Origin of the sequence: Enterobacter sp. CC120223-11, from assembly GCF_900215375.1 — a bacterium.
Lineage (GTDB): Bacteria > Pseudomonadota > Gammaproteobacteria > Enterobacterales > Enterobacteriaceae > Scandinavium.
The window spans coordinates 1-100,830 of the sequence record NZ_OBEF01000018.1 but is presented as its reverse complement, the minus strand read 5'-3'; the positions used below and the strand labels follow the sequence as shown (position 1 = coordinate 100,830).

General features: G+C 58.1%; 92 protein-coding genes and 1 other RNA gene. 48 read left to right on the top strand and 45 right to left on the bottom strand.

The window, feature by feature from the left end:
- Positions 1-121: 121 nt before the first annotated feature.
- The gene (dsbB, locus tag CRO87_RS18635) at positions 122-652 is read right to left on the bottom strand and encodes a disulfide bond formation protein DsbB (RefSeq protein WP_097164422.1); all 531 of its coding nucleotides are present in this window, start codon (positions 650-652) and stop codon (positions 122-124) included.
- Between the two features lie 134 nt (positions 653-786).
- Positions 787-2,343 carry a Na(+)/H(+) antiporter NhaB gene (gene nhaB, locus CRO87_RS18630; protein ID WP_097164421.1) on the bottom strand — a complete coding sequence of 519 codons (1,557 nt, stop codon included), beginning with the start codon at positions 2,341-2,343 and terminating at the stop codon, positions 787-789.
- A gap of 219 nt (positions 2,344-2,562) precedes the next feature.
- Between nhaB and fadR the strand changes: the two genes are divergently transcribed.
- Positions 2,563-3,282, top strand: coding sequence for a fatty acid metabolism transcriptional regulator FadR (fadR, locus tag CRO87_RS18625; RefSeq protein WP_097164420.1), 720 nt, complete (start codon positions 2,563-2,565; stop codon positions 3,280-3,282).
- A gap of 54 nt (positions 3,283-3,336) precedes the next feature.
- Here fadR and CRO87_RS18620 read toward each other — a convergent pair whose 3' ends face one another.
- Positions 3,337-4,869, bottom strand: coding sequence for a SpoVR family protein (locus CRO87_RS18620; protein WP_097164419.1), 1,533 nt, complete (start codon positions 4,867-4,869; stop codon positions 3,337-3,339).
- Positions 4,870-5,188: 319 nt separating this feature from the next.
- Between CRO87_RS18620 and CRO87_RS18615 the strand changes: the two genes are divergently transcribed.
- Together CRO87_RS18615 and dadX are read left to right on the top strand one after the other, a co-directional pair.
- The gene (locus CRO87_RS18615; protein WP_097164418.1) at positions 5,189-6,487 is read left to right on the top strand and encodes a D-amino acid dehydrogenase; all 1,299 of its coding nucleotides are present in this window, start codon (positions 5,189-5,191) and stop codon (positions 6,485-6,487) included.
- 9 nt (positions 6,488-6,496) lie between these two features.
- Positions 6,497-7,567, top strand: coding sequence for a catabolic alanine racemase DadX (dadX, locus tag CRO87_RS18610; RefSeq protein WP_097164417.1), 1,071 nt, complete (start codon positions 6,497-6,499; stop codon positions 7,565-7,567).
- Positions 7,568-7,665: 98 nt separating this feature from the next.
- Here dadX and CRO87_RS18605 read toward each other — a convergent pair whose 3' ends face one another.
- On the bottom strand, positions 7,666-9,399 hold the full coding sequence (locus tag CRO87_RS18605) for a potassium/proton antiporter (protein WP_097164416.1): 1,734 nt from the start codon (positions 9,397-9,399) through the stop codon (positions 7,666-7,668).
- A 95-nt stretch (positions 9,400-9,494) separates the two neighbouring features.
- Positions 9,495-10,406: a muramoyltetrapeptide carboxypeptidase gene (gene ldcA / locus CRO87_RS18600; RefSeq protein ID WP_097164415.1), complete on the bottom strand. Its 912-nt coding sequence runs from the start codon at positions 10,404-10,406 to the stop codon at positions 9,495-9,497.
- A gap of 91 nt (positions 10,407-10,497) precedes the next feature.
- On the opposite strand from ldcA, the gene emtA reads away from it, so the two are divergent.
- Positions 10,498-11,118, top strand: coding sequence for a membrane-bound lytic murein transglycosylase EmtA (gene emtA / locus CRO87_RS18595; RefSeq protein WP_097164414.1), 621 nt, complete (start codon positions 10,498-10,500; stop codon positions 11,116-11,118).
- Here emtA and CRO87_RS18590 read toward each other — a convergent pair whose 3' ends face one another.
- The gene (locus CRO87_RS18590; protein ID WP_097164413.1) at positions 11,119-11,850 is read right to left on the bottom strand and encodes a flagellar brake protein; all 732 of its coding nucleotides are present in this window, start codon (positions 11,848-11,850) and stop codon (positions 11,119-11,121) included.
- A gap of 207 nt (positions 11,851-12,057) precedes the next feature.
- Between CRO87_RS18590 and CRO87_RS18585 the strand changes: the two genes are divergently transcribed.
- Positions 12,058-12,312, top strand: a complete 255-nt coding sequence (locus tag CRO87_RS18585) for a GlsB/YeaQ/YmgE family stress response membrane protein (protein WP_097164412.1) — start codon at positions 12,058-12,060, stop codon at positions 12,310-12,312.
- 61 nt (positions 12,313-12,373) lie between these two features.
- Here the strand turns inward: CRO87_RS18585 and CRO87_RS18580 are convergent, their stop codons facing one another.
- The gene (locus tag CRO87_RS18580; protein ID WP_097164411.1) at positions 12,374-14,494 is read right to left on the bottom strand and encodes a TonB-dependent siderophore receptor; all 2,121 of its coding nucleotides are present in this window, start codon (positions 14,492-14,494) and stop codon (positions 12,374-12,376) included.
- A gap of 267 nt (positions 14,495-14,761) precedes the next feature.
- The gene (locus CRO87_RS18575) at positions 14,762-16,453 is read right to left on the bottom strand and encodes an alpha,alpha-trehalase (protein ID WP_097164410.1); all 1,692 of its coding nucleotides are present in this window, start codon (positions 16,451-16,453) and stop codon (positions 14,762-14,764) included.
- Positions 16,454-16,751: 298 nt separating this feature from the next.
- Between CRO87_RS18575 and CRO87_RS18570 the strand changes: the two genes are divergently transcribed.
- Positions 16,752-18,146 (top strand): glycoside-pentoside-hexuronide (GPH):cation symporter, encoded by a 1,395-nt coding sequence (locus CRO87_RS18570; RefSeq protein ID WP_097164428.1) that lies wholly within the window; start codon positions 16,752-16,754, stop codon positions 18,144-18,146.
- On the opposite strand, the gene CRO87_RS18565 is transcribed toward CRO87_RS18570, so the two are convergent.
- Positions 18,082-18,645 carry a phospholipase D family protein gene (locus tag CRO87_RS18565; RefSeq protein ID WP_255252521.1) on the bottom strand — a complete coding sequence of 188 codons (564 nt, stop codon included), beginning with the start codon at positions 18,643-18,645 and terminating at the stop codon, positions 18,082-18,084. The two genes, CRO87_RS18570 and CRO87_RS18565, sit on opposite strands and share 65 nt — an antisense overlap.
- A 175-nt stretch (positions 18,646-18,820) precedes the next feature.
- On the opposite strand from CRO87_RS18565, the gene phnC reads away from it, so the two are divergent.
- From phnC to phnE (CRO87_RS18545), 4 genes are read left to right on the top strand one after another with little or no spacing between them, the layout of a single operon-like run.
- Positions 18,821-19,663: a phosphonate ABC transporter ATP-binding protein gene (phnC, locus tag CRO87_RS18560; RefSeq protein ID WP_097164408.1), complete on the top strand. Its 843-nt coding sequence runs from the start codon at positions 18,821-18,823 to the stop codon at positions 19,661-19,663.
- 31 nt (positions 19,664-19,694) lie between these two features.
- Positions 19,695-20,633, top strand: a complete 939-nt coding sequence (gene phnD / locus CRO87_RS18555; RefSeq protein ID WP_097164407.1) for a phosphonate ABC transporter substrate-binding protein — start codon at positions 19,695-19,697, stop codon at positions 20,631-20,633.
- Positions 20,634-20,685: 52 nt separating this feature from the next.
- Positions 20,686-21,558 carry a phosphonate ABC transporter, permease protein PhnE gene (gene phnE, locus CRO87_RS18550; RefSeq protein ID WP_097164406.1) on the top strand — a complete coding sequence of 291 codons (873 nt, stop codon included), beginning with the start codon at positions 20,686-20,688 and terminating at the stop codon, positions 21,556-21,558.
- A complete protein-coding gene (gene phnE, locus CRO87_RS18545) occupies positions 21,555-22,433 on the top strand; it encodes a phosphonate ABC transporter, permease protein PhnE (protein ID WP_097164405.1) in 879 nt (292 codons plus the stop codon). The genes phnE (CRO87_RS18550) and phnE (CRO87_RS18545) overlap by 4 nt, the downstream gene beginning before the upstream one ends.
- Positions 22,434-22,506: 73 nt before the next feature.
- On the opposite strand, the gene CRO87_RS18540 is transcribed toward phnE (CRO87_RS18545), so the two are convergent.
- The 8 genes from CRO87_RS18540 to CRO87_RS18505 all read right to left on the bottom strand — a co-directional run bounded on the left by CRO87_RS18540 (position 22,507) and on the right by CRO87_RS18505 (position 30,717).
- A complete protein-coding gene (locus tag CRO87_RS18540) occupies positions 22,507-23,412 on the bottom strand; it encodes a LysR substrate-binding domain-containing protein (protein ID WP_097164404.1) in 906 nt (301 codons plus the stop codon).
- A 108-nt stretch (positions 23,413-23,520) separates the two neighbouring features.
- Positions 23,521-24,762, bottom strand: a complete 1,242-nt coding sequence (locus tag CRO87_RS18535) for a cytosine permease (RefSeq protein ID WP_097164403.1) — start codon at positions 24,760-24,762, stop codon at positions 23,521-23,523.
- A gap of 26 nt (positions 24,763-24,788) precedes the next feature.
- The gene (locus CRO87_RS18530; protein ID WP_097164402.1) at positions 24,789-25,181 is read right to left on the bottom strand and encodes a glutamyl-tRNA amidotransferase; all 393 of its coding nucleotides are present in this window, start codon (positions 25,179-25,181) and stop codon (positions 24,789-24,791) included.
- 40 nt (positions 25,182-25,221) lie between these two features.
- The gene (gene arcC / locus CRO87_RS18525; RefSeq protein ID WP_097164401.1) at positions 25,222-26,184 is read right to left on the bottom strand and encodes a carbamate kinase; all 963 of its coding nucleotides are present in this window, start codon (positions 26,182-26,184) and stop codon (positions 25,222-25,224) included.
- Positions 26,181-27,590 carry a DUF1116 domain-containing protein gene (locus CRO87_RS18520; RefSeq protein WP_097164400.1) on the bottom strand — a complete coding sequence of 470 codons (1,410 nt, stop codon included), beginning with the start codon at positions 27,588-27,590 and terminating at the stop codon, positions 26,181-26,183. The genes arcC and CRO87_RS18520 overlap by 4 nt, the downstream gene beginning before the upstream one ends.
- Positions 27,587-29,146, bottom strand: a complete 1,560-nt coding sequence (gene fdrA / locus CRO87_RS18515) for an acyl-CoA synthetase FdrA (protein ID WP_097164399.1) — start codon at positions 29,144-29,146, stop codon at positions 27,587-27,589. Before fdrA ends, CRO87_RS18520 begins: the two co-directional genes overlap by 4 nt.
- A gap of 51 nt (positions 29,147-29,197) precedes the next feature.
- Positions 29,198-30,046 (bottom strand): DUF2877 domain-containing protein, encoded by an 849-nt coding sequence (locus tag CRO87_RS22740; RefSeq protein ID WP_176504338.1) that lies wholly within the window; start codon positions 30,044-30,046, stop codon positions 29,198-29,200.
- Between the two features lie 5 nt (positions 30,047-30,051).
- On the bottom strand, positions 30,052-30,717 hold the full coding sequence (locus CRO87_RS18505; protein WP_097164398.1) for a cysteine hydrolase family protein: 666 nt from the start codon (positions 30,715-30,717) through the stop codon (positions 30,052-30,054).
- A 331-nt stretch (positions 30,718-31,048) separates the two neighbouring features.
- Between CRO87_RS18505 and dbpA the strand changes: the two genes are divergently transcribed.
- Positions 31,049-32,422 (top strand): ATP-dependent RNA helicase DbpA, encoded by a 1,374-nt coding sequence (dbpA, locus tag CRO87_RS18500; protein WP_097164397.1) that lies wholly within the window; start codon positions 31,049-31,051, stop codon positions 32,420-32,422.
- Positions 32,423-32,566: 144 nt separating this feature from the next.
- Positions 32,567-34,228, top strand: coding sequence for a hypothetical protein (locus CRO87_RS18495; protein ID WP_097164396.1), 1,662 nt, complete (start codon positions 32,567-32,569; stop codon positions 34,226-34,228).
- A gap of 104 nt (positions 34,229-34,332) precedes the next feature.
- Here the strand turns inward: CRO87_RS18495 and hutU are convergent, their stop codons facing one another.
- Positions 34,333-36,018, bottom strand: a complete 1,686-nt coding sequence (gene hutU, locus CRO87_RS18490) for a urocanate hydratase (RefSeq protein ID WP_097164395.1) — start codon at positions 36,016-36,018, stop codon at positions 34,333-34,335.
- Positions 36,019-36,156: 138 nt separating this feature from the next.
- Entirely contained in the window at positions 36,157-36,699 is a 543-nt protein-coding gene (locus tag CRO87_RS18485) for a HutD family protein (RefSeq protein ID WP_097164394.1), read from the bottom strand.
- Positions 36,700-36,908: 209 nt separating this feature from the next.
- Here CRO87_RS18485 and CRO87_RS18480 point away from each other — a divergent pair, with 209 nt between their 5' ends.
- Genes CRO87_RS18480 through CRO87_RS18455 form a run of 6 tightly spaced genes read left to right on the top strand, consistent with a single transcriptional unit; the run spans position 36,909 to position 42,951 of the window.
- On the top strand, positions 36,909-37,754 hold the full coding sequence (locus tag CRO87_RS18480) for a transporter substrate-binding domain-containing protein (protein WP_097164393.1): 846 nt from the start codon (positions 36,909-36,911) through the stop codon (positions 37,752-37,754).
- A 12-nt stretch (positions 37,755-37,766) separates the two neighbouring features.
- Positions 37,767-38,486 carry an ABC transporter permease gene (locus CRO87_RS18475; RefSeq protein ID WP_097164392.1) on the top strand — a complete coding sequence of 240 codons (720 nt, stop codon included), beginning with the start codon at positions 37,767-37,769 and terminating at the stop codon, positions 38,484-38,486.
- A gap of 9 nt (positions 38,487-38,495) precedes the next feature.
- A complete protein-coding gene (locus CRO87_RS18470) occupies positions 38,496-39,227 on the top strand; it encodes an ABC transporter permease (RefSeq protein WP_097164391.1) in 732 nt (243 codons plus the stop codon).
- Between the two features lies 1 nt (position 39,228).
- The gene (locus tag CRO87_RS18465) at positions 39,229-40,023 is read left to right on the top strand and encodes an ABC transporter ATP-binding protein (RefSeq protein ID WP_097164390.1); all 795 of its coding nucleotides are present in this window, start codon (positions 39,229-39,231) and stop codon (positions 40,021-40,023) included.
- Positions 40,020-41,519 carry a histidine ammonia-lyase gene (gene hutH, locus CRO87_RS18460; protein ID WP_097164389.1) on the top strand — a complete coding sequence of 500 codons (1,500 nt, stop codon included), beginning with the start codon at positions 40,020-40,022 and terminating at the stop codon, positions 41,517-41,519. The genes CRO87_RS18465 and hutH overlap by 4 nt, the downstream gene beginning before the upstream one ends.
- A gap of 58 nt (positions 41,520-41,577) precedes the next feature.
- Positions 41,578-42,951: a cytosine permease gene (locus tag CRO87_RS18455; protein WP_176504340.1), complete on the top strand. Its 1,374-nt coding sequence runs from the start codon at positions 41,578-41,580 to the stop codon at positions 42,949-42,951.
- Positions 42,952-43,009: 58 nt separating this feature from the next.
- Here the strand turns inward: CRO87_RS18455 and CRO87_RS18450 are convergent, their stop codons facing one another.
- The 6 genes from CRO87_RS18450 to hpaX all read right to left on the bottom strand — a co-directional run bounded on the left by CRO87_RS18450 (position 43,010) and on the right by hpaX (position 49,687).
- On the bottom strand, positions 43,010-44,377 hold the full coding sequence (locus CRO87_RS18450; RefSeq protein WP_097164387.1) for a serine/threonine-protein kinase: 1,368 nt from the start codon (positions 44,375-44,377) through the stop codon (positions 43,010-43,012).
- 31 nt (positions 44,378-44,408) lie between these two features.
- Positions 44,409-45,359, bottom strand: a complete 951-nt coding sequence (locus tag CRO87_RS18445; RefSeq protein ID WP_097164386.1) for a hypothetical protein — start codon at positions 45,357-45,359, stop codon at positions 44,409-44,411.
- 29 nt (positions 45,360-45,388) lie between these two features.
- Positions 45,389-45,886 (bottom strand): hypothetical protein, encoded by a 498-nt coding sequence (locus CRO87_RS18440; protein ID WP_097164385.1) that lies wholly within the window; start codon positions 45,884-45,886, stop codon positions 45,389-45,391.
- Positions 45,887-46,215: 329 nt separating this feature from the next.
- Positions 46,216-47,226 carry a type I glyceraldehyde-3-phosphate dehydrogenase gene (gene gap, locus CRO87_RS18435; RefSeq protein WP_097164384.1) on the bottom strand — a complete coding sequence of 337 codons (1,011 nt, stop codon included), beginning with the start codon at positions 47,224-47,226 and terminating at the stop codon, positions 46,216-46,218.
- Positions 47,227-47,304: 78 nt separating this feature from the next.
- Entirely contained in the window at positions 47,305-48,285 is a 981-nt protein-coding gene (locus CRO87_RS18430) for a GlxA family transcriptional regulator (protein WP_097164383.1), read from the bottom strand.
- Positions 48,286-48,316: 31 nt separating this feature from the next.
- Positions 48,317-49,687: a 4-hydroxyphenylacetate permease gene (gene hpaX / locus CRO87_RS18425; protein WP_097164382.1), complete on the bottom strand. Its 1,371-nt coding sequence runs from the start codon at positions 49,685-49,687 to the stop codon at positions 48,317-48,319.
- Positions 49,688-49,940: 253 nt separating this feature from the next.
- Here hpaX and CRO87_RS18420 point away from each other — a divergent pair, with 253 nt between their 5' ends.
- From CRO87_RS18420 to catA, 14 genes are all read left to right on the top strand, one after another.
- Positions 49,941-50,402 (top strand): MarR family winged helix-turn-helix transcriptional regulator, encoded by a 462-nt coding sequence (locus CRO87_RS18420; protein ID WP_097164381.1) that lies wholly within the window; start codon positions 49,941-49,943, stop codon positions 50,400-50,402.
- Between the two features lie 329 nt (positions 50,403-50,731).
- Positions 50,732-51,856 carry an amidase gene (locus tag CRO87_RS18415; RefSeq protein ID WP_097164380.1) on the top strand — a complete coding sequence of 375 codons (1,125 nt, stop codon included), beginning with the start codon at positions 50,732-50,734 and terminating at the stop codon, positions 51,854-51,856.
- Positions 51,857-51,958: 102 nt separating this feature from the next.
- On the top strand, positions 51,959-53,086 hold the full coding sequence (locus CRO87_RS18410) for an acyl-CoA dehydrogenase family protein (RefSeq protein ID WP_097164379.1): 1,128 nt from the start codon (positions 51,959-51,961) through the stop codon (positions 53,084-53,086).
- Positions 53,087-53,107: 21 nt separating this feature from the next.
- Positions 53,108-53,467 (top strand): IacB protein, encoded by a 360-nt coding sequence (locus tag CRO87_RS18405; RefSeq protein WP_097164378.1) that lies wholly within the window; start codon positions 53,108-53,110, stop codon positions 53,465-53,467.
- A 10-nt stretch (positions 53,468-53,477) separates the two neighbouring features.
- Positions 53,478-54,020: a nuclear transport factor 2 family protein gene (locus tag CRO87_RS18400; RefSeq protein WP_097164377.1), complete on the top strand. Its 543-nt coding sequence runs from the start codon at positions 53,478-53,480 to the stop codon at positions 54,018-54,020.
- Positions 54,010-55,323 (top strand): Rieske 2Fe-2S domain-containing protein, encoded by a 1,314-nt coding sequence (locus CRO87_RS18395; RefSeq protein WP_217992677.1) that lies wholly within the window; start codon positions 54,010-54,012, stop codon positions 55,321-55,323. The genes CRO87_RS18400 and CRO87_RS18395 overlap by 11 nt, the downstream gene beginning before the upstream one ends.
- On the top strand, positions 55,323-55,802 hold the full coding sequence (locus tag CRO87_RS18390) for an aromatic-ring-hydroxylating dioxygenase subunit beta (RefSeq protein ID WP_097164426.1): 480 nt from the start codon (positions 55,323-55,325) through the stop codon (positions 55,800-55,802). Before CRO87_RS18395 ends, CRO87_RS18390 begins: the two co-directional genes overlap by 1 nt.
- A 10-nt stretch (positions 55,803-55,812) precedes the next feature.
- Positions 55,813-56,553: an SDR family NAD(P)-dependent oxidoreductase gene (locus tag CRO87_RS18385; RefSeq protein ID WP_097164376.1), complete on the top strand. Its 741-nt coding sequence runs from the start codon at positions 55,813-55,815 to the stop codon at positions 56,551-56,553.
- Positions 56,554-56,562: 9 nt separating this feature from the next.
- The gene (locus CRO87_RS18380) at positions 56,563-57,495 is read left to right on the top strand and encodes a PDR/VanB family oxidoreductase (protein ID WP_097164375.1); all 933 of its coding nucleotides are present in this window, start codon (positions 56,563-56,565) and stop codon (positions 57,493-57,495) included.
- A gap of 10 nt (positions 57,496-57,505) precedes the next feature.
- Positions 57,506-58,000, top strand: coding sequence for a flavin reductase (locus tag CRO87_RS18375; RefSeq protein WP_097164374.1), 495 nt, complete (start codon positions 57,506-57,508; stop codon positions 57,998-58,000).
- 27 nt (positions 58,001-58,027) lie between these two features.
- Positions 58,028-59,353 (top strand): MFS transporter, encoded by a 1,326-nt coding sequence (locus tag CRO87_RS18370; RefSeq protein WP_097164373.1) that lies wholly within the window; start codon positions 58,028-58,030, stop codon positions 59,351-59,353.
- On the top strand, positions 59,350-60,465 hold the full coding sequence (locus CRO87_RS18365; RefSeq protein ID WP_097164372.1) for a muconate cycloisomerase family protein: 1,116 nt from the start codon (positions 59,350-59,352) through the stop codon (positions 60,463-60,465). Before CRO87_RS18370 ends, CRO87_RS18365 begins: the two co-directional genes overlap by 4 nt.
- Positions 60,466-60,476: 11 nt before the next feature.
- Positions 60,477-60,764: a muconolactone Delta-isomerase gene (gene catC / locus CRO87_RS18360; RefSeq protein ID WP_097164371.1), complete on the top strand. Its 288-nt coding sequence runs from the start codon at positions 60,477-60,479 to the stop codon at positions 60,762-60,764.
- A gap of 34 nt (positions 60,765-60,798) precedes the next feature.
- Positions 60,799-61,725, top strand: coding sequence for a catechol 1,2-dioxygenase (gene catA / locus CRO87_RS18355; protein ID WP_097164370.1), 927 nt, complete (start codon positions 60,799-60,801; stop codon positions 61,723-61,725).
- Positions 61,726-61,805: 80 nt separating this feature from the next.
- On the opposite strand, the gene CRO87_RS18350 is transcribed toward catA, so the two are convergent.
- Positions 61,806-64,094 carry an FdhF/YdeP family oxidoreductase gene (locus CRO87_RS18350; RefSeq protein ID WP_097164369.1) on the bottom strand — a complete coding sequence of 763 codons (2,289 nt, stop codon included), beginning with the start codon at positions 64,092-64,094 and terminating at the stop codon, positions 61,806-61,808.
- Positions 64,095-64,247: 153 nt separating this feature from the next.
- Between CRO87_RS18350 and CRO87_RS18345 the strand changes: the two genes are divergently transcribed.
- A complete protein-coding gene (locus CRO87_RS18345) occupies positions 64,248-64,931 on the top strand; it encodes an RluA family pseudouridine synthase (protein WP_097164368.1) in 684 nt (227 codons plus the stop codon).
- Between the two features lie 58 nt (positions 64,932-64,989).
- On the opposite strand, the gene CRO87_RS18340 is transcribed toward CRO87_RS18345, so the two are convergent.
- Positions 64,990-65,529 carry a DUF2058 domain-containing protein gene (locus CRO87_RS18340; RefSeq protein ID WP_097164367.1) on the bottom strand — a complete coding sequence of 180 codons (540 nt, stop codon included), beginning with the start codon at positions 65,527-65,529 and terminating at the stop codon, positions 64,990-64,992.
- 142 nt (positions 65,530-65,671) lie between these two features.
- On the opposite strand from CRO87_RS18340, the gene yajD reads away from it, so the two are divergent.
- On the top strand, positions 65,672-66,019 hold the full coding sequence (gene yajD / locus CRO87_RS18335) for an HNH nuclease YajD (protein ID WP_097164366.1): 348 nt from the start codon (positions 65,672-65,674) through the stop codon (positions 66,017-66,019).
- A gap of 53 nt (positions 66,020-66,072) precedes the next feature.
- Here yajD and CRO87_RS18330 read toward each other — a convergent pair whose 3' ends face one another.
- The 4 genes from CRO87_RS18330 to pth form a co-directional block, all read right to left on the bottom strand.
- Complete coding sequence (locus tag CRO87_RS18330; protein WP_097164365.1) at positions 66,073-67,128, bottom strand: bifunctional transcriptional activator/DNA repair enzyme AdaA; 1,056 nt, start codon at positions 67,126-67,128, stop codon at positions 66,073-66,075.
- Positions 67,115-67,888: an isocitrate lyase/phosphoenolpyruvate mutase family protein gene (locus CRO87_RS18325; protein WP_097164364.1), complete on the bottom strand. Its 774-nt coding sequence runs from the start codon at positions 67,886-67,888 to the stop codon at positions 67,115-67,117. The genes CRO87_RS18330 and CRO87_RS18325 overlap by 14 nt, the downstream gene beginning before the upstream one ends.
- A 155-nt stretch (positions 67,889-68,043) precedes the next feature.
- Positions 68,044-69,138 carry a redox-regulated ATPase YchF gene (ychF, locus tag CRO87_RS18320; RefSeq protein WP_097164363.1) on the bottom strand — a complete coding sequence of 365 codons (1,095 nt, stop codon included), beginning with the start codon at positions 69,136-69,138 and terminating at the stop codon, positions 68,044-68,046.
- Between the two features lie 115 nt (positions 69,139-69,253).
- A complete protein-coding gene (pth, locus tag CRO87_RS18315; RefSeq protein WP_097164362.1) occupies positions 69,254-69,838 on the bottom strand; it encodes an aminoacyl-tRNA hydrolase in 585 nt (194 codons plus the stop codon).
- A 270-nt stretch (positions 69,839-70,108) separates the two neighbouring features.
- On the opposite strand from pth, the gene ychH reads away from it, so the two are divergent.
- Positions 70,109-70,384, top strand: coding sequence for a stress-induced protein YchH (ychH, locus tag CRO87_RS18310; protein WP_097164361.1), 276 nt, complete (start codon positions 70,109-70,111; stop codon positions 70,382-70,384).
- A 40-nt stretch (positions 70,385-70,424) separates the two neighbouring features.
- Here ychH and CRO87_RS18305 read toward each other — a convergent pair whose 3' ends face one another.
- The 5 genes from CRO87_RS18305 to lolB all read right to left on the bottom strand — a co-directional run bounded on the left by CRO87_RS18305 (position 70,425) and on the right by lolB (position 75,361).
- Positions 70,425-70,964 (bottom strand): GNAT family N-acetyltransferase, encoded by a 540-nt coding sequence (locus CRO87_RS18305; protein ID WP_097164360.1) that lies wholly within the window; start codon positions 70,962-70,964, stop codon positions 70,425-70,427.
- 12 nt (positions 70,965-70,976) lie between these two features.
- Positions 70,977-72,683 carry a C4-dicarboxylic acid transporter DauA gene (gene dauA, locus CRO87_RS18300; protein WP_097164359.1) on the bottom strand — a complete coding sequence of 569 codons (1,707 nt, stop codon included), beginning with the start codon at positions 72,681-72,683 and terminating at the stop codon, positions 70,977-70,979.
- A gap of 122 nt (positions 72,684-72,805) precedes the next feature.
- Positions 72,806-73,753 (bottom strand): ribose-phosphate diphosphokinase, encoded by a 948-nt coding sequence (gene prs, locus CRO87_RS18295; RefSeq protein WP_097164424.1) that lies wholly within the window; start codon positions 73,751-73,753, stop codon positions 72,806-72,808.
- Between the two features lie 124 nt (positions 73,754-73,877).
- On the bottom strand, positions 73,878-74,747 hold the full coding sequence (ispE, locus tag CRO87_RS18290; protein ID WP_097164358.1) for a 4-(cytidine 5'-diphospho)-2-C-methyl-D-erythritol kinase: 870 nt from the start codon (positions 74,745-74,747) through the stop codon (positions 73,878-73,880).
- Positions 74,744-75,361, bottom strand: coding sequence for a lipoprotein insertase outer membrane protein LolB (gene lolB, locus CRO87_RS18285; protein WP_097164357.1), 618 nt, complete (start codon positions 75,359-75,361; stop codon positions 74,744-74,746). Before lolB ends, ispE begins: the two co-directional genes overlap by 4 nt.
- A gap of 195 nt (positions 75,362-75,556) precedes the next feature.
- On the opposite strand from lolB, the gene hemA reads away from it, so the two are divergent.
- The 5 genes from hemA to kdsA all read left to right on the top strand — a co-directional run bounded on the left by hemA (position 75,557) and on the right by kdsA (position 80,556).
- Positions 75,557-76,813: a glutamyl-tRNA reductase gene (gene hemA, locus CRO87_RS18280; protein WP_097164356.1), complete on the top strand. Its 1,257-nt coding sequence runs from the start codon at positions 75,557-75,559 to the stop codon at positions 76,811-76,813.
- 42 nt (positions 76,814-76,855) lie between these two features.
- Positions 76,856-77,938, top strand: coding sequence for a peptide chain release factor 1 (prfA, locus tag CRO87_RS18275; protein WP_097164355.1), 1,083 nt, complete (start codon positions 76,856-76,858; stop codon positions 77,936-77,938).
- Positions 77,938-78,774, top strand: a complete 837-nt coding sequence (gene prmC, locus CRO87_RS18270) for a peptide chain release factor N(5)-glutamine methyltransferase (protein WP_097164354.1) — start codon at positions 77,938-77,940, stop codon at positions 78,772-78,774. Before prfA ends, prmC begins: the two co-directional genes overlap by 1 nt.
- Before the next feature lie 78 nt (positions 78,775-78,852).
- Positions 78,853-79,662, top strand: a complete 810-nt coding sequence (gene sirB1, locus CRO87_RS18265; RefSeq protein WP_097164353.1) for an invasion regulator SirB1 — start codon at positions 78,853-78,855, stop codon at positions 79,660-79,662.
- Positions 79,663-79,701: 39 nt separating this feature from the next.
- Entirely contained in the window at positions 79,702-80,556 is an 855-nt protein-coding gene (gene kdsA, locus CRO87_RS18260; protein ID WP_097164352.1) for a 3-deoxy-8-phosphooctulonate synthase, read from the top strand.
- A gap of 136 nt (positions 80,557-80,692) precedes the next feature.
- Here the strand turns inward: kdsA and chaA are convergent, their stop codons facing one another.
- Positions 80,693-81,793, bottom strand: a complete 1,101-nt coding sequence (gene chaA / locus CRO87_RS18255) for a sodium-potassium/proton antiporter ChaA (RefSeq protein ID WP_097164351.1) — start codon at positions 81,791-81,793, stop codon at positions 80,693-80,695.
- Between the two features lie 544 nt (positions 81,794-82,337).
- On the opposite strand from chaA, the gene CRO87_RS18250 reads away from it, so the two are divergent.
- A complete protein-coding gene (locus tag CRO87_RS18250; RefSeq protein WP_097164350.1) occupies positions 82,338-83,018 on the top strand; it encodes a gamma-glutamylcyclotransferase in 681 nt (226 codons plus the stop codon).
- A 41-nt stretch (positions 83,019-83,059) separates the two neighbouring features.
- Here the strand turns inward: CRO87_RS18250 and CRO87_RS18245 are convergent, their stop codons facing one another.
- The 4 genes from CRO87_RS18245 to CRO87_RS18230 form a co-directional block, all read right to left on the bottom strand.
- On the bottom strand, positions 83,060-83,305 hold the full coding sequence (locus CRO87_RS18245; protein ID WP_097164349.1) for a DUF1883 domain-containing protein: 246 nt from the start codon (positions 83,303-83,305) through the stop codon (positions 83,060-83,062).
- Positions 83,306-83,520: 215 nt separating this feature from the next.
- Complete coding sequence (locus CRO87_RS18240; protein ID WP_097164348.1) at positions 83,521-85,305, bottom strand: methyl-accepting chemotaxis protein; 1,785 nt, start codon at positions 85,303-85,305, stop codon at positions 83,521-83,523.
- Between the two features lie 108 nt (positions 85,306-85,413).
- A complete protein-coding gene (locus CRO87_RS18235; RefSeq protein ID WP_097164347.1) occupies positions 85,414-85,764 on the bottom strand; it encodes a DsrE/DsrF/TusD sulfur relay family protein in 351 nt (116 codons plus the stop codon).
- Between the two features lie 76 nt (positions 85,765-85,840).
- Positions 85,841-86,392 (bottom strand): YbhB/YbcL family Raf kinase inhibitor-like protein, encoded by a 552-nt coding sequence (locus CRO87_RS18230; protein WP_097164346.1) that lies wholly within the window; start codon positions 86,390-86,392, stop codon positions 85,841-85,843.
- Positions 86,393-86,542: 150 nt separating this feature from the next.
- Between CRO87_RS18230 and CRO87_RS18225 the strand changes: the two genes are divergently transcribed.
- Positions 86,543-87,937 carry a YchO/YchP family invasin gene (locus CRO87_RS18225; protein ID WP_141398715.1) on the top strand — a complete coding sequence of 465 codons (1,395 nt, stop codon included), beginning with the start codon at positions 86,543-86,545 and terminating at the stop codon, positions 87,935-87,937.
- Here CRO87_RS18225 and narL read toward each other — a convergent pair.
- A complete protein-coding gene (narL, locus tag CRO87_RS18220) occupies positions 87,934-88,584 on the bottom strand; it encodes a two-component system response regulator NarL (protein WP_097164345.1) in 651 nt (216 codons plus the stop codon). The two genes, CRO87_RS18225 and narL, sit on opposite strands and share 4 nt — an antisense overlap.
- Entirely contained in the window at positions 88,577-90,373 is a 1,797-nt protein-coding gene (gene narX / locus CRO87_RS18215; protein WP_097164344.1) for a nitrate/nitrite two-component system sensor histidine kinase NarX, read from the bottom strand. The genes narL and narX overlap by 8 nt, the downstream gene beginning before the upstream one ends.
- A gap of 311 nt (positions 90,374-90,684) precedes the next feature.
- On the opposite strand from narX, the gene CRO87_RS18210 reads away from it, so the two are divergent.
- The 5 genes from CRO87_RS18210 (at position 90,685) to narI (ending at position 99,112) form a co-directional block, all read left to right on the top strand.
- Entirely contained in the window at positions 90,685-92,076 is a 1,392-nt protein-coding gene (locus CRO87_RS18210; protein WP_097164343.1) for a NarK family nitrate/nitrite MFS transporter, read from the top strand.
- A gap of 376 nt (positions 92,077-92,452) precedes the next feature.
- Entirely contained in the window at positions 92,453-96,196 is a 3,744-nt protein-coding gene (locus CRO87_RS18205; protein WP_097164342.1) for a nitrate reductase subunit alpha, read from the top strand.
- Positions 96,193-97,728: a nitrate reductase subunit beta gene (gene narH, locus CRO87_RS18200; RefSeq protein WP_097164341.1), complete on the top strand. Its 1,536-nt coding sequence runs from the start codon at positions 96,193-96,195 to the stop codon at positions 97,726-97,728. Before CRO87_RS18205 ends, narH begins: the two co-directional genes overlap by 4 nt.
- Complete coding sequence (gene narJ / locus CRO87_RS18195) at positions 97,725-98,435, top strand: nitrate reductase molybdenum cofactor assembly chaperone (RefSeq protein ID WP_097164340.1); 711 nt, start codon at positions 97,725-97,727, stop codon at positions 98,433-98,435. The genes narH and narJ overlap by 4 nt, the downstream gene beginning before the upstream one ends.
- Positions 98,435-99,112 carry a respiratory nitrate reductase subunit gamma gene (gene narI / locus CRO87_RS18190; protein ID WP_097164339.1) on the top strand — a complete coding sequence of 226 codons (678 nt, stop codon included), beginning with the start codon at positions 98,435-98,437 and terminating at the stop codon, positions 99,110-99,112. Before narJ ends, narI begins: the two co-directional genes overlap by 1 nt.
- On the opposite strand, the gene CRO87_RS18185 is transcribed toward narI, so the two are convergent.
- Entirely contained in the window at positions 99,113-100,009 is an 897-nt protein-coding gene (locus tag CRO87_RS18185; RefSeq protein WP_097164338.1) for a DMT family transporter, read from the bottom strand.
- A 107-nt stretch (positions 100,010-100,116) separates the two neighbouring features.
- Between CRO87_RS18185 and CRO87_RS18180 the strand changes: the two genes are divergently transcribed.
- Positions 100,117-100,560 carry an Lrp/AsnC family transcriptional regulator gene (locus CRO87_RS18180; RefSeq protein ID WP_097164337.1) on the top strand — a complete coding sequence of 148 codons (444 nt, stop codon included), beginning with the start codon at positions 100,117-100,119 and terminating at the stop codon, positions 100,558-100,560.
- 174 nt (positions 100,561-100,734) lie between these two features.
- Here the strand turns inward: CRO87_RS18180 and CRO87_RS18175 are convergent.
- Positions 100,735-100,830: non-coding RNA, RtT sRNA (locus CRO87_RS18175), on the bottom strand; the annotation flags it as partial.

The following is a 100,830-nucleotide window of genomic DNA, read 5'->3' as shown; positions in this document are numbered from 1 at the left end:
AGGCAACCGAAGTTGCCTTTTTGCAATCGGGAGCAGTGCGGTCTGATCCCCTCACCCCGACCCTCTCCCAAAGGAGAGGGAGCAAACACTAAAAAAGGCAACCGAAGTTGCCTTTTTGCTTTTACCTTCCAAACAAATCGCGTTTTTTCGGTTTAAACGGCTGGGCAATCAGCACCAGCAGCGCCACAATCAGGAAGGCGGCAAAAATGCCAACCAGCCACTGTGGCATTTCGAGCGACAGGAATTGCCACTGGCGTACGGAGCAGTCGCCGCTGGCGACAAACACCTGCGGCAGCCACTTATCAAGCGGCAGCCACGTCGGGAAACGCGCGGCAAAATCACAGGTCTGGAACGGAGAAGGGTGCAGCTGCATCATGGTGTGCTCCCACGACAGCTGCAAACCACGAATGGCGCTGTAAATCCAGATAGCGAGGGCGGCAAAACGCAGCGGCGTTTTGGGCGCGATAGCCCCGACAATCCCGGCGCCCATCACGCCGAACAGCGCGCTGCGTTCATAGATACACAGCACGCAAGGTTTCAGCATCATCACGTGCTGGAACCACAGCGCAACCATCTCTAAAGCGAACGCGACAAACGCTAACAATAACCACGCTCCGCGACCGCGTGAGCACTGGTTTAAAAATCGCAACATAATCATTTCCCTGGAACATGCTAAGACCCGCAGTGTAAACGAAAACATTTACCGCGCCACTATGTGGAGAGTAATTATTGCGTAAAAGCGGATGAATCGCCCGCAACGGGCTGCGGGCGTCAATCAGAGAAGGTCTAATGTAGCGGCAGCGGTGAACTCGAGAGCCAGCCCGTGGACCCCAGCCATTCCGTGTAGGGGATAAGCGTAAACTCCACGCACAGCAATCCTACGAGCGTCAGTACCAGCGTATACGGCAGGGCCATCCACACCATACGGCCATAGGAGAGGCGGATCAGCGGGGCGAGTGCAGAAGTCAGCAGGAACAGGAAAGCCGCCTGGCCGTTAGGCGTCGCCACCGAGGGCAGGTTAGTGCCGGTATTAATCGCCACCGCCAGCATTTCGAACTGCGGCAGGGAGATGGCACCGTGTTCCAGCGCTGATTTGGCTTCGTTGATATACACCGTGCCGACAAACACATTGTCGGAAATGGATGAGAGCAGGCCGTTGAACAGGTAGAACAGCGACAGCTGCGCATGCGGCGAAGCCTGCAGCACGAAGTTGATAATAGGCGAGAAGAGCTGCTGGTCGATAATCACCGCCACTACGGCAAAGAACACCGTCAGCAGGGCGGTAAACGGCAGCGCCTCAGTGAAGGCTTTGCCGATGGCGTGTTCATCTGTCACGCCCGTCAGCGACGTGGCAAAGATGATGACGGTCAGGCCAATCAGCCCCACTTCGGCCAGGTGCAGCGCGAGGGCAATAATCAGCCACACGCCGATAACGCCCTGAATCACCAGTTTCAGCGATTCCTGACGCGTACGCTGGGCGCGGCTCTTCGCATCGAACGCCTGCAGCTCATCGCGCACGGCAGGCGGCAGCTGTTCGCCATAACCAAACAGCCTGAATTTTTCGACCAGCAGGCAGGTTATCAGGCCACAGATGAACACCGGCAGCGTGACCGGCAGCATCCGCAGGAAGAATTCGCCAAAATGCCAGCCTGCGGCTTTGGCGATGATCAGGTTCTGCGGCTCGCCAACCATGGTCATTACCCCGCCCAACGCGGTGCCGACACCGGCGTGCATCATCAGGCTGCGCAGGAAGGCGCGGAACTGTTCCAGCACCTCTTTGTTGTGTGCTTCGATATGGCTATCGTCGAGCATGTCATTATCACCGGGGCGCGACGAGGCCACGCGGTGGTATATGCCGTAGAAGCCAACTGCGACGCTAATGATCACCGCGACTACCGTCAGCGCATCCAGGAAGGCAGATAAAAACGCTGCGGCAAGACAGAAGGCGACAGACAGCAGCATCTTGCTGCGAATGCTCAGCAGCAGGCGAGTGAAGATAAACAGCAGCAGCTGCTTCATAAAGTAGATGCCTGCGACCATAAACATAAGCAGCAGCAGTACTTCGAGATTCCCGGCAATTTCTTCCCGAACGTGTTCCGCACGGGTCATGCCCACCATCACCGCTTCAATCGCCAGCAGACCGCCCGGCAGCAGCGGGTAGCACTTGAGTGCCATCGCCAGCGTGAAGATGAACTCGCCTACCAGCAGCCAGCCGGCCACAAACGGGTCAAAGAAAAAGACGACAGGGTTTATCGCCAGAAAGAGAATAAGCGTCAGCTTGTACCAGTCCGGTGACTGGCCCAAAAAATTGCGCCACAGCGCGCGCGAGGTTGAAATTTCCACGACAGATTTCCGATCCCGTCAAAAAGTAAGCAGTTTCCTGAAGATGAACCACGAAGTATCGTTCCTCAGGCCGCGACAGGCAAGTGCGGGTACCGCGAGGTAATTTTATAAAATTAAACAGCGATCCCCTTTTAATTACGGCGATGCGCTATCTGCCCCCCCATTGGCTCTGGTATGATGAGTGCCAAATTAGCAACGCTGTGTAATGGAAATCTCACTATGGTCATTAAGGCGCAGAGCCCGGCGGGTTTCGCGGAAGAGTACATCATTGAAAGTATCTGGAATAACCGCTTCGCACCCGGAACCATCCTGCCCGCAGAGCGTGAGCTTTCTGAACTGATTGGCGTTACGCGCACCACCTTACGTGAAGTGCTGCAGCGTCTGGCCCGCGATGGCTGGTTGACCATCCAGCACGGCAAACCCACCAAAGTGAATAACTTCTGGGAAACGTCTGGCCTGAATATTCTGGAAACGCTGGCGCGCCTCGATCACGACAGCGTGCCGCAGCTTATCGATAACCTCCTCTCCGTGCGCACCAACATCGCCACTATTTTTATCCGCACCGCGTTCCGTCAGCATCCGGAAGAGGCCCTGAAGGTTCTGGCCACGGCGAAGGAAGTGGAAGATCACGCCGATGCCTTTGCCGAACTGGACTACAGCATTTTCCGCGGCTTGGCGTTCGCCTCCGGTAACCCGATTTATGGCCTGATCTTAAACGGCATGAAAGGGCTCTACACCCGCATTGGCCGCCACTATTTTGCCAATCCGGAAGCGCGCAGCCTGGCGCTCGGCTTCTACCATCAGCTGGCAAAAGTGTGTGAACAGGGTCAGCACGAACAGGTTTATGAGACGGTGCGCCGCTACGGCCACGAGTCCGGGCTTGTCTGGCACAAAATGCAGAAAACGCTGCCGGGCGATTTGGCGATTCACGGGCGTTAATTCCGCCGAAAACAGACAGCAAAAAGCCGGGTTCTCACCCGGCTTTTTTTACGCCTAGAGCAAATTCTGCCTTGGCGGGCAGCGATCGAGCAGTTCTACGCTGCCATCAGCGTTTTGCTGCTCCAGCTGCACATCAAAGCCCCAGAGGCGATGCACGTGCTTCAGCACTTCGCGTCGTCCCATATCCAGCGGGGCGCGGTTGTGAGGCACATAACGCAACGTCAGGGAACGATCGCCACGCAAATCCACATTCCACACCTGAATATTCGGTTCCAGATTGCTCAGGTTGTACTGCGACGACAGTCGGTTACGAATCTCCCGGTAGCCTTCTTCGTTGTGAATGGCTGAAATTTCCAGGTAGTTGTTATGATCGTCGTCGAGCACCGTGAAAAGACGGAAATCACGCATGACCTTCGGCGACAGGAACTGGCTGATAAAGCTCTCGTCCTTAAAGTCGCGCATCGCAAAATGCAGCGTTTCCAGCCAGTCCGACCCGGCAATGTCCGGGAACCAGTATTTGTCTTCTTCCGTCGGCGACTGGCAGATACGCTTGATATCCTGGAACATCGCAAAGCCCAGCGCATACGGGTTAATGCCGCTATACCACGGGCTGTTGTAAGGCGGCTGGAACACCACGTTAGTGTGGCTGTGCAGGAATTCCAGCATAAAGCGCTCGGTCACTTTCCCTTCATCGTAGAGATGATTAAGAATGGTGTAGTGCCAGAAGGTTGCCCAGCCCTCGTTCATCACCTGCGTCTGCTTCTGCGGATAAAAATACTGGCTGACCTTACGCACGATGCGCAGGATCTCACGCTGCCAGGACTCCAGCAGCGGGGCGTTTTTCTCCATAAAGTAGAGAATATTTTCCTGTGGCTCGGACGGATAACGGCGAGCCACCGCAATTGTCTTCTCTTCTTCTTTCTTCGGCAGGGTGCGCCACAGCGTGTTCACCTGACTTTGCAGATACTCTTCGCGACTTTTCTGCCGCGCCTTCTCCTCCTGCAGGGAGATTTTCTGCGGGCGTTTGTAGCGGTCGACGCCGTAGTTCATTAGTGCGTGACAGGAGTCGAGCAGCTTTTCCACCTCGTCCACGCCGTAGCGCTCTTCGCACTCGGTGATGTATTTGCGCGCGAAGATCAGGTAGTCGACGATGGAACTGGCATCGGTCCAGCTGCGGAACAGGTAGTTATTTTTGAAGAAGGAGTTATGCCCATAGCAGGCGTGCGCCATGACCAGCGCCTGCATGGTCATGGTGTTCTCCTCCATCAGGTAGGCGATACAGGGGTTGGAGTTAATGACGATTTCATACGCCAGTCCCTGCTGGCCGTGCTTATAGAGCCGCTCGGTTTCGATAAACTTTTTGCCAAACGACCAGTGGGTGTAGTTGATAGGCATCCCGACGCTGGAGTAGGCATCCATCATCTGCTCGGAAGTAATGACTTCGATTTGATGGGGATAGGTATCGAGTCGGTAGAGCTTCGCCACCCGATCGATCTCCGCCAGATAGGTATCCAGCAGCTCGAAGGTCCAGTCGGGTCCATCGCTCAGACGTGTGGTGTCCTTATTCATGGAGTCAATCGTAGCCATTAGCGCGCCCTCATTGTTGGCGGCCCTCTCTGTCTGGAGAGCCTCCTGTTAAGAATAGAACAGCCCTGGGCTAACGTGCGAACCGCAAATCTTTTTCTTCGCGATTTCCCTGCGTCAGTGGCGACGTTTTTGCATATTTGCGGAATTATGTGCTGACGAAAATTGCGCCGCAGCACGAGATTTCAAAACCGTGCATACCTTTGTATGGCGGGCGGGTGTGAGGTAAGTCACCATAAAAAAAGCGTATGTTGAATAATATTTTAATCTAGGTTATCAGTATGTAATCAGAAGATTGTTCTTTTACGGTACTGGAGTCGTTATGCGAGTGGTTATCCTCGGAAGTGGGGTCGTCGGCGTGGCCAGCGCCTGGTATTTACGTCAGGCAGGGCACGAGGTGACGGTCATCGACAGGGAGCCGGGCCCGGCGCTGGAAACCAGCGCCGCCAACGCCGGACAAATTTCTCCGGGCTACGCGGCACCCTGGGCGGCACCTGGCGTTCCGCTTAAAGCCATCAAATGGATGTTCCAGCGCCATGCGCCGCTGGCGATAAGCCTCGACGGGACGCCGTTCCAGCTGAAGTGGATGTGGCAGATGCTGCGCAACTGCGACACCCGCCACTATATGCAAAACAAAGGCCGTATGGTTCGCCTGGCGGAGTACAGCCGCGACTGTCTGATGGCGCTGCGCACTGCCACCGGTATCCAGTACGAAGGCCGCCAGGGCGGGACTCTGCAACTTTTCCGCACCGAACAACAGTATGAAAACGCGACCCGCGATATCGCTGTGCTTCAGGATGCAGGCGTGCCATATCAGCTGCTGGAAGCCAGTCGCCTGGCCGAAGTGGAACCTGCGCTTGCGGAAGTGGCCCACAAGCTCACCGGCGGCCTGCGCCTGCCGAATGACGAAACCGGCGACTGCCAGTTGTTCACCCAGCGGCTGGCGAAAATGGCCGAAGAGGCAGGCGTGGTCTTCCGCTTTAATACGCCGGTGGATAAATTGCTCTCTGAGGGTGGGCAAATTTACGGCGTGAAGTGTGGCGAAGAAATTGTCAAAGCCGACGCCTACGTGATGGCTTTTGGCTCCTATTCCACCTCCATGCTGAAGGGCATTGTCGATATCCCTGTTTATCCCCTGAAAGGTTACTCCCTCACCATCCCTGTTAAAGACGACGACGGCGCGCCGGTTTCAACTATTCTTGATGAAACGTACAAAATTGCGATCACTCGCTTCGACGACCGTATTCGCGTGGGCGGCATGGCGGAGATCGTCGGGTTTAACACTGAGTTGCTGAAGGCGCGGCGTGAAACGCTGGAGATGGTGGTGCGGGATCTGTTCCCACGCGGCGGCCACGTCGAACAGGCAAACTTCTGGACCGGGCTGCGCCCCATGACGCCTGACGGTACGCCAATAGTCGGACGCACGCCGTACAAGAATTTGTGGCTTAATACCGGGCACGGCACCCTGGGCTGGACCATGGCCTGCGGCTCCGGTCAGCTGCTGAGCGATTTGATTTCTGGCCGTACCCCGGCTATTCCGTACGATGATTTAGGCGTGGCCCGCTATCAGTCAGGCTTTACGCCGTCGCGCCCGCAGCATTTGCACGGCGCGCACAACTAAGGAGCTGTTATGTCACGTCCCGTTCTCGCAAGCCTGGATCTTCAGGCGCTGCGGCAGAACCTTGCGGTGGTGCGCTCGGCGGCCCCGGATTCCCGCGTCTGGTCGGTGGTAAAAGCCAACGCTTACGGTCACGGTCTGGAGCGCATCTGGAGCGCGCTGAACGACACCGACGGCTTTGCACTGCTCAATCTTGAAGAGGCGGTGCTGCTGCGCGAGCGCGGCTGGAAAGGGCCGATTCTGATGCTGGAAGGGTTCTTTCACGCCGAAGATTTGCCGCTCTATGACCAGTACCGACTCACGACCACCGTGCACAGCAACTGGCAGCTGAAAGCGTTACAGAACGCGAAGCTCAACGCGCCGCTGGATGTTTACGTCAAAGTGAACAGCGGCATGAACCGGCTGGGCTTCACGCCGGACAAAGTTCACACCGTCTGGCAGCAGCTGCACGCGATGCACAACGTCAGCGACATGACGCTGATGTCGCACTTTGCCGATGCGGAAAATCCCGAAGGCATAACGGAAGCGATGGCGAAAATCGAGCTGGCGGCAGAAGGGCTCGACTGCCCGCGATCGCTGTCCAACTCCGCCGCCACGCTCTGGCATCCTGAGGCACATTACGACTGGGTTCGTCCTGGGATTGTGCTGTATGGCGCATCACCATCGGGTAAATGGCAGGACATCGCCAACAGCGGTCTGAAACCTGTGATGACGTTGAGCAGTGAAATCATAGCCGTGCAGAATCTGAAACCAGGCGACACAGTGGGCTACGGACGGTTGTACACCGCGCAGCAGGAGCAACGCATTGGCATCGTGGCCTGTGGCTACGCCGACGGCTATCCGCGCAATGCGCCGGACGGCACGCCAGTGCTGGTGGACGGCATTCGCACCGGCACCGTCGGGCGAGTTTCCATGGATATGCTGGCAGTGGATCTCACGCCGTGTCCGCAGGCTGGCATTGGCACGCCAGTCGAACTGTGGGGCAAAGAGATCAAGATTGATGATGTGGCGGAACGCTGTGGCACGGTCGGCTATGAGCTGATGTGTGCCCTGGCAATGCGCGTGCCTGTTGTGACGGGGTAAACTGCAAAACCTTCTCTTCAGAGAAGGTTTTTAGTGTCTGCTCCCTCTCCCCGTGGGAGAGGGTTGGGGTGAGGGCATCAGGCTACAGAGCAACTGAACTACTCCGCTTCCTCTTCCGCCACGCGAACGCCCACCTTCAGCACCGCGTTATCTTCTTTCTCAGCCACCGTCCAGACCATTCCGGCGAACTCAACCTGATCACCTACAACGGGCGCTGCACCGAGCAAGTGCTGAACAATATCCCCGAGCGACTGCGGGTTGTCGCGGAATTCTTCCCCGACGTCGAGGCCGTAAATCATCGCCACGTCGGTAAACTTCGCGCTGGCTTCCAGAATAAAGTCACCGAAGAAGCGCTGGTCGAGCGCCACCGGCGGCGACTGGCTGAACATCTTCCCAAGCGCGGGTAAATCACGCTCGCGGCCAATGACGCACAGTACGTCGTCTTCCTTCAGGCGAGTACTGCCCGTTGGGTGCAGCATAACGTTGTCGCGGAACAGGGCGGCAATGCGCGTGTCCGGCGGCATATGTAAATCACGCAGCGCCGCGCCAACGCACCATTTGTCTGCGCTGAGCTGATAGACAAACTGCTCCCACGGGTTTTCCGGGTGAATATCCAGCCCCACGCGGGAGACTGGCCAGCCAACGGGGGGGACCACCACTTTGGCTTTTTTCGCCGCCCAGGAGAGCGAGGTGCCCTGCAGCAGCAGCGATATCAGCACCACGAAGAAGGCGACGTTAAAGAACAGGCGTGCGTTCTCAAGGCCCGCCATCATCGGGAAAACGGCGAGGATGATGGGCACCGCGCCCCGGAGGCCAACCCAGCTGATAAACACGCGCTCGCGCAGGTTGAAGCCGCGGAACGGCAGCAGGCCGATGAACACGGATAACGGACGGGCGAAGAAAATCATACCTGCGGAAAGCAGCAGCGCCGGAATAGCAATCGGCAGCAGATCCGACGGCGTCACCAGCAGGCCGAGCACGAGGAACATGCCGATTTGTGCCAGCCACGCCAGGCCGTCAAAGTTCTGCAAAATGGCGTAGCGGTTGCGAATAGGGCGGTTGCCGAGCAGGAAGCCGCAGAGATAGACCGCCAGAATGCCGCTGCCGTCGAGGGTAGTGGTCACGCCGAAAATCATGATCCCGCCGCTCAGCGCCAGCAGCGGATAAAGTCCGGCGGGCAAGGAGATGCGGTTGATCATCTGCAGCAGCAGATAGCCGCCGCCAAGACCAATCACAATGCCGAGGCCGAACTGCTGAAGAATATGAACGGCGAACATCCAGTCCAGCCCGGTCTGCTGGCGCTGGATCATCTCAATCAGGGTGATGGTGAGGAACACCGCCATAGGGTCGTTGCTGCCGGATTCAATTTCAAGGGTGGAGCCGACACGTTCGTTGAGGCCTTTGCCGCCAAGCAGTGAAAACACCGCCGCGGCATCCGTGGAGCCCACAATCGCGCCAATCAGCAAGCCTTCAATCAAATTCAGGTGGAATAACCATGCGGCCATCATCCCGGTCAGGCCAGAAGTAATCAGTACGCCTACCGTCGCCAGCGACAGCGCGGGACCGAGTGCCACACGAAACGAACTTGCCTGGGTGCGCATCCCGCCATCAAGCAGGATCACCGCCAGTGCGAGGTTGCTTATCATGTAAGCAAAGGGGTAGTTATCGAATGGAATGCCGCCGATGCCGTCGATGCCCGCAAGCATGCCAATGGCGAGGAAAATCACCAGGATCGGGATCCCGAGACGGGACGAAAAGGAACTTAATAGAATACTGCAGGTGACCAGCACCGAACCCAGAATAAACAGACTGATTATTGCCCCGGCATCCAACGTTCACGTACTCCCTTGCTCGCGTGAAAAGAGGATAAAACGTTATCACAGAAGTCAGTGAAACGGCGGATTAATCAGGGCGATGAGTGATTTTTTTATTCGGCGATCGTCGGATGGCCTGAAATGGATAAAGTGGTGCGCTTTTCACTGCGAATCAGATGCGCCTGTGCTCCGAGTGGCAGGGTGACGGTGCGCTGCTCATGACCAAAATCCAGCCCGCTGATAACGGGAATGTTCAGGCGGGATTGCAGATACGCCGTCATCGCCGGCAAATCGTACCCGGCGTCGTAGTCATTCGGCTCAGCACCGCTGAAGCTGCCCAACACAATCGCGCGCTGGCGGCCCAGAATGCCCGCATGGAACAGCTGTAGCAGCATCCTTTCCACGCGGAACGGATGTTCGTTAATGTCTTCCAGCACCAGAATGCCGTTGTCGATTTGCGGCAGCCAGGGCGTGCCGACTAAAGAGGCCAGCATCGCCAGATTGCCGCCCCACAGGGTGCCTGCCACGTCGCACAGCGGGCCGTTACCCTGCCATTCAACGGTGAAGGACGGGTTGCGCAGCGCGCGCCAGAAGTGCTCCTCGGTGAAGGTATTCATCGTTTCCGCGCCAAAATTACCGGCAATCATTGGACCGCTGAAGGTGATGACGCCCTCGCACAGGAGCGCCATCTGAATGGCGGTGAAATCGCTGTGGCCGCAGATAATCAGCGGATTGTGCTGCTGGCGTGCGGCGATAGCCCGCCAGTCAATCAGATCGAGCAGGCGGCTTGCGCCGTAGCCACCGCGTACCGGCATGACGATAACGTTTTGCCCTTCGAGGCTTGCCAGCGAGTTAATGTCGCCCGCACGTTCGGCTTCCGTCCCGGCGAAGCGCTGCTGGCGGCGGGAAAGAATCGCCTGATTGCTGACCTGATGCCCGGCGGCCTGGAGGCGTTCGATTCCGCGGCTGGCGGCCTGCTGGTTAATGCAATAGCCCGAAGGCGCAATCAGATGAAACAGAGTCATGGCAATTCCTTGCAGAGAATGAAACGGTTATCATGCCGCCTGAACGCCGCGTTGTCATCAGCGCGCACACTTCAGGAATAAGGACAGAAGCGTGAAATTGAGATGGTTTGTTGTTTTAGCGGTCTTGCTTGCCGGGTGCAGTTCTAAACCGAAATATGATTACACCCAGCCGCCTTATAACCCGAAGGTACCGGTTCAGCGGGCGATGCAGTGGATGCCTATCAGCCAGAAGGCCGGGGCAGCCTGGGGCCTGGACCCGAAATTTATCACCGCCATTATCGCAGTGGAATCGGGTGGTAATCCTGGTGTGGTGAGCAAATCGGGCGCGGTCGGTCTGATGCAGCTGAAACCTTCCACCGCCGGGCGCGAAGTCTATCGCTATATGGGCTGGAGCGGCGACCCGTCCGTCAGCGAGCTGAAAAATCCTGAGCGCAACATCTCTATGGGTACCGCCTATTTCCGCATCCTGGAAAATGGCCCATTGCAGGGCATTAAGGACCCGGAAGTAATGCAGTACGCGCTGGTGACCTCTTATGTTAACGGGGCAGGCGCACTGCTGAGAACCTTCTCCTCCGATCGCAAAAAAGCGATTGCCGAAATCAACGGTATGGATAAAGAAGAGTTCTTCGACCATATCGTGAAGAATCACCCGTCGCCGCAGGCCCCTCGCTATATCTGGAAGGTGCAAAAGGCCATGGACGCGATTGACTGATTAGCGGACCTTATTGGCGCGTTCCCGCGCCTCACGCTCCAGGGAGAAGATGATTCGCTGGAGTGTGCGTTCAACCGCCGGGCTGACGTTGAGAAAGCGAAAGCTCAGGCGGGGCGTACTGATAGTTTCATTCTTGCTGTCCACCACCTTCCGTTCACTGAGCGAAATCAGCTGAGCGTCAAAGTGAAATTTCCCCCATTCCCCCATATCGAGCTCCATCTGCGGGATCATCACGCCTGATTTCAGTGCAGCAGGTGGCGCTTCATCCATCAGCGCGCCCATCCCACCGAGCGACAGGTCGCAGAGTCGGAAGCGGATTTCGCTCTTATCGGCAAGCTTCGCCTTACAGTAATAAACCGGATGGAGCGGGGCGCTGATGCGGAAAAACTCCCGACGCTGGACGAACCAGAGGGACGGCGGAACAGGCATAGTAAAGGCGGGCAGATCGAGGAACTGGCCATGGCTAATCTTCGGCACGGTAAATTCGATTTTGGCACCCTGAGTTTCAGCTGAGAGGGTGATATTTTCAGCCCGCTGCACCGCGCGGTTTTCATACTCCTGGCTGCCATAGTCGATAATCAGTGCCTGCGACGAGACGTCGAGAATGCGGCTGATAAACTGCGACGTTCCCCAGGAAACGCGCAGAGGAATGCGATCGCGATGCAGATCGCGCAGAACGTTTAACACTGCCAGCGGATTTTGTTTAAGGAATTGCTCATTGTAATGACTCACGCCCGATAGCTCCTTATTGACAGAGATTCGATCAACTATCGGCAGCGCCCACAAGAACTTAATACAAACGGGTGAAAATATTTTGGCGGATAAAAATTTCAGTTAACGCCCTTCGTTTTAGGAATGTTTACCTATACTTAAGTTAACCGGAGCGCACAATACGCTCGTTTTATTTGCGGTTATTTTATTTTTAGGAGGATGGTTGAAATGGGCATTCTGACGTGGATTGTATTCGGACTGATCGCAGGTGTTATCGCTAAACTGATTATGCCGGGCCGTGACGGTGGCGGCTTTATTCTGACCTGTGTCCTGGGGATTGTCGGTGCCGTTGTTGGCGGCTGGCTGGCCACCATGTTCGGGATCGGCAGCGTCAACGGTTTTAACATGCACAGTTTCCTGGTGGCGGTTGTGGGTGCCATCGTGGTGCTGGTGGTCTTCCGACTGCTGCGCCGCAACGCATAAGCAATAACGAGTAATAAAAAAGGGCAGCCACTTGGCTGCCCTTTCCATTTTCAGGAATGAATCAGAAATCATACCCCAGGGTTGCTGTCACCGAACGCTCCGCTCCCCAGTAGCAGTTATTGGTGCCATAGCAGCCTGAAATGTACTCGCGGTCGGTCAGGTTGTTGGCGTTGACCTGCAAGTACGCGCCTTTCAGGGCGGAGTTCCAGGCCCCTAAATCGGCACGAACCATCGCATCAATCAGCGTAGTGGACGGCAGACGTTCGGTATTGGTGTCATCCGCCCATTGCTTACCGATGTAACGCACGCCAGCGCCCGCGCTGATACCGAAATCAAACTGATAATGCGCCCACAGGGAGGCCATCTGGTCCGGGGTCAGCTGCGGCGTATTGTCGTCGGTGCCGTCTTTGGTATCGGCAAAGCGCAGGCGGTTCCAGGTGTAGCCTGCGATGGTGCTGAGGCGAGGCGTCAGCTGATTGCGTGCTTCCAGTTCAACCCCCTGCGAGTGCACTTTCCCGGCGGGCAGGAAAGTGGCCGTGCCGATGTTCGGATCGCGGGTTGCCACGTCTTTCTGTGTCAGGTCGTAGATAGCAATGCTGTAGAGATCTGCGCTGCCCGGCGGCTGGAACTTCAGGCCCGCTTCATACTGTTCTGCCGTGGTGGGCTTGAGCAGATTGCCGTCCGGCCCCGACAGCATGGCAGGCGTAATCGCCTGGCTGTAGCTCAGGTACGGCGACAGACCGTTTTCGAAAGCGTAAAGCAGCGAGGCGCGGCTGCTGATATGGTCATCCGAACGTCGGGCCGAGGTGCCAAAGGTGTCGCTGACCTGCTCTGAAACGATGCGGTCATAGCGGGTCGAGAGATTCGCATGCCAGCGATTCCACACCATCTCGTCCTGAAGATAGACGCCAGCCTGATAGTAGCGGCGGTTGTTATCGTCGCTGTACGTGACGGTATGCCCGGTCTGCGGCGTGTAGTAAGTCCACGGGTTCAGCGGGGAAGCGCTGCCTGCTCCGGTCCAGATGTCATTGCGGAAGCGGTGATATTCGCCGCCCAGAATCAGCGTGTGCGCGACCTCGCCGGTGGTGAAGTCCGCCTTCACGCGGTTGTCGGTTGACCAACCGTCGAGGGAGCCCTTTGAGCCGCTGTAGCCGCGGGCCAGCATATCGCTGTCGTCTACCCAGCCGACCTGATACACCTGATCGAGCTTCACGTCGGAGTGGGTGTAGCTGCCGCTTGAATGCACAGACCAGACATCGTTGAACTGATGGTCGAACTCATAGCTGTAGATCTGCTCCCGGCGCTGATAGCCGTCGCCCGGGTCGCCTTCGTTCGTGTGATTGCTGAGCTTGCGTCCGTTGTGCTCATAGCGCGTGCCGTCCAGCGGCAGCGAGCCGTGATAGCCGCCTGACGGATCTTTTTGCAGATAGGCGCGCAGCAGCAGGCTGGTGTCGGAGTCCGGCTGCCACAGCAGCGATGGAGAAATGGCGTACCGCTCTTCGCGTGTGTTGTCGAACTGCGTGTCGGTGTTGCGGGTAATACCGGTCAGGCGATATGCCCACTGGTCATTGATGGCGTCGGTGTAATCGAACGCTGCGCCTTTGGTGTTCTGGGTCCCGCCAAACGCCTGAATATGGCCCTCGGAGGTAAACTGCGGACGTTTCGACGTGAGATTCACCAGCCCGCCCGGCACGCTCTGGCCGTAAAGTGCAGAGGAGGGGCCTTTAATCACATCGATGCGATCGAGGAACCACGGGTCAATCTGAATGATGTTGTGACTGCCGCCGTCGCTCATCAGGCGCATGCCGTCGAGGAAGATGTTATCGACGTCGCCGCCGTGGTAGCCGCGCAGTGAAATGGCATCAAAGCGCGTTGCCGCGCCGCCAAAGGTGCTGTAGACGCCCGGCGTATAGCTCAGCGCCTGGCTCACGTTACTGACGCCCTGATCTTCCATCTGCTGACGCGTGACGACGGAGACTGACTGGGCGGTGGTGATTAACGGCTGATCGGTTTTGGTCGAACCCGTAGAGGTTTTCGCGCTATAGCCTTTGGTCGGTGCGGTGGCAGATTCCACCGGCTGCGCCGTGACGACCACGGTTTCTTCTGCGAATACGGCGCAAGGGAAGGCCAGCGCCAGCGCACAAAGCACCGACGAGCGTTTAAGAGGCAGAAAGTTATTCATCACATAATCCTGAGAAACACGGTCTGGCACGCCTGTGCGCCGCCGTGTCAAAACGTACGAAAATGTCATTTTTCGCTAAAAAGAATGCGAATTATTATTGTTTGCGTTAGCTGAATCAAGCGGAGAAGTCACGAGCTGACTACCATTTTGGGTAGGCGTGCCGGGGAATTGCCAGGTGACGGCTGAAGCCTTACCTGGCCTACAAAAACAGCCGGAGAGGGCAGCTCGCAGGCCGGGCAGGTCAGCGCCGCCCGGCACGGTTGAGGGTTATTGTGCTTTTGTCGCCGGAGCTGACGGGGCCGCAGGAGCAGGCGCCGGTCGGTTTTTCGGCACGTCATCGCACGGCTTCTCTTTCGGACAGATCAGATCGAGCATCTTCAGCGTCACGCCGTTACTCCAGCCGAAGCCGTCCTGGAGTGGGTATTCGCCGCCGCCGCCTCCGGTGCCGGTAGAGGTGATGTCATACTTCTCGACCAGTTTCTGCTGGCTGTCGTAGGTGTGCTGCACGTTGGTCAGAAAACGCCAGCTCACTTCCATGGCCAGCTTCTCTTTGCCGTAATTTTGCAGGCCTTCGGTGGCCACCCATTGCAGTGGTGCCCAGCCGTTCGGCGCGTCCCACTGTTGGCCGCTGTTCACGGTGGTGGTGGTGATACCGCCCGGTTTCAGCAGGCGGGATTCCGTCACGGCGGCGACTTTCGCGGCTCGGTCGTTGGAGGCCGCATGCACGTAAAGCGGGAACAGCGCGGCAGCGGTCAGTTGATTACGCACCTTTTTCGATTTGAGATCGTAATCGGCGTACCAGCCCTCTTTGTCGTTCCACAGGTATTTTTCCATCGCTTTCTGACGATCGCCTGCCAGAGCGTTATAGCGGCTGGCTTTGGCGTCGTCGCCCGCGGCTTTACTGGCGGTGGCGATGATTTTCTCCATCCGGAACATCAGTGAGTTCAGATCGACCGGCACGATGCTGGTGGTGCGGATCGTGCTGAGTTTCTGCGGGTCATCCATCCAGCGTGAGCTGAAATCCCAGCCAGAGGCGGCGGCGGACCGCAGGTCGCGGTAGATTTCCGTGGCAGGACGATTCGGGTTACTTTTGGCGGTGTTGACGTCATCCAGCCAGGATTCAGGACGCGGCGTGTCTTTGTCGTCCCAGTAGCGGTTGAGCAGGGCACCATCGTCGAGTTTTACCACGCGTTTATTTGCCGAGCCGTTTTGCAGCGATTCGGCCCCTTCCATCCAGTAAGCGTGCTCTTTCTCCATCTGCGGCAGATACGTCTTCAGTGCGTCCGGTTCGTGCGTGGCGAGCAGCTCCACCATCAGAGAGAAGAACGGCGGCTGCGAGCGGCTCAAGTAGTAGCTGCGGTTGCCGTTGGGAATATGGCCCCAGGTGTCAATTTCATAAGCGAAGTTGGCGACCATGTCCTCGATTTTGTCCCAGTGGCCGCTCTCCGCCAGGCCCAGCATGGTGAAGTAGCTGTCCCAGTAATAAACCTCACGGAATCGCCCGCCGGGTACGACGTAGGGCTTCGGCAGCGGCAGCAGGGAATCCCATTTTTCGGCCTTGTCGGTGGTGCGCGTCAGCACCGGCCACAGTCCGTCAATATGATCGCGCAGGCTCTGATCCTTCGGCGGCACGTACTTGTCTTTTTCCTGAGGCAGCGTGAAGTTGACGTCCACGAAGTGGCGCAGGTCAAAGCTGCTCTGGGAGCGCTGCATCCGGTAGTCCGCAAGGATCATCAGCGGGTCGCTGTTCGGTACAGCGTCGGCAAAAGTTTTCTGATCGGGAAACAGCTTCGCGCTCTGCACGTCGTTAAACAGCGGACCCAATAAAACATCCGGCGACTGAGGCTGTGCCTCGTCGGCCTGCGCACAAGCGAGGCCCAGCGAAAATAGCGCGCCCCCAAGTGCCAGCCGCAGGGCAAGGGAAAGGGTGTCAGGACGGCGCAAAACGGGCTTATTCATTGTTGATTCTCCTTTTAACAGCGCATATTCCGCTGCCTGTAACCATAGACGAAACTCGTTTCCGCCGCGTGTCGGAGTTAACGTTTTTGCCCATTAAGGACAATTCCCGCTGTGGTGGATATGTGAAGTGCAAAACAAAAAAAGGGCTCAAATATCATTTCTGAACCCTCGGGATCACATAAAGCAAAAAACATAAGGAGCAGGCAAAAAATCGTAATAGACCGCCTTTCCCCGGCTGTGCAAAAAATAGCGCCACATAAGAAACCGGTTTCTCACTTTAATACTGAAGGGGAGTTTGATTGTGGCAGGAGAAAAGTTATCCGTCAGAGAAAAAGTTGGCTATAGCCTCGGTGATGCCGCCAGCCATATTGTTTTTGATTCTTCCGTCGCTATTCTGGCCTGGTACTACACCGATATTTACGGTTTGCCTCCGGCAGTGATGGGCACGATGTTTTTACTGGTTCGCGTGCTCGACGCGATTACCGATCCCATTATGGGCGCCATTGCCGATGCCACGGCCACCCGCTGGGGGCGCTTCCGTCCCTGGCTGATGGCCATCTGTATTCCCTTCGCCGTCAGCTGCGTGCTGGTCTATTCCATCCCAAGTTTTTCAGACAGTGGAAAAGTGGTTTACGCCGTTGCGGCCTATATTTTTATGACCCTGATGTATACCGCGATTAATATTCCATACTGTTCTCTGGGGGCCGCGTTAACCACCGATCCGCAGGAAAGTTTATCCCTTCAGTCATGGCGATTTGCTATTACGCCGATTGGTGGCGCACTGGGTACTGCGTTTATTTTACCGCTGGCCGATTTTCTCTACCCTGGCGACAGAGCCGCCGGTGTTCAGGCCGCAATGGCAATATTTGGCGTGATTGGTTGCCTGATGTTTATTGTCTGCTTCTTTACCACCAAAGAACGCGTGCAGCCCATCAAAGAAGAAAACCTGAATATTTCCAGGGATATTAAAATTCTCTTCCGTAACGATCAGTGGCGCATATTGTCGGTTTACAACTTTATGATGCTGGTGGCGGTGGTGATCCGCGGCGGGGCGGTGGTCTATTACGTCAACAGCGTGCTGAGCAAAGGGTCAGACATTATCAGCTGGTTTATGCTCGGCGGCATGTTCGCCTCGATGTTTGGCTCGGTGCTGGCAAAACCCTTCGGCACCCGCTTCTGCAAAGTGAAGCTCTCTTTCTGGATCAACATGGTGAATGCCGCCCTGGGCATGGCCTGCTTCTGGCTTCCGGTGCAGTACTGGGCGATACCGCTGTTCTTCCACATGCTTATCCAGCTGGTGCAGGGCGGAAACGCCGCCATTCAGTGGTCAATGATCACCGACACCAACAACTACGGTGAATGGAAAACCCAGCGTCGTATCACCGGCATGAACGTCGCGGCGAATATCTTTGTGATCAAGCTTGGCGTGGCAGTCGGCGGGGCCATTCTTGGCTGGGTGCTGGCGTATTATGGCTATGCTTCGGGCAGCACCGTGCAGTCTGCCGAGGCCATCGGCGGTATCGTGCTGCTGTTCTCAGTGATCCCATCCGTGTTCTACGTGCTGACCGCGCTGTCGATTAAGTTCTACAGCCTGAATGAGGCGCGGATGAATGCGGTGGTTGGCGACCTTAACCGTGGGCAGTTTGCGTCAGCGGAGCCAGCGTCCCGGCAGCCGGTTTCGGCTCAGGAGTAAAAGGCACGCCATAGCGCCAGCGTGACCGCCAGTGAGCAAGATACTGCGCGGTTATGGCTGGCGCATGGCGGATAACCAGCACATTTTCACTGTTTTCAGTCTCAGCCGACGGCGCATAGTTAAACGAGCCGGTTTCTATCGTGCTTCCATCCACGATAATCGTTTTATCATGCTGGATATGGTAGTGCGCGTCGGTCCGGACCTCCACGCCGTGGCTGGCGACATCGCTCAATGCGCGCTGACTTTTACCGTTTTGATTACGCCGAAAATCGGCCACCAATTGTACCTTCACACCTCTCGCCGCCGCCGCTTCCAGGGCTGCGGTAATGTCCGGTGCCTGGAACGCATAAGCAATCATATTGATGGATTTCTGCGCGTGATTAATCACCGCCAGAACCATCGTCCGTGCCGATCCCTCCGGGGAAAATCCTACCTGAATGGACGGGGCGGCGAAGGCAGGAGCCGCCAGCAGGGAAAGAGCAAACAGCGCTGAACGCACAGGATTAGTCTCAACGATAAAAGGGCGTTATTAATGGCGCTGAATGCCGCTCACGACAACAAAAGAGTTGTAACGGCGTCTGTCATCTTCATCTGTTTATCGTTTTTCTGTCATTAAAGCGTCACGCGCAGCATCGTTAATAACCCACGGCGAAAACCAGCAACGTGGAACTCTTATGAACAACGCTCGCGCACTTTTTTCCCTGAATGACTATCCGCTCCAGCCGCAGCCTGCCCAGGCCAATCTGCGTAAAGTGCTGAGCGTGAAAAACCTCAGCAAATCCTATAACGCCCAGCAGACGGTGCTGAACGACATCAGCTTCGACCTGCACGCCGGGGAAATGGTGGGCATTGTCGGGCGAAGCGGGGCGGGGAAATCCACGCTGCTGCACGTGCTGAACGGCACCCACGCCGCCACCGAAGGTGAAATATTAAGCTACCCGGAAGTGGGGATGCCGCGCGACGTGTCGCACCTCAGCGGACGCGCCCTGAACCAGTGGCGCAGCGAATGCGGGATGATTTTCCAGGACTTCTGCCTGGTGCCGCGCCTTGATGTGCTGACCAACGTCCTGCTGGGCCGCCTGAGCCAGACTTCCACGCTCAAATCCCTGTTTAAGGTCTTCTCCGACGACGACCGCGCCCGGGCGATTGCGCTGCTTGAATGGATGAACATGCTACCGCACGCGCTGCAGCGGGCGGAGAACCTCTCCGGTGGGCAGATGCAGCGCGTGGCGATTTGCCGGGCGCTGATCCAGAACCCTTCCGTTTTACTGGCCGATGAACCTGTCGCTTCTCTCGACCCGAAAAATACGCAGCGCATCATGAACGTGCTGCGAGAAGTGAGCGAGCAGGGCATCAGCGTGATGGTCAATCTGCATTCGATTGAACTGGTGAAAACTTACTGCACCCGCGTGATTGGCATTGCGCAGGGGCAAATCGTGTTCGATGGACATCCGGACGATCTGAGCCCGGATGTTCTGCACCACCTGTACGGCGATGACATTTCTCAACTCCACTGATTCTCAAAACCAGACGACACAGGCAACGATAATGACCAAGCACATGACGCGCGCATTACGACTTTCTGCAATGATGGCAGGGCTGCTGGTGGCCTGGCAGGCAACTGCTGAGCAACCGAAAGAGTTAAATCTGGGCATTCTGGGCGGGCAGAACGCCACCCAGCAAATCGGCGATAACCAGTGCGTGAAAACGTTCCTCGATAAAGAGCTGAGCGTCGACACCAAACTGCGTAACTCCTCTGACTACTCTGGCGTGATCCAGGGCCTGCTCGGCGGTAAAGTGGACGTGGTGCTGAGCATGTCACCGTCCTCCTACGCCTCGGTGTACATCAACAACCCGAAAGCGGTGGATATCGTCGGCCTCGCGGTGGACGACAAAGATCAGTCCCGCGGCTATCACTCGGTGGTCATCGTTAAAGCCGACAGCCCGTATAAAACCATCGACGATCTGAAAGGGAAATCCTTCGGCATGGCCGACCCGGACTCCACCTCCGGCTTCCTGATCCCGAACCAGGCCTTCAAGCAGAAGTTTGGCGGCACGCCGGATAACAAATACAACAATCACTTCTCCAGCGTTACCTTCTCCGGCGGCCACGAGCAGGACATCCTCGGCGTGCTGAACGGGCAGTTCGACGGCGCAGTGACCTGGACTTCAATGGTCGGTGACTACAACGACGGCTACACGGCGGGCGCGTTTAACCGCCTGATCCGCATGGATCATCCGGACCTGATGAAGAACATCCGCATCATCTGGCAGTCGCCGCTGATCCCGAACGGCCCTATCCTGGTAAGCAACAGCCTGCCTGCGGACTTCAAGGCCAAAGTAGTGGATGCAGTGAAGAAACTGGACAAGGAAGATCACGCCTGCTTTATTAAGGCGATGGGCGGCACCCAGCACATCGGCCCGGCCACCGTGGCAGATTTCCAGCAGATTATCGACATGAAACGCGAACTGGTTAACGCCCGTTAATCAGGCCATTTCACCTCCCTCGCGCGGTTGGCGGGGGAGCGTTATTCCGCGAGTGAACATGCAGAATACTGAATTTGAACGTTATTACCAGCAGATAAAGGCCCGCCAGACGCGCGACACCTTCACCTGGTCGGCGCTGCTGCTGGTGCTCTATTTCGCCGCCGGACAGGCCGCCGAATTTAATCTCCTCACCATCTGGCACTCGCTGCCGAACTTCCTCGATTACATGCTGGAAACAGTGCCGACGCTGCACGGCGGGCTGCTGTTCGCGGATTCGCATACCAAAGGATCGCTGGCTTACTGGGGCTATCGCTTGCCTATCCAGCTGCCGCTGATCTGGGAAACGCTCCAGCTGGCGCTGGCGGCAACGCTGGTGGCGGTGGCCATCGCGACGATTCTGGCGTTTATGGCGGCGCGTAACGCCTGGGCACCGCTCGGCGTAAGAATGGCGATTCGTGCGCTGGTGGCATTTCTGCGTACCATGCCGGAGCTGGCGTGGGCTGTTATCTTCGTGATGGCGTTTGGCATCGGCGCGATACCGGGGTTTCTGGCGCTGACGCTGCACACCATCGGCAGCCTGACCAAGCTGTTTTATGAGGCGATCGAAAGCGCACAAAACAAGCCAGTGCGCGGGCTGACGGCCTGCGGGGCGACGGCTGTTCAGCGCATGCGTTTCGCGCTCTGGCCGCAGGTGAAACCTGTTTTTCTCTCCTACGGCTTTATGCGCCTGGAAATTAACTTCCGCTCATCCACCATTCTTGGGCTGGTCGGGGCGGGCGGCATCGGCCAGGAGCTGATGACCAACATTAAACTCGACCGCTATGACCAGGTGAGCATGACGCTGCTGCTGATCGTGATTGTGGTGTCGCTGCTCGATACGCTCTCTGGCCGTCTGCGCCAGCGGGTGCTGGAGGGGAACAAATGAAACAGTGGCAGGCGGTGACGGATACCGCGCATTATCGGGAAGAGCATGCGGCGTTGTTCCGCGTGCAGGGGCGCTACCTGCGCCATATTGGCCTGCTGGCGCTGGCGGCATTGCTCTATTACGTGTGGTTCTTTATCCAGTTTGGCATCAGCTATGAACAGCTGAGCACGGGCATGACGCAGCTCGGGCGCTATTTTTTCCGCATGTTCGTCTGGCATGATTTTATGAACTGGCCATTTGGCTACTACTTCAGCCAGATAGGCATCACGCTTGCCATCGTCTTCTCCGGAACGATCACCGCCACGGTGATTGCGCTGCTGCTGTCGTTCCTTGCGGCGCGTAACATCATGCGCGGCCCGGTGACTCGGTTTGTGGCGATGTTTATGCGCCGCCTGTTCGACCTGCTGCGCGGCATCGACATGGCGATTTGGGGGCTGATATTCGTGCGCGCCGTAGGGCTTGGCCCGCTGGCTGGCGTGTTGGCGATTATCATGCAGGATACCGGCCTGCTCGGGCGCTTGTATGCCGAAGGGCATGAGGCGGTGGAACGTTCGCCGGGGCGTGGCCTGACGGCAGTGGGCGCCAACGGTCTGCAAAAGCACCGCTTTGGGATCTTCACCCAGTCCTTCCCGACGTTTCTGGCGCTGAGCCTGTATCAGCTGGAATCGAACACCCGTTCAGCGGCGGTACTGGGCTTTGTCGGCGCGGGCGGCATCGGGCTGATTTATGCCGAAAACATGCGGCTTTGGAACTGGGACGTGGTGATGTTTATCACCTTGCTGCTGGTGGCGGTGGTGATGACGATGGATGCATTGTCGTCCTGGCTGCGTCGCCGCTATATCACCGGGGCGACGGTGCCGCTGTTCAAGATGTGAAATTGCCCGGTAGCGCTACGCTTACCGGGCCTATGGTACCTGTAACCGGGCAAACAACGTGCCGCCCGGCAATCTAACCGCCGTTTATCGCCACTTTGATCTCAGGCCGCTGGAGGAAATTCATGCTCCAGCGCGCCGCTTCCCCAAGGCCATCGCTGCGGGTGGCGTTGAACAACCGGGTGGCGTGCTTGTGTTCCTGCATCGGTTTTTTTACTAGCTGTCCGTTATTGAGCCGCGTCAGCGTCAGATGGTGCGGAATATAGCCAATCCCCGCGTTCTGCCCTATAAGCTCGATAGCCGTGTCGAAATCCGGTACGAAAAGCGCCTTTTGCCCCTCCAGCAGCCAGGCCTGGAGCGGTTTGCTGTGGATGGCGGTATCGCGGATGCAGACCGCCGGATACTGGCGAAGCTGACGGTTCTCTAATGGCTGAAGCTGAGGGGCCAGCGGATGCTGCGGCCCGACGACAAAATCCCACTCCAGCTGCCCCGCGGCTTCGCTGACAATACCGTCGCTGGAAGGTACCGCGTGCGGCGCCCCAATCACCAGGTCGGCGCGTTTGTTATACAGCGCGTCCCAGCAGCCGTTGTACACCTCGGTGTTGACCGTCAACTCCGTACCGGGGAAGGTGCGCTCAAATTCAACGATATACTGCACCACTGCGCTGCGCGGAATGATGTTGTTCACCGCCACGGTGAGCTCTTTTTCCACGCCAGAGTAAATCAGGGAGGTGTTGCGCTTCAGGGCTTCAATGTCGTGCAGTAGCGTGACGCTGTGCTGGATAAAGTAGTCGCCGCTCGGGGTGAGTTCCAGATAGCGGCCCTTGCGGATGAACAGCTCGATGCCGAGACTCTCTTCCAGCTTTTTCAGGGTATAGCTTATGGCGGAAGGGACTTTATTGAGCTGCTCGGCAGCGGTGGTGATGCTCTGGTATTTCGCCACCAGATGCACAATGCGTAACACTTCTTCGGAAATAAACATGACCGGCTCCGGCGTTGTGTGGCTCACCTGGAGTCATAAAAAACAGGCGAGAAGCGACTGACAATGATGTCATAGCTTACTCGCCCGTGACCAGATACCCAGCGTTTGTCAGATTCTGACGGTTGTCGGTTTGTGACTCAGGCGACTAAAGAGTACGTACCCCACGCAGGCGACCAGAATAGAGTCGATGGAAGGGATGGTCGTCAGGGTGAAAATTCCGTTGGCGGTGGCAAAGCCGACCACGCTCGCCAGCGCCCAGGCCACAAAGGTCAGTACCTTTACCGCAGGTTCGCGTTCCGGCACGGCTGCATCATAGCCGCCACGGCGATAGAGCAGGAAGTCGGCGATATAAATCCCCGCCACCGGCGGCGTTGCGATGCCGAGGAACAGCAGGAACGGAATGAATACGCTCATGATGTTCAGGCTGCCGATAATGGCCGCCAGCACGCCGAGCACCAGCGTAATCTGCCATTTCGGGAACCTGCTGAACAGCGTGGAGACCACCAGCGTGCCCTGGAACATGTTCCCGGCGTTGCCGGTGATGCAGGCGAAAATCAGCAGCAGAGCGGCAGGTAACACTGCACCAAACACCGCCATTGCCGCCAGCAGCGAGCCTTTGCCGCTGAGCGCGCTCGGCGTGGCGCCGATCCAGTACAGCAGCGGATAAGCCACCATAAAGGTTAATACCGCAGCAATCAGCGCGTGCTTTCTGTCGTGAACGAAGCTGCCGAAATCCGGCAGGGTGGCGACCAGCACGATAATGGTTCCGACCACGGTCGAAATCGCCACGCCCGTATTCATGGTGGAAAGCTGTTGGGCGACAACGGGCGCATCGGTATGGGTGATAATCCACAGGATGTAGCACAGCATCAGTGCAATTACCGGTACCGCAACCTGCGCCACCTTGCCCAGTACTTCAAAGCCAAACGCGGTGGAGGCGATAAAAATCACGCAGCCTGCGGCTACCAGCAGCGGTACGGGCAGGTTAACGCCGTGCTCTGCCAGCAGATCGTGAACCGAATGACCGAACATATTGGCAGTCACCGCAATCCAGCCGAACAGGCTGACGGCCATCAGAATATTGATGGCGACCGCGCCTTTTTCCCCAAAGGCATATTTCACAATGCCGTAGGTCGGCAGACGCGCTTTTTCACCGACGCTGATGGTAATGGCCGAAAGCAGCGTCAGGATGAAGCCGCCTGCCAGCACCACGGTGAGCAGGCTGGAAGAGGAGAGCTGATTGCCGAGGCTTGAAGAAGAGAGCAGCACCGGTGTGACGGCGATCCCCAGCAGGATCATCGCAATCCGCAGCCCGGAGGCGGTGTTAATATTTTCACTTGTTTTACGCATAAGTCAGTTCCCTTGCTCAAGGTCAGTTATGACGTGTGATGATGGCCGGTGTAGTTGCGCCAGCTGCCAGTGTCGGTTATCTCTTTCTGTCCTTCGACCAGCCACGGCTCAGCCAGCACGCCGAGCACTTCGCTGCCGTTCGTAAGGCGTACTTTTCCAATGCTCAGGCCCGCAGGCTCGCTTGCCAGCAGGTCGGCAAACGAGGCCATCGGCAGTTCCCAGATTTCCAGCGCCACGCAGGTGCCGCCTTCCGCCACGCGGATCATGCCGGGATGTTTATCGTTGATGGTCCACAGACGATAGTGGGGGTCGGTCTTGTCTTCGCGCACGAACACGCCGCCCGCTTTTTGCATGTTGTGATTCAGCTCCAGGCCGCGCATCAGAGTGCCGTTGACGGCGAGTAAGGTTGTTTTGCTCATGGTGTTGTCTCCAGGACGGCTTCTGCCGCCCGATAAGTGATTATTCTTCACCGATCCAGGTGCCGGTTTTATGCTCAAGCGCCGCTTTGATGGCCTGCGGGCTGGTGATCAAACCCTGGCCCTTTTTGCCTTTGGCATGGCTTTGGGTCACGAAGCCGAGAATCGCTTCCACCTTCGGCTGCATACTGCCCGCGCCAAACTGGCCTTCGGCGATCAGCCGCTGGGCTTCGCTGATGCTGAGCTTGTCGAGCCAGCGCTGTTCGGGCGTGCCGAAGTTGACGGCGACCTGCTCCACGCCGGTCGGGATCAGTAGCATGTCGGCATTCAGCTTTTCCGCCAGCAGGGCGGAGGCGAGGTCTTTGTCGATCACCGCTTCGGTGCCACGCAGGGCACCGCATTCATCGCGAATAACCGGAATACCGCCGCCGCCGCAGGCAATCACGATGCAACCCTGCTTCAGCAAGCTGGTGATGACCTCCAGCTCGATGATTTCCAGAGGCTGCGGGGAGGGCACGGTGCGACGCCAGCCGCGCCCGGCGTCTTCCATCAGCGTCCAGCCAAACTCGCGCTGTCGGTCGAGGGCCGTAGCGCGATCGAAGAATGCGCCAATCGGTTTGGTTGGATGAAGGAACGCCGGATCGTTAGCGTCCACGCGGGTTTGCGTCACCAGGGAGACCACCGATTTATGAATGCCACGCCGGTTGAGCTCGTTGCTCAGCGCCTTCTGGAACATGTAGCCAATGGCACCCTGGGTATCGCCGACGGCGTAGTCCAGCGGTACAGGGGCCACTTCACGGCTGGAGAGCTCGGAGCGGCGCAGGATGAAGCCCACCTGCGGCCCGTTGCCGTGGGTTAGCACCATTTCCCAGCCCGCTTCAATCATGTCACAGATGTGGCGGACGCTGTCGGTCACCGCGTCGTACTGGTCGGGAATGCTGTTGTGTTTGTCGTCCTGAATCAGGGCGTTGCCGCCTACGGCAACGACGGCGAGAGGTTTGTTCATGCGTTCACTTCCTGTGCCAGCGCGTGCAGCGCTTCGTTAAAGCAGACCATCGGCGCGGTGGTTATTCCGGCGCCAATCTGTCCGACGCCCGCTTCTTTATGGGCGATGCCGGTGTTGATGATCGGCAGGATGCTGCGGTCTACCACTTTACGTGCGTCAATCCCCGCCGCCGTTGGCGCGAAGTTCAGCGCGGGCAGCGTAAAGGCAGGGTTGGTGCCGAGGGTGATGAGCTGCATCCGGCGACTGTTGTTGGTGGCATCGGCAGGCGTGCCGCCGACAAACTTCACGATGGCCGGGGAGGACGCCATGGCAAAGCCGCCGACGCCCGCGGTTTCGGTGATTGCACTGTCGCCCAGGTCGGCGGCGGCATCGTCCACGCCATAGCCCGGGAAGAACAGGCCTTCCACCGGGTTCGCCGGGGCCTGGAACCAACGGTCGCCGGTGCCGGACAGGCGAATGCCGAAGTTGACGCCGTTACGCGCCATCACGGTGACCATCGAGCTGAATGGTACGCCGGTCGCGGCATCCATCATCGCCTTACAGGCGGCCATCGACAGGTTGAGGAAGAAGTGGTCGTTGCTGGTGATAAAGGTCACTACGCGCTGCACCTGATCCTGCGGCAGGTTGCACGCCAGCAGGGCAGGGAACAGACGCTTGAGCAGCAGGCCGGTGGCGGCGGCGTTGCGGTTGTGAACCTCATCGCCCATGTGCAGCGCCTGCGCCATCAACGGCTTCAGCTCCAGTTCGCCCATTTCACGCACTGCTGCTTTCATGGCCGGGCCGAGTTCATCCCTCATCCACGCCAGGCGCTTCAACACTTCTTCATTATTTGCGCCAAAGCGCAGCACCTTGCCGAGGCCTTCGTTGAAGTTGCTGCACGAGCGCCTGCCGTTGGTTTTGTTTTCAATCACCCACAGCGGCATCGACGGGCTGATGATCCCGGCCATCGGGCCGACGGCGTCGTAGTGATGGCAAGGTGAAAGGTCGATGGCTCCGCTCAGCACGAGGCGTTCCGCCGCCTGATGATCTGCTGCCCAGCCCTCGAACAGCACCGCGCCAATAATCGCCCCCTTCACCGGGCCGCACATGTTTTCCCAGGCAATCGGCGGGCCGGAGTGGAGAATAAGCTTGCGCTCGCGCATGGCCGGAATGGCCTCAAAGGCGCTCATCACGTCAACCAGGGCAGGCTGCGCGCTGAGATAACGCTCCATCGCCACCTGGTTGGCGGCCTCTACGCGCGGATGGGCCAGCAGCGCGGCTAAATCCAGACCGGACTGACGGTCGCCCACGCCCGGCGGTTGCCAGCTCAGCGCCACGGCCTGACCGCCCGCGTGCTGGATGTTATCGGCAAAGCTTGCCAGCCCGGCGTTAATGACGCTCAGTGGCTGAGAAAATAACGGGTTCATGCTTGTTTTCCTTGGATCTGTGCCTGAATTTCCACCACGGTGGCGGCCCACTGAGTGGCCTGGGCGTTGCAGCTTGCGACCAGCACACCGTGGTCGCGCAGGACCTTAATCTGCTGCGTACGATGCTGCGGGTCGGCGTCGGTGCCGCAGACGTGAGCGACTAATACCGGGCCGCTGTCGCGTGAGGTTTCCGCCAGGGCTGCCAGCAGGTCACTGGCAGGCTCTGCCGCTGCGCCGTAGCCGAGCACGAGGTCGAACAGCACCACCGCCGTGGCGGGGTCTTTGATTTCATGGATGATGCGCTGATTGCGCAGGGTCGGGTCTATCATCGGGTGCGGACGTCCGCGGGTGAAGTCGTCATCGCCCATGTCTATCAGCGTATGGCCGTGGCTGTGCCATAAATCTTCGAGTGGCAGGTTGCCTTTGACCGGCGTATTGCTGCTGGCGTTGATGCCGTGCTGCTGGCAAATCAGCTGACCTTCGTAGCAGAAGGTGCCGCCCGCAAATACGCCGCGCAGCGCCTGACGGCTGCCGGTGAGCTTCCGGCATTCCTGCTCCAGCATCTGTCGTTCATCGGCGCAGAGCGACTGTGCGGCATGGGCAACCGGTATTTTATTCAGCAAATCTACGGCCATTTCTGCCGCCTCCGCCAGAGTGCGGGCGGCCATAACGCCGGTGCGGGCGACGCTTTCCTGTGTCGCGCCAAGGAAGTTCACTACTACCGGCTTAGCGGATTGTTGCGCCTGTTCCAGGATGCGCTCGGCAACGGACTGCGCAGGTGGCTTGGAGATCAGCACAATGACCTGCGTTTCTTCATCGCTTGCCAGCATCTGCAAACCTTGCAGCATGCTGATGCCGCCGATCTCCTCGTGCAGATCGTGGCCGCCGGTACCCAGTGCCTGAGAAATTCCCGCGCCGAGCTGATCGACGCGGCAGGTCACTTCCTGTAATCCAGTGCCGGAAGCGCCCACCACGCCAATCGCCCCTCGGCGTACGACGTTAGCAAAGCCCAGAGGAATGCCGTTGACGATGGCGGTACCGCAGTCCGGGCCCATCACGATCAGGTCTTTTTCGCGGGCGAGGGTTTTCACTGCTTTTTCCTGCTCGAGGCTGACGTTGTCGCTGAACAGCATCACGTTCATGCCCAGTTGCAGAGCTTTGAGCGCTTCCGCCGCCGCGTAGTCACCTGGGACGGAAATCAGCGCAAGGTTGGCTTCCGCCACGTTGTCCTTCGCCATGGCGAGGCTCGTCAGAGGCACCTTTGCCACGCCGGATTCGCTGCTGTCGGCAGGCTTGCTGTTGAGCTTCTCTTTGGCCAGCGCCATTGCCTGCTCACAGGCTTCTGCCTCGCCCTTCACGGCGATAATCAGATCGTTTGGCCCGGCGGTAAAATCGCCGCTCAGCCCTGCGTCAGCAAGCTGCGCGAGGTTGGTCTTACTGCCCATCACCACCGAAGCCTGTTCGATGCCCGGCAGTTTGTTGATGCTGGCGGAAATCTGCATCAGGGAAACCGAGTCCTGATAGAGATTGCTAAAAACGCGATGTACTACGCTCATGTGTCGTACCTGTTGAGGTCGGGCCGTAGCCCGAAGGAATAAAAATCGGTGTTAAGCGGTGATGTTGCGCAGGCCGTGGAGAAAACCGGCCATGCAGTCCGCGCCAGATGAGGCACCGAAAGCCATCACCGCTGTTGCGCGCTCGCCGATCGTCTTCGGGTCAAAAGGGAAGGTGAGTCCGGTACGTAACCGGCAAATCGCCTCGGAAAAGTGCCCCAATACCGCGCGGTTCAGATAATGGCGGCTTATGTCGTTGGTGCTGTTCAGCCCGGGGGCTAAGGCGGCGATGAACCTCCGGCGATGTTCGCTGACGAGCGACTGCGTCGCCAGCCAGAGCGCGGCAAGATAGCCGAGCAAATAGTCGTCGCCGTCCGGCGTCAGCCCTCTGCCAAAACCGAGGGTGCGCGCGACCATTTTCTCCAGCGTTTCTTCATCGTCTGTCAGGCCGATGGTGACCGGGATACCAAACCGATCGTCCGGCAGCAGGCGCAGCACGCTGTCGACATTCTGCTGCTGACACCAGGCTCGCAGCTGGTTTTCCAGAAACGGCAGGCAGGTTTTCAGCGATTCTTGCTCTGTTTCCTGTAACGTTTCCGGCGACCAGATTGGCGTGCCCGCCAGCGGTAGCTGCCAGTCGGGGGAAAGCAGGGTGCCGTGGGCAAAGTGAATCTCTGCGCCACCACGCCAGTCCCAGCTTTCCGCCACCGCCACCCGCACGGCATCCGGATGATTGAGGCTGCCGCGCGCGGAAATTAGCGGCAGCAGCGCGCCATCATCGAGCTGCAGATTCAAGGTGTTGCGAAAGGTGCTGTGAATGCGCAGTCTCCCGTTCTCGCTTGCCGCCAGCCGTTTTACCGCAAGGTAGCCGACGGAGAGTGAGCGGAGCGAAAGGGGAGACATAGCGCTTACTTCAGCCCGGCGATGATGGCGTCGGCGTTGCTGACCCAGCCGAAGATTGCGCCCTGGGCTTTGATCATCTCCAGCGCGTATTTCTGGAATTCCGGGAAGTAGGAGCCGACGCAGTCCTGCGGGATGATGCATTCGTAGCCGCGGTCGTTGGCTTCACGCACGGTGGTATTGACACACACTTCGGTGGTCACGCCGCAGACGATCAGCGTTTTGATGTTGTGGTTTTGCAGGATCAGGTGCAGGTCGGTCTGATAGAACGCACCCTTGCCCGGCTTGTCGATAACCGGCTCACCGGCAATCGGGTAGAGCTCAGGAATGATGTCGTGACCCTGTTCACCGCGCACCAGGATACGCCCCATTGGGCCTTTCTCGCCGATAAACGTCTGGCCACCACGGGTCAATTTCGCTGCCGGGCAGTCGCTCAGATCGGGACGATGGCCTTCGCGGGTGTGGATAATCAGCAGGCCTTTTTCGCGGGCCTTTTCCAGCACCAGCTTGCATGGCGCAATGGCGGTGCGAACGAACGAAACATCGTTGCCGAGCGCCTCGCCAAAGCCGCCTGGCTCGACGAAATCACGCTGCATATCAATCATCACCAGCGCCGTGCTGGCAGGGTCAAACGGCAGAGCGAACGGCTCGGCCTGAAATTGATGCTGTGTCATAGTGGCTGTCCTTAGGTTGAGTGAAGCGGTAACTAAGAGGGAGTATAAAGAGGCAAACGGCGACGAACAGCGAAGAGATTTTGCGTCCTGCGACGAATAAATTGCATCCTGCCCGGCGCGAAAGACCATTCTGTGAGAAGGGGCAAATTGTCAGTCCCATGCTGCAATAATTTTGATGCAAAGAGCATTTTCACATCAAATAAATGCCTGCTGAACTGTGAACCAGGCGGCGGTGACGTGAAAAATCCCGCCATCTCGCCGGGCAATGGTATGATTACGCCCTGAACGTCAGCCGCTGGCTGATACCGATGCATTTACCGGAATACTGACCGTGACCTCTTTTGCTGAACTTAACGCGCTGCCTGATGAACAACTGAACAACCTCACCGAACTGGGCTATCTCACCATGACCCCGGTGCAGGCGGCGGCGTTACCGGCCATTCTTGCGGGGAAAGACGTCCGCGCGCAGGCGAAAACCGGCAGCGGCAAAACCGCCGCGTTCGGCCTCGGCCTGCTGCAACACATTGACGCCAGCCAGTTTATTACCCAGTCGCTGATCCTCTGCCCGACCCGTGAGCTGGCCGATCAGGTCGCAAAAGAGCTGCGCCGTCTGGCACGCTACATGCCGAATATTAAGGTGCTGACTCTCTGCGGCGGCCTGCCGTTTAGCGTGCAGCGCGACTCGCTGATCCACGCCCCGCATATCATCGTTGCCACGCCTGGCCGCCTGCTCGATCACCTGAAAAAAGAGACCGTCAGCCTCGAAGCCTTGCAAACCCTGGTGCTGGATGAAGCCGACCGTATGCTGGACATGGGTTTCTCCGACGCCATCGACGAAGTGCTGAGCCACGCGCCAGCTAAGCGCCAGACTTTGCTGTTCTCTGCTACGTGGCCGAAGGCGATTGCCGCCATCAGCACCCGTTTCCAGCGCGACCCGGTGACCGTAGAAATCGACACCGTCGACGAACTTCCGGCGGTGGAACAGCAGTTTTATGAAGTGTCCCGCAATGGCAAAATTCGTCTGCTGCAGCAGCTGCTGAGCAAGCATCAGCCCGCGTCCTGCGTGGTGTTCTGTAACACCAAAAAGGATTGTCAGGCCGTTTGCGATGCGCTGTCCGAAAGCAAACAGAGCGTACTGGCGCTGCACGGCGACATGGAGCAGCGAGACCGCGACCAGACCCTGGTCCAGTTCGCCAACGGCAGCAGCCGCGTGCTGGTGGCAACGGACGTGGCCGCACGTGGGCTCGATATCAAGGCGCTGGAGATGGTGATCAACTTCGAACTGGCGTGGGACCCGGAGGTGCACGTTCACCGCATCGGGCGTACCGCACGTGCCGGGCAGAGCGGGCTCGCTATCAGCTTCTGCTCGCCGGAAGAGGGCCAGCGTGCCGCCGTGCTCGAAGAGATGCTGAACATGAAGGTGGAGTGGCAGCAGCCGCCAACGGGCATTACCGTTGCTCCGCTGGAAGCCGTCATGGCCACGCTGTGCATCGACGGCGGTAAAAAAGCGAAAATGCGTCCGGGCGATATTCTGGGCGCGTTGACCGGTGACATGGGCCTCGACGGAGCCGACATCGGTAAAATCGACATTCATCCGATTCATGCTTTTGTGGCGGTGAAACAGAGCGTCGCCCGCCATGCGTGGAAGCAGCTTCAGCAGGGCAAAATCAAAGGCAAATCGGTGAAGGTACGGCTGTTTAAATAACACGCCATCCCGGTAAAAGATCCACGCTGCGGCGTGGATTTTTTTTGCCTGTCGTTCAACCCCGGGCCAGTTTCACCCTTTCTTACGAAGTGCCGATGGCCGCTCCTCGCTATGCTTTTCGGAATGCAAACGGCGGGGGTGTACATGGCGAGCAAAGACGATATTCGCTGGTTTAAAGACAACTTCGGGTCGCGAATCCAGGCGGCCACCGTCGGGTCGGTTTTCGATGTGGATATGCTGACCGCCGTCGCCTGCCAGGAGACGGGCGAGCTGTGGAGCGCTATGCGCCACAAGGGGCTTGCGGCCGATAAAATCGTTGCGTTGTGCTGCGGCGATACGCTGGACGCCGACAAAGGGCGTAAGGCGTTTCCGCAGACCAAAACTTCGCTGCTGAAGGTGCAGAAGGGTGATGCCATGTTTGAGATTGCGCGTAACGCCCTGCTTGGCATGGCGAAATACGTGCCGGGCTACGCCTTCGCGTTTGATAAGCCGAATAAGTTTTGCCACGGCTTTGGCATGTTTCAGTATGACCTGCAGTTTTTCGCTGTGGACCCGAACTACTTCCTCAATCGCGAGTATGAAATTTTCGAAAACACGCTGAATCGCGCCCTCGGCGAACTGAAAAAAGCGCTGGTTTCGCAGCGGTTGAATAAGCAAACCTCCCTCAGCGACCTGCAATTTTGCCAGGTGGCTATCTGCTACAACACCGGTGGATTCAGGCCGGAGCTGGGTCTGAAGCAGGGCTATCAGTCCGGCGGGAAATATTACGGCGAGGCCATCCGGGATTACCTGGCGATGGCCCGCAGCGTAGGCGGCGCGGCGCCGCCAGGTCCGGTGACGATGCTGCTTTCGGCGGCGGTAACGGCAACCGGGCCGAAGCTGCGCGTGGACGTCGACAGCCTGCCTTTGCGGCTGCGCAGCGCGCCAGTGCTCAGCACGCCGCCTGAAGCGAACGTGATTGCCACGATGCCCGACGGTCAGGCAGTGCGGGCGGTCAGCGGTCAGGTCACCAACGGCTTTATTGAAATTGAGGTGATGCTCGGCGGCAACCTGTTTCACGGCTATGCGGCGGCGAAGTTCCTGAAGCCTGATGCAGGAGACGCGCCGCAGGCAGCCCGGCAGGCGGGGAAATTACCCGAAGCGCATCTGAAGCTCCTCGACACGCTCACCAGGCGCACCGGAATAGCCACTGCGCGTTCACTGAATGAGGCCAATATGCCTTCACGCAGCGGAGATACGCCCGCGGAGCTGCGGGAATCTCTTGGCAAAATCATCGCCTGGCTGGCCGTTGATAACCCGGCGTATCATCGCTATGCGCCACGGGACGGGCTCACCTTCTGCAATATCTACGCGCATGATTACTGCGCTCGGGCGGGCGTTTACCTGCCGCGCGTGTGGTGGACGGCGAATGCGCTGCTCAGCCTCAGCAAAGGCCAGAACGTTGCCCCGCTGCTCGGCAATACGGTGGACGAAGTGCGTGCCAACGATCTGTTCCGCTGGCTGCGGGATTATGGTGAATCCTTCGGCTGGCAGCGGGCAGCGTCGCTCGACGAGCTTCAGCAGCATGCCAATCTGGGCGGCGTGGGGATTATCGTCGCGCGGCGGCGTGAGGAGGGGCGCTCGGGTCACATTGTGATGGTAGTGCCGGAAACCGATGCGGAAACGGCGCAGCGGAATGCCTCCGGGGCGGTGACGCTGGCGCTGCAAAGCCAGGCGGGAGCGGTGAATTTTCGCTACGGGCGGGGCAATCCCGACTGGTGGAAGGGCGCCCAGTTTGCCGAGGCGGCGTTCTGGATCCATGCGTGATTTGCCGGGTGGTGAGTGCCCGGTGGCGGCTGCGCCTTACCGGGCCTACGGGGTTTGCCGTTTGTAGGCCGGGTAAGCGACAGCGCCACCCGGCAACATTCCCCTTAACGCATCATCGGCAGGTTAAGCTCATGCTTTTTCGCACACTCAATGGCCTGCTCGTACCCTGCATCGGCGTGGCGCATCACGCCCGTCGCCGGGTCGTTCCACAGCACGCGGGCCAGGCGTTTGTCGGCTTCCGGCGTGCCGTCGCAGACGATGACGACCCCGGCATGCTGCGAGAAGCCCATCCCGACGCCTCCGCCGTGGTGCAGGCTGACCCAGGTCGCGCCGCCAGCGGTGTTGAGCAGGGCGTTTAACAGCGGCCAGTCGGAAACCGCATCCGAGCCATCGCGCATCGATTCGGTTTCACGGTTAGGCGAGGCGACGGAACCGCAGTCGAGGTGGTCACGTCCAATTACAATTGGCGCTTTCAGCTCGCCATTGCGCACCATTTCGTTAAAGGCCAGCCCCGCCAGATGACGCTCGCCGAGGCCCAGCCAGCAAATACGCGCCGGTAAGCCCTGGAAGGCGATGCGCTCCTGCGCCATGTCCAGCCAGCGGTGCAGGTGGGCGTTGTCAGGGAACAGCTCTTTCAGTTTGGCATCGGTTTTATGGATATCCTCTTCGTCCCCCGAGAGCGCAACCCAGCGGAACGGGCCTTTGCCCTCGCAGAACAGCGGGCGAATGTAGGCAGGTACAAAGCCTGGGAAATCAAAGGCGTTTTTCACGCCTTCCTCAAGCGCCACCTGACGGATGTTGTTGCCGTAATCGACGGTCGGCACGCCCATGTGATGGAAGTCGAGCATTGCCTGAACGTGTACCGCCATCGACGCGCGGGCGGCTTTTTCGACGGCTTTCGGCTGCGTTTCACGCTCGTCCAGCCAGCGGGTGACGCTCCAGCCAGCGGGCAAGTAGCCGTTGATTGGGTCATGGGCGGAAGTCTGATCGGTGACGATATCCGGACGCATACCGCCCGCCTGAGCACGCTTCACCAGCTCCGGAAAAATTTCTGCGGCGTTGCCGAGCAGGCCTACTGAAATGGCTTTTTTCTTCGCTGTCGCATCAGCAATCAGTGCCAGCGCCTGGTCGAGATTCGTCGCTTTGTAGTCGACGTAGCGGGTGCGGATGCGGAAGTCGATGCGCGACTCCTGACACTCGATTGCCAGCACCGAAGCACCTGCCAGGACGCCCGCCAGCGGCTGCGCCCCACCCATGCCGCCCAGGCCCGCGGTGAGGATCCACTTGCCGCTCAAATCGCCGTTATAGTGCTGACGACCTGCTTCAGCGAAGGTTTCATAGGTGCCCTGCACGATGCCCTGCGCGCCGATGTAAATCCACGAACCCGCGGTCATCTGGCCGTACATCATCAGCCCGGCCTTATCGAGTTCGTGGAAATGGTCCCAGTTGGCCCAGTGCGGAACAATGTTGGAGTTTGCCAGCAGCACGCGTGGGGCGTCGGCGTGGGTCCGGAACACCGCCACCGGCTTTCCGGACTGGACAACCAACGTCTCTTCCGGGTGCAGCGCTTCCAGCGAACGCAGGATCTGTTCGAAGCATTCCCAGTTGCGGGCGGCTTTACCAATCCCGCCGTACACCACCAGATCTTCCGGACGTTCAGCCACGTCCGGGTCGAGGTTGTTCTGGATCATGCGGTAAGCGGCTTCAATCAGCCAGTTGGCGCAGTGCAGCTTGTCGCCGTGCGGGGCGCGTACCGTACGGGAAAGAGCAGTCGTCTGAGGTAGGGTCATGGCAGTGCTTCCTGATTCGGTTGTTTGTTATGAAGATGTAACAATAAAAGCGGCGATGTATAGTCTTGTCTATACAAGCTCATTCAGATTGCCGGGTTGATCACATTCAAAATAATCAACCGCAATATAAACAGCAGGTTAAAACAGGGTGATTTCGGTGAGGAGCAGCAATGCGTCATCGGTTAGCGGCAAAAATTCGCCCGGTGATGCGCTCTGCCACGCCATTCCGCTTCGTGCATCACACTGTTGGCCGCCGAGCGCCCATCTGCCCTGAAGCACAAACGCCACACCTTCTGAAGTGGGGCAGTGCGACTCACGGATGACCTCTACCTGCGCCGATGCCCGGTTGCGCTGGGTCATGATATTGAAATCCAGACCTTCTCCTGCAATGCCCTCAGACCGTAATGGCCATTCCCCGGCAAATGCCCATGGCTGCCAGCGCTCAAGCCGATGGTTGATCTCACCGCCGCGCAGCCACAGTGGGCCGCCTTCCAGTAACGTAATAACCCGATCCACTCTCTCGAACAGCGAAAAGGGGCCGTCTGCGCTCAGGGTTGCCAGGCTCGCACGCCACAAAAACGGCGCATCGGGCGAGGGAACCTTAATGATTTCGCGGGTTTCGCCGCCGCCATTTTTCCAGCGAGTCACCGGCAGTGAGTCAAAAGTGAAGGGGACAATCATGAGGCTAACTCCCTGGTTTCCTGCGCATTAAGCTGTTTTAATGCCACATTTGAGATTCATTTTGATTACAAATTATTTACAACATGGCTCACAAATCCATCATTCGACGAGTGTGATGGAAAGTCAATGGTTGTATATACATGTTCTGTCATTTGTTGCACGCCATGCCGCACAGCATGAAACACGCTAATGAAATCAGGAGAATCATCATGAAGCAGCGCACCACATTTCGCGGGATCTGTCTGACCACTCTGTTTTCAGGGCTCTTGCTGAGCGCCGCGGGCGTGCAGGCGAAGGAGTGGAGTTCGATAACTATCGCCACCGAAGGCGGATACGAGCCGTGGAACCTGACGCTGCCGGGCGGTAAGCTGAGCGGCTTTGAGCCAGAGCTGATGGTCGATCTCTGCAAGCGCATGGGCATTCAGTGCAAGCTGGTGGTGCAGAACTGGGACGGAATGATTGCCGGGCTGAACGCGGGCAAATATGACGTGATCATGGATGCGATTGTCATCACGCCAGAGCGCAAAAAAGTGGTCAGTTTCACCGTGCCTTACGCCGCCACGCCTGCGTCGTTTATCACCGTGAAGGGCAACCTGCTGCCGCCTGCGCCGGCCATCAAGCTGCACGATGACGAAAAAGAAATTCAGGCCGCTATCGCCCCGCTGAAGGCCGCGCTGAAGGGCAAAACCATCGGCATTGCCTCGGGTACGGTCTACACGCCATTTATCGACAAGTACTTCAAGGACGTGGCGGACATCCGCGAATATAACAGCTCCGCCGATGCGATTCTGGATTTGCAGTCCGAACGCATTGACGCGGTGTTTGACGACATCACCTTCGCCAACTCCACTCTCGCCCGCCCGGAAAACAGCAATCTCACCTTCAGCGGTCCGCAACTGGCAGGCCCCATCTGGGGCGAAGGCGAGGCCATGGGCGTACGTCCGGCAGATGCTGATCTGAAGGCCAAACTGGACGCCGCAATCCAGGCCGCGCTCGCCGACGGCACGGTGAAAAAGCTGAGTGAAAAATGGTTTAAAGCCGACGTCACGCCATAAGCGAGGTTTCTGATGCTGAATCTGTTAAGTCTTGGCGACGACGGCTGGGGAATACTCATTCTCAGCGCCACGCTGACCACGCTGTTGCTCTCCGCTGCCGCGCTGCTGGTGGGCGCGGTGGTCGGTGGCTTTATTGCCTCCGCGAAGCTCTCTTCGCACGCTCCGGCCCGCTGGCTGGGCGCGGCTTACTCCGTGGTGTTTCGTGGCATCCCTGAGCTGCTGATCATCTACCTGTTTTACTTCGGAGGCTCCGGGCTGGTGTCGCTGATTGGCCAGATGTTTGGCGCCGACGGCTTTATCGAAGTGCCGCCGTTTCTGATTGGTGCGCTGGCGATTGGCCTGATTTCGGCTTCTTACCAGGCAGAAGTGTACCGTGCGGCCCGCCTCGCGTTATCTCCCGGTGAAGTGGAGGCGGCACTGGCTATCGGCATGCCGCGCTGGCGCATTCTCCAGCGCGTGATGCTGCCGCAGATTTTTCGCTACGCCTTGCCGGGATTGTCGAACGTCTGGCAGATGAGCCTGAAGGACTCTGCGCTGGTGTCGGTGACTGGCATCGTCGAGCTGATGCGCGCGAGCCAGATTGCCGCCGGTTCGACCCGCGACTACTTCCTGTTCTACCTGATTGGCGGTGGCTGCTATCTGCTGCTGACGCTGCTGTCGAACCGGGCGTTTACCAAAGCGGAAACCCGTCTGAACCGCGCCTGGCAGCGCCGTACCCTAGCCCAGGCTTAAGGAGCGCATATGGCTATCGATTTAGCTTTTCTTAGCGACACGTTTCTGAAACTGAGCGCCGCGCTACCGGTCACGCTCGGGCTGTTTATCTGCGCCTTCCTGCTCGGCGGCCTGCTGGCGCTGGGTATTCTGGCGATGCGCATGAGCTCATGGCGAGCGCTGAGCGGTTTTGCACGCGGCTACATTCTGGTATTTCGCGGCTCGCCGCTGATGATTCAGCTGTTCCTGGTCTATTACGGCCTCGGGCAGTTCGGCGTGATCCGCCACAGCTTTATGTGGCCGCTGCTGCGCGAACCTTTTATCTGTGCGGTGCTGGCGCTTTCGCTTTGCACTGCGGCGTACACGGCAGAAATTCTGCGCGGCGGCCTGCTGGCGATCCCCTCCGGGCAAATTGAGGCCGGGCGCGCCTGCGGCATGTCGCGTTGGCTGCTGCTGCGACGCATTATCGCCCCGGTGATGCTGCGCTATGCGCTCCCGGCGTACTCTACCGAAGCGATTCTGCTGGTGAAATCGACGGCGCTGGCGAGCCTCGTCACCGTCTGGGACGTGACCGGCGTGGCGCAGCAGATCATTCAGCGCACCTACCGCACCATGGAGGTGTTCCTCTGCGCTGCGGCCATCTACCTGATCCTCAATTTTATTATCGTTCAGCTCTATGCGTGGCTGGAGCGTCGTCTCACGCCGCACACCCGCCAGAGCCCGCGCACTCTCGCGCTGAAGCCTGCGACCAAAGGAGAATAACATGCAAGAGTTGCGACCCGTCACCCTGTCGGTCAGCGGTATTCAGAAGTCCTTTGGCCAACTGGAGGTGCTGAAAGGCATCTCGATCGAGGCCCGCAAGGGCGATGTGATTTCGATTCTCGGGGCCAGCGGCTCGGGGAAAAGCACGCTGCTGCGCTGCATTAATCTGCTCGAAACGCCCGATGCAGGCGTGGTGAGCGTGGGCGGCGAAACGATTGAAATGAAGCAGCACGCACGCGGGCACCGCCTGGCGGCAAACCCGAAGCAGATTGAACACCTGCGCTCGCGCCTCGGCATGGTCTTCCAGAGCTTCAACCTCTGGTCGCACATGACGGTGCTGCAGAACGTGATTGAAGGCCCGCACTACGTCCTCAAACGCAACAAGCGAGATTGCATCGAGCAGGCGGAACAGCTGCTCGACCGCGTTGGCCTGCTGAACCGCAAAGATTATTACCCGGCGCAGCTTTCCGGCGGCCAGCAGCAGCGCGTGGCGATCGCTCGTGCGCTGGCAATGGATCCGGAAGTGATGCTGTTTGATGAACCGACCTCCGCGCTGGATCCTGAGCTTGTGGGTGAAGTGCTGAAGGTGATGCGCAGCCTGGCAGAAGAGGGCCGCACGATGCTGGTGGTCACGCACGAGCTGGGCTTTGCTCGTCACGTTTCTAACCGCGTGGTGTTTATGCATCAGGGCAATATCGACTGCGAAGGCTCGCCGGACAATCTGTTCGGTGAACAGGGCTCGCCGCGTTTCCGTCAGTTTATCTCCAGCCACTACCAGAAGGAGCAGTCGCTGTGAACGCAACGGTAGAGTGGGGCGACCAGCCGCTACGCTGGCAGGATGTTGTGAGCGTGGCGCGCGGCAAGGCGACGTTAACCCTCAGCGAAAGCGCCCGCGAACGTATTGCGCAGGGCCGCAAAATCGTCGATTTGATTGTTTCTTCAGGCCACGTGGCATACGGCGTCAATACCGGGCTCGGCGCGCTGTGCAACATCAGCCTGGCGGAAGAACAGCTTGGGCAACTCTCCCGCAATACGCTGCTGAGCCATGCCTGCGGTGTCGGCGAACTGCTCGATGAGGCGCAAACCCGCGCCATTATGTGCGCGGCGATAGCGAACTACAGCCACGGAAAATCCGGGATTTCGCTCTCGACAGTCGATCAACTGCTGGCGTTCCTCAATCAGCAGATCACGCCGATGGTGCCTTCGCAGGGTTCGGTCGGCTATCTCTCGCATATGGCGCACATTGGCCTCGCGCTGATGGGCGTGGGCGACGTTGTCTGGCGTGGCGAAAAAGTCCCTGCATTTAAGGCGCTGGCCGATGCCGGGCTGAAGCCGATTAATCCTGGCGCGAAAGAGGGCCTGAGCCTGGTCAACGGCACGCCGTGCATGACCGGCATGGCCTGCCTGGCGCTGGACGATGCGCAGCATCTGCTCGGCTGGGCCGATGTCACTGGCGCGATGAGCTTTGAGGCCCTGCGTGGGCAGCTTGTCGCTTTCGATGAAGAAATTTTAGCGCTCAAGGCAAGCCCGGGCATTCAGTACAGCGGCGCAAGGCTGCGGAACCTGCTTGCCGACAGCCCGCTGCTGGCGGAAAGCGTCGGCGTGCGCACCCAGGATGCGCTGAGCCTGCGATCCATGCCGCAGGTGCACGGTGCCTGTCGCGATCAGTTCGACCATGCGCGGATCCAGGTTGAAACGGAGCTGAACGCCTGCACCGATAACCCGCTGGTGCTTGGCACGCCGGAAAACTGGCGCGTGGTGTCTCAGGCAAACCCACATGGTGAATCGGTGGCGATGGCCTGCGATCTGCTGGCGATTGCAATGGCGGAGATTGGCAGCATGGCCGAGCGCCGTCTGGATCGGCTGGTGAACCCGCTGGTGAGCGGCCTGCCTGCGTTTCTGGTGGCAAAGCCTGGCGTCAATTCGGGAATGATGATCGCCCAATACGTGGCAGCCTCCTTATGTGGCGAAAACAAGCAGCTGGCACAGCCTGCGGTGCTCGACAATTTCGTCACCTCCGGGTTGCAGGAGGACCATTTGAGCCTCGGCACCGGCAGCGCGCTGAAGCTGCAACGGCTGCTGGCAAATCTCTACCACATCATCGGCATTGAATACCTGCTGGCAGCGCAGGCTCTGGATTTTCACGGCAAAGAGAAGCTGGCCCCGGCGACGCGTAACAGCCTGACGCTGCTGCGTGAAGCCGTCGCGTCATGGGAAGACGACCGCTGGCTGGCCCCGGAAATCAGCAAGGCCGTGGCCACCCTCAAACATCATCAACCGACATTCTGGTGAGGCATCCATGTCTTCATTTTCATCGACGGACGAACGGGCAGGCAGCAGTAAAGGGCGTATCAGCGAGACGCGCTCCATTGACTACATTCCGGACAGCGAACGGCACGGCCACGTCTTCAGCCAGTTCACGCTCTGGTTTGGCGGGAATTTACAGATAACGGCTATCGTCACTGGCGCGCTGGCGGTGGTGCTCGGTGGCGACGTGGTGTGGTCGCTTATCGGCCTGCTGGTCGGGCAAATTCTGGGCGCGGCGGTGATGTCGCTGCACGCGTTGCAGGGCCCGCGCCTCGGCCTGCCGCAGATGATCATCAGCCGTGCGCAGTTTGGCGTGTTTGGCGCAGTGATCCCTCTGGCGCTGGTGTGCGTGATGTACGTGGGCTTTTCTGCCAGCGGCACGGTGCTGGCGGGGCAGGCAATGGCGAGACTGCTGTCGGTCAGCAACGAAGCCGGGATGATCGTCTTCAGCGCGATCATTATCGTTATCGCCGTGCTCGGCTACAAAGTCATCCATAAGCTTGGCAAAGTGGCGAGCATCGTCGGCGTGCTGGCGTTTGCCTGGCTGTTTGTCTCGCTGCTGATGGCGGCAGACTTCACCGCACTGGCGCAGAACAGCCACTTCACGCTGGCAAACTTCCTGCTGGCGGTGTCGCTGTCGTCATCGTGGCAAATCGCTTTCTGCCCTTACGTGTCCGATTACTCCCGCTATCTGCCGCGCAACGTCTCCGGCAGGAAAACGTTCTTCGCCGTGTTCAGCGGCACGGTGCTGGGTACTCAGGCTTCTATGACGCTTGGGGTGATCGCCGCAGCGATTGCCGGAAGTGCGTTTCCGGGGCATGAGGTGAGCTATATCGTCGGGCTTGGCAAAAATGAAGTTATGGCGATGGTTATCTATTTCGCCATCTGCTTTGGCAAAATCACCTTCACCACGCTTAATGCCTACGGCAGCTTTATGTCGCTCACGACTATTGTGTCAGGCTTTCGCCAGCAGGTGACGCTGAGCCAGACGTACCGTGTGATTTTCGTGGTTCTGATGGTGGCGATCTCCTGCGTGATTGCGCTTCTGAGCGAACCGGCATTCCTCAAACACTTCACCCACTTCCTGCTGTTCCTGCTGGCCTTTTTCGTGCCGTGGAGCGCCATTAGCCTGTCTGACTATTATCTGATTTCCCGCAAGGCGGTGGATATTCCTGCGCTGTTCGACCCGAAAGGCCGCTACGGCTACTGGAATGGGGTGGGCATTGGCGTGTACGTCATCGGCGTGCTGATTCAGTTGCCGTTTATCGAAAACCCACTCTTTCACGGATCGCTGACCTGGCTGTTTGCAGGGAATGACGTGTCATGGATTATCGGCTGGTTTGGTACGGCAGGGTTGTATTTAGCGCTGCGTCGTTTTGACCGCCGGGCGCTACCAAAGGAAACGATTTTCCCTTGATGTCATGCAGTGCCCGGAGGCGATTACGCCTGACCGGGCCTGCGTGATAGACGTCATCTTAAGGCTGCGGATCGAGCAGCCACGTCCCCGGTTTATCGACGGTTAAGGTGACGCTGCGTGACTGCTCGCCGTTACGAACGGTTATCTCATACTGGCCTGGCGTCAACTGCAGGGTGACGTAGCCGTTGACCGGGTTTGGCATTTTCTGCACTTTTCCGTTGACCATAAACTCGTCACCGTCCTTCACGCGAAGATAGATGCGGGAGGGCGCAGAGGCCGCTGGGGCCGTTTTTGCCGAAGATGTCACCGTTTCGCCGGGCGTGGATGGGCTCTGCGACACGGGTGAAGAGCTGCTTCGACCAAAAATAAGAGCGCCAGCCACCAGGCCAACCACTACGCCCGCAGCGGTTTGCAGCGCGGTGCGATGCGCTTTCCACCAGGGATCAACTGCTGACTCTTCAGGCTCACTCTGTTCGATGGGGATCAGCATCGATCCCGGCTGGTGCACGGGCTGAGACAGCCCTGTGTCGTTCAGAGCGATCCCGGCAAGCGTGATAAACTCTTCGATACTTTGCGGTCTGTCTTCCGGCCGTAGCGCCAGGGAGCGGTCGATGGCCGCCAACAACGTCGGAGAGTAGCCTTCAGGCGGGTTTTGCGTCAGGGGCTCGCAGTTATCCTGAATGCTGCGCGCTACGCTGGTCGGCGGGCGATTACCGGTGATGAGCGTATAGAGGATGGCGCCGAGCGAATAGATATCGGTCCATGGGCCAGGCGGATTATCCACATCGTCCGAATACTGTTCCAGCGGCGTAAAGCCCGGGTGGAGCAGCATCTTATTCACCTCACCGTTTTCACTCGCCTGGCGCAGTGCGCCAAATTCGAGCAGCAGCGGCAGACCGTTGTCCTGGATCTGGATTGCATTCAGCGACAGCCGGCAGTGAATAAAGCCTTTCTCATGCAGTGCCGCCAGCGCGCCACAGAGCATCGGTAGCATCCGGCGGAGCCAGGCTTCGTTGATACGTTCAGGGTGGTGCTGTAAAAGATCTGCCAGGCTCATGCCGCTGTAAACGGGCGTCGCGGCGTAGGCGGTTTCGTTATATGTCCAGAAACGCAGTATTTGCACCACGTTCGGATGGTTCAGGCATGCAAGCTGGCGTGCTTCGTGAATAAAGCCATCCAGCCCAGCGCGGAAGGCGGGCTGATCCTGCTTGCTGCGCGGCATAAGGCGCTGGCTGTCGCTGCGAATAGTCAGCGTACGAGGCAGAAATTCGCGGATGGCAACCTGCCTGCCTAACTGATGATCCTGGGCCCGGTAAACGATGTTGTCATTGCTGGCGTCAAGGACATCCTGAATCTCGAACTCTTCAAAACGGTAACCCGCTGGCAGAGCATCGGCAGGCCGTTGGGTGAAATCGTTGTCTGTCATGCTATGGATCTCAGCTGGTTAAATGACAACATTAATTCTGTGTCCGCCATGCGCCGACCGCCGGATCGCGCAGCTGGGTTTGCAGCGAATCGATCAGCAGCAGGTTAATCGGCGTATTGGGCGTAATCCAGCTGGCCCAGGCTTTACGCACCTGATTGAGCTGAATTTGCAGGCTTGCCTCATCCATTGCCATTTCGCGCGGGACTTTTACAGCAACGGTGCCGCTGGCGGCCCAGGCGTTGAGTTCGGGTTTGTACGGCAGAATCATCCAGCTCTGCGGCGCCTGCTCGTTGCTGACGACCATGCGTTCATTATTCAGCGTGGTGATGAGCAGGCTGTCGGCGTTAATCCCTTCGCGTAGGCCGCTGACTGGAAAACCGTGAACAAAGGTCATGGGCAGACGCTTTTCACCGCTCTGCCCGGTCTGAATCACTTCGCTGCGCCCGCTCAACCAGCCGCCCTTTTCACATTGGCCCTGGGGAATAAACAGTGCAGATGCGCCTGAACTGGCAGACCAGAAGGTGCGCAGGCGGCAGCCGTCCTGGAGAGTAAATTCCTGCCAGGGTGTGCGATCGGCGGGGGTTGACTGATTGCTCTGTGATGGCTCGGGGGCCACGTCTCTGGCATTCACTGGCGTGATTTTGATTTCCCAGTCGCTTGCGCGATCGGCAGTGCCGAAGGCGAGAGTTGTGCCCTGAGGATCTTCCATACGCCAGTGAACGCGTGTCAGAGAGGTGCACTGGCTTTCCAGTAATGCCCCCAGGCGAGGCATAAATCCGGTGAGGATCGTCGGGTTTTTGTCACCGTTAGCCACAATGCGCAGCGGTAGCTCTTTCGCGCACCAGCTCTGCGGCGAGTTGCTTTTGATGTTATCGATCCAGATATCCAGCTTCTGGGAGGGCGACTGGACGAAACGGTAGTTCTCTGCCCATACGCCAGTGGATGCCAGCAGCAAAGCCATACCCGGAAGCCAGAGTTTCATAGAATTCCTTTACGCATCTCAAACACGGATCAGTTAATGATCCAGGTGCCGCTGTCGGCGTTCTGACAGGCTTTACTGTTGCTGTCTACGTTCACGCAGGTCGCTTTTTTACCGCTGGCCCGGCGGGCGCGAGGGCGATCGTTTTTCAGCGTCTGGCTATACAGCTCGCTTTTTACCATGGCGCGTGGCGGCACGTAGCCCATCAGCTCCTGCTCGCCTTCTTCGGCAATCGCCAGCCAGCTGCTTTCTACGGTACCGAGGACGGTATAAGCCTTGCCGGTTTCAAGCTTGCTTAGGACCTTGCTGCCAAAATCAGGCTTGCTCATCACCGAACCGGCGTAGAGCGCGCGATAGCTGGCATTCACCTGCGTAAATTCATGGGGTACGGCCACAATATAGCGGTGGGTCAGGGTGACGCCGTTCACCTGGCTTGTGACCAGCGTGTCGTCCGTCATTTGTGGTGCAGGGGCTTTACAACCGACCAGCACGGTGACAACCAAAAGAGGTAATAAAGTACGAAATTTCATTATATTCCCTGCAAACAGGCTGATGCCCAACGGCCAGAGCGGCGCTACAACGAGAGATGACTTATGGCGTGGACCACGTACAGGGAGCCCGTTACCGGGCGAAAACATCCTGACACGGGGTGCCACAAAATAATTAACAAGTGCTTAGTACGAATGGACTGATTTTACATAGCCTGATTAACAATACAATGCTATTTACGCGGATAATTGGCTGCATCGGTTTGATTTATAAGCGAAGCCGTAAATCAATCGGGCAACGTGCTGAAGGGGAAAGTGGCGGGGTGACGGAAAGGGCTCCCGCCTCAGGCGGAAGCCCTTAGTGGCGGGCATTATTGTTCGTGTTTGGCCATCAGCAGCGTAAGGTCGACGAGTCGGTTTGAGAAGCCCCATTCGTTGTCATACCAGGCAAGGATTTTCACCATGTTGCCGCCAATCACCAGCGTCGACAGGCCATCAATGATCGATGAGCGTGGGTCGCCCTGATAGTCGCTGGAGACCAGAGGTTCATCGCTGTAGCCCAGTATGCCTTTCAGCGGACCGGAGGCTGCCGCCTGGCGGAAAGCGTCGTTGACTTCTTCGGCAGTGACGTTACGTGACAATGTAACTGTGAGATCGACAATTGACACCACCGGCACCGGGACGCGCAGGGAGTAGCCCGTCAGGCGGCCGTCCAGTTCGGGGATCACTTTGCCGAGTGCTTTTGCCGCGCCGCTCGAGTAGGGCACGATGGAGAGCGCTGCGGCTCTTGCGCCACGTAAATCTTTCTCGGGCTGGTCATGCAGGGCCTGGCTGTTGGTGTAGGCGTGGGTGGTGTTCATCAGGCCATGCTCGATGCCAAAGTGCTGATGCAGCACCTGCGCCGCCGGGGCCAGGCCGTTAGTGGTGCAGCTGCCGTTGCTGACGACAAAGTGTTTTTGCGGATCGTACAGGCCGTCGTTCACGCCCATCACCACGGTCAAATCGTCGTTTTTGCCTGGTGCAGAAATGATGACGCGTTTCGCGCCACCGCGTTCGATATGCACCGCCGCTTTTTCACGGTCGGTGAAGAAGCCGGTGGCCTCAATCACGATGTCCACGCCAACGCTGCTCCAGGGAATATTGGCCGGGTCGCGTTCGCTGAAGACGGTGACAGGCTTGCCATCAACCCGAAGCTGGCCCTCGGCGGCTTCCACGCTGACCGGCAAAGTCCCCAGTAGCGAGTCGTATTTCAGCAGGTGCGCCAGGGTTTTGCTGTCCGTGAGATCGTTAATCGCCACAATCTCCAGCTGAGGGTTGCCAAGGGCTGCGCGCAACACGTTGCGCCCGATACGACCAAAACCGTTAATACCGACCTTAACCATGATCAACTCCTTCTTTGTTGTCTATGGCGCTACTGTAGGTCGGTGCTGATTTGGCGTAAATGACAAAAAAGGATCACATTACGCCATTTTGCGGCAGTGAAAGCGCTGGCGATATTCACCGGGCGTCAGGTGCAGCTGTTTCTCAAACAGGCGGCGCAGGTTGATGCTGCTGCCAAACCCGGTTTGCAGGGCGATGGTGTCGAGCGTGTCGCGGGTTTGCTCGAGCCGCTGACGGGCGGCGCTGAGGCGGGCTTCGGCGACGTAACGCGCCGGTGAGGCGCCGGTTTCGCGGGTGAAGACGCGGGTGAAGTTGCGCGGACTCATCGCCACTCTTTCGGCGAGGTTTTCAACGCAGAGATCGGCATTAAGGTTGTCGGGGATCCACGCCAGCAGCTCACCCAGAGGGCCAGAAACTCCGTTTTGTCTGAGATTGTAGCGGCTGAACTGCAGCTGGCCACCGGGGCGATTGAGGTACATCACCATGTCCTGGGCGACGTCCCGGGCGAGGCTGAAGCCGTAGTCGTCCTCAACTAATGCGAGGGTTAAATCGAACCCGGAGCTGACGCCGCCGGAAGTCCACACCTCACCGTCCTGAACGAACAGCGGCCCGGCCTCCACGCTGACCTGCGGATAGTCGGTTTTCAGCTCATCCAGCAGCCGCCAGTGGGTGGTGGCCTGCTTACCGTCGAGCAGCCCGGCCTGGGCAAGCAGCAATGCGCCACCGCAGACGGAGGCAATACGGCGAGCATGAGGGGCTGCAAGGTGCAGCCAGTCGATGACGGCAATCGCCTCCTGTTCGCTCTGGCCTCTGCCAGTGATCATGATGGTATCTATAGGCTCGCGCGGGTCGAGCTCATGCAGGCGATGGTCTGCCAGCAGGTTGAGCCCCGACTGGCCGTGGATCACCTGATGCGGCTGGGTGGTGGCGAGTGCCACCTGATAACAGGGGTTCTGCAAACCTTGCGGATGCAGGCGGTTGGCCTGCATCAGGATGTCGGCAATACCGGCGGACTCAAACAGCATGCCGCCGTCGGGGACGATAATCAGGATTTTCTTCATGTCCTGAAAAGTACAACCTTTATCATTTATGTCAAGTGGAGAGCGAAGGTGCGGCCTCTCGCGGAGCGACGCGTTTCATCGGAATAATGGCGATGATTAGCGCCCCAAGCACCAGGAAGCCCGCCACCATAAAGATCCCGGCGTTGAAATTGCCGGTCAGATCTTTCATCAGCCCCATCAGCAGCGGGCCAAGCGCCGCGCCGGTCATCCCGGTGGCGTTGATGACCGCAATGCCCACGGCTCGCGCACGCAGTGAAATATAGCGATCGGGCGTGGTCCAGAAAATCACCATCGCCGCGAAGGCTCCCGCCGAGGCCATGACAATTCCACTGAACTGCCATAGCGGATTGCTGCTTGAAGCGGTAAGCATCCAGCCCGCGGCGGCAAACAGATAGGGCAGCAGGGTGTGGAATTTGCGCTCGTTCAGCCTGTCGGAACGCTTGCTCCACCAGACCATCGCCACGATGGTGCAGACCTGCGGAATGGCGCTCAGCAGGCCAATCGTCACGTTGCTGCTGGTTTCGTTAAAGCTGCGCAGAATCAGCGGGGTCCAGACGCTGAGCGCGCTCAGGGTGTTGGTCAGGCAGAAGTAGGCCAGGGTGTAGAGGATGATGACCGGCGTGAACAACTCGCGCGCCAGGCTGCGCTGGGGCTGGAAGCTGTTCGCGGCGGCAAGCTGCGTTTTTTGCAGCGCCAGCTTGTCCGCTTCCAGCATCTCATTGAGGCAGGCTTTGTCCTCCTCGGTGAGCCATTTGGCCTTCGCCGGACTGTCGTCCAGCCAGAACCAGACCACCAGGCCGAGCAGCACCGACGGGAACCCTTCCAGCAGGAACAGCCACTGCCAGCCTTTAAGATTCAGCAGGCCGTCCATGTTGAGAATGTAGCCAGAGGCCAGCGAGCCGAGTGCCATCGTCACCGGCATCGCAATCATAAACAGGGCGTTGGCGCGGGCGCGGTAGCGGGCCGGGAACCAGAAGGTTAAATAGAGCAGCAGGCCCGGCAGGAACCCGGCCTCGGCTATTCCGACCAGCATGCGCAGCACGTACAGGCTGTTGGGGCCAGTGGCGAACATGGTGGCGGTGGAGGCGATGCCCCAGATAACCATCAGAATCGCAATCCAGCGGCGGGCCCCGACGATGCTCAGCATGATGTTGCTCGGAATGCCGCAGATCACGTACATCACGTAAAACAGGGTGGTGGCGAGGCCAAACATGGTGCTGGTCAGGCCGAGATCTTTGCCCATCGTCAGCCCGGCAAAGCCAATGTTGATGCGGTCGAGATAGGAGAACACGAACAGAATAAATAAAAACACGATCAGTCGTCGGAACAGCTTTTTGATCACGGCTTGCTGGCGCGGGTCCAGCGGTGGATCCAGAGGCAATTGTGCAGGCGTATCGGTCATGAATAGCTCCACAGAGTGATTATTAGTATGTTGGCAGGACGGCTAACGTATAGAAAATGACCATGCAAAACGTCAATGTAATGTGTGAAAAATGATACGTAATTGTTATGCGTGTGGCATTTGTGAATCATAATGCGATGGCGATCGCACATGCCTTGTCCGAGACCCGGCCTGGCATGCAATGCTGCTATAGCCGCCACGGATTCACAGGTATAATCGCCTGAACTGCCGACTTTTTTGGGTAAGGAAACGCATGAGTTCTCGACAACAATCCTCTGACGATGCCGCCTTTCATCGCGAAGAGTTTCCGTTCTACTGGATAGTCAACGTCTACGCGCGCTACACGCAAATCATGGAAATTGAACTAAAAAAAGCGCAGCTCGACGTCTCCGGCTTCCGCGTGCTGATGGTGACGCACCAGTACGGCAAGGCCAGCATTTCGCAGATTGCCGAATACGCGATGGCGAAAATGCCGACGGTGACCAAGATTGTGGGCCGCCTGCGTGAAGAAGGGCTGGTGACCACCGCCAGCAGCGAAAATGACGCGCGCGTCACCGAGGTGATGCTGACGGACACCGGACGCCAGAAGGTGGAAGAGGCCTGGGCGCAGGCGAGTAAAGTGTTCGACAAGGGCTTTAAGGGCATGACCACAAGCCAGGTGGCGAAGATGAATCTGTCGCTGGCCAAAGTGCTGGATAACCTCAACGAGCTGTAGCCCAACCCCGAATGGCGAATTTGTGAGCTGGATAAACCTTTCGCTCAATCCCCTGTAATTCCTCATCTTTTTTTAGCAAGTGCTGCCCTGACAAATCAGGGCGGCGTTTGCTGCAATCTCTCTCTTTTACGTTATCTATCATCAAGATAAAGCAATAGCCATTCAATTATAATGGTTAATTAAATGTTTTTATGGTGTAAATTTAATGTGAAATATTACTTGAATATTCACATAAATATTCCATGATTGACCTAACGTTAGTCAGGACAAAGGGTCGCATCGACGGCCTGCCTGAATCTGATTCAATTTTTCTGGTTAAGGTGTCAATCATGAAGCCAGTTTCTGTGAGCAAAGGTTTTGTCGCGCAGTTCATCATCGGCGAAGGCGATTTACGCTTCGCGGTGAAAGACACGCTGGACGTCGCGGGTTTTCAGACTCAGGCCGGGTCACCGGCGCTGGCGTCGGTGCCGGTAGCAACGCAGTCTGCCAGCGTCGTGCAGACGCTGCTGGAGAAGGGCTGTGCGCTTGTCGGAAAAACTGCGCTCCATGAACTCGCTTTTGGCGTGACGGGCATTAATCCCTGGGGCGGCACGCCGCTGAATACGCTTTTCCCGGCGCTGATCCCCGGCGGCTCATCAAGCGGATCGGCGGCGGTGGTTGCTTCCGGCGAAGCCGATTTTTCGATCGGCACCGACACCGGTGGCTCGGTACGTATGCCTGCGGCCTGCTGCGGCGTATATGGCTTAAAGCCAGGCTACGGCGTGCTGAGCCGCAAGGGCGTCCTGCCTGCGGAGAGTTCGCTGGACTGTGTCGGCGTCTTCACCCGCGATGCAGATACGCTTTGCAAGGTGATGACTCGCCTCGGCGTTCCGGTTGATGAACCGCTGACGTCGCTGCCTCAAATTTCATTCCTGTCTGCCGCCGCGGCGGAAATTGACTCACATCTTCTGGCCTTCCTCTCCGGGTGCGGTCTTGAGCTTCGTCAGGCTGAGCTGCCTTCGTTTGCCGATGCGCACCGCGCAGGGCTTGCCATCATCAGCCATGAGAACTGGCTGGCGTTCGGGCCACTGCTGGCGGGCGGCAAAGTCTCTGCCGATGTGGCAACCCGCATTCGTGCGGGGGCTGACGTCAGCGAACAAACCCTGAAAGAGGCCGAACAGGTTCGCACGCAATTTACCCGCGAAGTGGATGAGCTGCTGGCACAGACGCCGCTGCTGGCGCTGGCGACGCTGCCGGATTTACCGCCGACGCTGGCCGAGGCGAGCGATCCGCTGAGCGTGGTGAATCTCACGCGGCTGGTGCGGCCGTTTAATCTCAGCGGGCATCCTGCGCTGGCTATACCGGTTGGTGAGTTGCACGGCCGCCCGGTGTCACTTCAGCTTGTTGCCGCCAAAGGCCACGAAGGTTTGCTGGTGCAGGCCGCGAAGTGGCTTGAACAGCGACGACGTCACTAACACCGCTTTTTAGCCGTTCTTTTTTCTGATGATCCAGTGAGTTCACCTCATTGCGGCCGCGCTCGACCTGCGTTTGCCGCCGATAAAAAAATGGAGGAAGCCATGTCAGCCATACCCGTTCGTGAGGAGTTGGTTCCGCTGCTGAGCGACGTTGCCGCTCGCAGCGCCGATTTTGAGCATCAGCGTCATATCTCTGACGACATCATTACTCGCTTTAAGCAGGTGGGCGTTTACCGGGCGCTGGTGCCGAAGTGCTACGGCGGTGACGAATGCTCCCCGGCGCAGTTTTGCGAACTGATCGAGCAGATCGCCACCGCCGACGGCTCTGCCGGGTGGGTGGCCAGTTTTGGCATGAGCCCTTTTTACCTTGGCGCATTGCCGGTGGACACGCTGAAAGAACTTTACCGCAACGGCCCGGACGTGGTCTTCGCCGGTGGCATTTTCCCGACGCAAAAAGCGACGCCTGCCGACGGCGGCTACCGCGTGACGGGGCGCTGGAGCTTTGCCAGCGGCAGCATGGGTGCCTCAGTGTTAGGCGTCGGAATCGTGCCGGACGGCGGTGAAGCACTGCCGCGCATGGCGGTTCTGCCGCGTGAAAGCGTGCAGATAGATCAGGTCTGGGACACCGTCGGCCTGGCGGGCACCGGCAGCCATGACCTCGTGGTGAACGATGCTTTTGTGCCGCACGAATGGACCTTTGTTCGCGGCGGGGCGCTGAATCTGGAAGGGCCGCTGTACCGCTATCCGGTGCTGTCGCTCGCCACTCAGGTGCTTTCTGTGGTGGCGCTGGGCGTGGCCCGCGCGGCGCTCAATGAAATTTACACCATCGCCCATCGCCAGCAGTCGGTAACCGGTGCCCCGCGCCTGGCGGACAGGCCGCAGGCGCAGATGCAGATTGCGCGCTGTGAAGCAGATTTACGCTCGGCTCGCGCATGGTTTTACGAAGCGATTGACGACGTCTGGCAGCGGCTACTGGCGGGCGACGACCCGGAGTGTGAGCAGATCAACGCCCTGCGGCTTTCCTCCACGCACGTTACCCGCGTGGCCGCCGAAGTGGCGCGCCAGGCGCTGGCGCTGAACGGCATGAGCGGCGTGACGATGACCAGCCCGCTCCAGCGCTACGTTCGCGACACGCTGGTGATCACCCAACATGCCTTTATGGGCGACCTCTCGTACCTCAATGCCGGTACGGTCTTTTTCGGCGGCAAACCGCTGCCCGGTTACTTGTGATTTTGCTTAAAGGAGCAACAGATGAGCCAGTCAACAACCTTACGCGTGCTGTTTTGTATCGGCGTGAACCAGAACTTTTTTGATGCCACCGCCACGGAGGCCAAACAGGTGTGGGCCGCTTTCGGCGTGATGATGAAAGGGATCGAGGAGACGCAAGGGATCCGCGTCATCGGCAACATGGACGATGACCAGTTGATGGTCGGGCCATCCACCACCGCGCCGTGGACGACCTATGTGCTGGCAGACGCCGAGCGCCTGGAGAACGTCGCCGCGGTCTGCAACCTGTTCCGCACCACGCCGGTGGGCGACGGCGGCAGCAAGCTGTGGAAGTACTGCAAAATCGAGGCCCGCGTGGGCCGCGAACTGATTATTCAGGGTTAAGGGCAGCGTGATGAATGCTCAGGATGCGCTGCGCTTGCAGCAGCTTGAAGCGTGCCAGGCCGCCCGCGTGTGCATCAGCGACTACATGCGCCTGTGCGACAGCCTCGACAGCGCTGAAACCGTGCAGGCGATAGGGGCGCTGTTCAGCACGGATGCCTGCTGGGAAGGGCTCGGCGAGCCTTATGCCGCACGCCTCGGACAGCATCGCGGGCGTGAAGCCATCGTGCGGATGATGGCGGGCTATGTGCGCCAACCGGCGCATTTTGCCATGAACGCGCACTTTCTCTGCTCCGAAGCGCTGTGGCACGAGGCAAACGGTGAGCTCAAGGGGCGCTGGCTGATGCTACAAACCTCGGCATTTACCGCCGGAGGTGCGCACCTTAACGCGGCGGAGATCAACGTGGCGTTCGCTTGCGAGGCGGGAAGGATGGCGATGCGCCACTTCACCACCCGCAACCTGTTCAGCCGCCCGGTCAGCCACTGGCACGCGGCGGACGTTTTACCTGTCCCTGAGAATAACGACAACGTACAGGAGAGTGGAAATGCAGTGTGACCACATCATTAACGTAAAAAATATCGACGCTGCGCCGCAGCCTGCGCTGTCCGGCGCGGAGATTGCGGCGCTGGTGAAGCCCGATCGGGTACACACCTCGCTGTATACCTCCGACGCACTGTTCCAGATTGAACTGGATCGCGTCTTCAGCAAGACCTGGGTGTGGGTGGCGCACGCCAGCGAGATCCCGGACACCGGCAGCTTTAAAACGACGGAAATCGGCACCCAGCCGGTGATCGTCGTGCGCGACCGCAAAGGCACGGTTCACACCTTGTTGAACCGCTGTCGCCATCGTGCCGCCACAGTCTGTGAGCACCGCAGTGGCAAAACCAACAGCTTCGTCTGCCCGTATCACGGCTGGGGCTACGCGCTGGACGGCAGCCTGCGCGGCGTGCCGCACCCGGAAAGCTACGCCGACCAGCTGGAAAAGGGCGAGCTGGGGCTGGTTTCTCTGCGCACCGAACAGTACGCAGGGATGATTTTTGCCACCTTCAACGAGCAGATTGAACCACTTGAGGATTTCCTCGGCACGGCGAAAAAGTGGATGGATCTGTTTATGAAGCAGGGCGCGGGTTACCCAATCAAAACCGGGCCAGCCCACCGTTTCCGCTTCCCAGGCAACTGGAAAATTCAGCTCGAGAACACCACCGACGGCTACCACTTCCCGGTGGTTCACCGCTCGTTCCTGAGCTCCGTCGATAAGCAGACCGAAGAGATGCTCAACTTTGTCGACGGCAGCGGCTACGTCGAAGACCTCGGCAACGGCCACAGCGTGATGGTGATGATCCCTGAACTGGTCGATCTTGAAGCCAATCTTGATGCGCCTATTCCTGAGCGCTTCGAAGAGCTGGCCGAAGCGCTGCGCGCCGATCACGACGAAGAGCAGGTGCGCCGTATCGTGCGCGCCGTCGGCGGTTCAGGCTTCAACCTCAATATCTTCCCGAACATCGCCTGTTCGATGGCCTTCTTCCGCGTGCTGCAACCTGTTTCGGTGAATGAAACCGAAATTCACCACGCGGTGATCACCATGGACGGCGGGCCGGAGATTGCCAACCAGGCACGCTTGCGCCTGCACGAACACTTCCAGGGCCCGATGGGCTTTGGCACGCCGGACGATTCCGAAGCCTGGGAGCGCGTGCAGCGCGGGGCCACCGCGGGCGATGACCTGTGGATCATGCTCAACCGCGGATTGGCCGGGGAATACCGCTCCGATGACGGCCTGCGCAGCGACGTCAGCGCCGAAACCGGGATGCGTGCGGCCTATCAGCAGTGGAAAAAACTGATGACGGAGGGCGAGCAATGATGACGCCAGAATCAGCCCTGTTTACCGCGATGGCGGTGATCAACCTCGAAGGCGACCTGCTCGATCAGGGGGAATTCAACGCCTGGCTCGAACTGTGGCAGCGCGATGGCCTGTACGTCGTGCCGATCGACCCGCAGGCCACCGATTTTAAAAACACGCTCAACTACGCCTGCGACGATCACCACATGCGCGAGAAGCGCGTGCAGCGGCTCTACAGCGGCGAGTCCATTTCCACCACGCCACGCGCCAGAACGCTGCGCACGCTGTCGCGCTTCCGCATCCTGGAATCGGACGCCGAACGCATCGTGGTGCGCGGCGCACAGTCCTTGTGGGAGCACCGCAAAGGGCACAGCCGTCATTACGCGGCGGATATCACCTGGCAGCTACAGCGCCACGGCGAAAGCTGGCTGATTCAGCAAAAGGTGATCCGCCTGGTCAACAGCGATGATGTGCTGCACAGCATCGGCTACATCCTCTGAGGAGCGAGTTATGTCGCAAGTTGCATTAGTGACCGGCGCGGCGTCCGGTCTGGGCAATGCCATCGCCACGCATCTGCTGGCGCAAGGTTATCGGGTTGTGTTGACCGATGTGGACGAGGCGCGCGCGCAGCAGGCCGCCGCAAGCCTGGACGACGGGCAGGGCAAGGTGCTGGCGCTGAGGCTTGATATTCGCCAGCCGCAGGACTTCGCCCGGGCGCTGGAACTCACTCAGGCCCGCTTTGGTGAGCTTCATGTGCTGGTGAACAACGCCGCGCTGACCCTCGCCACGCCGGTGATGGAGATTAGCGTCGAAGAGTTCGACCGGGTGATCGCAACCAACCTGCGCGGCACCTTCGTTGGCTGCCAGACGATGGGGCGCTACTTCGCAAGCCAGGGCTATGGCCGAATCATCAACCTGGCCTCACTGGCCGGGCAGAACGGCGGCACGGCTTCAGGGGCGCACTACGCTGCATCGAAAGGCGGGATTCTGACGCTGACCAAAATCTTTGCCCGCGAGCTCAGCAAGTCCGGCGTGACGGTCAACGCCATCGCGCCGGGCCCGGTGGATTCGCCGATGGTTCACGCACTGGTGCCGGAAGAGAAAATGGCCGGTCTGCTGCAGATGATCCCTGTCGGCCAGCTTGGCGAGGCGGATTTTGTGGCGCAGGCCGTGGCGTTGCTGGCATCTCCACAAGCGTCGTTTGTCACCGGGGCGACCTGGGACATCAACGGCGGCCTGTTTATGCGTTAAGGAGGCAACATGCTGACACTTCAGGTGATTCGTCGCGAGTTGCAGGGCGAGGTGGTGGTGCTGACGCTGGCGGACGGTGATGGCAAAGCGCTGCCGCCGTACCGCGCCGGGGCGCACATCGATCTGCACCTGACGCCGGAGCTTATCCGCCCGTACTCGCTGTGTGGCGATCCGCAGGACCGACAATGCTACCAGTTAGGCATTCTCAAAGATAAAGCCTCACAGGGCGGATCGCTGGCGGCCCATGCGCTTCAGGAAGGCGATGTCGTCACCGTGAGCGACCCGCGTAACCTCTTCGCGCTGGAAGAAAACGCGGCGCACAGCCTGCTTATCGGCGGCGGGATTGGCATCACACCGATGCTGGCGATGGCCGCAGAGCTGCACGCCGCGGGACGCTCGTTTTCGCTGCATTACTGCGCCCGTTCACGCTCACAGGCGGCGTTTATTTCACAGCTGGAAAACGCCCCGTTTGCGCACCGTGTACAGCTGCACTTCAGTGATGAGCAGCGTCTGAACCTGGAGGCCGTGCTGAGCGATGTGCCGCCGGAAACGCACCTTTACGTCTGCGGCCCGACGCGGCTGATGGATGCGGTGAGCGAGCAGGCAGCCCGACACGGCTATAGCCCTGAGCAATGTCACCAGGAGTGCTTCAGCGCGGAGGTCCAGACGGGCGGTGAGGCGTTTGAGGTGGTGGCTGCTACCAGCGGCATCACCGTGCAGGTGCAGGAGAACCAGACCATCGTCGAAGCGCTGGCGCAGGCGGGACTGAAAGTGACGGTCTCCTGCAAGCAGGGCATTTGCGGCAGCTGCCTGACCGGGGTGCTGGAAGGGGAACCTGACCATCGCGACAGCTACCTCACCGATGAAGAAAAAGCCGACGGCGATCAGATCCTGCTGTGCTGTTCGCGGGCGAAGTGTGGCCGTTTAGTGATCGACCTGTAAGGAGAGACTTATGACTCTGCAAACTGAATTTCGTAATGCGATGGCCCAGCTCGGCAGCGCGGTGTCGGTGATCACCACCGACGGCCCGGCGGGTAAATTTGGCTTCACGGCTTCTGCCGTCTGTAGCGTGACCGACCAGCCGCCGACGCTGCTGGTGTGCATGAACCGCAACTCCTTCGCCCACGACCACTTCCGGCGCAACGGCACGCTCTGCGTCAACGTGCTGTCTGGCGACCATCAGGAGCTTTCGGGCGTGTTCGCCAACGCCAGCCTGCGCTCGGAGCAGCGCTTCCTGCACGACAGCTGGCAGGTGATGACCAGCGGCGCGCCGGTGCTCAGTTCGTCGGTGGCAAGCTTCGACTGCCTGATTGCTGACTGCCACGAAGTCGGCAGCCACTCGGTCTTTTACTGCCAGGTGCAGGCGATCCGCATCAGCGAGCAGCCGTACGGCCTGGTGTACTTCAACCGCCGCTATCACACGGTCGGCGTGGACGCAGAGGCGTAGGCCCATCCCCAAAAGAGGCAACGCGAAATGAGCAATGTGGCAACTGAAAATAGCGTGAGCGCAGGCGCTGGCACCCACGATGCGCAGCAGATGCGCAAGCTGGTGATGGCGTCGGTGCTGGGCAACGCCCTCGAATGGTACGACTTCTTCCTCTATGGCACCGCGGCGGCGCTGGTGTTTGGCCCGCTCTTTTTCCCGGTGGGCGGCGATCCGCTGCAGGGCACGCTGCTGGCGTTCTCCGGGTTTGCGGTCGGTTTTCTCGCCCGGCCGCTCGGCGGCATTGTCTTCGGGCATCTCGGCGATCGCTACAGCCGCAAGATGACGCTGATCATGACCCTGACGCTGATGGGTGCCACCACCTTCGTGATTGGCCTGCTGCCGGTCTATGCGCAGATTGGCCTTTGGGCACCGCTGACGCTCATCATCCTGCGCTTTTTACAGGGCGTGGCGTCGGGCGGCGAGTGGGGCGGGGGCGTGCTGATGCTGAGCGAAAACGCCCCGGCGGCGCAGCGCGGGTTTTACACAGCCTGGAGCCAGATGGGCGTCTCCGGCGGATTCGTTCTGTCGGCCTTCGCTTTCTGGCTGGTGCAGCAGCTGCCAGAGGCCGATTTTATGAGCTGGGGCTGGCGCGTGCCGTTCCTGCTGAGCATAGTTATCTTCCTGGTCGGCGTATACATCCGCAAAAACATCCGTGAAAGCAAAGCCTTTGCTCAGGCACAGCCGCAGGAGAAGCACGAAAAAATCCCACTGCTGATCCTTATACGCGAACACCCGAAAGCGCTGTTGCAGGCCATCGCGCTGCGTCTGCCGGAAAATGGCGCGTCCTACATCTTTTTCACATTTTCCGTGGTGTATGCAAAACACATCGGCATCAGCACCGGGGAGATCATCAGCGCGGTGACGCTGGCGATGCTGGTGGAGTTTTTCTCGATTCTGTTCTGGGGCGCGCTGTCGGACCGCATCGGCCTGAAGCCTGTTTACTACATCGGCGTTATCGGCCTGCTGGTGATGGCGTTTCCGTTCTTCTGGCTGCTCTCCACCGGCAGCTACGGCTGGGTGATGGTGGCCATGATACTCGGCTTGCCGGTATGTCACGGGGCGATGATTGGCACCCAGCCCTGCATCATGAGCGATCTGTTCCCGGTGCGGGTGCGCTACTCCGGACTGGCACTCGGCCATGAGGTCGGGTCGATTTTCTCCGGCGGCCTCGGGCCAATGCTGGCGGTGGCGCTGCTGATGGAATTTGACGCCTCGTGGCCGGTTTCCCTGCTGCTGATGGTTTACGCATTACTGGCGTGGCTGGCGCTGTGGAGCCTGCCGTCCACCAGACAATTAACAAGGAGAGAAGCATGAGTATCACCATTGAGTCCATCGCCTGCTGGCTGGTGGACATTCCGACGGTGCGGCCGCACAAGCTGTCGATGACGACGATGGGCTGCCAGACGCTGACCATCGTCCGTATGACCTGCGCGGAGGGCGTGGTCGGCTGGGGCGAAGCCACCACCATCGGCGGCCTGAGCTACGGCGCGGAGAGCCCGGAAGCAATTAAGTCGGCGATTGAAACTTATCTTTCGCCACTGCTGTGCGGGCAGACCTTCAGCGGCGTGGCGGCGCTGGCACAAACCATGAACGCCAGCGTGAAGGGCAACACTTTTGCGAAGTCGGCCCTCGAAACTGCCTTTCTGGATGCGCTGGGAAAATCGCTGAACTTACCCGTCAGCTCGCTGCTGGGCGGGGCGCTGACGCAGCGTTTGCCGGTGCTGTGGACGCTGGCGAGCGGCGATACCGAAAAGGATATCGCCGAAGGGCAGCGGCTGCTGGCGGAAGGGCGGCATAACACCTTCAAACTCAAAATTGGCGCGCGCGACCTGGCGACGGATATCCGCCACGCGCTGGCAATCAAAGCGGCGTTAGGTGAAGACGTCAGCGTACGTGTGGACGTCAATCAGGCGTGGGATCTGACCACGGCCATTAAAGGCATGGCGCAGCTTCAGGCGGGCGGCATCGATCTTGTGGAGCAGCCCATTCCGCTGTGGGACCGACGCGGGTTGATCGCTCTCAGCCAGCGTTTTGAGGTGCCGATCCTCGCCGATGAGGCCGTGGCAACCAGCCACGACGGCTACGCGCTGGCGAGCGACGGTTTCACCGGAGCTTATGCGCTGAAAATTGCCAAAGCAGGCGGCCCGGCGCAGGCGCTGAAGCTTGCTCACGTTGCTCAGGCAGCGGGCGTGGCGCTGTACGGCGGCACGATGCTCGAAGGCACCCTCGGCAGCGTTGCTTCGCTGCATGCCTGGTCGACCGTCAGTATGCAATGGGGCACAGAGATGTTTGGCCCGCTGCTGCTGAAGGACGACATCGTGGTGCACCCGCTCGATTTCAGCGACGGGCAGGTAACGCTGCCGCAGGGACCAGGCCTCGGCATAGAGATCGACGCCGACAAACTTCACCACTATTCAAGACGTTAAAGGAGCTCGGGATGCTTTTTAAAGTGGAAATGCAGGTCAATATTCCGGCGTCGCTGCCGCAGGCGCAGGCCGATGAAATCAAGGCCAGAGAGAAGGCCTATTCACAGCAGCTTCAGCGCGACGGCAAATGGCTGCACATCTGGCGCGTGGTCGGTCAGTACGCCAACGTCAGTATTTTTGACGTCGCCGATAACCAGGAGCTGCACGACCTGCTCACCGCCTTACCGCTTTATCCGTACATGACGATGTCCGTGCAGCCGCTGTGCCAGCACCCGTCGTCGATTCACTCTGCGAAGTAAATAAAAAAACCTTACCCTACAAGAGGAACACGCAATGTCAGTCAATCCTGCGAAACAAACCGAACTGGAATCCCTGCTTGCCATCAGCAGCGGTCTGAACGCGTTACAGGGCAACGAGCGCTTCAAGAACATCATGCACCAGCTGCTGAGCGACCTGTGTCATACCATCAAAAAGTTCGACATTACCGATGAAGAGTTCTGGCTGGCGGTGAACTACCTGAACGAACTCGGCCAGCGCCAGGAGGCGGCGCTGCTGGCGGCAGGGCTCGGCCTTGAGCACTATCTGGATATGCGTGCCGATGAAAAAGAGGCCGCAGCGGGGCAGAACACTGGCACGCCGCGTACCATCGAAGGGCCGCTGTACGTGGCGAACGCGCCGCTGAGCAAAGGTTTTGCACGAATGGATGACGGCAGCGAGAAGGCCGAAGCTATGTGGCTGCACGGGCAGGTGACCGATCTCAACGGCAAACCGGTGGCGGGCGCGGTGGTGGATATCTGGCATGCGAACACGCTGGGCGGCTACTCCTTCTTCGATGCATCGCAGAGCGAATATAACCTGCGCCGCCGCGTGGAAACGGACGCGGAAGGGCGTTACGCCGTGCGCAGTATTGTGCCCTGCGGCTACGGCTGCCCACCGGATGGCCCGACGCAAAAACTGCTGACCGGCCTCGGCCGCCACGGCAACCGCCCGGCGCACGTGCACTTCTTCGTCTCCGCGCCAGGTTTTAAGCACCTGACCACGCAGATCAACCTCAACGGCGATGAATATCTGTGGGACGACTTTGCCTTTGCCACCCGCGAAGAGCTGATCGCCGACCCGGTAAAAATCACCGATGAAAAGCTTGCGCAGCAGCGCGATATTCCTGCGCCGCACACCGAAGTCAGCTTCAACTTTGCGTTGGTGAAGGCGAGTGACAGCGAGGAAGAAGCGCGCGGGAAGCGTGCTCGCGTGAAAGAGTAAGCTGACAGATTGCCCGGCGGCGCTTGTGCTTGCCGGGCCTACTCGTAGGCCGGGTCAGGCGCAGCCGCCACCCGGCAATGCTAAAGCGCGCGAATGTCCTTCGAGCGCAGCGTCAACCGTACAGGCACCGATTTGTACGACGGCGTGCCGCTCTCTTTGTCGAGATAATCCAACGGCACCAGCACGTTCGCCTCCGGGTAATAGGCTCCGACGGAGCCTGATGCGATGCTGTATGCCACCACGGTAATGTCCTCCAGCGTCTGCGTGCTTCCGGGCAGGGCGGTGGCGATATCCACCCGATCGCCGTGCTCCAGCCCCAGCGCCGTCATGTCTCCTTCGTTCATAAACAGCACGTCACGGCGGCCAAACACGCCGCGATAGCGGTCGTCCAGCGCATAAAGCGTGGTGTTGTACTGATCGTGGCTGCGCAGCGTGATCATCCGCAGGGTGTTGTCGCCGACGCCTTTGGCGTTTTCATCCAGCCCGTCAAAGACTGAGAACATCGCTTTGCCGGTGGCGGTGGGCCACACGCGTTCCGTCGGCGGCAGCGGCATCCTGAAGCCGCCGGGAGTGCGGATCCTTTCGTTATAGTTGCTGAAGCCTGGAATGGTCTGTTCAATCAAATCGCGGATACGGTCGTAGTCTGCGACAAGATCTGCCCAGGCAATTTTAGTGTCCGGCAGCGTGGCTTTCGCCATCCCTGCGACAATCGCCGGTTCGGACAACAGCTGTGTAGAGGCGGGTTTCAGCTTGCCGGAAGAGGCGTGAACCATCGACATAGAGTCTTCGACGGTGATCGACTGCCTGCCGGTTTGCTGCACGTCCAGTTCGGTACGTCCTAAGCACGGAAAAAGGTATGTTTCACGGGCGGTTAGCAGATGCGAGCGGTTGAGCTTAGTGCCAACGTGGACGCTGAGATCAAGATTACGCATCGCCGTGAACACCTGTTCATGATCGGGCATGGCGACCGCAAAATTACCGCCGAGACAGATCAGCGCTTTGGCCTCGCCGGCAATCATCGCCTGGGTTGCCATCACCGCGTCGTGGCCGTGTTTTGACGGCGGGACGAAGCCAAAGACTTCTTCAATGCGGTTTAAAAATGCCTGCGTGGGCTTCTCGCTGATACCGACCGTGCGGTTTCCCTGCACGTTGGAATGGCCTCGCAGCGGGCAGATCCCGGCACCGGGTTTGCCGATGTTGCCGCGCATCAGCAGCAGGTCAGCAATCAGCCGCACGTTGGCGGTGCCCTTATTGTGCTGAGTGATGCCCATCCCGTAGGTGATGATGGTGGCGTTCGATTTGGCGTAGGCAACCGCTACGCTTTGCAGGTTGGCGCGCGTCAGGCCGGATTCCTGCTCGATGGCTTCCCACTCCGTCGCCGCAATATCTTCGGCGAAGGCAGCAAACCCTTCAGTGTGGGTCGCAATAAACTCGCGATCGAGCACCTTGCCTTCCTGGGCCTCAAGCTCAAGCAGGTGCTTCGCGATGCCCTTCAGGGCCGCCGCATCACCGCCCGCTTTGACCTGGAAATAGGTCGAGGCGATGTCCGTCGAGCCATAAGTTGCCATCTCAATTACGCTTTGCGGATCGGCAAACCGCTCCAGCGCGCGCTCGCGCAGTGGATTAAAGACAACGATCGGCACGCCGCGCCGGGAGAGTTCGTGCAGGGTGCCCATCATTCGTGGGTGGTTGGTGCCAGGGTTGTGGCCAATGGAGATAACCAGCTCGGTTTTATCAAAATCGTCCAGCGAGACGGTGCCTTTGCCGATGCCAATCGAACGTGGCAGGCCGGTGCTGGTGGCTTCGTGGCACATATTGGAGCAGTCGGGGAAGTTGTTGGTCCCAAGCTCTCGTGCGAAAAGTTGAAACAGGTACGCCGCTTCGTTCGAGGTGCGCCCGGAGGTATAAAACTCCACGGCGTCAGGCTCGAGGCCACGCAGAATTTCGCCGATGCGATCGAACGCCTGCTGCCACTCAACCGGGCGGAAGGTGTCGCTTTCGCGGTGATAAACCAGCGGGTGCGTAAGCCTGCCGTAGCCTTCAAGCTCAAAATCGCTCATTGCCAGCAGCGAGATGACGCTGTGCGCTGCGAAAAAATCGGGCGTCACGCGCTTGCTGGTAGCTTCCCAGGTGACGGCCTTCGCGCCGTTCTCGCAGAACTGGAAGGTGGACTTGTGCTCTTTGTCCGGCCACGCGCAGCCCGGGCAGTCGAAGCCATCCGGCTGGTTGGTGCGCAGCAGCGTGGCGGGTGCCTCCAGGGCGTCCATTTGCGTGCGCACGGCAATCGCCGTGGCCTTCAGCGCGCCCCAGCCTCCGGCAGGGCCGTCGTAGTGTCGGATGCCGGGCACGGCACGTCTTTTGTTGTTCATCGGGGCTCCTGCAAAAAAATGACCGTTTAAGTTTACACCTCGGTGATTAACACAATAACAACAATCAGCGATCAATTTGTGTGGGAAGGGGCAGGTCGTCAGCCAGGGGGGAATGGAGTATCATCCGCAGCTTCTTTTGCTACGGGTTGCCTGATGTCCACGATTATCGATACCTTTATTGCTCCGCCCTGTGCGGATGAGATTGAGATCCTGTATCAGGACCAACATCTGCTGCTCATTAACAAGCCTTCCGGGCTGCTGAGCCTTTCAGGGAAGAATCCGCTCAATCTCGATTCGGTCCATTACCGGCTGGTGCAGAACTACCCTGGCTGTACGCTGGTCCATCGCCTGGATTTCGGCACTTCCGGGTTGATGGTGGTGGCGCGCAATAAAGCGATCAACGCCGCGCTATGCCAGCAGTTCAGCGCGCGTGAGGTGACGAAAGGTTATTCTGCGCTGCTTTGTGGGCATGTGGAGAAAGACGAGGGAATTGTCGACGCACCGATTGCCAAAGATCCTGCGCTATTTCCGCGAATGGCTATTTGCCCGGAGAACGGCAAGCCAGCGCGTTCCCGTTACAGAGTGGTGGAGCGCTTTTCTCAGAATGATATGGCACTGACGCGCGTTGAGCTGCTGCCGGAAACCGGGCGCACACATCAGCTGCGCATTCACAGCCAGTATCTTGGTCATCCGATTGCGGGGTGTGATTTGTATGGCGGACTTGACTTTCCGGGCGCAGAACTGACGCCGCGCCTGATGCTGCACGCCAGCGAACTGCATTTTGCCCATCCCGTTAGCGGCGAGGTGATCCACGCCGTCAATGCCAGTCCGTTCTGATTTCTGCACAAAAAAGAAAAGCCCCGCAGGGCTTTTCATTCACGACCGATAGGACGTATTACCACATCAGATCGTCAGGGATTTTGAAGTCCGCATACGGATCGTCTTCATCCTCAGCTTCCTGACTCAGCGCGTTGTTCAGGACGATACTGGCGGCATCGCGCTGGGCGATTTTATCGGCGACGGCGGCAGGGATGATGGCGTATTCGCCTTCGGCATTCGCATCCGTGATCAGTCGGGCAATGGCAAGGCGGCCTTTAATCAGCTGATCCTGAGTGATTTTATTCACCGTGATTTTTTTAATCAGGTTGCCGTCGGTGAAGTTGAACTCGATGTTGCCCCGGTCGACAACGATTCGGTTCATCTCGATAAGCTGCTTCACCTGCGCTTTGTACTCTTTGGAGAGCACGGCCTGCTTCTGCTGCTCGCTCAGCAGTTTGTCGCGCTCGATCTGCGCCTTTTTGTTTTCTTCCACCGCTTCACGCGCCTCGCGAGCCTGGACGCGGGATTTCTTGGCGGTACGCTGAACCTTAGCCACTTTCTTGCTGGAGACTAAGCCTGCTTTCAGCATCTGCTCTTGTAAGGTAAGTTTTGTCATCTTCGTTTCTGAGCTTGTTGATAATGGGGGAGAGTATACCCCGATTTGCGGCGGCTGTGGCAGAACTGCGGCCTCTGTTTCGCCTTCCGTTCCTTGTGGGATATGATGAGCAAAATTATCCTTTTGTCACAGGTACTCCGAAATGGCTCTGATCCCTAAAAACTACGCGCGACTGGAAAGCGGCTACCGCGAAAAAGCCCTGAAAATTTACCCGTGGGTGTGCGGGCGTTGCGCACGTGAGTTTGTCTATTCCAACCTGCGTGAGCTGACGGTGCACCACATCGATCACGATCATACCAACAACCCGGAAGACGGCAGCAACTGGGAGTTGCTCTGCCTTTACTGCCACGACCATGAGCACTCGAAATACACCGAGGCCGACCAGTACGGCACCACCGTTGTGGCAGGCGAAGACGCACAGAAAGACGTCGAGGCCGCGACCTATAACCCGTTCGCAGATTTAAAGGCGATGCTGGGTAAGAAGAAGTAATGCGTGTGAGCCGCCCGGAGGGGCGGTTTTAGTTGAGGTTGATAGCGGCGTTTTCAGCGTTTCTGACTGTATGTCCGCTCATGTTCAATAAGCCACGCTTTGCGCGCAATGCCGCCGCCGTAGCCGGTCATTGTTCCGTCTTTGCCAATGATTCTGTGGCAGGGAATGACGATGGCAATGCGGTTGGCTCCGTTTGCGGCAGCCACGGCCCTCGCGGCACCGGGCTTTCCGGTTTCCGCAGAAAGGGCCTGATAATGTGATGTTTGGCCATAAGGAACGGCGCGCAGCGCTTGCCAGACGGTTCGTTGAAATTCGGTGCCGGGAGCGTCGAGAGGCAGATCAAAGTCCAGACGAGTCCCGCAAAAATATTCATTAATCTGCTTTTCAGCCTGCCGAGTGTGGCTGTTCTCTCCGGCGATTATTCGGGCATTCATCAGACGCTGGAGGTCGCGAAATTCGGTTTCCAGCATCCGCCGGTCGGTAAATTCCAGCAGGCAAACGCCCCGCTCGGTTGCACAAACGAACATCGGCCCCAGCGTCGTGGTAAAACGATGAATGAGAATGACCTCCGTCTGCCCGGTTGGCGATGCGCCCGTCAGCTGCCTGAAGGTATAGCCAAAGCCGCTCAGCGACTCATAACCCGTATCGAAGGCCACGTCCGTTGCCTTACGTCCCCCCTTAAGCTCCTGGACCGCCACATTAACCCTCTGCATGCGCTGGAATGCCTGGAAGGTCATGCCGTGATTTTGCACAAACCAGCGCCTTATGCGTTCTGGGCTGAGGTTGTGGGCGCGAAGTGCGGCATCGCTGAGGCGCGTTTTAGGATCGATACGCACAAGTTCTAATGCCTGCTGTACCCACTCCGGCGCGCTGTGCGCATTCTCAGTGGGGCGGCACACTTTGCAGGGGCGAAAACCGGCATCCAGCGCAGATTTAAAGTCGCTGTAGAACTCAACATTTTCACGTTTCGGCTTCCGGGCCCGGCAGACCGAGAGGCAAAATACGCCAGTGGTTTTCACCCCGACAAAAAACACGCCGGTATATTCAGCATCGCGCTCAACCAGCGCCTGATACCAGCGATCGCACTGATGATTATCAAGAACTTTCATGTGCAAAAACTCCGGCAAAGGATTGCTGCGACAGGACGTTCAGCATAACCGCTTTGAGCGTAAGCTGAAGGGCTGAATGAACAAAATTCCCCATCGAAATGCGGCGAAAGCCTGCGACTTTCAGATTTTCGAAATCAGGGAGATCAGGCATGCACATCACGTTCAGGGGCAGAGGGCAAGCATCGGCAATTATCGCCATCTCTTTTTCTGACGTCAGACAGGGCACAAACAGGCCGTCCACACCTGCTGCCTGATAAAGTTGCCCACGGAGCAACGTTTCCTGCAGCGGCTGCGCATGGTTTAGCAGGTAAGCGTCAGTGCGGATGTTGAGAAAGAGGCTGAGATTCTCGTTGTTCAGTTCAGTGCGAATATCGCTTAGCGTGCGGGCGAATTCTGCGGCATCGACGAGTTGGCGCATGCCATTCACCACCCGGCTATCTTCAAGGTTTACGCCCACAACGCCTGATTGAACCAGGCGCTTAAGACGAGCGGTGATCTCTTTGGCTGTTCCACCAAACCCGGCTTCCATATCAACGCTTAGTGGCAGATTGCTGACGGCCTTAATACGCGTCACGATGTAAAACAGTTCATCGAAAGAGAGAGCTTCTCCGTCTTCGTATCCCAGCATGGCGGCAATGGCGGCACTTGAGGTGCCCAGCGCCTGAAAGCCTGCCTGCTGCGCCGCAACGGCGCTCGTCGCATCCCAGACGTTGGCGATAAGTAAGGGGGTTGTGTGATGGTGAAGTTCAGCAAAGGTCATGGTTATCTCCGCAGGTAAGGTGTCGGATGACTGTAGAGGATTGGAGGAAACCCTCACAACCGAAAACTGGACGACCATTTTTTTATGTTGTGCTGCAGACGACAGAAAACAAAAAACCACGCCGGAGCGTGGTTTTTTTAATGCAAAAGTGAGGCTTAGACGTTGAACAGGAAGTTCATCACGTCGCCATCTTTAACGATGTAGTCTTTGCCTTCAGCGCGCATTTTGCCGGCTTCTTTCGCGCCTTGCTCACCTTTGTAGGTGATGAAGTCTTCAAACGCGATGGTTTGTGCGCGGATAAAGCCTTTCTCGAAGTCGGTGTGGATTTTACCGGCAGCCTGCGGGGCGGTTGCGCCGACAGGGATGGTCCACGCACGAACTTCTTTCACGCCTGCGGTGAAGTAGGTTTGCAGGTTCAGCAGTTCGTAACCGGCGCGGATCACGCGGTTCAGACCTGGCTCTTCCAGACCCAGCTCGGCCATGAATTCATCACGGTCGGCGTCGTCCAGTTCTGCAATATCGGATTCAACAGCGGCACAGACGGCAACCACAACGGAACCTTCGGCAGCGGCGATTTCACGCACTTTGTCGAGGTATGGGTTGTTTTCAAAACCGTCTTCGTTGACGTTGGCGATATACATGGTTGGCTTCAGGGTCAGGAAGCTCAGGTATTTGATCGCGGCTTTGTCTTCGTCAGTCAGGTTTTTCAGCGCACGCAGCATACCGGCGTTTTCCAGCTGTGGCAGGCATTTTTCCAGCGCAGCCTGTTCAGCTTTCGCGTCTTTATCGCCGCCTTTAGCTTTTTTCTGCACGCGGTGCAGGGCGCGTTCGCAGGTGTCGAGGTCAGACAGCGCCAGCTCGGTGTTGATAACGTCAATATCGTCAGCCGGATCGACTTTGTTATTCACGTGGATGATGTTGTCGTTCTCAAAGCAGCGCACCACGTGGCCGATGGCTTCGGTTTCACGGATGTTGGTCAGGAACTGGTTGCCCAGGCCTTCACCTTTGGACGCGCCCTTTACCAGACCGGCGATGTCGACGAATTCCATGGTGGTAGGCAGAATGCGCTGTGGCTTGACGATTTCAGCCAGCGCATCAAGACGCGGATCGGGCATTGGCACGACACCGGTGTTCGGCTCGATGGTACAGAACGGGAAGTTAGCCGCTTCGATACCGGCTTTGGTGAGCGCGTTGAACAGGGTGGATTTGCCGACGTTAGGCAGGCCGACGATACCGCATTTAAATCCCATGATGTAAATCACCTTAATCTTTGGTAATCAACCTGTTGCGTAGAACAGATTGCAGAAAAGTAAACAACTTCGCCTATTATACACGGCGCGGGGCAAAATTGCCGCTCGCCGGGCGTTATTGTGCTTTAAAAGCGTGTAAGCGGTTGGTGGCTTTGGTCAGACCGTCTTTCAGCCACAGCTCAGTGCAGCGTGCCGCTTCGTCTACCGCTTCGTCGATCAGCTTCTGTTCCGACAGCGGAGGCTTGCCCAGCACGAAACCGACAACTTTGTTTTTATCGCCCGGATGACCGATTCCCACGCGTAAACGGTGAAAATTCGGGTTATTGCCGAGCTTGCTGATGATGTCCTTCAGGCCATTGTGGCCGCCGTGGCCGCCGCCGAGCTTGAACTTTGCCACGCCAGGCGGCAGGTCGAGTTCATCGTGTGCGACAAGGATTTCATCCGGCGCGATGCGGAAAAAGGTGGCCATTGCCGCTACGGCTTTGCCGCTGAGGTTCATAAAGGTGGTCGGCACCAGCAGACGCACATCTTCGCCTGCCACGTTGATGCGCGAGGTATAGCCGAAGAATTTGCTCTCTTCGCGCAGCGGGGCGCGAAAACGGTCCGCCAGTAAATCCACGTACCAGGCCCCGGCGTTATGGCGGGTCGCGGCATATTCCGCGCCCGGATTGGCGAGGCCGACAATCAGTTTAATCGTCACGTTTTTGTCCTGAGTGAGTCGATAGCTGGCGCGTAGTGTACTGTAATCGCGGCGGCAGACAAAATTCTGTAAGCCTGACGGGGGCGGGCAGATAATTGCCAATCTGAACCATTAGAAATTCATATAGTTCAGCCTGTTATTTGTAAAGTTATGTTGCTCAGATGTTCGTAATTGTGATCGCCTGCGCACTTACAAGCGGGAGTGTTGTCTATACTTTACACACAAGGACCAGGGATATTCCCTGTTAACCCAAAGTTCCGGAGGTGACATATGAAACGCAGAAACGCTTCGCGACTCGGTAACGTGCTCATGGGTTTAGGATTAGTCGTTATGGTTGTGGGTGTGGGTTACTCAATTTTAAACCAGCTTCCACAGCTTAACCTGCCACAATTTTTCGCGCACGGCGCGGTGCTGAGCATTTTCCTCGGTGCCATTCTCTGGCTGGCAGGTGCCCGCATCAGCGGCCATGAGCAGATCAGCGACAGATACTGGTGGGTACGTCATTATGACAAGCGCTGTCGCCGCGACGGTCACCGCCACAGCTAAGATTAGCAGAACGGCTCCCTCGGGAGCCGTTTTCAATTCTCTATTGCGCGCATGAATCCGGGGAAGGGCGCGTATACCTGCCCACCGGTTTGCCGTGGTAAGTCACGTTATGCTCAAATCGAAAACCAAACTGTTCGGCGAGGTGAATCGAGCGCTGGTTTTCTTCATCAATGATGCAGCACAGGGGGATTTTCAGTTCGTTGTCAGCCCACCGTAGCATCGCGTCCAGCGCTTCTTTGGCATAGCCTTTGCCGTGAACCGACGGCGTCAGCGCCCAGCCCGCTTCCGGAAATTCGAGCGCTGGCGTGAGATCGCGCTTCGCCTCCTGCAGGCCAAACTGCCCGACATAGCGCTCGGTTTGTTTCTCAAACACCGCCCAGTATCCATACCCCAGAGCCTGCCAGTGGCCGATATAGCGCAGCAGTCGGCTCCAGCTCGCTTCCGCACTTTGCGGTTCGCCGCCGATGAATTTCACTACGTCAGGATCGGCCCAGAAGGCCGCCAGGGCAGCGAAATCATCCACGGTAAATTGCCTTAACACCAGTCGTTCAGTTTCCAGTCGAGGGGCTTGGGCGATCATATCCATCCTTCGTTATTCTGCTGATTGCAGTTGATGATTGCTGATATCGGCCAGGGCCGCATCACGATTCGGGTAAAACGCCAGGCGTCCGGCAATGGGCTGCACGCCCGCGCGGGCAAGGGTTCGCAGCGGCTGGAACTCCAGATTCGAGACGCGCAGCTCGCAGCCTTCCGGCAGACGACTGACGAAGCGCTGAAACGCCTCCAGGCCACCGGCATCCAGCACCGGAACCGCATCCCATTTCAGTACCACGATGCGCTTGCCGCCAATCCGCGACTGCAAATCGAGGAACACACTTTCGGCGGCGGCGAAGAACAGAGGACCGATCACCCGAATCACCAGCACGTCGTCGGGTACGTCCACGCTCACTGGTGCAAGATGGGTCATTCTGGCGATGCGGCGCATAAACAGCAGCGATGCCAGCACGATCCCGACGCTGATGGCGATCACCATATCGAACAGCACCGTCAGCGACATACAGATAAGCATCACCACAATGTCGTCGACGGGCGCGCGGCGCAGCAGATTGACGACCTTGTGCGCCTCGCTCATGTTCCACGCCACCATCAGCAGCAGGGCCGCCATTGCTGAAAGCGGCAGCCAGGAGAGCAGCGGGGCCAGCACCAGCAGCGCCATGATCACCAGGACTGCGTGCAGAACGGCAGCGACGGGCGAGGTGGCTCCGGCGCGCACGTTGGCGGCTGAACGCGCAATGGCGGCGGTGGCGGTGATCCCACCAAAGAATGGCGCGATGATGTTGCCCAGACCCTGGCCAATCAGCTCATTGTTCGCTTTATGACGCGTGCCGGTCATGCCGTCGAGTACCACAGCGCAGAGCAACGACTCAATTGCGCCGAGCATCGCCATCGAAAATGCGGCAGGGAGCAGCGCCTGCAATGAGGCCCAGCTGAGGGTAAAGCTGGAATCCGGCATGTTCCACGGCAGCACCAACTGCGGCAGAATCTGCGGGATGCCGTTGCCCAGCGTGCCGTCGCTCAGCACATAGTGGAACTGTGAGCCAATGGTCGCGACGTGGCCACCCAGCAAATTGACGATGCCCATCACCGCACAGCCCGCCAGCAGCGCAGGCAAATGGCCCGGCAGGCGCAGGCCAAGACGCGGCCAGAAGATCAGCATCCCCAGCGTGACCACGCCAATGGCGGCATCGCCAGGGTTCAGCCCCGGCAGGGCCATCGCCAGCGCACCCACCTTTTGCCAGTAATGTTCCGGCATGTGCTCTATCTGCAAACCGAAGAAGTCTTTGATTTGCATAGTGGCGATGGTGATGCCAATCCCTGACGTAAAGCCGAGCGTCACCGAGATTGGAATGTACTCAATCAGGCGGCCGAAGCGGGCGAGGCCGAACAGGATAAGAAAGATGCCGGACATCAGCGTGGCCACCAGTAAACCGGCCAGCCCGAACTGCTGAGAAACCGGATAGAGGATCACCACAAAGGCGGCGGTCGGCCCGGAAACGCTGAAGCGGGAACCGCCCGCCAGCGCGATCACAACCCCGGCGACAGCGGAAGTGTAGAGGCCATACTGCGGCGGTACGCCGCTGCCGATAGCGAGTGCCATCGCCAGTGGGATGGCGATAATGCCGACGGTGACCCCAGCGATAAGATCGCGGGTGAAGCGGCTAAGGGTATATTTCTCTTTCCAGCAGGCATCTATAAGGGCGCGAAATGGCATGATGTCTGCGAGTGTCGATCGGTTCACAGTAGTCTTCATCCCTGTGCGCATCATTTGCTTTTGGATCGCAAATGAAGGAGGCATTGGTCATACAAATAGGTGACGGAAATAAAAAAACCCGCCGCAGCGGGTTTTCACGGCTCGTCCGATTAATGCTCGAACATGGCAGAGATGGATTCTTCGTTGCTGATACGACGAATCGCTTCCGCCAGCATGCCTGACAGAGTCAGGGTGCGGACGTTTGGCAGCGCTTTGATCTCATCCGACAGCGGGATGGTATCGCAGACGATCACTTCGTCGATGACGGAGTTGCGCAGGTTGCTTGCCGCATTGCCGGAGAAGATTGGGTGAGTCGCGTAAGCAAACACGCGTTTCGCACCACGCTCTTTCAGCGCTTCGGCGGCTTTGCACAGAGTGCCGCCGGTGTCGATCATGTCGTCAACCAGCACGCAGTCACGACCGGCAACGTCACCGATGATGTGCATCACCTGAGAAACGTTAGCGCGCGGACGGCGTTTGTCGATGATAGCCATGTCGGTATCGTTAAGCAGCTTGGCAATAGCACGAGCACGCACGACGCCGCCGATGTCCGGAGAAACCACAATTGGGTTTTCCAGCTTCAGCTGCAGCATGTCTTCGAGCAGGATTGGGCTGCCGAACACGTTATCTACCGGTACGTCGAAGAAGCCCTGAATCTGTTCAGCATGCAGGTCAACGGTCAATACGCGGTCAACGCCGACGCTGGACAGGAAGTCCGCGACCACTTTGGCGGTGATTGGCACACGAGCGGAACGTACGCGACGGTCCTGACGGGCATAGCCAAAGTAAGGGATAACGGCGGTGATTCGGCCTGCGGAAGCACGGCGCAGGGCATCGACCATGACAACCAATTCCATCAGATTGTCGTTGGTTGGGGCACAAGTGGACTGGATGATGAAAATATCACCACCGCGTACGTTTTCGTTAATTTGTACGCTGACTTCACCGTCGCTAAAACGACCTACGGCGGCGTCGCCAAGAGAAGTGTACAGGCGGTTGGCAATACGTTGTGCTAGTTCCGGGGTAGCGTTACCAGCAAAAAGCTTCATATCAGGCACGAGAAGAACCTCAGGCATGCGTCCAGTGGTGGATGAATGGGCCAAAAACTGTGCGGGCCAGGCGCATTTCATCCAGGCGGTGTATTAATGAGCACGATGCAACGTCTGGAACGGGGTGACGTTGTCACCGAAACTCAGTCTGCTCCTCGGTAGCGTGCATTAACGGTGAAACGTTCACACCGCGGGCGATAAAGCCCTGCAGCCATTCCGGGGCTTGTTCAAGCACCTGACGGGCAGCGGATTCGGTGTCAAATTCAGCAAACACACAGGCCCCTGTGCCAGTCAGGCGCGACGGGGCGTATTCTAACAGCCAGGAAAGCGCTGCATCAACCTTACGAAATCGTTTTCTTGCGATAACCTCGCAATCGTTGCTGAATTCACATTCTAGTAACGTTTCAATTGACCTGCGCGGCGAATTTCTGGGCAATTCCGGATCTTTGAAAATAACCGGGGTGGGAATGCTCTCGCCAGGGTGTGCCACCAGGTACCATTTCTCCGGCACCGTGACGGGCGTCAGGAGCTCACCGACGCCTTCTGCGAAGGCCGCATGGCCGCGCACAAACACCGGCACGTCCGCGCCTAAAGTCAGACCAAGCGTCGCGAGTTCATCGACGGAAAGCCCGCAGCCCCAGAGATGATTCAACGCGACCAGCACGGTTGCCGCATTCGACGAGCCGCCGCCGAGGCCGCCGCCCATCGGCAGAATTTTGTCGATGCTGATATCCGCGCCTGAACCTGAAGGCAGGCGACCGCTGTCCGCCGCCGCATTCATCAGCATGCGTGCGGCGCGGACGATCAGATTTTCTTCATCGGGCACGCCCTCAACGGGCGTCAGCAGACGAATTTCACCATCATGGCGCACATCAATGGTTATTGTGTCGCCGTAATCCAGAAACTGAAACAGCGTCTGCAGCGTATGATAGCCATCGGCACGCTGGCCGGTGATGTAGAGAAACAGGTTCAGCTTCGCCGGGGAGGGCCAACGGGTACTCATTTGACTATCCAGCTGTCCATTTTCAGCTTGATGCGCTCGCTGCCTTCGGTCAGCTCCATGTTCGACGGCAGGGACGGTTTGCTGTTGCTGTCATAGCCGCTGTACACCACCTTCCAGGTTTTGCCGTTTTGCGTGTAGTTCAGCTCGCTCAGGCGCGCCTGGTCATCGAGTTTATAGTCGGTTGCATCACCCGGCAGGCCGAGGATCCACTGGCGCAGGCTGTTGAGCGGAATCGGCATGCCGGTCAGTTTACCAATCATCTCTTCCGCATCGGTGGAGGTGTAAGACTGGCCCTTGTTGTCAATCAGCGTCACGCTGCCCGGGCTTGCGGTGAGCGAAAGTTCGGTGCTGCCCAGCGGGTTGGTCAGCAAAAGACGATAGTTGTCTTTGCCGGTCTGCTGCCAGAAGAAGCGGGCATAGACTTTCTGTTCGTCGTTCAGGAAGGCGAATGCGCCGCGGGTCTGATACTGGCTGAGCTGACGTACTTCCTGCTGATGTTGCTGCCACTGCGGAGAGTCCGGGCTTTTCCCCGGGCCTTTTGGCGCATTGATGGAGCAGGCGGTGAGGACCAGCGCCGCCAGCGGCATCAGGCGTAAAACAGAGGTCAGCTTCATTGAAAATCCTTGAGTTCCGTTGCAGTTATAAGGGTCAATGCTAGCGCTGCCTGATAAGCACGTCTACGTTCAAGTTGTCCCAAATCATAATATTACCGATTACTCCGAAAGGGGGCCCTCTCTTTTATTGACCTTGCGCATCCTGTATGATGCGCTCAGACTAACCTTATCAACGCTGGTACTACTCCTGCATTCATGACGCTCCTGGCACTAGGCATTAACCACAAAACCGCACCGGTCGCGCTGCGAGAACGTGTTACGTTTTCGCCTGATACGCTCGACCTGGCGCTGGAAAGTCTGCTGTCCCAGCCGATGGTGCAGGGCGGAGTGGTGCTGTCGACGTGTAACCGCACCGAGCTTTATCTCAGCGTTGAAGAGCAGGAAAACCTGCAGGAATCCCTGGTTCGCTGGCTGTGTGATTATCATCAGCTGAATGAAGCGGACCTGCGTCAGAGCCTTTACTGGCATCAGGACAACGACGCGGTCAGCCATCTGATGCGCGTGGCAAGCGGCCTCGATTCGCTGATCCTCGGTGAACCGCAGATCCTCGGGCAGGTTAAAAAAGCCTTCGCCGATTCCAGCCGTGGCCATCTCAACGCCAGCGAGCTGGAACGCATGTTCCAGAAATCCTTCTCCGTAGCCAAGCGCGTGCGCACCGAAACCGATATCGGCGCCAGTGCCGTTTCTGTTGCTTTCGCAGCCTGTACCCTGGCGCGTCAAATCTTTGAATCGCTGTCGTCGGTGACCGTTTTACTGGTGGGCGCAGGGGAAACTATTGAACTGGTGACGCGTCATTTACGCGAACATGGCGTCAAAAAGATGCTGATCGCTAACCGTACCCGCGAACGCGCTCAGGTGCTGGCCGATGAAGTCGGCGCGGAAGTGATTGCGCTGAGCGAAGTGGACGAGCGCCTGAAAGAAGCCGACATCATCATCAGCTCCACCGCCAGCCCGCTGCCGATTATCGGCAAAGGCATGGTCGAACGCGCCCTGAAAGCGCGCCGCAATCAGCCGATGCTGCTGGTGGATATCGCCGTACCGCGCGACGTAGAGCCGGAAGTCGGCAAACTCGCCAACGCCTATCTCTACAGCGTGGACGACCTGCAAAACATCATTCAGCACAACCTGGCGCAGCGCAAAGCCGCCGCCCAGCAGGCTGAAACGATCGTCGAGCAGGAAACCAGTGAATTTATGGCCTGGCTGCGTGCGCAAAGCGTCAGCGAGACCATTCGTGAATACCGCTCGCAGGCCGATCTGGTGCGTGATGAACTCACCAGCCGCGCGCTGGCGGCATTGCAGCAGGGCGGAGACGCCGAAGCCATAATGCAGGATCTGGCGCGCAAGCTGACCAACCGCCTGATCCACACGCCAACCAAATCTCTTCAGCAGGCTGCCCGTGACGGGGACGATGAACGCCTGAATATTCTGCGCGACAGCCTCGGGCTGGAGTAGCGCTGCTCTCTCAAATTCTTATTACAGGGTGAATTCACGCCTATGAAGCCGTCTATTGTTGCCAAACTGGAAGCGCTGCACGAGCGCCACGAAGAAGTCCAGGCCCTGCTGGGTGATGCCAGCACCATCGCCGATCAGGAGCGTTTTCGTGCCTTATCAAAAGAGTACGCGCAGCTGAGCGACGTAGCGAAATGTTTTACCGACTGGCAGCAGGTGCAGGAAGACATTGAAACCGCGCAGATGATGCTCGACGACCCGGAAATGCGCGAAATGGCGCAGGAAGAGTTGCAGGAAGCCAAAGCGAAAGAGGAACAGCTCGAGCAGGAGCTTCAGGTGCTGCTGCTGCCAAAAGATCCGGACGATGAGCGCAATGCGTTTGTCGAAGTGCGCGCAGGCACGGGTGGCGATGAAGCGGCGCTGTTTGCCGGGGATCTGTTCCGCATGTACAGCCGCTATGCCGAATCTCGCCGCTGGCGCGTGGAGATCCTGAGCGCCAACGAAGGCGAGCACGGTGGCTTCAAAGAAGTGATCGCTAAAATCAGCGGCGAAGGCGTTTATGGTCGTCTGAAGTTTGAGTCCGGCGGCCATCGCGTTCAGCGCGTTCCCGCCACCGAATCTCAGGGGCGTATTCATACCTCCGCCTGTACCGTCGCGGTGATGCCGGAGCTGCCGGAAGCGGAAATGCCGGACATCAACCCGGCAGATTTGCGTATTGATACCTTCCGCTCCTCCGGCGCGGGCGGCCAGCACGTAAACACCACCGACTCCGCCATTCGTATTACCCACCTGCCAACCGGCATCGTGGTTGAGTGTCAGGACGAGCGTTCGCAGCACAAAAACAAAGCCAAAGCGCTCTCGGTGCTGGGCTCCCGTATTCGCGCCGCCGAAATCGCCAAGCGCCAGCAGGCAGAAGCCTCCGAGCGCCGTAACCTGCTCGGCAGCGGCGATCGCAGCGACCGTAACCGTACCTATAACTTCCCGCAGGGCCGCGTCACCGATCACCGCATCAACGTGACGCTGTACCGCCTCGACGAAGTCATGGAAGGCAAGCTCGATATGCTTATCGAACCGATCGTCCAGGAATATCAGGCAGATCAGCTGGCGGCGCTGTCCGATCAGGAATGATGACTTTTAAGCAGTGGCTGATTCAGGCGATTGAACGCCTGGCGCAAAGCGAAAGCCCGCGCCGGGATGCTGAAATTTTGCTCGGCTTCGTGACGGACAAAACGCGCACCTTCATCATGGCGTTCGATGAAACGTGTCTGACAGCTGAAGAAAGCGAGAAGCTGGAAACGCTGCTGGTGCGTCGGGCGAACGGTGAACCGGTTGCTCATCTGGTCGGCACGCGTGAATTCTGGTCGCTGCCGCTGGAAGTTTCTGCGGCAACGCTTATCCCGCGCCCGGACACTGAGTGTCTGGTGGAGCAGGCGCTGGCGCGTTTATCTGCGGAGCCATGCAGCATTCTCGATTTAGGCACCGGCACCGGGGCAATTGCACTGGCGCTGGCGAGCGAGCGGCCAGACTGCCGGGTGACGGCGGTGGACTATGTTGCCGACGCCGTGACGCTGGCAAAGCGCAATGCCGCAAGCCTGAACATTGCGAATGTGACGATTGTTCAGAGCAGCTGGTTCGCGGCGCTCGAAGGGCAGACGTTTGGCATGATTGTCAGCAATCCGCCCTATATTGATGCCGAAGATCCGCATCTTGGCGAAGGCGATGTGCGCTTTGAGCCGCTGAGCGCGCTGGTTGCACCTGACGAAGGTCTGGCCGATCTCGCTCACATCATCCGCGAAGGAAAGCGTTTTCTGCTGCCCGGCGGCTGGATGCTGCTGGAGCACGGCTGGAAGCAGGGCGAGGCAGTACGCGCGCTTTATCAGAAGGCCGGTTACGATGAGGTGGAAACCTGTCGTGACTATGGCGGAAACGAGCGCTTAACGGTCGGGAGACGGAATGCTGACTGAAAGCACGTTTAGCGTTATTATTAGCATCATTTTGAAGTCATCAGGTTGCCATTGGGTAACACGCAGTTGGGGTAGGTCATGAGGTCATTAGCGGATTTTGAATTTAACAAAGCACCTTTGTGCGACGGCATGATCCTCATCTCTGAATTGATCCGTGACGATTTCCAGGCTCAGTATGTGATTGACGAGCTGGAACAACTGGTGAGTCTGGCGCAGGAAGAAATCAGCCCCTCCTGGACAGAAACCCGTCAGGTCGAACGTCTGATTGAGCTGTTCTATGGCGAGTGGGGCTTCAGCTCTGCCCACGGCATTTACCGTCTGTCTGACGCGCTGTGGCTCGATAAAGTGCTGAAAAACCGTGAAGGCAGCGCCGTGTCTCTTGGTGCCATTATGCTGTGGGTGGCCCGACGTCTGTCGATTCCGATGATGCCGGTGATTTTCCCGACTCAGCTGCTGCTGCGCGCGGACGTTGAAACCGGCGAAATGTGGCTTATCAACCCCTTCACTGGCGATACCCTCGACGAACACACCCTCGAAGTGTGGCTGAAGGGCAACATCAGCCCGGTGGCCGAACTCTTTAATGAGGATCTGGATGAAGCGGATAACTCAGAAGTGATCCGCAAACTGCTCGACACCCTGAAATCCGCCCTGATGGAAGAGCGGCAGATGGAACTGGCCCTGCGCGTGAGCGAGGCGCTGTTGCAGTTTAATCCTGAAGATCCTTATGAAATCCGCGATCGCGGCCTGATCTACGCCCAGCTGGAGTGCGAACACGTCGCGCTCAGCGACCTGAGCTATTTCGTGGAGCAGTGCCCGGAAGATCCGATCAGCGAAATCATTCGCGCGCAGATCAACAGCATCGCGAGCAAACACATTACCTTGCATTAATCCGGAAAGAATCCGATTAACCCCTGATAAGGCGATCCTATGAAACAAAAAGTGGTTAGCATTGGCGATATCAAAGTCGCAAACGACCTGCCGTTTGTGCTGTTCGGCGGCATGAACGTGCTGGAGTCCCGTGACCTCGCAATGCGCATCTGCGAGCACTACGTCACCGTGACCCAGAAGCTCGGCATCCCTTACGTGTTCAAAGCCTCGTTTGATAAAGCCAACCGCTCATCCATCAAATCCTATCGTGGCCCGGGCCTCGAAGAGGGGATGAAGATTTTCCAGGAGCTGAAGCAGACCTTCGGCGTGAAAATCATCACCGACGTGCATGAAGCGCATCAGGCGCAGCCTGTTGCAGACGTGGTTGACGTAATTCAGCTGCCAGCGTTCCTCGCACGCCAGACCGATCTGGTTGAAGCGATGGCGAAGACCAATGCTGTCATCAACGTCAAAAAACCGCAGTTCGTAAGCCCAGGCCAGATGGGTAACATCGTCGATAAATTTGCCGAAGGCGGCAACGACAAGGTTATCCTGTGCGACCGTGGGACGCAGTTCGGCTACGACAACCTGATTGTCGACATGCTGGGCTTCAGCGTGATGAAAGCCGTTTCCGGCAACTCCCCGGTGATTTTTGACGTGACCCACGCGCTGCAGTGCCGTGACCCGTTTGGCGCTGCCTCAAGTGGACGTCGCGGGCAGGTTACTGAACTTGCCCGTGCGGGTATGGCAACCGGCCTTGCTGGCCTGTTCATCGAAGCACACCCGGACCCTGAGCACGCGAAATGCGACGGCCCGTCCGCGCTGCCGCTGGACAAGCTGGAACCGTTCCTGAAACAGATCAAAGCCATTGACGATCTGGTGAAGAACTTCGAGCCGCTGGATACCAGCAAGTAAGTTTTATCAGGTAACAAAAAACCCGCCGCGGCGGGTTTTTTTATGTCAGTTGGTGAGGGCAGCATTGCCCGGCGGCACTTCGTTTGCGCGGGCCTACGTAATCAGTAGGCCGGGTAAGCGCAGCGCCACCCGGCAATCAGGCAAATATCGTCATCAGATAGGCCACGAACAGCGCCAGGTGTGCAGCACCGTTCAGCACGTTGGTGCGCCCGGTGGAGAACGAAATGTGGCACAGCACCAGCGAGGCGACCATAACTATCATCTCCGGCGAACCGAGCGCAAAGTGCAGGTCATTGCCTGTCGCCCATGCAATCAGCGTGACAACTGGCACGGTCAGGGAAATGGTTGCCAGCACTGAACCAAAGAACAGGTTCATCGCGCGCTGTACCTGATTGTTCAGCACCGCTTTCAGCGCACCTAAACCTTCCGGAGAAAGGATAAGCAGCGCCACCAGGAAACCGGTGAAGGCGACTGGTGCGTTCAGGCTGGTCAGCAGCGCCTCAAGCGGGTTGGCATTCATTTTGGTAACCGCGATAACCGCAATCAGATGGACGACAAGCCAGACCGCATGCCACAGGCTGCTGTGGGCGGACGGTTTACCGTGATGCGGATCGTCGTCGTCGGCTTCGTCTTCGTGCTCATAGACGAACAAACTTTGGTGCGTTTTGGTCTGAATCAACAGGAATACGCCGTACATGGCCGCGGAAATCAGGGCAACCAGAAGTGCCTGCGCGGTGGAGAAGTTCGCACCCGGCAGCGCCATCGGGAAGACCAGCACGATTATGGCCAGCGGGAAGAGGGCGATTAAATACTGTTTAATCCCGAAAAGATTCATGTACTGAGTCGCAAATTTGCGTCCGCCCAGCAGCAGTGAAAAGCCGACGAGGCCGCCGGTGACAATCATAATGATTGAATAGAGGGTGTCGCGCATCAGCGTCGGCGCGGCATCGCCTGTTGCCATTAAGGCGGAAATCAAGCTGACTTCGAGAATCACCACCGAAAGGCTTAAAATTAAAGACCCATAGGGTTCACCAAGGCGGTGAGCCAGTACGTCTGCGTGACGAACAACGCTAAACGCGCTGCTTAAAATACCAATTAACGCCAGAATATTAATCCCGATAACCACTGGCAGCGACTGGTTATTACCAAAGAAAACCAGTACGGCCAGCGCCACAATCGGGAAAATAAGCGATGTCTCCTTGTGGCGGGTTTTTACCGCCTCATGTGCATGTGTCATGAATCCTCTCCATTCCTGCAGTTTTTATAATTATAGATAAAGTAGGGCGATAAAATAGCAGACTTACGTGAATTTCCTGTGATTTTTTACCGAAATTTACCCCTAAGGCTGATTAATCTTAAAGGCCGATTAAAAAGCAGGTTATGTTTAAATTAAGTTTAAATAACAGCTTGTTGATGCGCTGAATAATACAATTACTCATTGCGTGTGCTGGCTAGTACATCCTGCACCGGGCTTAAGGTTTATCCTGAAGTTTGAATAAAACATGCCCTACAAAAATAGCAGTGAATTGCCCGAAAGTGTTCAGCACCGGGCAGACATGATGACCAGAAAGGCGAGGACGATAAATGGCACAAAAAGGAATAAATGAGCCGCTTAATAGCTCCTGTTTGCTGACCTGTAGAATTATTTAACGCTTATTGACGCTTTGTTGCCTTGCTATCGGCCCGTTCATTGCATATTGTCAGTGAAAGCTGGATACTATTTCAGCAATATAAAGGGAAATCAGTGGTCGCAGGGAAGTCTGCAGTGGTGGAGGTTAAAAGTGTTAACGCGTGATTTCTTGCTGAAAGCCGATTGCAAAACGGCCTTTGGTGCAATCGAGGAATCGCTACTCTGGTCGCCGGAACAACGCGCAGCCTCGCTGGCTGCCACGTTAGCCTGTCGCCCGGATGATGGCCCTGTATGGATATTTGGTTACGGTTCGCTGATGTGGAACCCGGCGCTGGATTACAGTGAATCCTGCACCGGCACGCTCGTCGGCTGGCACCGCGCCTTCTGTTTGCGCCTGACGGCAGGCCGGGGCAGCGCCTGCCAGCCTGGCCGGATGCTTGCCCTGAAAGAGGGCGGACGCACCACCGGCGTAGCCTACAGGCTCCGTCATTGTGCGCTGGAAGAAGAGCTTTCCCTGCTCTGGAAGCGTGAAATGATCACCGGCTGCTATCTGCCGACCTGGTGCAGGCTGACGCTGGACGATGGCCGCACGGTCAACGCGCTGGTATTCATCATGGACCCTCGCCACCCGCTGTATGAGTCAGACACCAGCGTGCAGGTGGTTGCCCCGCTCATCGCTTCGGCAAGTGGGCCGCTCGGTACTAACGCGCAGTATCTTTTCTCGCTCGAACAGGAACTGATCAAGCTCGGGATGCAGGATGAATGTCTGTGGGAGCTGGTGGGAAGCGTGCGGCATTTGCTTAACGGCGAAAATCTTCCGCGAACGGCCTGATGAGCCACAAGAAAAAGCCCGGCAGCGCCGGGCTTTGTGGCTTATGCGGGAACGAAACTAATGGAGTGCTCCAGCGACTGACTGTGGCTGTCGATCAGTACATTCCAGGTGCCGCTGTAAGGCACGGTTAAATAAGCCTTATCCCGATTTTGCACGCTAAGAATATCGGCCTGGCTATCATTCGCCTGCTTTTTCGCACTCATCAAATGAATGTGACAACGCTCCGAGCAGCGCACCACCACCGTATCCCCGCCAAATAATGTCAGACTTGCTTTTACCATCGCCATTGTTTTACCCCGTTGCCCTCAGCCAGCGCGCTCCCTGCTACGTTTTCCTCTGTGTGATGTTGTTCACAATTCACTCATGGCATAACACCAAAGAGGGAGACCGCGGATGCTGATTTTGATCAAAAAATGCTGCAACGTTTAAACAATAATGACAATGTTCCTGAAACCTTTCAGCTGGCGCGATATTCAGGGTTCAAACTCGCGCCTGCAAAAGATTAAATACGGAAATGGCCCGCTGTTGTAGCAAGGTCCCCCGCCTGAGACTGAAGGGCGCCTGCCGCTGCGGCGGATTCCACCACCAGTTCGGCATTCTGCTGCACCATCCGGTCAAGATGAATCACCGCGTGGTTAATCTCTTTGATGCCCTGCATCTGCTCGCTGCTGGCGATGCTGATCTCACGGATGATCCCCGAAACGCTGCCAACGCTGGAGACGATCTCCTGCATGCTCTCTCCGGCGAGACGCACATAGTGCGATCCGGTCGCCACGCTTTCGGTGGTGGAGTCGATCAGCGTTTTGATCTCCTTAGCGGCCTGGGCGCTGCGGCTTGCCAGGTTACGGACCTCCCCGGCAACCACGGCAAAACCGCGGCCCTGTTCCCCGGCGCGTGCTGCTTCGACGGAGGCGTTCAGCGCAAGAATATTGGTCTGGAAGGCGATGCCGTCGATAACGCTGGTGATATCGCCGATTTTGGCCGATGCGGTTTCAATGGCTTGCATGGTGTCGATGGCGCTGGACACGACGCTGCCGCCTTTGGAGGCCACTTTTGTGGCTTTCTCTGCCTGCTCACTGGCCGCCGTGGCCGATTCTGTGGATTGTGATACCGATGCGGTAATTTGCTCCACGGCGCTGGCTGTTTCACGCAGGCTCGAGGCTGCCTGTTCGGTGCGTGCCGACAGGTCCCGGTTGCCCGCAGCAATTTCCTGGGCGGCGGTCTGAACCGAAGAGGTGGCATCGCGTAGCTGCAGCATCACCTGCGCCAGTTTGTTGCTGAAGAGGTTGAAGGCATGGGCTATCTGCGCCACTTCATCTTTGCCATCTTCCGGCAGGCGCTGAGAGAGATCGTTGGTGCCGTTGCCGATAGCCAGCATCGCATCACGAATGGTCAGCAAACGTTTCAGCATTGCCGATACCAGAAGATGCACGATGCCGCCGCCAACAAGCACAAGGACGATGAACGTAATAGCCGAAGCCTTCAGCAGGGCATTCATGCCGGATGTGGCGTCGCCATGATCGAGTGCGACAACCAGCAGCCAGTGCGTGCCCTGAACCGGCGTGGCGGAGAAGAATTTATCGCTGTTGCCAAGTGCGCCCGAAACCGTTTCCCCGGAGGCAAGCGCTTTCAGGCTGACACCGCTAATCGCCTCATTCAGTGGCTTCAGCGTCAATGCCGGGTCGCTTGCCGCAATCACGCTGCCGTCGCTGTTGAGCAGCAGGCCGCTGCTGGCGGGCGTCGGGTGAATTTCGCGGACGTTTGCCACCACGCTGTCCATGGTGACGTCGCCTGCGACAACGGCTTTCAGTTCACCGTTCTCTTTGACCGGCACCGCAAATGTCACGACAAGTTTGCCAGTGCCTGCGTCCACGTACGGCGCGGTAACAACTGGAGCATCATCATGCAGCGCCTGCTGATACCACGGGCGAATAGTGGGGTCGTAATCGGTCGGTACGCCCGTCGGGTCAGAGAACTTTGCCGTTTTGCTGGCGTAGCCGACATAGACGTTACTGAAGCCGCCCGCACGGGCCATTTGCAGGAACTGCGGCACCGGGTCGTCGCTCAGGGCTACTTTATCAAGGGAAGCAATCACCGCCATTTTGCTGCTGACCCAGTCGGCAATCGCCATGCTGTGGCTGGTGCGGGTACTGATTAACATCTCCTGCTGGGCCTGGAGATTATCGCGACGGGTGACCTGATAGTTAATGATGGTGTTGAGAAGAAGGGCAACCGCCAGAGACCCGGCGGTTGCCGCGATGATGCGTGTGCGAATCGAACGAAACATATTATATATTCCTGCTGTGTTGTCTGGCTTGCATATCGGCAAGCCGGGCAGGAACTTGATGGTGGAACCGGGTCCATAAGAAAAAACACTTTATCAGCGCTTTTTGACTCAGAAGGTTAATACTTTGTCCGCCTCCAGCGTCCATTGCGCAAGCTCAACCAGGGTGCCGATCTCCACGCCATCCGCCAATGGCAGCCCGCTAATCCCCCGGCCATCGGTGCAGGTTTTGCACAGTTTTACCGGAACATCCTGCGCGGTGAGAATTTCCAGCATTTGCTGAATGTTGTAGCCCTCGGCGGGTTTTTGCCCACGCAGTCCGGCGGTGACGGCGTCGGACATCAGGAATATTTTGAGGCTGACGGGCTGCTGTTCGCGCAGCGCAATGGCCAGCCGCAGGCTGTTGAATAACGACTCGCTGCCGTAGGCCGCGCCGTTGGCGATAATCACAATGCTTTGCATGTTCACTCCTTGACGGAAAATGGTGGCCCCGATGCTACTGCGCAGGTGCCAGGCAGCACAATGATCTGCTGCATCACTATTGCCCAAAACGCCCGATCAGCCCGGCGGCGGCAAGCTGATGGCCTTTCAGCTGCTCAAACAATGCTTCACGTGTTAATCCTGCCGGTAGCGTTGGCGGTAGAGAGGTGGCAATCAGCGTGAAGGTGTAATGATGTGCGCCCGATCCTGGCGGAGGGCAAGGCCCGTACCAGGCGGCGCTGCCCGGCGTGTTCTTTCCACCGGTGAAGCCCTTGCCATCCCTTAAAGCATCCGGGGCGAATCCTGTTGTCGCAGTGGGAATGTTATAGGCCACCAGATGGGTTACGCCGAGGCCTTTATTGCCTTCCGGGTCGTGGACGATCAGCGCCAGGCTCTGCGTCTGCGGCGGCATGTTGCTCCACACCAGCGGAGGGGAGCTGTTCTTGCCGGTGCAGTTGGCATTTTTTGCATCATTTCCGGCATAGGCCGCGTCAAGCATGGCGTTATCGGCGAAAGCGGGTGATTGCAGGATAAATAATCCACTGGCGCAGGCAGAACCGAGGCAGCCGCAAAGCGCGGCCAAAGCAACAAAGGGCGACAGGAGGTTCATTGGGGATTCTCACGCAGGGCAGGTGGTTTAACTTTAGCCGATGCTTAAGGATCTTCCTGAAAATTGCCCTGAGGCTGAAAGGTAAGGGGAAACCCGTTAAAATAACAGGAGAGTGCTGATTCTGAGGAACCCGACTGCGTTTTGAAGCCTTTGTTTTCACGTCCTGACCTGCTGCTGTGTTTACTCTTGCCCTTCGCTGGAGGTGCCGCAGGTGCCCGCCAGACCTTCACTGAACAAGCCGAGCATCCTTTTGATGACACGCCCGACACGCTGCCAAACCTCGGCATGGCGTCAGACACCCACGAAAGCGAAAAGCACCTGGCCGAGATGATGAAAGCCTTTGGCGAAGCGAGCATGCAGGATAACGGCCTGGATGCGAGCGACCAGGCCCGGCTGTTCGCCATCGAAAAACTGAGTCATCAGTTCAATGATGAAGTGAATCAACAGCTGGATTACTGGCTTTCGCCCTGGGGGAATGCTACCGCAGAGTTGCTGGTGGACGGCCAGGGAAAATTCACCGGCAGCCACGGGAGCTGGTTTGTGCCGCTGGATGACAACGATCGCTATCTGACCTGGAGTCAGGTGGGCGTGACGCAGCAGGAGGACGGGCTGGTCAGCAACATCGGCCTGGGTCAGCGCTGGGTCGCAGGCAACTGGCTGCTGGGTTACAACACCTTTTATGACGCGCTGCCGGGAGAAAACCTGCAACGCGGTGGCCTGGGCGCCGAAGCCTGGGGGCAATATCTGCGTCTTTCCGCTAACTATTATCAGCCTTTCAGCAGCTGGCGAGATGACAGCGCCACCGTGGAAAGCCGCATGGCGCGCGGCTACGACCTCACGGCTCAGGCGCGCCTGCCGTTTTATCGCTATATCAACACCAGCGTCAGCTTCGAGCAGTACTACGGCGACAGCGTCGATTTATTCCATTCCGGCACCGGCTATCACAATCCTCTGGCGGTATCGTTGGGGCTGGCATACACCCCGGTGCCGATGGTGACGATTTCCGCCGGACACAAGCAGGGTGAGAACGGCGTCAGTCAGAACAATCTGGGGATGAAGCTCAACTACCGCTTTGGTGTTCCTTTGAAGAAACAGCTGGATTCTGGCGAAGTGGCGGCCTTCACCTCGCTGCGTGGCAGCCGCTACGACAGTCCGGAGCGCAACAGCCTGCCGGTGGTGGAATATCGTCAGCGTAAAACGCTCACCGTCTTCCTTGCTACGCCGCCGTGGGATTTACAGCCCGGTGAAACCGTGGAGCTGAAGCTGCAGGTGCGCAGCCGCTATACCATCAAATCCCTGACATGGCAGGGCGATAGCCAAAAATTAAGCCTGACGCGACCGGAAAACAGCCACAGCACCGACGGCTGGACGCTGATTATGCCCGCATGGGACTACAGTGAAGGCGCGCAGAATCGCTGGCGCTTGTCAGTGGTAGTGGAAGATGAGAAAGGGCAGCGCGTCTCGTCGAATACGATCACGCTGGCGCTGACGGAGCCGCTGGTCACGTTCCCCGCGGCGACGTCAGATTCGCAGCTGTTACCTTAGAAAATGCGTTCCTGATGTACCCACACCGCCGCTTCCACGCGGGATTTGAGCTTCATCTTCTTCAGCATGTGCTTTACGTGAACCTTAACGGTGCTTTCGGTGATATCGAGACGACGGGCAATCATTTTGTTCGGCAGGCCCTGGGCAATCAGCTTCAGGATGTCGCGTTCGCGCGGCGTCAGCTGATTGATATCACGGTCGGAGGTTGCACGATTGGCGCGCAGGCTGGCGGCAAGGACCGGCGTCAGCGCTTCGCTTAATACCATTTCACCGGCGGCGGCCTGATGCAGCGCCTTCAGCAGATCTTCCGGCTCCATATCTTTCAGCAGATAACCATCCGCGCCACGCTTGAGGGCGGTGACCACATCTTCTTCGTGGTTCGACACGCTGAAGACCACCACGCGGCCCGAAAGGGATTTCTCACGCAGCTTGTCGAGGGTTTCCAGGCCGTTCATACCGGGCATGTTCAGATCGAGCAGCACCAGATCCGGGTCGAGAGATTCCGCCAGTTCAATGCCCTGTTCGCCGTTGCTGGCCTCTCCGATAACCTGAAGGTCGGGAGCCATACTGATAAGCTGCCTCACGCCGGTGCGCAGCATAGGGTGATCGTCAATTAACAGGATGGTGGACCGTTCCTGATTACTCATGGATTTCTCCTTGTGGTTGTGGAAGCGGCTTTTCAGGAATAAACGAGACCACCACTTCGGTGCCTCCCGTTTCGCGGCGTCTGACCTGGCAATCGCCGCGCAGACTCTGCGCCCGGTCGCGCATGATGATTAAGCCGTAGTGGTTTTGCCGTTCTGCGTGGTCCGGTACGCCGCGGCCGTTGTCGGCCACGATCAGGCGTACCTGGTTGTCATTTTGCGTCACTGATACGGTGACGGCGGTGGCTTCCGCGTGCTTGAGCGCATTGCTCAGGGCCTCGCGGGCAATCTGTAAGGCATGAATGGCCTGATGCGAAGGCACAAAGCGTGGCGGCAGCTGATAATCCAGCTGCACCGGGAAGCCAAAGCGGGCGCTGTACTCTTCGCAGCTTGCCTCAAGCGCCGGACGCAGTCCCGGTTCGGTTAACTGCAGGCGGAAGGTGGTCAGCAGCTCGCGCAGCTGCGCCCATGAAGTGTTCAGCTCATTGCGCATCTGGCTCAGCAGATCGCGACTCTCTTTCGGCAATGTTTCACCCTGCATTTGCAGGCAGCTGACCTGCATTTTCAGACAGGACAGAGACTGGGCGATGGAGTCGTGAAGTTCACGGGCGATAGTGGCTCGCTCCTCCATCACAATCAGCTGATGCTGGCGCTCCTGCTGCCTGTCGAGGGCGAGGGTGGCGGTCAGCTGTTCGACAAGCGTATCCACCAATTGCTGCTGATCGTGGCTCAGGTGGCGGCCTGCAGGAAGGGTGGCGAGCAAAATACCGTACTGATTATGGGCATCGGTCAGACGCCATTTCAGCGTCATGCCGCCGCCGGGCAGGTCCGGCAGATTGCGTGGGCAGAGATAGCAGCCTTTGTCATCACAGTTGATTTCCGAATGGCAGCTGAACTCCTGATGGTTCTCTTCATCTTCCATGTCGTAAACGCGCACTTCGATATCGCGCAGTAGCGTTAAGCCCTGCAGGCCGTTCAGCACGGGAGAGATGCGTTCACACAGCGGAGCCGGAGAGTGAAGGCGGCGGTTGGCCTGCCAAAGGAAAGCGAGAATTTCGTTTTTCTGTTCGAGGTTGGCGGTTTTTTCCTGTACCCGCTGTTCGAGCACGGCGTAGCTTTCTGCCAGCTCTTTCGACATGTTGTTCAGGGCCATGCCGAGGGTAGCCATTTCGTTTCGTCCGCTTATTTTCGCGCGCTGGCTGAAGTCTCTTTGGCTGACGGCGCGGGCCATTCTGAGCAGCTGCTCCCACGGATGTAGCAGCCGGGCGCGCAGCCAGACAATGGTGAACAGAAGCAGCAGCGCCATACACAGTGCCATCATTCGGTGCACCCACACCACATGCTGAATGCGCTTTTCAGTGGTATGGTCAAAGGCGGTCACCAGCTCATCAATGCGATTCACGAAGCTTGCCACTTCCCCGGCAACCTGCTGCTGACTGGTGGCCTGCTTCATGTTCGGTGCCAGCTCGGACTGCCAGTACTTCTGCAATGAAGCAAGTTGCTCTTGCTGTCCGTCGCGACGGGCGGACTCAATCAGCTCGGGGCTGGTCACCGTCTTATTCATTTCATCGAACAGTTTCTGGTCATCGCCATGCAGCGGAATCGCCGCCAGCAGGCGATAGCTCTGCATGCGCAGGGAGCCCGCTTTGTTGATGGCATGAGCGCTGCCCTGCACGCCGTGGACCAGACGGGCAGAGATCGCCATGCCCGTCACGCCGATGGCAGTGGACAGCAAAACGATAAGCGCCAGTTGATTGACCAGCGTCAGCGGGGTAAAAAGACGTTTAAACATCGGCAGCAGGGCTCCTGACCGGGGATACCATCCGGGCGTGTGACTTATTCTCGGATATCACCTGGAGTATACCCATACCCCCAAAGGATTACCTCTTAATTGCCGGTGGGGGCAAGAAATGGCTGAGAAGGGGTTAGACCCCGATAAGCGGCGTGATAAACCACACTTTTTTGAGTGATTAGCTCTACTCATTAAGGATGAGGGCCATTTTTCAGGCCCGAATATGTTCCCTTTTCCTTTGATTTATATCAACTTACCCTGGCGCGTAAACCCTAATGTGGCGGCATATCACATCATCATTAGAGGTTTATATGAGTCACACTTCCGCTTCGGAAAAGGATAAAGGCGCCGTCATTACTGACTGGCGCCCAGAAGACCCGGCCTTCTGGCAAACCCGCGGACATCGCGTGGCCAGCCGTAACCTGTGGATTTCTGTCCCCTGCCTGCTGCTCGCGTTCTGCGTCTGGATGTTGTTCAGCGCTGTCGCAGTAAACCTCAATAAAGTCGGTTTTAACTTCACCACCGATCAGCTGTTTATGCTGACCGCGCTGCCGGGGCTGTCCGGTGCGCTGCTGCGTGTACCTTACGCCTTTATGGTGCCAATCTTTGGCGGACGTCGCTGGACTGCCTTCAGTACCGGGATCATGATCGTGCCATGCGTGTGGCTTGGTATTGCGGTGCAGGATCCTTCCACGCCATTTAACGTGTTTATGGTAATCGCGCTGCTGTGCGGCTTTGCGGGTGCAAACTTTGCCTCCAGTATGGCGAACATCAGCTTCTTCTTCCCGAAAGCAAAGCAGGGCGGGGCGCTCGGCGTGAACGGCGGCCTCGGCAACATGGGCGTGAGCGTGATGCAGCTGCTTGCCCCACTGGTTGTAGGGATGTCCATCTTTGCGATTTTCGGCGGTAAAGGCGTTGAGCAGGCAGATGGCTCTGTTCTGTTCCTGGAGAATGCCGCGTGGATTTGGGTGCCGTTCCTGATTATCTTCACGCTGGCGGCCTGGTTCGGTATGAACGACCTGGCAGCGTCTAAGGCGTCTCTGAAAGAGCAGCTGCCGGTGCTGAAGCGTGGTCACCTGTGGATCATGGCGGTGCTGTACCTGGCGACTTTCGGCTCGTTTATCGGTTTCTCTGCCGGGTTCGCCATGCTTTCCAAAACCCAGTTCCCGGATATCAATATTCTGCACTTCGCCTTCTTCGGGCCGTTCATCGGCGCGTTGGCCCGCTCCCTCGGCGGCGGCATCTCTGACCGTCTGGGCGGCACTCGCGTGACGCTGATTAACTTCATCGCGATGGCTATCTTCTCTGCACTGCTGTTCCTGACGCTGCCAACCAACGGCCAGGGCGGAAACTTCGTGGCGTTCTTCACGGTCTTTATGGGCCTGTTCGTGACGGCCGGTCTGGGGAGTGCTTCCACCTTCCAGATGATCTCCCTCATCTTCCGCAAGCTGACCATGGATCGCGTGAAAGCACAGGGCGGTACCGAAGAGCACGCAATGCGTGAAGCCGCAACGGATACCGCGGCGGCGCTCGGCTTTATCTCTGCGATTGGCGCAGTCGGTGGCTTCTTTATTCCGAAATCCTTTGGTATTTCGCTGGAAATGACCGGCTCCCCGGCGGGTGCAATGAAAGTCTTCCTCGTGTTCTATATTGCCTGTGTGGTGATCACCTGGGCGGTATACGGGCGTAAAACAAAAAAATAAGTCTGACTTTTTGATTATCATGGCGCGAGAGATCGCGCCATTTTTTTGCCCTTTTTTCGCCAGCCTCCTGCCTCTTGCTCGCGCCTGTTCAGCCATTTTGTCAGCTGTAATGGCATCTAATACTCCTTAATAACCCCCATCGTATTGCGGCTCAGCGCTTTCTGGTTGCGACTCTTAAAAACCTTTATAAAACAGCATGATAAGAAATTGAAAATACTAATACTTTGTGGGTATGTGCTTGTTTTGCAAGCGGTAACATCCTGACTCGCCTTGATCGCCATCAATTCTCAACCTCTTTCAGAGGGTTACCTTCGCCGCAATTGTTGCAATGTCGATTTATCAGAGAGCCAACAGGCTCCCAATCAGGAGAAACCCGATGAGCAAATTTCTGGACCGGTTTCGCTACTTCAAGCAGAAGGGCGAAACCTTTGCCGATGGGCACGGCCAGCTTCTGGAAACTAACCGGGACTGGGAAGATGGATACCGCCAACGCTGGCAGCATGACAAAGTGGTGCGTTCTACCCACGGCGTAAACTGCACCGGTTCATGTAGCTGGAAGATCTACGTGAAAAACGGTCTGGTGACCTGGGAAACCCAGCAAACTGACTACCCGCGTACCCGTCCCGACATGCCAAATCACGAACCTCGTGGCTGCCCGCGTGGGGCGAGTTACTCCTGGTATCTCTACAGCGCCAACCGCCTGAAATACCCGCTGATGCGCAAACGCCTGATGAAGATGTGGCGCGAAGCGAAGGTTCAGCACCCGGACCCGGTGAATGCCTGGGCTTCCATTATTGAAGACGCCGACAAAGCCAAAAGCTTTAAGCAGGCGCGTGGTCGTGGCGGCTTCGTGCGCTCCTCCTGGCAGGAAGTGAATGAGCTGATTGCCGCCTCTAACGTCTACACCGTCAAAACCTACGGCCCTGACCGTGTGGCGGGCTTCTCGCCGATCCCGGCGATGTCGATGGTGTCCTACGCCGCGGGTGCACGTTACCTCTCGCTGCTCGGCGGTACCTGCCTGAGCTTCTACGACTGGTACTGTGACCTGCCGCCTGCGTCTCCGCAGACCTGGGGCGAGCAGACCGACGTGCCAGAATCCGCCGACTGGTACAACTCCTCGTATATCATCGCCTGGGGCTCGAACGTGCCGCAGACGCGTACGCCGGATGCGCACTTCTTCACTGAAGTTCGCTACAAAGGCACCAAAACCGTGGCCGTGACGCCGGACTACGCCGAAATCGCCAAGCTGTGCGATCTGTGGCTGGCGCCGAAGCAGGGCACCGATGCGGCGATGGCGCTGGCGATGGGCCACGTCATGCTGCGTGAGTTCCACCTCGATAAGCCAAGCCAGTACTTCACCGACTACGTGCGTCGCTACACCGATATGCCGATGCTGGTGGCGCTGGAAGAGCGCGATGGCTACTACGCCGCGGGCCGCATGCTGCGCGCCTCTGACCTCGTCGACGGCCTGGGCCAGGAGCAGAATCCGGAATGGAAAACCGTTGCCTTCAATGACAACGGCGAAATGACCGTGCCAAACGGCTCCATCGGCTTCCGCTGGGGCGACAAAGGCAAGTGGAACCTCGAACAGCGCGACGGCAAGAGCGGCGAAGAAGTTCAGCTGCGCCTCTCCATGCTTGGCAGCCACGACGAAATCGCCGAAGTGGGCTTCCCGTATTTCGGCGGTGACGGCACCGAACACTTCGCCAGCGTTGAATTGGAAAACATCCTGCTGCACAAGCTGCCGGTGAAACGTCTGCAAATGGCCGACGGCACCACCCAGCTGGTCACCACCGTTTATGACCTGACCATGGCTAACTACGGCCTGGAACGCGGTCTGAACGATGAGAATTGCGCCACAAGCTACGACGACGTGAAAGCGTACACGCCAGCCTGGGCGGAACAGATCACCGGCGTTTCCCGTGCGCAGATTATCCGTACCGCTCGCGAGTTTGCCGATAACGCCGATAAAACCCATGGTCGTTCGATGATCATCGTCGGGGCCGGTCTGAACCACTGGTATCACCTCGATATGAACTATCGCGGGATCATCAACATGCTGATCTTCTGCGGCTGCGTCGGGCAGAGCGGCGGCGGCTGGGCGCACTATGTGGGCCAGGAAAAGCTCCGTCCACAAACCGGCTGGACTCCGCTGGCGTTCGCGCTGGACTGGAACCGTCCACCGCGCCATATGAACAGCACCTCGTACTTCTACAACCACTCCAGCCAGTGGCGTTATGAAACGCTGACCGCGCAGGAGCTGCTGTCGCCAATGGCGGATAAATCCCGCTACAGTGGTCATCTGCTTGATTTCAACGTGCGTGCAGAGCGTATGGGCTGGCTGCCGTCTGCGCCGCAGCTCGGTACTAACCCGCTGACCATCAAAGCGGAAGCGGAAAAAGCGGGCATGTCGCCGGTCGATTTCACCGTGAAATCCCTGAAAGACGGCTCGATGCACTTCGCCTCTGAGCGTCCGGACAACGGTAAAAACCATCCGCGTAACATGTTCATCTGGCGTTCAAACCTGCTGGGCTCCTCCGGTAAAGGCCATGAATACATGCTGAAGTACCTGCTGGGTACCGAGCACGGCATTCAGGGCAAAGATCTCGGTGAGCAGGGCGGCATGAAGCCGGAAGAGGTGGAATGGGTTGATAACGGTCTCGATGGCAAACTGGATCTGGTGGTGACGCTGGACTTCCGTCTGTCGAGCACCTGCCTGTTCTCCGACATCGTGCTGCCGACCGCCACCTGGTATGAAAAAGACGACATGAATACTTCGGATATGCATCCGTTTATTCATCCACTCTCCGCCGCTGTAGACCCTGCGTGGGAATCCAAAAGCGACTGGGATATCTACAAGGATATCGCGAAGAAATTCTCAGAAGTGTGCGTGGGCCACCTCGGCAAAGAAACCGATGTGGTGACGCTGCCAATCCAGCACGACTCCCCGGCCGAACTGGCGCAGGCGATGGACGTGAAGGACTGGAAAAAAGGTGAATGCGACCTGATCCCAGGCAAAACCGCGCCGCACATCATGACCGTGGAACGCGATTACCCGGCAACCTACGAGCGCTTCACCTCCGTCGGCCCGCTGATGGAGAAAATTGGCAACGGCGGCAAGGGCATTGCCTGGAACACCGAAAGCGAAGTCGATCTACTGCGTAAGCTGAATTACACCAAGGCAGAAGGCCCGGCGAAAGGCCAGCCGATGATCAACACCGCCATTGACGCGGCAGAGATGATCCTGACCTTCGCGCCAGAAACCAACGGCCAGGTCGCCGTGAAAGCCTGGGCAGCACTCAGCGAAATTACCGGTCGTGACCACACGCATCTGGCGCTGAACAAAGAAGACGAAAAAATTCGCTTCCGCGATATCCAGGCCCAGCCGCGCAAAATTATCTCCAGCCCGACCTGGTCTGGCCTTGAAGATGAGCACGTCTCCTACAACGCAGGCTACACCAACGTTCATGAGCTTATCCCATGGCGTACGCTCTCCGGCCGTCAGCAGCTGTATCAGGATCACCAGTGGATGCGTGATTTCGGCGAAAGCCTGCTGGTGTACCGTCCACCGATCGACACCCGTTCGGTGAAAGCGGTGATGGGGCAGAAGTCCAACGGCAACCCTGAAAAGGCGCTGAACTTCCTGACGCCGCACCAGAAGTGGGGCATTCACTCCACCTACAGCGACAACCTGCTGATGCTGACCCTGTCACGCGGCGGCCCGATCGTATGGATGAGTGAAGCAGACGCCAAAGAGCTGGGCATTGAAGACAACGACTGGATTGAAGTCTTCAACAGCAACGGTTCCCTGACCGCACGTGCGGTCGTGAGCCAGCGCGTACCGGCAGGTATGACCATGATGTACCACGCTCAGGAGCGCATCGTGAACCTGCCTGGCTCGGAAATTACTGGCCAGCGCGGCGGCATTCACAACTCCGTGACCCGCATCAGCCCGAAACCGACCCACATGATTGGCGGCTACGCGCAGCTGGCGTACGGCTTTAACTACTACGGCACCGTTGGCTCTAACCGTGATGAGTTCGTGGTGGTCCGTAAGATGAAGAACATTGACTGGTTAGACGGCGAAGGTAATGACCAGGTACAGGAGAGCGTAAAATGAAAATTCGTTCACAAGTCGGCATGGTGCTGAATCTCGACAAATGCATCGGCTGTCACACCTGTTCAGTCACCTGTAAAAACGTCTGGACCAGCCGCGAAGGCGTGGAGTACGCGTGGTTTAACAACGTGGAAACCAAGCCGGGCGTCGGTTTCCCGACCGACTGGGAAAACCAGGAGAAATGGAAGGGCGGCTGGATCCGTAAAATTAACGGCAAGCTGGTGCCGCGCATGGGTAACAAAGCCATGCTGCTCGGTAAAATCTTCGCCAACCCACATCTGCCGGGTATCGACGACTATTACGAGCCGTTTGATTTCGACTACCAGACGCTGCACAAAGCGGGCGAAAGCAAGCATCAGCCGATTGCCCGTCCTCGATCGCTGATCACCGGTCAGCGGATGGACAAAATTACCGCAGGCCCGAACTGGGAAGACGATCTGGGCGGTGAGTTTGAGAAGCTGTCCCGTGACAAAAACTTCGAGAACATCCAGAAGGAGATGTACGGCCAGTTCGAAAACACCTTCATGATGTATATGCCGCGCCTGTGCGAACACTGCCTGAACCCGGCGTGTGTGGCGACCTGTCCGAGCGGGGCGATTTACAAGCGTGAAGAAGATGGCATTGTGCTGATCGATCAGGACAAGTGCCGCGGCTGGCGCATGTGTATCACCGGCTGCCCGTACAAAAAAATCTACTTCAACTGGAAGAGCGGTAAATCCGAGAAGTGCATCTTCTGCTACCCGCGTATCGAAGCTGGTCAGCCGACTGTCTGCTCCGAAACCTGCGTGGGCCGCATCCGCTATCTCGGCGTACTGCTGTATGACGCAGATGCGATTGAGCAGGCAGCAAGCACCGAGAGCGAGACAGATCTCTATCAGCGTCAGCTGGACGTGTTCCTCAATCCAAACGATCCAAAAGTGATTGAAGAAGCGCTGAAGCAGGGCATTCCGCAGAGCGTAATCGACGCCGCTCAGCAGTCGCCGGTATACAAAATGGCGATGGACTGGAAGCTCGCTCTGCCGCTGCACCCGGAATACCGTACTCTGCCAATGGTCTGGTACGTGCCGCCGCTGTCTCCGATTCAGTCTGCGGCCGACGCGGGTGAGATCGGCAGCAACGGTATTCTGCCGGACGTCGACAGCCTGCGCATTCCTGTGCAGTACCTGGCGAACATGCTGACTGCCGGCGACACCGCTCCTGTTCTGCGTGCCCTGAAACGTATGCTGGCGATGCGTCACTACAAGCGTGCCGAAACAGTGGACGGCGTGAACGATATCTCCGCACTGGAAGAAGTCGGTCTGACCGAAGCCCAGGCGCAGGAAATGTACCGCTACCTGGCTATCGCCAACTACGAAGATCGCTTCGTGGTACCGAGCAGCCACCGTGAGCTGGCCCGTGACGCCTTCCCTGAGAAGAGCGGCTGTGGTTTCAGCTTTGGTGACGGCTGCCACGGCTCCGACAGCGGCTTCAACCTGTTCAACAGCCGTCGCATCGACGCCATCGATGTGACCAGCAAAACGGAGCGTCGGTCATGAAAGAGCTGGTGATTATCTCCCGCCTGCTGGAGTACCCGGATGCTGCCCTGTGGCAGCATCAGCAGGAGCTTCATGAAGCGCTGGCAGAGTCTGACGTGCTGGCGCAAGAAGAGGCTCAGTCGCTGTGCGTGTTCGTTCGCGATTTCACGCAAAAGGATCTGCTCGACGTTCAGGCCGCTTACAGCGAGCTGTTCGATCGTGGTCGCGCCACATCGCTGCTGCTGTTTGAGCACGTTCACGGCGAATCCCGCGATCGTGGCCAGGCGATGGTTGACCTGATGGCGCAGTATTCGCAGCACGGGCTGGAGCTCGACAGCCGCGAACTGCCGGACCATCTGCCACTCTATCTGGAATATCTGGCGCAGCTACCGCGTGACGAAGCGATTGGCGGCCTGCAGGACATCGCCCCGATTTTGGCACTGCTGAAGGCACGACTGGAGCAGCGTGAAAGCCACTATGCCGTGCTGTTTGACGTGCTGCTCAAGCTTGCCAGCACCGAAGTGGACAGCGTGAAGATGGCGGAAAAAATTGCTGACGAAGCCCGCGATGACACGCCGCAGGCGCTGGATGCGGTCTGGGAAGAAGAGCAGGTGAAATTCTTTGCCGACCAGGGCTGTGCTGAATCGGACATCGCGGCCCATCAGCGCCGCTTTGCCGGAGCGGTTGCACCGCAGTATCTGAATATCTCAACTGGAGGAGAGCGCTAATGCAATTCCTGAATATGTTCTTCTTTGATATTTACCCGTATATCGCCGGGACCGTGTTCCTGGTCGGTAGCTGGCTGCGCTACGACTATGGACAGTACAGCTGGCGTGCGGGTTCCAGCCAGATGCTGGACAAAAAAGGGATGAACCTGGCATCAAATCTGTTCCACCTCGGGATCCTCGGCGTGATTGCCGGTCACGCCTTCGGGATGCTGACGCCGCACTGGATGTATGAGGCCTGGCTGCCGCTGGAAGTGAAGCAGAAGATGGCGATGTTTGGCGGTGGTGCGGCGGGCGTGATGTGTCTGGTGGGCGGCATTCTGCTGCTCAAACGCCGACTGTTTAATCCGCGCATTCGGGCAACCACGACCAAGGCTGATATTATGGTGATGTCGGTGCTGGTTATCCAGTGTGCGCTGGGTCTGCTGACTATTCCTTTCTCTGCTCAGCATATGGACGGCAGTGAAATGATGAAACTGGTCGGCTGGGCGCAATCCGTGGTGACCTTCCACGGCGGTGCGTCTGCTCATCTGGATGGCGTGGCGTTTATCTTCCGCCTGCACCTGGTGCTCGGGATGACGCTGTTCGTGCTGTTCCCGTTCTCGCGTCTGGTGCATATCTGGAGCGTGCCGGTGGAGTACCTGACACGCAAATACCAGATTGTTCGCGCTCGTCGCTGATTAACGGACTTTCTGTTCAAGGCCCTGCGCATGCGGGGCCTTTTGCTTTGTGCCCCATCCCAGGTTATTTCCGGCAGCCGCCAGCAGAATCAATATTCCCCCGAACCCCTGCACTGCATTCAGCGTGTGACCGAACACGACCGCATCGACCACGATGGCGACCAGCGGATAGATAAATGACAGGGAGCCAATGAGCGGGGTGGGCAATTTCTGTATGGCGCTATAGAGCAGCTGATACATGACGCCCGTATGCACGATCCCGAGCGTCAACAGAATCCCCCAAGGTGAAGCTGCGGAGAGCTGGCTAAAGTGGGCGAGCGGCAACAGCATCACTACCCCCGTCAGGACCTGAATCAGGGCGATATGTTGAGGTGGCAGCGGGTGAAGTCGGCGAGCAATCAGTGCGGTCAGCGCATAAAAAAATGCGGCACCCAGCGCCAGCATAACGCCCGTGAGCAGATGACCGTTGGGCTGAGAGAGCTCGCTCGACAGCAGCACCACCACGCCCACAAACGCCAGAGCCAGCCAGCCCCATTTCACCAGCGCGACCCGTTCGCCGAAAGCCATGCCCATCAGCACCAGCATAAACGGCTGGGTGTTGTAGACCACCGTCGACATGCCGATGGAGATTTGATCGTAGGCGGCAAATAGCATCAGCCAGTTGATGACCAGCGCGACGCCACCCGCTATGGCCAGTAGCAAAGTGCGGCGGGTCAATTGGCTGAAGGGTTGCTTGCTCAGTCGTATAAAGAGCAGCAGGGCAAGCGCACCGATAGCGCAGCGCCAGAAAACCACGTCAATCACCGGCAAACCTGACAGCAGGACAAAAGCGCCAATGGAGCCAGAGATAAGCATCGCCAGGCTCATTTGCCAGACGCCCGTATTACGTTCATGCATAGACACCTCCACAGTTGATGGACCTATTCTGGACGCCTGACGCGTGTTGTTACAGATGTGTTATAAGGTAATGTACGTTATTTTCATTTATAAATAAGGCAAAAGAGATGGAATACCTTATCGACGACATCGACAGGCGGATCATAGCCTGTCTGACGAAGGATGCCCGCGTCTCGCTAAAAGTACTGAGTGCTGAAGTGGGCCTCACCTCGCCAAGCACTGCCGAGCGGCTTAAGCGCCTGGAAGAGCGGGGTGTGATTGAGGGATACAGCGCCAAAGTGAACCTGGCAGCGTTGGGTTATACCCTGCAGGCGTTGGTGCGAGTCAAGCCGCTGCCCGGCGCTCTGCTCAAAGTGGAGAAATATCTCCAGACGATGCCCGAATGCATTGAGTGCGACAAAGTGACGGGGGAGGACTGCTTTGTGGCAAGGCTGGTGGTCAAGGATATCGGTCAACTGGATACGCTGCTGGACGGGTTATCAGAGCTCGCGCAGTCGAATACATCTATTGTGAAAAGTTCGCCTGTCGGGCGACGGTTGCCTGGCGTGTAGTGGTTGGTTCATGCCCGGTGGCGGCTTCGCCTTACCGTGCCTACGGTGACAGTGCATATTAGTAGTCCGGTAAAACGGAGTGCCACCGGGAAGGTCTGGCGTGAAAAAACCTTCTCGCTACGGAATGCTAAGTGATTCAAGGGATTGATTTAGCTGAGACGCTTTATGAGGAGATGGTGGCGGGGGAAGGATTACTCGCCGCTGAAGCGACTCGCCCTTCGGGTCGTTGCCTGCGGCAACGCTTTCTCACTGCGTTCGAATCGAACCTTA

Excerpts from the sequence above, each read along its gene's own strand:
- dsbB (WP_097164422.1), bottom strand. The coding sequence starts at position 652 with ATGTTGCGATTTTTAAACCAGTGCTCACGCGGTCGCGGAGCGTGGTTA.
- fadR (WP_097164420.1), top strand. The coding sequence starts at position 2,563 with ATGGTCATTAAGGCGCAGAGCCCGGCGGGTTTCGCGGAAGAGTACATC.
- CRO87_RS18620 (WP_097164419.1), bottom strand. The coding sequence starts at position 4,869 with ATGGCTACGATTGACTCCATGAATAAGGACACCACACGTCTGAGCGAT.
- CRO87_RS18615 (WP_097164418.1), top strand. The coding sequence starts at position 5,189 with ATGCGAGTGGTTATCCTCGGAAGTGGGGTCGTCGGCGTGGCCAGCGCC.
- dadX (WP_097164417.1), top strand. The coding sequence starts at position 6,497 with ATGTCACGTCCCGTTCTCGCAAGCCTGGATCTTCAGGCGCTGCGGCAG.
- ldcA (WP_097164415.1), bottom strand. The coding sequence starts at position 10,406 with ATGACTCTGTTTCATCTGATTGCGCCTTCGGGCTATTGCATTAACCAG.
- CRO87_RS18585 (WP_097164412.1), top strand. The coding sequence starts at position 12,058 with ATGGGCATTCTGACGTGGATTGTATTCGGACTGATCGCAGGTGTTATC.
- CRO87_RS18580 (WP_097164411.1), bottom strand. The coding sequence starts at position 14,494 with ATGAATAACTTTCTGCCTCTTAAACGCTCGTCGGTGCTTTGTGCGCTG.
- CRO87_RS18575 (WP_097164410.1), bottom strand. The coding sequence starts at position 16,453 with ATGAATAAGCCCGTTTTGCGCCGTCCTGACACCCTTTCCCTTGCCCTG.
- phnC (WP_097164408.1), top strand. The coding sequence starts at position 18,821 with ATGAACAACGCTCGCGCACTTTTTTCCCTGAATGACTATCCGCTCCAG.
- phnD (WP_097164407.1), top strand. The coding sequence starts at position 19,695 with ATGACCAAGCACATGACGCGCGCATTACGACTTTCTGCAATGATGGCA.
- phnE (WP_097164405.1), top strand. The coding sequence starts at position 21,555 with ATGAAACAGTGGCAGGCGGTGACGGATACCGCGCATTATCGGGAAGAG.
- CRO87_RS18540 (WP_097164404.1), bottom strand. The coding sequence starts at position 23,412 with ATGTTTATTTCCGAAGAAGTGTTACGCATTGTGCATCTGGTGGCGAAA.
- CRO87_RS18535 (WP_097164403.1), bottom strand. The coding sequence starts at position 24,762 with ATGCGTAAAACAAGTGAAAATATTAACACCGCCTCCGGGCTGCGGATT.
- CRO87_RS18530 (WP_097164402.1), bottom strand. The coding sequence starts at position 25,181 with ATGAGCAAAACAACCTTACTCGCCGTCAACGGCACTCTGATGCGCGGC.
- arcC (WP_097164401.1), bottom strand. The coding sequence starts at position 26,184 with ATGAACAAACCTCTCGCCGTCGTTGCCGTAGGCGGCAACGCCCTGATT.
- CRO87_RS18520 (WP_097164400.1), bottom strand. The coding sequence starts at position 27,590 with ATGAACCCGTTATTTTCTCAGCCACTGAGCGTCATTAACGCCGGGCTG.
- fdrA (WP_097164399.1), bottom strand. The coding sequence starts at position 29,146 with ATGAGCGTAGTACATCGCGTTTTTAGCAATCTCTATCAGGACTCGGTT.
- CRO87_RS22740 (WP_176504338.1), bottom strand. The coding sequence starts at position 30,046 with ATGTCTCCCCTTTCGCTCCGCTCACTCTCCGTCGGCTACCTTGCGGTA.
- CRO87_RS18505 (WP_097164398.1), bottom strand. The coding sequence starts at position 30,717 with ATGACACAGCATCAATTTCAGGCCGAGCCGTTCGCTCTGCCGTTTGAC.
- CRO87_RS18495 (WP_097164396.1), top strand. The coding sequence starts at position 32,567 with ATGGCGAGCAAAGACGATATTCGCTGGTTTAAAGACAACTTCGGGTCG.
- hutU (WP_097164395.1), bottom strand. The coding sequence starts at position 36,018 with ATGACCCTACCTCAGACGACTGCTCTTTCCCGTACGGTACGCGCCCCG.
- CRO87_RS18485 (WP_097164394.1), bottom strand. The coding sequence starts at position 36,699 with ATGATTGTCCCCTTCACTTTTGACTCACTGCCGGTGACTCGCTGGAAA.
- CRO87_RS18480 (WP_097164393.1), top strand. The coding sequence starts at position 36,909 with ATGAAGCAGCGCACCACATTTCGCGGGATCTGTCTGACCACTCTGTTT.
- CRO87_RS18475 (WP_097164392.1), top strand. The coding sequence starts at position 37,767 with ATGCTGAATCTGTTAAGTCTTGGCGACGACGGCTGGGGAATACTCATT.
- CRO87_RS18470 (WP_097164391.1), top strand. The coding sequence starts at position 38,496 with ATGGCTATCGATTTAGCTTTTCTTAGCGACACGTTTCTGAAACTGAGC.
- CRO87_RS18465 (WP_097164390.1), top strand. The coding sequence starts at position 39,229 with ATGCAAGAGTTGCGACCCGTCACCCTGTCGGTCAGCGGTATTCAGAAG.
- CRO87_RS18450 (WP_097164387.1), bottom strand. The coding sequence starts at position 44,377 with ATGACAGACAACGATTTCACCCAACGGCCTGCCGATGCTCTGCCAGCG.
- CRO87_RS18445 (WP_097164386.1), bottom strand. The coding sequence starts at position 45,359 with ATGAAACTCTGGCTTCCGGGTATGGCTTTGCTGCTGGCATCCACTGGC.
- CRO87_RS18440 (WP_097164385.1), bottom strand. The coding sequence starts at position 45,886 with ATGAAATTTCGTACTTTATTACCTCTTTTGGTTGTCACCGTGCTGGTC.
- gap (WP_097164384.1), bottom strand. The coding sequence starts at position 47,226 with ATGGTTAAGGTCGGTATTAACGGTTTTGGTCGTATCGGGCGCAACGTG.
- CRO87_RS18430 (WP_097164383.1), bottom strand. The coding sequence starts at position 48,285 with ATGAAGAAAATCCTGATTATCGTCCCCGACGGCGGCATGCTGTTTGAG.
- hpaX (WP_097164382.1), bottom strand. The coding sequence starts at position 49,687 with ATGACCGATACGCCTGCACAATTGCCTCTGGATCCACCGCTGGACCCG.
- CRO87_RS18420 (WP_097164381.1), top strand. The coding sequence starts at position 49,941 with ATGAGTTCTCGACAACAATCCTCTGACGATGCCGCCTTTCATCGCGAA.
- CRO87_RS18415 (WP_097164380.1), top strand. The coding sequence starts at position 50,732 with ATGAAGCCAGTTTCTGTGAGCAAAGGTTTTGTCGCGCAGTTCATCATC.
- CRO87_RS18410 (WP_097164379.1), top strand. The coding sequence starts at position 51,959 with ATGTCAGCCATACCCGTTCGTGAGGAGTTGGTTCCGCTGCTGAGCGAC.
- CRO87_RS18405 (WP_097164378.1), top strand. The coding sequence starts at position 53,108 with ATGAGCCAGTCAACAACCTTACGCGTGCTGTTTTGTATCGGCGTGAAC.
- CRO87_RS18400 (WP_097164377.1), top strand. The coding sequence starts at position 53,478 with ATGAATGCTCAGGATGCGCTGCGCTTGCAGCAGCTTGAAGCGTGCCAG.
- CRO87_RS18395 (WP_217992677.1), top strand. The coding sequence starts at position 54,010 with ATGCAGTGTGACCACATCATTAACGTAAAAAATATCGACGCTGCGCCG.
- CRO87_RS18390 (WP_097164426.1), top strand. The coding sequence starts at position 55,323 with ATGACGCCAGAATCAGCCCTGTTTACCGCGATGGCGGTGATCAACCTC.
- CRO87_RS18385 (WP_097164376.1), top strand. The coding sequence starts at position 55,813 with ATGTCGCAAGTTGCATTAGTGACCGGCGCGGCGTCCGGTCTGGGCAAT.
- CRO87_RS18380 (WP_097164375.1), top strand. The coding sequence starts at position 56,563 with ATGCTGACACTTCAGGTGATTCGTCGCGAGTTGCAGGGCGAGGTGGTG.
- CRO87_RS18375 (WP_097164374.1), top strand. The coding sequence starts at position 57,506 with ATGACTCTGCAAACTGAATTTCGTAATGCGATGGCCCAGCTCGGCAGC.
- CRO87_RS18370 (WP_097164373.1), top strand. The coding sequence starts at position 58,028 with ATGAGCAATGTGGCAACTGAAAATAGCGTGAGCGCAGGCGCTGGCACC.
- CRO87_RS18365 (WP_097164372.1), top strand. The coding sequence starts at position 59,350 with ATGAGTATCACCATTGAGTCCATCGCCTGCTGGCTGGTGGACATTCCG.
- catC (WP_097164371.1), top strand. The coding sequence starts at position 60,477 with ATGCTTTTTAAAGTGGAAATGCAGGTCAATATTCCGGCGTCGCTGCCG.
- catA (WP_097164370.1), top strand. The coding sequence starts at position 60,799 with ATGTCAGTCAATCCTGCGAAACAAACCGAACTGGAATCCCTGCTTGCC.
- CRO87_RS18350 (WP_097164369.1), bottom strand. The coding sequence starts at position 64,094 with ATGAACAACAAAAGACGTGCCGTGCCCGGCATCCGACACTACGACGGC.
- CRO87_RS18345 (WP_097164368.1), top strand. The coding sequence starts at position 64,248 with ATGTCCACGATTATCGATACCTTTATTGCTCCGCCCTGTGCGGATGAG.
- CRO87_RS18340 (WP_097164367.1), bottom strand. The coding sequence starts at position 65,529 with ATGACAAAACTTACCTTACAAGAGCAGATGCTGAAAGCAGGCTTAGTC.
- yajD (WP_097164366.1), top strand. The coding sequence starts at position 65,672 with ATGGCTCTGATCCCTAAAAACTACGCGCGACTGGAAAGCGGCTACCGC.
- CRO87_RS18330 (WP_097164365.1), bottom strand. The coding sequence starts at position 67,128 with ATGAAAGTTCTTGATAATCATCAGTGCGATCGCTGGTATCAGGCGCTG.
- CRO87_RS18325 (WP_097164364.1), bottom strand. The coding sequence starts at position 67,888 with ATGACCTTTGCTGAACTTCACCATCACACAACCCCCTTACTTATCGCC.
- ychF (WP_097164363.1), bottom strand. The coding sequence starts at position 69,138 with ATGGGATTTAAATGCGGTATCGTCGGCCTGCCTAACGTCGGCAAATCC.
- ychH (WP_097164361.1), top strand. The coding sequence starts at position 70,109 with ATGAAACGCAGAAACGCTTCGCGACTCGGTAACGTGCTCATGGGTTTA.
- CRO87_RS18305 (WP_097164360.1), bottom strand. The coding sequence starts at position 70,964 with ATGATCGCCCAAGCCCCTCGACTGGAAACTGAACGACTGGTGTTAAGG.
- ispE (WP_097164358.1), bottom strand. The coding sequence starts at position 74,747 with ATGAGTACCCGTTGGCCCTCCCCGGCGAAGCTGAACCTGTTTCTCTAC.
- lolB (WP_097164357.1), bottom strand. The coding sequence starts at position 75,361 with ATGAAGCTGACCTCTGTTTTACGCCTGATGCCGCTGGCGGCGCTGGTC.
- hemA (WP_097164356.1), top strand. The coding sequence starts at position 75,557 with ATGACGCTCCTGGCACTAGGCATTAACCACAAAACCGCACCGGTCGCG.
- prfA (WP_097164355.1), top strand. The coding sequence starts at position 76,856 with ATGAAGCCGTCTATTGTTGCCAAACTGGAAGCGCTGCACGAGCGCCAC.
- prmC (WP_097164354.1), top strand. The coding sequence starts at position 77,938 with ATGACTTTTAAGCAGTGGCTGATTCAGGCGATTGAACGCCTGGCGCAA.
- sirB1 (WP_097164353.1), top strand. The coding sequence starts at position 78,853 with ATGAGGTCATTAGCGGATTTTGAATTTAACAAAGCACCTTTGTGCGAC.
- kdsA (WP_097164352.1), top strand. The coding sequence starts at position 79,702 with ATGAAACAAAAAGTGGTTAGCATTGGCGATATCAAAGTCGCAAACGAC.
- chaA (WP_097164351.1), bottom strand. The coding sequence starts at position 81,793 with ATGACACATGCACATGAGGCGGTAAAAACCCGCCACAAGGAGACATCG.
- CRO87_RS18245 (WP_097164349.1), bottom strand. The coding sequence starts at position 83,305 with ATGGCGATGGTAAAAGCAAGTCTGACATTATTTGGCGGGGATACGGTG.
- CRO87_RS18240 (WP_097164348.1), bottom strand. The coding sequence starts at position 85,305 with ATGTTTCGTTCGATTCGCACACGCATCATCGCGGCAACCGCCGGGTCT.
- CRO87_RS18235 (WP_097164347.1), bottom strand. The coding sequence starts at position 85,764 with ATGCAAAGCATTGTGATTATCGCCAACGGCGCGGCCTACGGCAGCGAG.
- CRO87_RS18230 (WP_097164346.1), bottom strand. The coding sequence starts at position 86,392 with ATGAACCTCCTGTCGCCCTTTGTTGCTTTGGCCGCGCTTTGCGGCTGC.
- narL (WP_097164345.1), bottom strand. The coding sequence starts at position 88,584 with ATGAGTAATCAGGAACGGTCCACCATCCTGTTAATTGACGATCACCCT.
- narX (WP_097164344.1), bottom strand. The coding sequence starts at position 90,373 with ATGTTTAAACGTCTTTTTACCCCGCTGACGCTGGTCAATCAACTGGCG.
- CRO87_RS18210 (WP_097164343.1), top strand. The coding sequence starts at position 90,685 with ATGAGTCACACTTCCGCTTCGGAAAAGGATAAAGGCGCCGTCATTACT.
- CRO87_RS18205 (WP_097164342.1), top strand. The coding sequence starts at position 92,453 with ATGAGCAAATTTCTGGACCGGTTTCGCTACTTCAAGCAGAAGGGCGAA.
- narH (WP_097164341.1), top strand. The coding sequence starts at position 96,193 with ATGAAAATTCGTTCACAAGTCGGCATGGTGCTGAATCTCGACAAATGC.
- narJ (WP_097164340.1), top strand. The coding sequence starts at position 97,725 with ATGAAAGAGCTGGTGATTATCTCCCGCCTGCTGGAGTACCCGGATGCT.
- narI (WP_097164339.1), top strand. The coding sequence starts at position 98,435 with ATGCAATTCCTGAATATGTTCTTCTTTGATATTTACCCGTATATCGCC.
- CRO87_RS18185 (WP_097164338.1), bottom strand. The coding sequence starts at position 100,009 with ATGCATGAACGTAATACGGGCGTCTGGCAAATGAGCCTGGCGATGCTT.
- CRO87_RS18180 (WP_097164337.1), top strand. The coding sequence starts at position 100,117 with ATGGAATACCTTATCGACGACATCGACAGGCGGATCATAGCCTGTCTG.